93 protein-coding genes, 4 tRNA genes and 5 pseudogenes (2 of these 102 cut by a window edge) are annotated in these 115,343 nt (G+C 54.4%); 66 read left to right on the top strand and 36 right to left on the bottom strand.

What is annotated here, in order from left to right; all coding sequences use genetic code 11:
• The 4 genes from KTE_RS10305 to KTE_RS10290 form a co-directional block, all read left to right on the top strand.
• A protein-coding gene (locus KTE_RS10305; protein ID WP_201380738.1) for a Xaa-Pro peptidase family protein crosses the window boundary here: on the top strand, positions 1-267 show its final stretch. The gene continues 921 nt to the left of window position 1, outside the view; the window shows 267 of its 1,188 coding nt (coding positions 922-1,188); its start codon lies beyond the left edge, outside the window; its stop codon occupies positions 265-267.
• Positions 268-531: 264 nt separating this feature from the next.
• Positions 532-2,145 (top strand): hypothetical protein, encoded by a 1,614-nt coding sequence (locus KTE_RS10300; RefSeq protein WP_201380736.1) that lies wholly within the window; start codon positions 532-534, stop codon positions 2,143-2,145.
• A gap of 225 nt (positions 2,146-2,370) precedes the next feature.
• Positions 2,371-2,907 (top strand): RNA polymerase sigma factor, encoded by a 537-nt coding sequence (locus tag KTE_RS10295; protein ID WP_201380734.1) that lies wholly within the window; start codon positions 2,371-2,373, stop codon positions 2,905-2,907.
• Between the two features lie 11 nt (positions 2,908-2,918).
• Positions 2,919-4,457 (top strand): WD40 repeat domain-containing protein, encoded by a 1,539-nt coding sequence (locus KTE_RS10290; RefSeq protein ID WP_201380733.1) that lies wholly within the window; start codon positions 2,919-2,921, stop codon positions 4,455-4,457.
• Between the two features lie 64 nt (positions 4,458-4,521).
• On the opposite strand, the gene hisS is transcribed toward KTE_RS10290, so the two are convergent.
• Together hisS and KTE_RS10280 are read right to left on the bottom strand one after the other, a co-directional pair.
• Positions 4,522-5,838 (bottom strand): histidine--tRNA ligase, encoded by a 1,317-nt coding sequence (gene hisS / locus KTE_RS10285; RefSeq protein WP_201380732.1) that lies wholly within the window; start codon positions 5,836-5,838, stop codon positions 4,522-4,524.
• A gap of 203 nt (positions 5,839-6,041) precedes the next feature.
• Positions 6,042-7,313, bottom strand: coding sequence for a mannosyltransferase family protein (locus tag KTE_RS10280; protein WP_201380731.1), 1,272 nt, complete (start codon positions 7,311-7,313; stop codon positions 6,042-6,044).
• A 388-nt stretch (positions 7,314-7,701) separates the two neighbouring features.
• On the opposite strand from KTE_RS10280, the gene KTE_RS10275 reads away from it, so the two are divergent.
• The 3 genes from KTE_RS10275 (at position 7,702) to KTE_RS10265 (ending at position 10,690) form a co-directional block, all read left to right on the top strand.
• Positions 7,702-9,366: a glycosyltransferase family 39 protein gene (locus KTE_RS10275; RefSeq protein WP_201380730.1), complete on the top strand. Its 1,665-nt coding sequence runs from the start codon at positions 7,702-7,704 to the stop codon at positions 9,364-9,366.
• Between the two features lie 65 nt (positions 9,367-9,431).
• Positions 9,432-10,193, top strand: a complete 762-nt coding sequence (locus tag KTE_RS10270) for a glycosyltransferase family 2 protein (RefSeq protein ID WP_236600352.1) — start codon at positions 9,432-9,434, stop codon at positions 10,191-10,193.
• A 113-nt stretch (positions 10,194-10,306) separates the two neighbouring features.
• Positions 10,307-10,690 (top strand): hypothetical protein, encoded by a 384-nt coding sequence (locus KTE_RS10265; protein ID WP_201380729.1) that lies wholly within the window; start codon positions 10,307-10,309, stop codon positions 10,688-10,690.
• A gap of 95 nt (positions 10,691-10,785) precedes the next feature.
• Here the strand turns inward: KTE_RS10265 and gyrA are convergent, their stop codons facing one another.
• Complete coding sequence (gene gyrA / locus KTE_RS10260) at positions 10,786-13,344, bottom strand: DNA gyrase subunit A (RefSeq protein ID WP_201380728.1); 2,559 nt, start codon at positions 13,342-13,344, stop codon at positions 10,786-10,788.
• A 388-nt stretch (positions 13,345-13,732) separates the two neighbouring features.
• On the opposite strand from gyrA, the gene KTE_RS10255 reads away from it, so the two are divergent.
• Together KTE_RS10255 and KTE_RS10250 are read left to right on the top strand one after the other, a co-directional pair.
• Entirely contained in the window at positions 13,733-14,308 is a 576-nt protein-coding gene (locus KTE_RS10255) for a CvpA family protein (protein ID WP_201380726.1), read from the top strand.
• A 196-nt stretch (positions 14,309-14,504) separates the two neighbouring features.
• Positions 14,505-16,133, top strand: a complete 1,629-nt coding sequence (locus KTE_RS10250) for a PH domain-containing protein (protein ID WP_201380724.1) — start codon at positions 14,505-14,507, stop codon at positions 16,131-16,133.
• A gap of 55 nt (positions 16,134-16,188) precedes the next feature.
• On the opposite strand, the gene rlmD is transcribed toward KTE_RS10250, so the two are convergent.
• The 4 genes from rlmD to KTE_RS10230 form a co-directional block, all read right to left on the bottom strand.
• Positions 16,189-17,562, bottom strand: coding sequence for a 23S rRNA (uracil(1939)-C(5))-methyltransferase RlmD (rlmD, locus tag KTE_RS10245; RefSeq protein ID WP_201380722.1), 1,374 nt, complete (start codon positions 17,560-17,562; stop codon positions 16,189-16,191).
• A 447-nt stretch (positions 17,563-18,009) separates the two neighbouring features.
• Positions 18,010-19,011, bottom strand: coding sequence for a polymer-forming cytoskeletal protein (locus tag KTE_RS10240; protein ID WP_201380720.1), 1,002 nt, complete (start codon positions 19,009-19,011; stop codon positions 18,010-18,012).
• A gap of 61 nt (positions 19,012-19,072) precedes the next feature.
• On the bottom strand, positions 19,073-19,633 hold the full coding sequence (locus tag KTE_RS10235) for a zf-HC2 domain-containing protein (RefSeq protein WP_201380718.1): 561 nt from the start codon (positions 19,631-19,633) through the stop codon (positions 19,073-19,075).
• Positions 19,614-20,378 carry a sigma-70 family RNA polymerase sigma factor gene (locus KTE_RS10230; RefSeq protein WP_201380717.1) on the bottom strand — a complete coding sequence of 255 codons (765 nt, stop codon included), beginning with the start codon at positions 20,376-20,378 and terminating at the stop codon, positions 19,614-19,616. Before KTE_RS10230 ends, KTE_RS10235 begins: the two co-directional genes overlap by 20 nt.
• 622 nt (positions 20,379-21,000) lie before the next feature.
• Between KTE_RS10230 and tnpA the strand changes: the two genes are divergently transcribed.
• Genes tnpA through KTE_RS47455 form a run of 3 tightly spaced genes read left to right on the top strand, consistent with a single transcriptional unit; the run spans position 21,001 to position 22,594 of the window.
• Positions 21,001-21,399 (top strand): IS200/IS605 family transposase, encoded by a 399-nt coding sequence (gene tnpA / locus KTE_RS10225; RefSeq protein WP_201380715.1) that lies wholly within the window; start codon positions 21,001-21,003, stop codon positions 21,397-21,399.
• On the top strand, positions 21,392-21,931 hold the full coding sequence (locus KTE_RS47460; protein WP_236600351.1) for a helix-turn-helix domain-containing protein: 540 nt from the start codon (positions 21,392-21,394) through the stop codon (positions 21,929-21,931). Before tnpA ends, KTE_RS47460 begins: the two co-directional genes overlap by 8 nt.
• Positions 21,932-21,982: 51 nt before the next feature.
• Positions 21,983-22,594 carry a transposase gene (locus KTE_RS47455; protein ID WP_236600349.1) on the top strand — a complete coding sequence of 204 codons (612 nt, stop codon included), beginning with the start codon at positions 21,983-21,985 and terminating at the stop codon, positions 22,592-22,594.
• A gap of 13 nt (positions 22,595-22,607) precedes the next feature.
• Here KTE_RS47455 and KTE_RS10215 read toward each other — a convergent pair whose 3' ends face one another.
• From KTE_RS10215 to KTE_RS10205, 3 genes are all read right to left on the bottom strand, one after another.
• Complete coding sequence (locus KTE_RS10215; protein ID WP_201380713.1) at positions 22,608-24,125, bottom strand: hypothetical protein; 1,518 nt, start codon at positions 24,123-24,125, stop codon at positions 22,608-22,610.
• An 84-nt stretch (positions 24,126-24,209) separates the two neighbouring features.
• Positions 24,210-25,145, bottom strand: coding sequence for an EamA family transporter (locus KTE_RS10210; RefSeq protein WP_201380710.1), 936 nt, complete (start codon positions 25,143-25,145; stop codon positions 24,210-24,212).
• Positions 25,146-25,957: 812 nt separating this feature from the next.
• On the bottom strand, positions 25,958-26,332 hold the full coding sequence (locus KTE_RS10205) for a hypothetical protein (protein WP_201380708.1): 375 nt from the start codon (positions 26,330-26,332) through the stop codon (positions 25,958-25,960).
• Between the two features lie 637 nt (positions 26,333-26,969).
• Here KTE_RS10205 and KTE_RS49540 point away from each other — a divergent pair.
• From KTE_RS49540 to KTE_RS10195, 3 genes and pseudogenes are all read left to right on the top strand, one after another.
• A pseudogene (locus KTE_RS49540) lies at positions 26,970-27,074 on the top strand (oxidoreductase); the annotation flags it as partial.
• Positions 27,075-27,195: 121 nt separating this feature from the next.
• The gene (locus KTE_RS10200; protein ID WP_201380706.1) at positions 27,196-27,633 is read left to right on the top strand and encodes a DUF1269 domain-containing protein; all 438 of its coding nucleotides are present in this window, start codon (positions 27,196-27,198) and stop codon (positions 27,631-27,633) included.
• A 444-nt stretch (positions 27,634-28,077) separates the two neighbouring features.
• Positions 28,078-28,147: transfer RNA gene (locus KTE_RS10195), tRNA-Lys, on the top strand.
• A gap of 176 nt (positions 28,148-28,323) precedes the next feature.
• Here the strand turns inward: KTE_RS10195 and KTE_RS10190 are convergent.
• A tRNA-Leu gene (locus KTE_RS10190) sits at positions 28,324-28,406 on the bottom strand.
• A gap of 225 nt (positions 28,407-28,631) precedes the next feature.
• On the opposite strand from KTE_RS10190, the gene mnmG reads away from it, so the two are divergent.
• The 3 genes from mnmG (at position 28,632) to KTE_RS10175 (ending at position 33,376) form a co-directional block, all read left to right on the top strand.
• Positions 28,632-30,692, top strand: coding sequence for a tRNA uridine-5-carboxymethylaminomethyl(34) synthesis enzyme MnmG (mnmG, locus tag KTE_RS10185; protein WP_201380704.1), 2,061 nt, complete (start codon positions 28,632-28,634; stop codon positions 30,690-30,692).
• Between the two features lie 335 nt (positions 30,693-31,027).
• Positions 31,028-31,711 (top strand): response regulator transcription factor, encoded by a 684-nt coding sequence (locus tag KTE_RS10180; protein WP_040442483.1) that lies wholly within the window; start codon positions 31,028-31,030, stop codon positions 31,709-31,711.
• A gap of 453 nt (positions 31,712-32,164) precedes the next feature.
• Positions 32,165-33,376, top strand: a complete 1,212-nt coding sequence (locus tag KTE_RS10175) for a HAMP domain-containing sensor histidine kinase (RefSeq protein WP_201380703.1) — start codon at positions 32,165-32,167, stop codon at positions 33,374-33,376.
• 143 nt (positions 33,377-33,519) lie between these two features.
• Here the strand turns inward: KTE_RS10175 and nfi are convergent, their stop codons facing one another.
• Genes nfi through KTE_RS10160 form a run of 3 tightly spaced genes read right to left on the bottom strand, consistent with a single transcriptional unit; the run spans position 33,520 to position 35,729 of the window.
• A complete protein-coding gene (nfi, locus tag KTE_RS10170) occupies positions 33,520-34,227 on the bottom strand; it encodes a deoxyribonuclease V (RefSeq protein ID WP_201380700.1) in 708 nt (235 codons plus the stop codon).
• A gap of 36 nt (positions 34,228-34,263) precedes the next feature.
• Positions 34,264-35,022, bottom strand: a complete 759-nt coding sequence (locus KTE_RS10165) for a bifunctional 2-polyprenyl-6-hydroxyphenol methylase/3-demethylubiquinol 3-O-methyltransferase UbiG (RefSeq protein WP_201380698.1) — start codon at positions 35,020-35,022, stop codon at positions 34,264-34,266.
• A gap of 32 nt (positions 35,023-35,054) precedes the next feature.
• A complete protein-coding gene (locus tag KTE_RS10160; protein WP_201380696.1) occupies positions 35,055-35,729 on the bottom strand; it encodes a nuclear transport factor 2 family protein in 675 nt (224 codons plus the stop codon).
• Positions 35,730-35,890: 161 nt separating this feature from the next.
• Here KTE_RS10160 and KTE_RS10155 point away from each other — a divergent pair, with 161 nt between their 5' ends.
• Together KTE_RS10155 and KTE_RS10150 are read left to right on the top strand one after the other, a co-directional pair.
• Positions 35,891-36,889: an alcohol dehydrogenase catalytic domain-containing protein gene (locus KTE_RS10155; RefSeq protein WP_201380694.1), complete on the top strand. Its 999-nt coding sequence runs from the start codon at positions 35,891-35,893 to the stop codon at positions 36,887-36,889.
• A 63-nt stretch (positions 36,890-36,952) separates the two neighbouring features.
• Positions 36,953-38,122: a mannosyltransferase family protein gene (locus tag KTE_RS10150; RefSeq protein WP_201380692.1), complete on the top strand. Its 1,170-nt coding sequence runs from the start codon at positions 36,953-36,955 to the stop codon at positions 38,120-38,122.
• A gap of 28 nt (positions 38,123-38,150) precedes the next feature.
• Here KTE_RS10150 and KTE_RS49535 read toward each other — a convergent pair.
• A pseudogene (locus KTE_RS49535) lies at positions 38,151-38,288 on the bottom strand (3-oxoacyl-[acyl-carrier-protein] reductase); the annotation flags it as partial.
• Between the two features lie 453 nt (positions 38,289-38,741).
• Between KTE_RS49535 and KTE_RS10145 the strand changes: the two are divergent.
• Together KTE_RS10145 and KTE_RS10140 are read left to right on the top strand one after the other, a co-directional pair.
• Complete coding sequence (locus KTE_RS10145; protein WP_201380690.1) at positions 38,742-40,394, top strand: sodium:solute symporter family protein; 1,653 nt, start codon at positions 38,742-38,744, stop codon at positions 40,392-40,394.
• Positions 40,395-40,416: 22 nt separating this feature from the next.
• The gene (locus KTE_RS10140) at positions 40,417-40,665 is read left to right on the top strand and encodes a hypothetical protein (protein ID WP_201380687.1); all 249 of its coding nucleotides are present in this window, start codon (positions 40,417-40,419) and stop codon (positions 40,663-40,665) included.
• Between the two features lie 69 nt (positions 40,666-40,734).
• Here the strand turns inward: KTE_RS10140 and ppdK are convergent, their stop codons facing one another.
• Positions 40,735-43,515: a pyruvate, phosphate dikinase gene (gene ppdK / locus KTE_RS10135; protein ID WP_201380685.1), complete on the bottom strand. Its 2,781-nt coding sequence runs from the start codon at positions 43,513-43,515 to the stop codon at positions 40,735-40,737.
• Between the two features lie 222 nt (positions 43,516-43,737).
• Positions 43,738-44,322, bottom strand: a complete 585-nt coding sequence (locus KTE_RS10130) for a HEPN domain-containing protein (protein WP_201380683.1) — start codon at positions 44,320-44,322, stop codon at positions 43,738-43,740.
• Positions 44,323-44,878: 556 nt separating this feature from the next.
• Between KTE_RS10130 and KTE_RS10125 the strand changes: the two genes are divergently transcribed.
• Positions 44,879-45,538 (top strand): hypothetical protein, encoded by a 660-nt coding sequence (locus KTE_RS10125; RefSeq protein WP_201380681.1) that lies wholly within the window; start codon positions 44,879-44,881, stop codon positions 45,536-45,538.
• 54 nt (positions 45,539-45,592) lie between these two features.
• Here the strand turns inward: KTE_RS10125 and KTE_RS10120 are convergent, their stop codons facing one another.
• Positions 45,593-46,132, bottom strand: coding sequence for a DNA-3-methyladenine glycosylase I (locus KTE_RS10120; RefSeq protein WP_201380679.1), 540 nt, complete (start codon positions 46,130-46,132; stop codon positions 45,593-45,595).
• Between the two features lie 317 nt (positions 46,133-46,449).
• Here KTE_RS10120 and KTE_RS10115 point away from each other — a divergent pair, with 317 nt between their 5' ends.
• From KTE_RS10115 to KTE_RS10095, 5 genes are all read left to right on the top strand, one after another.
• Positions 46,450-47,106, top strand: a complete 657-nt coding sequence (locus KTE_RS10115) for a hypothetical protein (protein ID WP_201380676.1) — start codon at positions 46,450-46,452, stop codon at positions 47,104-47,106.
• Positions 47,107-47,341: 235 nt separating this feature from the next.
• Positions 47,342-48,043: an RNA polymerase sigma factor gene (locus KTE_RS10110; RefSeq protein ID WP_201380675.1), complete on the top strand. Its 702-nt coding sequence runs from the start codon at positions 47,342-47,344 to the stop codon at positions 48,041-48,043.
• Complete coding sequence (locus KTE_RS10105) at positions 48,040-49,023, top strand: zf-HC2 domain-containing protein (protein ID WP_201380673.1); 984 nt, start codon at positions 48,040-48,042, stop codon at positions 49,021-49,023. Before KTE_RS10110 ends, KTE_RS10105 begins: the two co-directional genes overlap by 4 nt.
• 287 nt (positions 49,024-49,310) lie before the next feature.
• Positions 49,311-50,132 (top strand): alpha/beta fold hydrolase, encoded by an 822-nt coding sequence (locus KTE_RS10100; protein ID WP_201380671.1) that lies wholly within the window; start codon positions 49,311-49,313, stop codon positions 50,130-50,132.
• A gap of 170 nt (positions 50,133-50,302) precedes the next feature.
• On the top strand, positions 50,303-51,487 hold the full coding sequence (locus tag KTE_RS10095; protein ID WP_201380669.1) for an acetyl-CoA C-acetyltransferase: 1,185 nt from the start codon (positions 50,303-50,305) through the stop codon (positions 51,485-51,487).
• A 63-nt stretch (positions 51,488-51,550) separates the two neighbouring features.
• Here the strand turns inward: KTE_RS10095 and KTE_RS10090 are convergent, their stop codons facing one another.
• Entirely contained in the window at positions 51,551-52,810 is a 1,260-nt protein-coding gene (locus KTE_RS10090; protein ID WP_201380668.1) for an MFS transporter, read from the bottom strand.
• Between the two features lie 327 nt (positions 52,811-53,137).
• Between KTE_RS10090 and KTE_RS10085 the strand changes: the two genes are divergently transcribed.
• The 8 genes from KTE_RS10085 to KTE_RS10050 all read left to right on the top strand — a co-directional run bounded on the left by KTE_RS10085 (position 53,138) and on the right by KTE_RS10050 (position 64,386).
• Positions 53,138-53,425 (top strand): hypothetical protein, encoded by a 288-nt coding sequence (locus tag KTE_RS10085; RefSeq protein WP_201380667.1) that lies wholly within the window; start codon positions 53,138-53,140, stop codon positions 53,423-53,425.
• An 83-nt stretch (positions 53,426-53,508) separates the two neighbouring features.
• Complete coding sequence (locus tag KTE_RS10080; RefSeq protein WP_201380666.1) at positions 53,509-55,239, top strand: methylmalonyl-CoA mutase; 1,731 nt, start codon at positions 53,509-53,511, stop codon at positions 55,237-55,239.
• Between the two features lie 238 nt (positions 55,240-55,477).
• Positions 55,478-56,392, top strand: coding sequence for a GNAT family N-acetyltransferase (locus KTE_RS10075; RefSeq protein ID WP_201380665.1), 915 nt, complete (start codon positions 55,478-55,480; stop codon positions 56,390-56,392).
• Positions 56,393-56,660: 268 nt separating this feature from the next.
• Positions 56,661-57,581, top strand: a complete 921-nt coding sequence (gene prmA / locus KTE_RS10070) for a 50S ribosomal protein L11 methyltransferase (protein WP_201380664.1) — start codon at positions 56,661-56,663, stop codon at positions 57,579-57,581.
• Positions 57,582-57,782: 201 nt separating this feature from the next.
• Positions 57,783-58,598: a 16S rRNA (uracil(1498)-N(3))-methyltransferase gene (locus tag KTE_RS10065; protein WP_201380663.1), complete on the top strand. Its 816-nt coding sequence runs from the start codon at positions 57,783-57,785 to the stop codon at positions 58,596-58,598.
• A gap of 171 nt (positions 58,599-58,769) precedes the next feature.
• Positions 58,770-61,226 (top strand): SWIM zinc finger domain-containing protein, encoded by a 2,457-nt coding sequence (locus KTE_RS10060; protein WP_201380662.1) that lies wholly within the window; start codon positions 58,770-58,772, stop codon positions 61,224-61,226.
• Complete coding sequence (locus tag KTE_RS10055; protein ID WP_201380660.1) at positions 61,213-63,591, top strand: helicase-associated domain-containing protein; 2,379 nt, start codon at positions 61,213-61,215, stop codon at positions 63,589-63,591. The genes KTE_RS10060 and KTE_RS10055 overlap by 14 nt, the downstream gene beginning before the upstream one ends.
• A gap of 456 nt (positions 63,592-64,047) precedes the next feature.
• Complete coding sequence (locus KTE_RS10050; protein ID WP_201380658.1) at positions 64,048-64,386, top strand: hypothetical protein; 339 nt, start codon at positions 64,048-64,050, stop codon at positions 64,384-64,386.
• Positions 64,387-64,403: 17 nt separating this feature from the next.
• On the opposite strand, the gene KTE_RS10045 is transcribed toward KTE_RS10050, so the two are convergent.
• Positions 64,404-64,709: a hypothetical protein gene (locus KTE_RS10045; RefSeq protein WP_201380656.1), complete on the bottom strand. Its 306-nt coding sequence runs from the start codon at positions 64,707-64,709 to the stop codon at positions 64,404-64,406.
• Positions 64,710-64,935: 226 nt separating this feature from the next.
• Here KTE_RS10045 and KTE_RS10040 point away from each other — a divergent pair, with 226 nt between their 5' ends.
• Positions 64,936-65,253, top strand: coding sequence for a hypothetical protein (locus KTE_RS10040; protein WP_201380653.1), 318 nt, complete (start codon positions 64,936-64,938; stop codon positions 65,251-65,253).
• Between the two features lie 96 nt (positions 65,254-65,349).
• Here KTE_RS10040 and KTE_RS10035 read toward each other — a convergent pair.
• A pseudogene (locus KTE_RS10035) lies at positions 65,350-66,530 on the bottom strand (IS3 family transposase).
• A gap of 172 nt (positions 66,531-66,702) precedes the next feature.
• Between KTE_RS10035 and KTE_RS10030 the strand changes: the two are divergent.
• From KTE_RS10030 to KTE_RS09960, 15 genes and pseudogenes are all read left to right on the top strand, one after another.
• Positions 66,703-66,978 (top strand): hypothetical protein, encoded by a 276-nt coding sequence (locus KTE_RS10030; protein WP_201380651.1) that lies wholly within the window; start codon positions 66,703-66,705, stop codon positions 66,976-66,978.
• A gap of 302 nt (positions 66,979-67,280) precedes the next feature.
• Positions 67,281-67,961 (top strand): hypothetical protein, encoded by a 681-nt coding sequence (locus tag KTE_RS10025; protein ID WP_201380649.1) that lies wholly within the window; start codon positions 67,281-67,283, stop codon positions 67,959-67,961.
• A gap of 240 nt (positions 67,962-68,201) precedes the next feature.
• A tRNA-Gly gene (locus tag KTE_RS10020) sits at positions 68,202-68,273 on the top strand.
• A gap of 39 nt (positions 68,274-68,312) precedes the next feature.
• Positions 68,313-68,386: transfer RNA gene (locus KTE_RS10015), tRNA-Cys, on the top strand.
• A gap of 52 nt (positions 68,387-68,438) precedes the next feature.
• Positions 68,439-69,263: a DNA repair protein RecO gene (gene recO, locus KTE_RS10010; RefSeq protein WP_201380647.1), complete on the top strand. Its 825-nt coding sequence runs from the start codon at positions 68,439-68,441 to the stop codon at positions 69,261-69,263.
• Between the two features lie 161 nt (positions 69,264-69,424).
• Entirely contained in the window at positions 69,425-70,657 is a 1,233-nt protein-coding gene (locus tag KTE_RS10005; RefSeq protein WP_236600347.1) for an AAA family ATPase, read from the top strand.
• Positions 70,658-70,959: 302 nt separating this feature from the next.
• The gene (locus tag KTE_RS10000; RefSeq protein ID WP_201380645.1) at positions 70,960-72,471 is read left to right on the top strand and encodes an MFS transporter; all 1,512 of its coding nucleotides are present in this window, start codon (positions 70,960-70,962) and stop codon (positions 72,469-72,471) included.
• A 634-nt stretch (positions 72,472-73,105) separates the two neighbouring features.
• Positions 73,106-74,419, top strand: a complete 1,314-nt coding sequence (gene hisD, locus KTE_RS09995; RefSeq protein WP_201380643.1) for a histidinol dehydrogenase — start codon at positions 73,106-73,108, stop codon at positions 74,417-74,419.
• Between the two features lie 646 nt (positions 74,420-75,065).
• Complete coding sequence (locus tag KTE_RS09990) at positions 75,066-76,892, top strand: protein kinase (RefSeq protein ID WP_201380641.1); 1,827 nt, start codon at positions 75,066-75,068, stop codon at positions 76,890-76,892.
• Positions 76,893-76,942: 50 nt separating this feature from the next.
• A complete protein-coding gene (locus KTE_RS09985; RefSeq protein ID WP_201380639.1) occupies positions 76,943-79,630 on the top strand; it encodes a PP2C family serine/threonine-protein phosphatase in 2,688 nt (895 codons plus the stop codon).
• Positions 79,631-79,723: 93 nt separating this feature from the next.
• Positions 79,724-80,080: an NADH-quinone oxidoreductase subunit A gene (locus KTE_RS09980; RefSeq protein WP_201380637.1), complete on the top strand. Its 357-nt coding sequence runs from the start codon at positions 79,724-79,726 to the stop codon at positions 80,078-80,080.
• A complete protein-coding gene (locus KTE_RS09975; protein WP_201370860.1) occupies positions 80,071-80,775 on the top strand; it encodes an NADH-quinone oxidoreductase subunit C in 705 nt (234 codons plus the stop codon). Before KTE_RS09980 ends, KTE_RS09975 begins: the two co-directional genes overlap by 10 nt.
• Positions 80,776-80,957: 182 nt before the next feature.
• On the top strand, positions 80,958-81,359 hold the full coding sequence (locus KTE_RS09970) for a hypothetical protein (RefSeq protein WP_201380635.1): 402 nt from the start codon (positions 80,958-80,960) through the stop codon (positions 81,357-81,359).
• Between the two features lie 42 nt (positions 81,360-81,401).
• Positions 81,402-82,552: pseudogene (locus KTE_RS49530) on the top strand (NADH-quinone oxidoreductase subunit D).
• Positions 82,553-82,716: 164 nt separating this feature from the next.
• Positions 82,717-84,111, top strand: a complete 1,395-nt coding sequence (locus tag KTE_RS09960; protein ID WP_201380633.1) for a complex I subunit 1 family protein — start codon at positions 82,717-82,719, stop codon at positions 84,109-84,111.
• Between the two features lie 67 nt (positions 84,112-84,178).
• Here the strand turns inward: KTE_RS09960 and KTE_RS09955 are convergent, their stop codons facing one another.
• Genes KTE_RS09955 through KTE_RS09945 form a run of 3 tightly spaced genes read right to left on the bottom strand, consistent with a single transcriptional unit; the run spans position 84,179 to position 87,453 of the window.
• Positions 84,179-84,820 (bottom strand): hypothetical protein, encoded by a 642-nt coding sequence (locus KTE_RS09955; protein WP_007907703.1) that lies wholly within the window; start codon positions 84,818-84,820, stop codon positions 84,179-84,181.
• Between the two features lie 11 nt (positions 84,821-84,831).
• Positions 84,832-85,758 carry a glutamate racemase gene (gene murI, locus KTE_RS09950; RefSeq protein ID WP_201380631.1) on the bottom strand — a complete coding sequence of 309 codons (927 nt, stop codon included), beginning with the start codon at positions 85,756-85,758 and terminating at the stop codon, positions 84,832-84,834.
• 24 nt (positions 85,759-85,782) lie between these two features.
• Complete coding sequence (locus tag KTE_RS09945; protein ID WP_201380629.1) at positions 85,783-87,453, bottom strand: methylmalonyl-CoA mutase; 1,671 nt, start codon at positions 87,451-87,453, stop codon at positions 85,783-85,785.
• Positions 87,454-87,477: 24 nt separating this feature from the next.
• Between KTE_RS09945 and KTE_RS09940 the strand changes: the two genes are divergently transcribed.
• Together KTE_RS09940 and KTE_RS09935 are read left to right on the top strand one after the other, a co-directional pair.
• Complete coding sequence (locus KTE_RS09940) at positions 87,478-87,618, top strand: hypothetical protein (RefSeq protein WP_201380627.1); 141 nt, start codon at positions 87,478-87,480, stop codon at positions 87,616-87,618.
• Between the two features lie 92 nt (positions 87,619-87,710).
• Positions 87,711-87,962, top strand: a complete 252-nt coding sequence (locus tag KTE_RS09935; RefSeq protein ID WP_201380625.1) for a hypothetical protein — start codon at positions 87,711-87,713, stop codon at positions 87,960-87,962.
• Positions 87,963-88,054: 92 nt separating this feature from the next.
• Here the strand turns inward: KTE_RS09935 and KTE_RS09930 are convergent, their stop codons facing one another.
• The 3 genes from KTE_RS09930 to KTE_RS09920 form a co-directional block, all read right to left on the bottom strand.
• Positions 88,055-88,633 (bottom strand): biotin/lipoyl-containing protein, encoded by a 579-nt coding sequence (locus tag KTE_RS09930; protein WP_201380623.1) that lies wholly within the window; start codon positions 88,631-88,633, stop codon positions 88,055-88,057.
• Between the two features lie 254 nt (positions 88,634-88,887).
• Positions 88,888-89,148, bottom strand: a complete 261-nt coding sequence (locus KTE_RS09925; protein ID WP_236600346.1) for a hypothetical protein — start codon at positions 89,146-89,148, stop codon at positions 88,888-88,890.
• Positions 89,149-89,314: 166 nt separating this feature from the next.
• Positions 89,315-89,965 carry a hypothetical protein gene (locus tag KTE_RS09920; protein ID WP_201380622.1) on the bottom strand — a complete coding sequence of 217 codons (651 nt, stop codon included), beginning with the start codon at positions 89,963-89,965 and terminating at the stop codon, positions 89,315-89,317.
• 313 nt (positions 89,966-90,278) lie between these two features.
• Here KTE_RS09920 and KTE_RS09915 point away from each other — a divergent pair, with 313 nt between their 5' ends.
• The 3 genes from KTE_RS09915 to groL all read left to right on the top strand — a co-directional run bounded on the left by KTE_RS09915 (position 90,279) and on the right by groL (position 92,583).
• Positions 90,279-90,548, top strand: a complete 270-nt coding sequence (locus KTE_RS09915; RefSeq protein ID WP_201380621.1) for a hypothetical protein — start codon at positions 90,279-90,281, stop codon at positions 90,546-90,548.
• Positions 90,549-90,577: 29 nt separating this feature from the next.
• The gene (groES, locus tag KTE_RS09910) at positions 90,578-90,868 is read left to right on the top strand and encodes a co-chaperone GroES (RefSeq protein ID WP_201370871.1); all 291 of its coding nucleotides are present in this window, start codon (positions 90,578-90,580) and stop codon (positions 90,866-90,868) included.
• Between the two features lie 89 nt (positions 90,869-90,957).
• Positions 90,958-92,583: a chaperonin GroEL gene (groL, locus tag KTE_RS09905; protein WP_201380620.1), complete on the top strand. Its 1,626-nt coding sequence runs from the start codon at positions 90,958-90,960 to the stop codon at positions 92,581-92,583.
• A 72-nt stretch (positions 92,584-92,655) separates the two neighbouring features.
• Here groL and KTE_RS09900 read toward each other — a convergent pair whose 3' ends face one another.
• From KTE_RS09900 to KTE_RS09885, 4 genes and pseudogenes are all read right to left on the bottom strand, one after another.
• Positions 92,656-93,597, bottom strand: a complete 942-nt coding sequence (locus KTE_RS09900) for a hypothetical protein (RefSeq protein ID WP_201380619.1) — start codon at positions 93,595-93,597, stop codon at positions 92,656-92,658.
• A 17-nt stretch (positions 93,598-93,614) separates the two neighbouring features.
• Positions 93,615-93,872, bottom strand: a complete 258-nt coding sequence (locus tag KTE_RS09895) for a hypothetical protein (protein ID WP_201380618.1) — start codon at positions 93,870-93,872, stop codon at positions 93,615-93,617.
• 189 nt (positions 93,873-94,061) lie between these two features.
• Positions 94,062-94,802 carry a glycosyltransferase family 2 protein gene (locus tag KTE_RS09890; protein ID WP_201380616.1) on the bottom strand — a complete coding sequence of 247 codons (741 nt, stop codon included), beginning with the start codon at positions 94,800-94,802 and terminating at the stop codon, positions 94,062-94,064.
• A gap of 121 nt (positions 94,803-94,923) precedes the next feature.
• Positions 94,924-95,601: pseudogene (locus KTE_RS09885) on the bottom strand (RNA-guided endonuclease InsQ/TnpB family protein); the annotation flags it as partial.
• Positions 95,602-95,711: 110 nt separating this feature from the next.
• On the opposite strand from KTE_RS09885, the gene KTE_RS09880 reads away from it, so the two are divergent.
• Both KTE_RS09880 and KTE_RS09875 read left to right on the top strand, forming a co-directional pair.
• A complete protein-coding gene (locus tag KTE_RS09880) occupies positions 95,712-96,257 on the top strand; it encodes an RNA polymerase sigma factor (RefSeq protein ID WP_201380614.1) in 546 nt (181 codons plus the stop codon).
• Positions 96,254-97,813: a WD40 repeat domain-containing protein gene (locus KTE_RS09875; protein WP_201380612.1), complete on the top strand. Its 1,560-nt coding sequence runs from the start codon at positions 96,254-96,256 to the stop codon at positions 97,811-97,813. The genes KTE_RS09880 and KTE_RS09875 overlap by 4 nt, the downstream gene beginning before the upstream one ends.
• Positions 97,814-98,848: 1,035 nt before the next feature.
• Here KTE_RS09875 and KTE_RS09870 read toward each other — a convergent pair.
• Together KTE_RS09870 and KTE_RS09865 are read right to left on the bottom strand one after the other, a co-directional pair.
• On the bottom strand, positions 98,849-100,249 hold the full coding sequence (locus KTE_RS09870) for a DnaJ domain-containing protein (RefSeq protein WP_201380610.1): 1,401 nt from the start codon (positions 100,247-100,249) through the stop codon (positions 98,849-98,851).
• Positions 100,250-100,278: 29 nt separating this feature from the next.
• On the bottom strand, positions 100,279-100,944 hold the full coding sequence (locus tag KTE_RS09865; RefSeq protein ID WP_201380608.1) for a DNA-3-methyladenine glycosylase: 666 nt from the start codon (positions 100,942-100,944) through the stop codon (positions 100,279-100,281).
• Positions 100,945-101,239: 295 nt separating this feature from the next.
• Here KTE_RS09865 and KTE_RS09860 point away from each other — a divergent pair, with 295 nt between their 5' ends.
• A complete protein-coding gene (locus KTE_RS09860; protein WP_201380607.1) occupies positions 101,240-103,399 on the top strand; it encodes a thioredoxin domain-containing protein in 2,160 nt (719 codons plus the stop codon).
• Here the strand turns inward: KTE_RS09860 and KTE_RS09855 are convergent.
• Positions 103,396-104,118, bottom strand: a complete 723-nt coding sequence (locus tag KTE_RS09855) for a universal stress protein (protein ID WP_201380606.1) — start codon at positions 104,116-104,118, stop codon at positions 103,396-103,398. The two genes, KTE_RS09860 and KTE_RS09855, sit on opposite strands and share 4 nt — an antisense overlap.
• A 525-nt stretch (positions 104,119-104,643) precedes the next feature.
• On the opposite strand from KTE_RS09855, the gene KTE_RS09850 reads away from it, so the two are divergent.
• The 4 genes from KTE_RS09850 (at position 104,644) to KTE_RS09835 (ending at position 111,608) form a co-directional block, all read left to right on the top strand.
• On the top strand, positions 104,644-105,333 hold the full coding sequence (locus KTE_RS09850; RefSeq protein WP_201380605.1) for a hypothetical protein: 690 nt from the start codon (positions 104,644-104,646) through the stop codon (positions 105,331-105,333).
• Positions 105,334-105,736: 403 nt separating this feature from the next.
• Positions 105,737-106,552 carry a hypothetical protein gene (locus tag KTE_RS09845; protein WP_201380604.1) on the top strand — a complete coding sequence of 272 codons (816 nt, stop codon included), beginning with the start codon at positions 105,737-105,739 and terminating at the stop codon, positions 106,550-106,552.
• 11 nt (positions 106,553-106,563) lie between these two features.
• Positions 106,564-109,611, top strand: coding sequence for a CHAT domain-containing protein (locus tag KTE_RS09840; protein WP_201380603.1), 3,048 nt, complete (start codon positions 106,564-106,566; stop codon positions 109,609-109,611).
• Positions 109,612-109,712: 101 nt separating this feature from the next.
• A complete protein-coding gene (locus KTE_RS09835; protein WP_201380602.1) occupies positions 109,713-111,608 on the top strand; it encodes a S8 family serine peptidase in 1,896 nt (631 codons plus the stop codon).
• An 88-nt stretch (positions 111,609-111,696) separates the two neighbouring features.
• On the opposite strand, the gene KTE_RS09830 is transcribed toward KTE_RS09835, so the two are convergent.
• A complete protein-coding gene (locus KTE_RS09830; RefSeq protein ID WP_201370884.1) occupies positions 111,697-111,990 on the bottom strand; it encodes a GlsB/YeaQ/YmgE family stress response membrane protein in 294 nt (97 codons plus the stop codon).
• Between the two features lie 241 nt (positions 111,991-112,231).
• Entirely contained in the window at positions 112,232-112,540 is a 309-nt protein-coding gene (locus KTE_RS09825) for a GlsB/YeaQ/YmgE family stress response membrane protein (RefSeq protein ID WP_201380600.1), read from the bottom strand.
• Positions 112,541-112,855: 315 nt separating this feature from the next.
• Between KTE_RS09825 and KTE_RS09820 the strand changes: the two genes are divergently transcribed.
• Entirely contained in the window at positions 112,856-114,262 is a 1,407-nt protein-coding gene (locus KTE_RS09820) for an MFS transporter (protein ID WP_255552850.1), read from the top strand.
• Between the two features lie 283 nt (positions 114,263-114,545).
• Positions 114,546-115,343 carry the 5' end (the start) of a transglutaminase domain-containing protein gene (locus tag KTE_RS09815; RefSeq protein WP_201380596.1) on the top strand. The gene runs 1,602 nt beyond the window's last position, so the window shows 798 of its 2,400 coding nt (coding positions 1-798); its start codon is at positions 114,546-114,548; its stop codon lies off the right edge, out of view.

Raw genomic sequence — 115,343 nt, 5'->3', positions numbered from 1 at the left:
GTCATCGCGAAGGCAGGCTATGGCGACTACTTTGTGCACCGCACTGGCCACAGCATTACTACCATGGACCATGGCGATGGCGCCAACAACGACAACTTCGAGAGCATGGACTCACGTGCCCTGCTCGCCGGCACCTGCTGCTCCATTGAGCCCGGAATCTACCTCCCCGAGTTCGGCGTCAGAAGCGAGGTCGATCTCCTCATTCACGAACACGATGTCGAAGTAACCGGCGTGCCCGCGCAGGAGCGCCTGACCCCCCTTTTATAGTCGACGGAGAAAGTGTATGGGGGCGAATTGGCTATGCCAGTTCGCCCCCATACACTTTCTCCGTCGACTATTGAGATTACAACTCTCCTCACATTGGGGCGTATAAGATAGTGATGACCGCAATGCAATAATCATTGATCCCGTTCGACAAGAATGTTTGCGTATAGAGCGAGATGTATTGCTATAACTGGTCGTGGATAAGCTCAGAAGCAGCTACAACGATCCTCTACAATGTGAGCACAGCCAGACTGGAGGCTTCGACCCATGGGCGACGAATATCGCGAAAACGACAACTATAACTACGATCCGCATACCCACGAACAAAAGGATGGGTTTCAGGGATCTTCTGATGATTTAGATAAGCGCATTGAGGATATCAAGCGCCTGGTGGTGCAGGGGGCAAACGAGGCACAGCAGCGTATCAAGCGCGTTGTCGACCGGGCCGGTGGCTACTGGCAACAGTCACAGACGGCACCTATGCCTCATCAACCCTCAAGCGTTGAAGAGCACCGCATTCGTCAACTTGCTAATATGTGGAGCAACCAGAACTGGCGCGTCGCGCGCGAACTGGGCACCTATATGGAGGTGCGTTCCCTGCGCACCGACGAGGTCTGGGAAGTCACGCTGGAGACGCGCTGGGAGACCCGCACCATGGAGATTATCAACGAGCCATATCAGGGACGCAACGTTGGTATGCCGCGGCCATTGCTGCCAGTCTGGGACTACCAGTTGGCAGATGTGGTGGGCTTAAAAGCCCCGCTGACACGCACACGCTTGAACGATCTCGACGAGGTGGTCTCCTGTACCAACTGCAATAGTACAGGGCATGTGCTCTGCTCGAACTGTAATGGGCGCGGCTGGATTGTCTGCCCCGAGTGTAAGGGGCGTACCAAGAAGCGTTGCACAACCTGCCGTGGGCGCGGTTATATCTCTGATGTCGCACCTGGCGGCGAGAAAAAGCCCTTCTTCCAGCGCCAGGCCGATACGCTGATGCGTTCAGTTAGTGGCAAGTTCTCCGATGCGCTGGATGGGATTCGCCAGCAGGGCGTGCCTGTTCCTAACCCCATGGATACCGATCCCGCGAGCAAAGGTCCTGTTATCCCCTGCCCCGATTGCGTCAAAGGCGAAATGCCCTGCACCTGTGGCAATGGCAAGCGGGTCTGTGATGTCTGTGAAGGCGCGCGCATGGCACTCTGCAACAATTGCGCGGGCACAGGGAAACTGGTACGCCATCGTGAGATTGTACGTAGCTTTGACCTGCGTACGCAAGCGCGTATCGTGGGCGAGAGTGTTATTCCCTCGCAATACCTGGAGAAATCGCATGGCGACCTGGTCTATAGCGCTGAAATCACGGAGCCGCTCTACGCCGATGCCCCACCTGACGAGGTACCAAACGACGTGTGGCGCTCTGCGGTGGAGATGATCAACGCGGAGCAGCGCCAGGATAAGCCGGGTATCGATCCCCAGACGCAGTCGCGCCCCACGCTCCAGGTCGTGGAACTGGTGCGCATCCCCTACACCGTCGTGGACTATCACTATGCCGACCAGGATTATACGCTGTATATCTACGATAACGAAGGAAGCGAGAAGTTTTACGCCGACTCCTATCCTGTACGCTGGGATCGCATAGATCGCCTCTTTAAGGCCATCTCCAATGACCTGCTGACTCCAGCCCCGGGTGCGGCTCCTGGAGCGCCAGGCACATCCACATCCTCCGAGGAGAGCAATCGTGGCTATAAAGCCGAGCGCACAACCGGGGGCTACCGGGTGCCCATTGAGTTCTCGCCCTACGAGCCCGAAGAGGAAGAGGGCGAGAAAAAGCCCGAGAAGCCCGATGACAACCAGGGCTTTAACGGGAATGACTATCGCTATCGCTAAGCAATAGACCTGACCAACTCAGACCGTTGTGTGGTGTTATGCATGCCATACAACGGTCTTTTTTATAGTATGGATGATAAGAGGCACGGCCCTGGGCCGTGCCTCTTATCATCCATACTATAAACCTTTCTCAACAGGATGTGACGTTTTCCGCGCCTTCCCGATAGTTATGAATGGATAAGTTCGTGCACGGACAACACTCCCCAGAGATATTAGGAATGAAAAATGCGGCAATCATTATTCACGGATGAGAATGTAGACTCACTCACGTCCAGTCTCTATCAGCAGTACGCACAGGCGCTCTTTACCTACCTGCGTTTGCACCTGCCCTTGCGCGAGGATGCGGAGGACATCCTGGTAGACATTTTTGTGGCGGCCATGGAAAACACAACGTTCAAAGGCCTCGCGCCGGGTCAACAGCGCCAGTGGCTCTGGCGTGTCGCCCACAACAAAGTCGCTGATCACTATCGTTCAGCGGCGCGCAAACGGCAGATGTTGACGTTTGAAGAGGTTCAGGATGAACTTCTAGAGGATGAAGAGTTCGCACCGGCCTGGCTGGCCGAACGCAGCGAAGAGTATCAGCGCTTACAGGCACACGTCCAGAGACTACCAGAGTTGCAGCAGAAGCTGCTCCATCTGCGCTTCGTCAATGGCTTACGCAGTGTGGACATCGCGCGTATGCTCGGCAAGCGTGAAGGGACTGTGCGGATGTTGCTCTCACGTACGCTTAATCTATTGCGCTCTACCTACGAGAAACACTGAGGTGGCTTACTATGACGGAACACAATAACCAATTTACACCCGAAGACGTAGATGCGCAGATCGAACACTTCGCTGGCTCATCACGCGAGCAATCGCGCTTGTTGAGCAATGCGCATAGCCCCGACGAGAGACTGGTCGCGGATCTGCAACTCATGTATCACCAGGGAGCGCCTCGGGCCATAGCTGATGAGGACGAACAATCGCTTCAGCATGCCTGGGAGCGTATCGCAATGATTGCTGCTGAGAAACAGGCCAGGAGGCCAGGGCGCCAGCCGCGCCCGAATGCGAGGAACGCAGTTATGACTCAAGCAGACAAACAACCAAAAAACGTCATGAACTTATTCGAAAAGCGCACATGGCAACAGCGTATCGGGCTGATAGCGGCTGCCTGCGTAATTGTGGTAGTTGTGGGTAGTATGGTGCTACTCTTTAATGCCGCGCGTATAAAAAATACCGGTACCGCCTCTGGATCGCATCCTGGAGCCACGCCGACGCCGACTATTGCTAGCAATTCATCTATCAAACTGAGCAAGGATGTGGGGAAGGTAGTGTACACCTGGAATGGGCGCCAGCATGGACAGTTAGAAGACTTCTATGACCTGGCATGGTCGAAGGATAGCAGGCATATTGCCTCAGCAGCCACGAATGTTGCCGTCTGGGATGCTACGACAGGGCAAAATAGCGTTTTGCTTAATCCTGATCAGAGTAGCCCGTATGGAAGTGGAAGTATCCTGGCGGTGAAGTGGTCACCCAATGGCAAATACGTTGCCTCGACATATGGTGGGCAGATCCTGATCTGGGACCCTGCGACAAAAACAGTACTTCAGAAGCTAACCTATCCTGGTGCACCCGTAGCGAGCACAGCCACCAGTAATGGCAAGTACCTTAATAGTTATGCGCCTCTGAGTGGTGGCGTTATGATCTACGATTTTGCCTGGTCGCCGGATGGAAAATCTATTGTCGCGGCTAACCCCTTCCACAATGGGACAGCGGCAAGCGAGTCAATGCTCATCTGGGATGTGGCGACGCAGAAGGTCACAACCAAAATCGCTGGTCATACTGATGCAGTCCAGAATCTCGCCTGGTCGCCCGATGGCAAGTACATCGCTTCGTCCGCATATGATGGCACAGTGCGTATCTGGGACGCGCAGAACGGACAGAGCGTCTATAAGCTCAATGCTCCTGATGGACGAGACGCTGCTGCGCTCGCCTGGTCACCGACGAGCAAGCGCTTGCTGATTGGCTTTATGAACGGCACGCTGGAGAGCATCGATGCCACCAATGGTACCCATCCTCTGAAGTACAGCATAGCAGGTGGTAATGCCATTTCTTCTGTTGCCTGGTCACCGGATGGCAAGATGGTCGCTATGGCTGGTAAAGGAGTGAAGCTCTTTGATGCGCAGAAGAATGCGCTACTCTATACCTATAGCGGCGACGCCAATGGCATCCGCTGTATGGCCTGGTCGCCGGATGGCAAATATATCGCTACAGGCGCCTATACGGGCGTGGGTAGTAGCAATGCGAGTGTAAAGGTGTGGATCGCGAAATAGTTTTTGAAAGCAAGAGGGCGGTGTGTCCGTATGGACACACCGCCCTCTTGCTTTCAAAAACACATTATACCGTGGCGTGCTCGCGCTGCTGGAAGTAGGCTTCAAGCTCCTCCAGGCGTACCTGTGTCTGTTTGCTGTCTATATCCTCGCCCTCGGCGCGCATATCTTTTATGGTGATGACGCCATTCGCCAGCTCATCGGCGATAATGAGGATGGCATACTCGGCCTGTGAGTTGTTGGCCTGCTTCATCTGGGCCTTGCGGCTGCGGTCGCCGTAGCTCATCTCGGTCCGTAGGCCAGCCTTACGCAGGCGCGCTGTGACCTGGACCGCCGCGTCCTTGAGCTCTTCGGTGCGGTCGAAGTAGACGACGAAGACCTGGGCTTTCTTCTCGGCAGGTAGCTCAACACCCTGGCGTTTCATCTCCAGGATGATGCGCTCAATGCCCGCGCCAAAGCCGATGCCAGGCACATGGGCACCCCCTAGCAACTCGGCCAGGCCATCGTAGCGCCCACCACCATTGATGGAGAGCTTGCTATCAAACTCCGAGATGAACTCAAACACGGTATGGCTATAGTAGTCCAGGCCGCGTACCAGGAGGGGATTGATCTCGTAGGGGACTCCGTAAGCATCCAGGTAGCGGCGCACGGCGGCGAAATGCTGCCGCGCACTCTCGCTCAGGTGATCAATCGTCTTGGGCGCGTTGGCGATTTTGGCCTGGTCCTGCGGCTCTTTACAGTCAAGCAGGCGCAGTGGGTTCTTCTCAAAGCGCACCTTGCAGTCCGCACAACACGTATCGAGCAGGGGGCGATAGTACTCTCTGAGCTTCTCGATGTACTGGGGGCGGGACTCCTGGTCGCCGATGCTATTGAGCTGGACGTTGATCTGTTTGAGGCCCAGGCGAGTATAGAGTTGGTAGAGCAAGGCGATCATCTCTGCATCCAGAACGGGATCATTCTCGCCGAGTGCCTCGCAGCCAAACTGGTGGTGCTCGCGGTAGCGCCCTGCCTGTGGCCGGTCGCGGCGGAACATCGGCTCGCTTAGATAGTAGAGCTTGACTGGCTGGGGTAGTCGCGACATACCATGCTCCAGGTAAGCGCGCACAACACCAGCCGTGCCCTCCGGGCGCAACGAGAGGTTCTGGCTGCGGCCCTCTTTGTCGGCGCGGTCGTCAAAGCTATACATCTCTTTTGAGACGATATCAGAGCTCTCGCCAGAGGTGCGCCGGAAGAGCGAAGTCTCCTCCAATAGCGGGGTCTCGATGCGGCGATAGCCAAATAGCTCTGCGATCTCTTGGGCGACCGTCTCTACATACTGCCAGTAGGGTTGCTCGTCTGGCAAGATATCTCTAAATCCTTGTAAGGCTCGAAATTGTTCTGACATAATGGCTCCTGCTCCTCCACATACAAACGATTGGGGTTATTATAGCAAATTCTACCGTGAAAGGCACCTGCTCTGCAGGGAGCTAGTTTCTGTGAAAAGGAAAAGAGGGGAGTGCAGAGGGGCTAACGCCCCTCTGCACTCCCTTTCCCCCCGCCGCAGGCGGGATGTATCCCTTTCAAACGAAATTGAACGGAGCACTAGGCTTATGTGATCCAGTGACCTGTGACAAACTGGGTGAGGAGGAGGAAGAGCAGGCAGCCTGAGATAAGCAAGTAGTGTAAGTGAAAGGCACGGCACTGTCCGATGTTCGCCAGGATAATGAAAGCCGGGAAATCCATGAGCAGGTAGCGCGGAAAGGACTGGAGGGGGAAATCGCCAACGACTGGAAGCAGTTGGATGAAGAGGAAGAGGGCTATGCCGAAGAGGAGATAGCTAGTATGGCGCCTGGAGAAGCGCCAGGGGCCAACCAGGCCAAGTAGTAGAGCTCCAAGCACGAAAAGATTGCAGCTTAGATCGAGTACATTGCGTAATCCCTGGAAGCTGAGGAGGCCGGGCCCGGTTTGTATGGCCTGAAAGGCATGCAGGGTTGCGAACCAGGGAAGCTCAGGAAGACGTGTCCACACACGTGCCTGCACGCGTGAGAAGGCTAGCCAGTCGCCGAATTTATGGTAGCAATAGAATGCATAGAGTCCGGGTCCAAGCACAAACAGGCCTGCACTCAAGCCATCCAGCCGAAGACTTCGTGGTCTGAAACGAGAGTGCTGGAGATACTCATAACAGAAAGGGAGCAGAAGGAGGATGCCAGCCGAGCGTGTCAGGCTGGCTGCAAAGCCAAAGAGGCCAGCCCACCACCAGTGCTTCTTGCGCATGGCATAGAAGCTGAGCAAGGCCAGACAGAGAAAGAGGGACTCGGTATAGACCGCGCCAAAGAAGAAGCCCGTGGGGAAGAGCGAGAGATAGAGAACGCTACGTCGTGCCAGCCCAGGGGGAGATGCGAATACAAAGTCCTCCTGGACGAGACGATAGAATACCATCAGCAGCACGAACCAGGCGAGGTGCGCGATGACCGTGCCCGCGAGGTAGGGCGAAGGAATAATGGGTCGAGTCAATCGGATCAAGAGGGGATAGAGTGGAAAGAAGGCCGAATGTTCGATCTGACTATAGCCCTGGATCGCAATGTGTTCATAGTGCAGACTGTCCCAATGCTCCCAGGAGTGAGCCAGTACTGCCCATGATGCTGCTCGCCAGGAGAAGTCTGCCAGAGTGTACAGGAGACTATAGCATGTGCCGACAAAAAACGCGACATGCAGGGCCAGGTAGAGCGGGACAACTTCGCGCGCAGCCTGGTACCATGCGAGCAGGTGCCCGGCCTTCTGCTCTAAACAAAACGGGTCTCTATAGCTGTGTGGGGCGTGGGGACTACTCGTCTCACTGCGCCCCAATCCCTTGTGTCTGCTAAAGCGGATAAGCCTCATAGATCGCCTTTCCCCGCTTCTACTTGTAGGTTAACCTGACGTACAAGTTGTTTTGCGAATTCGTTGGTAGGTGTATGGTGCGGGTTGGCAGCCGCAGGCGCGACGTTTCAAAACCAAACTTGTACATGGGCGTTGTTAGGCTAAAAGATATATAGCCTCTGTGGGAAATGTAGCGAGGAGGTAAAATGATGTGTTTGTATATGTTGCTGAAAGGATCTGAGATATAGCTAAATACGTATAGTTAATAGACAGCGAGCATGGAGAAATTCTATATTAAAAAGTGTGAATTTATCTATGGTTTTAAGCACAACATATTATATCCACAGGCGTGTACAGTTGGCCTTTCTTATAATAGAAATAAGTTCTAGCTAGAAGACGGCGGTGTGATGTGTCGCAAAAATTTAAATCTCCATTTGTCGTACGGGATGGTCTCGACTCCGATGATTCCTCCGGCGCCATCTCTCTGCGAGAGGCCAGGCGTTCGGCTTATAGCCTGCCTTCAACCTGGCTATCCGGTTGCTTATTGTTTATCGTTGCCTTAACATTTAACCTCTATCGTATCGGTACGCCCAGCGTCTGGTTTGATGAGGCCTTCTCGGTTGAGTTGGCGGGCCAGCCATTGCCTCTCCTGTGGCGCCTGGTATCGACCCAGGAGCCAAATATGGGGCTTTATCATCTCTTCTTGCATGGATGGTTATCTGTAGCCAACGCGGCGGGGTTTCTTCAGACAGAAGCGGTGGTGCGCCTTCCTTCCGCGATCTTTGCCGCCCTGGGCACAGTTGTAGTCTTTCTGTTGGGACGTCGGGTGCGTAGCAATAGCGCAGGTATTGTTGCGGCGGCTCTATACCTGTTGAATGATTGGCAACTGGTGTATGCACAACAGGCACGTGCCTATAGCTTGCAGGTCTTACTGCTCTGTCTCTCCTGGTATGCCTTGCTCAGCGTCCTGGCGCGACCACGAGCGACGAAGTGGTATTGGCTTATCTACGTTAGCACGAGCGTCCTGGCCATCTATACACACCTGTTCAGCGTGGTCATTCTGGGCACTCAGGTGCTAGCGCTGGCGGTGGTATGGCTCTTTCCCGGACTTTTTGCTACAGGTGAAGCGCGTAAACACCTGCGTTCTCACATTCAGGTCTTCCTGGGATGTTTTTCCCTGGTACTTCTCTTGAGCCTGCCCATGCTCTTGTTGAGCCGGACTGCTGATAAGACCGGCTGGTTGCCGCAGGCACGGCTGAGCGACCTTCTCTACTTTTGGCATTCTGTCAGTGGCAACAGCAAGTATTATCTACTGGCTATGTTAGCGATGCTGGCGATTGCGGTAGGCCTGGTGTTCTGGAGTCGTCTCGTTGCTGGGCGCGGGCAGCGTGTGGAAGAGGTAGAGTCTCATGTCTATTACCAGACATTATGGGGTTGGCTGCTCCTGTGCTGGTTGCTGGTGCCGATTGTGAGTACTTATCTCATTTCGCAGGGTTCGATCCGTCTCTTCTCGGCACGTTACCTGATTGTTGTAGTGCCTGCTCTGACTCTTGTGCTGGCTTACGTGATCGGAAACATACGCTGGCGCCTTCCACGCTTTGGCCTGGTGCTGGTGCTATTGGCTCTGGCGGTTATGGTCGTGCCCTTCTATTATCGCAGCGCACAGGTAGAGGATTGGAATAGCGCAACCGCCTGGGTGCAGGAGCATTTTCAAGACGGTGATGGCATGATCTGCTATGATAATAGTGTCCAGCAAGGGTGCCAGGTGGCTGTGGAGTACTACCTTCACGCGTATCCCGGGCCTGCCCATTTTGAGGCGGGAGCGCCTGGTGAGTTCTCCTGGGAGAATATGGGGCCAGCGCGCACCGCGGGACCCGATGAAGCTGTGGACCCAATGGCCTTGCAGACCTTCGCCTCCAGACATCAGCGCCTTATCTTTATTGTGGGACGCCTACCAGATGCTGCCGCCGCCAACAAAACTAGCATAGCTTTGAACTGGTTACAGAGTCACTACCACCTTGAGTCGTCCTTTCAGAAGCGTACAGTACAGGTCTATCTCTATACAGTTCGGTAGGAGTTGTGACGGCCCATGGCCGTCGGCATGATAAGATAATACTATTGAAGTGAAAGGATTGGCTGGTGATACAGGAGAGCCTGGCCACTGGCAAGGTAGGCGTGAAGGTCAGAACAAACTATAGCCTCTCGGTGGTTATGCCTGCGCACAATGAAGAGGTCGCGATTGCAGAGACGGTGAGGCAGGTACTCGACGCCGTTACAGAGTGGGTAGAAGATTTTGAGGTGATCGTTGTCAATGATGGGAGCGTGGATCGGACGCGCGCGCTCCTGGAAGCTATGGCCGCCCAGGAGCCTCGGCTACGGATTATAAACCACGAGGTCAACCAGGGGTATGGAGCGGCCCTGGTCAGCGGTTTTGAGGCAGCAAGCAGAGACCTGGTCTTCTTTATGGATTCCGATGGCCAGTTTGATATTCATGACCTGGCTCGCTTCTTCCCTTTGATCGAGGAGTATGATGCTGTCCTGGGCTATCGCCTGGATCGCCAGGATACCTGGATGCGCAAACTGAATGCCTGGGGTTGGAAGATGCTGGTCTCATTCGTCTTCAAGCTGGAGGTGCGGGATGTCGATTGTGCCTTCAAGCTATACCGGGTACGTTTCTTTCGTGAGCAGCGCCTGGAGACGCGCGGGGCAATGATCAACACCGAGATCCTCTATAAGCTTAAGCGCGCAGGCTATACCTATACCCAGGTGGGTGTACACCACCTCCCACGGCGCGGAGGCAAGGCTACCGGTGCCAAACCGAGTGTAATTGTGCGGGCCTTCCGTGAACTCTTTACCTATGCCCGCAAATGGCGCCAGGAAGAGCAACTGGCCAGGCTGTAGGGGCCATGCTTGCATGGCCTTTTCCCGCTCTCCCATACACCTTATCCAGGCTTGTTCCTGTGTGGTAGGATACGAGGAAGAAGGTTTTATCCCTCATAGTCCAGGAGCCAGTGATGTCTGTTTCATTTGCCGAACAATATGCGAGCCTGTTGAAAGATGTCTTTCGCGAGCAGGCGCAGCAGCAACTTGCGCAGGGCGCGGATGCGCTGACATGTGCCGATATGTATGCCGAGCAGGGCAAGCCCGATTTTACCCTGGCTTTTTTGCTTGCATTCGATGCCGAAGACGAGGTCAAACGCGAGATTTTGGCACGCTCATATGAGATGCGGGCCGACCTCTCGGAGGAGCAGGCCAGGAAGTTTTCCGAGGAGTTTCACCGCTCTTTCCCCTTGATCGCCCAGGAGGCGCAGAAAGATCGATCCTCCGCCCAGAAGATCCGCCAGGGGCAGAAATTGCGCCGGAGCACGCACCTCAAAGCGCTGCGTATGAACCCATAAACATATGTAAGCTGAAAGAAGACAGAGAGCCGGCCGGGTCGCTCACGAGCGACCCGGCCGGCTCTCTGTCTTCTTTCAGCTTTTTACTTTTAGGCTTAGGCGTTCTCGCCCTCGTCTGAGGTCTCCTCGTCCTCCTCAATTGCGTCGGGGGCTACCTCTTCATCCTCAGTTATGGCTGTCGCCTCACCCTCGACCACTTCAGCCTCGGCCTTTTCCTCGTCATCGGTCTTCTTGCCGTTAGCGACAGCGACGGCGACGACCTTATCATCTTCGGCGAGGTTCATCAGAGTGACGCCCTGAGTGGCGCGGCCTGCCTGGCGGACCAGGCTCACATCGGTACGGATAACCACGCCGCTGGCCGAGATGAGCATCAGGTCGTTATCCTCTTCAGTGACCATGCGAGCCGAGGCAACCTTGCCGGTCTTCTCAGTGACCTTGGAGGTTAGCACGCCGCTACCACCACGATTGTAGGCGGGATACTCATCGATGGGGGTGCGCTTGCCATAGCCGTGTTCGGTGACGACCAGCAACTCGCCTCCAGGAATGACCGGATTTAGGGAGACAACGGTATCGTCGTCTGCCAGGCGGATGCCGCGTACGCCGCCACTGGTGCGCGAGGCAGAGCGGAGCTGGTCAACGCCAAAGCGAATGGCGTGGCCATGCGAAGTGATCAGCAAGACGTCTGCCTCGGGGCCAACGAGCTTGGCGCCGATCAGTTCATCGTCATCCTCCAGGTTCATGGCAATCAGACCTGAGCGGCGGACGACCTCGAAATCACTCATCGCGGTCTTCTTGATCTCGCCTTTCTTGGTGGCGACGACCAGGAAGTCGTGGGTGTGTCCCTTGGGGACGTAGACAATAGCAGTGACGCGCTCACGCTGTTCAATCGAGATCAAATTGATCAGATGCTCGCCACGAGCCGTGCGACTGGTATCGGGTAGCTCATAGACGCGTAACTGGAAGACGCGCCCACGATCCGTGAAGAAGAGCAGGCTATCATGCGTATGTGGAACGAGCAGGTGGCGAACCGTATCGTCCTCGCGTGTCGCCATGCCAGTGACGCCTCGTCCACCGCGACGCTGCGCGCGATAGGTTCCAGAAGGTAGGCGCTTGATATAGCCCTTCTCGGTCAGGGTTACCACGACCTCTTCGTTAGGAATCAGGTCCTCGTCCTTGAAGTCGCGGACCTCGCTCTCCTCGATCTCTGTGCGGCGAGCATCGCCAAACTTCTCTTTAAGTTCCTTGAGGTCCGCCATGATGATGCCGCGGATCTCGTTGATATCGCTCAGAAGCTTGTGGTAGTAGTCGATATGCTGTAAGACATCCCTGAGCTCTTCCTCAACCTTCTGGCGCTGTAAGGCGGCCAGGCTGGCGAGGCGCATATCTAGCACCGCGCGTGCCTGCTCGTTTGAGAAGCCGAAGGTTTGTTGCAATTCTTCGGCCAGGCCAGCCGTCTCGCGCCGTGAGCCGCGAATAATATTGATAACCTCGTCCAGGTTATCCATGGCTATCTTCAAGCCCTCTAAGATGTGCTTGCGTGACTCGGCCTTGCGTAGCTCAAACTGGGTGCGCCTGGTGATGACCTGCTCGCGATGGGTAATGTAGTGCTGTAAAAACTTCTTTAGCGTCAGGGTTTGCGGCTGCGAGTCGACCAGGGCCAGCATGTTTGTGTTAAAAGAGCTCTGCATGGCCGTATATTTAAAGAGGGAGTTGAGAATGCTGCGTGGATTGGCGTCGCGCTTGAGTTCGACAACCATGCGCATCCCCTGGCGGTCCGACTCGTCGCGCACCTCAGAGATACCCTCAATTCTTTTATCGCGAGCCAGCTCAGCGATCTTCTTGACCAGGTCGGCCTTATTGACCTGGTAGGGAAGCTCGGTGGTGATAATGCTGGCGCGTCCGCGCTCGTTCTCTTCGATATGGGTGCGCGCACGGATCACGATGCGACCTCGACCGTTGGCATAGGTATTGCGGATGCCTTCGCGTCCCTGAATGAGACCACCAGTTGGGAAGTCGGGGCCGCGTACGATACGCGCCAGGTCTTCGGTCGTGGCTTCTGGATTCTCAATCAGGTGGATAATGCCATCACAGATCTCGTGGAGGTTATGAGGCGGAATATTGGTGGCCATACCTACCGCGATGCCCGTTGTACCATTGAGCAGCAGGTTGGGCAGGCGAGCTGGAAACACCACCGGCTCCTTGGCCTGGTTATCGTAGTTTGGGACGAAATCGACGGTATCCTTATCGATATCGCGCAGAAGCTCATCGGCGATGGCTGCCATTTTAGCTTCGGTATAGCGCATGGCGGCGGGTGGATCGTCGTCTTGCGAGCCAAAGTTGCCCTGACCCAGGACGAGAGGATAGCGCATCGACCAGGGCTGAGCCATACGCACCAGAGCTTCATAGACAGAGGCATCGCCATGAGGGTGGTAGCTTTTGAGCACCTCACCCACGGTACCAGCGCATTTGCGATACGTTTTGTTGGATTGTAGCCCCATCTGCTCCATGGCATAGAGAATGCGCCGATGCACGGGTTTTAAACCATCGCGTACATCGGGGAGCGCGCGGCTTACAATGACACTCATCGAGTAGTCGAGATAGGCTCCCGTCATCTGCTCGACGATGTTGACTGTTTTGATATTGCCTAGTTGCATAAAACATCCTCACCCAGAAAAAATCAAGACATAGCCAGATGGCGATATCGGAATGAAGTGCTGGTGTATAACGACTGTGTATCAGTTGCAGCTCTTACAGGTTTAGGAGGGGATTTAGAAAATTTGATCCTGCCTACGTTTATAGTATAGCACATTTGGGGCATAGTAACGAGTTTTTGCCCTTAGGTAATGGTACGTTATTAAGTTGGATTCGTGTAGGCTTTTGGAAACAAATTTGGTATATTATGCCCTATGTTTTAGAGATATCGTGTGGTATGATTTAATGCAAGAACGGAAATTGCGGGAGAGTCATATCACCTGTAGTCACAAAGAGGGCGAGTAGTGTTGCGTCCATTAACACTGATGCCATAGGGGAGTGACGAACATTATGTCTTTGCCATTTTCAGAAACGCAATGCTTCTATGTAGCAATTCTGGCATTTATCGTCATCGGGTTTCAACGCGGCTGGAAGAGGGAACTGGTCTCGCTTGTGTTTGTGCTCCTGGCCATTTTCCTGGTGCGCCCCGATAGCGGAAAATCGTTTAGTGATTTTCTGAATCGCCTTCCATCCGTCTTTGGATTTCTCGTAACGGGAAACACCACAGGAACCCCTACGACTCCGACGACGAACTTTCTCTTAGGCCCCTGGGGGGCTATTATATTGTTTGCCGCGGTCGTGGGACTTGGCTACTTCATTGGGAATAAGGCATTCCCAAGGCCAGGCGCGCCAGCGGAGCGCTTTATTGGCGTTATTCCGGGGATTGTCTCGGGAGCCTTTATTATGGCCTTCCTCAGCAGTCTGATCCCTAAAAGCGCCAATGGGCAATCGTTTCTCACGGTTGCCGTCCAGACGCCTGATCCTGGCAATTTTGTGCCTATTCTCTTCCTTATCGCCATAGTCGCGGTCATTGTGGCCTTGATCGCTTCGCGAACCAAGAAGGCAGGTGGGGGAGCCAAAAAATAGCAGGCGTTTACGCTGTCGTACCCATACTATAGGCTCCGCTTCAGCGGCCGCCTTTTAAGATCTTATTCCGAAACCCAATGTCACTCACGTGACTAGCGCTTCCCCCATTTGGGGACAAGCGCGCTCTGGGTTTTCGGATCAGAAGTAATTCGCGTTTGTGGCACGTTGCTCGGAGATGGATGCAATGAGGTGAAGAATGGCTGAAAAAATCAGGGAGAAGGCCGCTAGCGCCACAAAGCAGGATCCCTGGGCTTCTGGACGCCAGCGTTTTAACTTGCAACAATTTCGGCGCAAAGGCCGAAAAAACAAATGGACCTTTTCTGGGCAGCAGCCCGATGAAGAGGTCCGTTTGGTTGTGCGCCGTCACTGGTGGTTTCTGATCCAGCCGGGCGCGCCAGTCATTGGCCTGGCCTTCTTGCTGGTGCTCCTGCTCTGGGCCTCGACGGTCCTTCCAGGGGATACCACTCTCTGGTGGACGATCAATGGCCTGCTCTTCCTCTGCCTGCTGGGAGTGGGAGGCTGGTTTGCCTATCGCCACCTGGTCACCTGGTGGTATGAGACCTATATCATTACCAACAAGCGCATTATCAATGCGCGTGGTCTCTTGCAGCCTACACGCCAGCAGACGCCGCTTGAAAAGGTAGAGCAGGTAGGTACAGGCGTCAACTCGATGCTGGGCCTTTTCCTCGGCTTTGGCACGGTTCATGTCTATCTGGCGGGTGGCGACCTGGTCATGAAGGAGGTTCCCAACCCCAAGAAGGTGCGTGACGCCATCCAGGGGATCACGGACGAGATCAAGGCCAAGAAGAAACCTGAGCCCCCGATTCCGCAGGTGGAAGATCCGGCCCTGGCCAATGTGCTCAAAGAACTGGCCAAAGGGAAGCCGGTCCCCGAGCTACAGAACGCGGATGCCGACCTGCCGCCGCTGCGAGGTGAGGAGGGACGCTTCCAGGGCCCCAGGCGCACCTTTGGTGGTGTTCTGCGCATCCCGACGGATGTGCGTTATACCTCTGGTGAGTATACCGTCAAGTATGTGCAGCGTTCGCGCTATGTGCTCTGGCGCAATGAGACCATTCCCGCGGCCGCGCTCCTGGTTGTGCTGCCGCTGACCTTGCTGATGCCCTCGTTTAACCTGGTGACGGGGCCATTTCTGGGCTACTGGCTCTTCTTTATGGGCCTGGTGGTTCTGGGCTTGCTGGTCGCGATGGGCCTCATCTACATGAATTATGTCGATGATGTCTATATCCTGACCAATAAGCGTATTATTGATATCAATCGCTACTTCGTCTTCTTCTTCGAGCAGCGTATCGAGACCGAATACAAAAGCATTCGCGATGTCAAGGTCATGGTGCCCAATCTCCTTGAGCGCTTCCTGGATATTGGAAATGTCTACATTGAGACGCCGGGCAATAACCCAAACATCATCCTGGAGTCGGTCGATCATCCCTTTGTGTTGCAGGACGAGATCTCAGCTATTCGTGGACACAAAGAGAAGGTGGATAAGGCCAAAAAGGAGAATGAAGACAAGAAGAATATGGAGCGTTGGTTCGGCACCATCCTCAAAACAATTGAGGATACGACCAGGAGTCGTGGTGCGCCTGACTTGCGGCATAAAGACCTGCTGACCGCGATGGAATATGCCCATGAGTATGGGCTGGAGGTCTCGGTCTGGGGTGAGGCTGAGCCTACCAGCGCGATGCCGCCTGGCTATGTCTTGCATCAGAGTCCGCCGCCAGGAACCATCATGGAGGCCGGCAGTTGTATCGAGGTTGTCTTGAGCACGAGTCTGCGTACTCCTCTTGCCAACCAGGTCCAGTCCTATTAGCCATAAAGAAAGAGCTAGCCCCGGTTCAAGACCGGGGCTAGCTCTTTCTTTTAATCTACGCTCTGCGAGTGTTGAGGGGATCTATGCGGGCTAGAAGTGCCACGCACTCGATATGATACGTCTGGGGGAACATATCAACAGGCTGGGCCGAGACCAGGCGATAGCGTCCACCCGTGCAGAGTGTCGCGATATCGCGTGCCAGCGTGCTGGGATCGCAGGAGACGTAGCAGATGGCGCGTGGGGCCATCGTCTGGAGGGCCTGCAAGGCCTTGGGATGACAGCCGGTGCGTGGTGGATCGACCAGGGCCAGGTCGATACGCTCACGGCGATAATGGAGCTGATTGAGCACACGCTCAAGCGTTCCCTCTAACGAGGTAATATTGTTCTGGTTATTGAGCGTAGAACTGGCGCGGGCGTCCATAACCGCGCTGGGTTGGGATTCCACCGCCAGCACCCGTGCGGCACGTGTGGCCAGGAAGGTGGAGAAGAGTCCAACACCGCTATAGCCATCGAGGACGACCTCGCTACGCTGTGGTTCGAGCATGGCCAGGGCGCGCTCAACGAGAACCGCGGTCTGCGTCAGGTTTACCTGGAAGAAGGAGTCCGCTGAGACACGGAAGTGCCGGCCTAATACTACATCATTAAGATATTCCTGGCCCACAAACACACGGCCATAGCGTCCACCCACGCGCTCAATGATCACGCCAACCATGGCGGGCGAGATGGCCATAAGCTCTTGCGCGAGCTGCTGGGGATCCTCAATCATCGAGCCTGGGCGAGCATGCACTGTGAGCAGTGTAGGCACGGCCTTGATGGTGTTAATGAGGCCTGGATTCCCGCTGCTCGCCTTGCCGATGGCGCCACGGATAGTAAATCCCTGGATCATCTCGCCGCGTGTATCGCCAAAATAATCAATAATTTTCGCGCGTACCAGTTGATAGATATGGTCGAGTGCCGGGTGCAGCAGAGGGCAGGTTGGCAGATCTTGAACTTCGTGGCTATCCGTAAATTTCTGCCCGATCTCACCGCGTGGTCCAATGGTGAAGAGAGCTATATTGCGATAGTGCCAGGGAGGGAGCGTGGGTGGCATTCCGATGGTGGGATGGACCAGGGCATCAGGCTGTTTCCCAATACGCACCAGGAGCTGGCGTACAATATGGGCCTTCCAGGTGAGTTGAGCCGGGTATGCAATATGCTGCCATTGGCAGCCGCAGTCGGTCATGAGTGGATAGGCTGGTTCGACGCGCTCGGGCGCAGGGCGGATGATTTCAAGCAGCTGCGCTCGGGCATGTCCCCTGCGTTCCTCAACAATCTCGACGCGCACCCTTTCGCCTGGAATACCTCCAGGAACGAAGAGGACGCGCCCTTCATAGCGGCCTACGGCGTCGCCTCCGTAAGCAAGATCGGTCAATTCAACATCAATACTCATGTTCACCTCGGCGGTCACCTGGCGACAGTTTTGTCGCTGATGTCCGTCCCATCCTTCCAGCGTGATTTTCAGTGTAATTTCTAATGGTGCTCAATCTATTACTACGTAACCCCAGGGGAAGAGTCTCGCAAAACGAAAAGGACTCGCGGCTGAGCAGATATACTGTAACATACTCGCGAAACAAGGGCTAGTCTTGCACCTGGTCCGACTTTGTATGTAGTTGTATCAATATAGTGCTGATCGGAGAATCCTTTCCTCAACCTCTTCCTCATATTGTGAGTAATCTCTTCCTTCCGCCACTGTATAGATAGCTACTTCTCCGAAAACCCTGAGCGCGCCTGTCCCCGAATGGGGGAAGCGCTAGACATGCAAGTGGCGCGCGCCCCCGAATGGGGGTTGGGTTTCGGAATAAGATCTAAGTATTTATAACTTGAAAAGCTCAGGGCATTAGAGCGGTAGGGGGTGTTTAGGTTGACTATAGAGCCGAGTGCCAAAGCGGCTTAGCAGGACCGCACCCAGGCCAAGTAGCCCGGAGAAGAGCGAGACCAGCCAGCCAATATAGGGGATTGACCCGGCCAGGGTCAGAACCGTGATACCCACTACGACCTGTACCAGACGTGTGTTATAACGATGCTGTGGCGCAAACTTATGGAAGAGCATCGCCCCGATATGCCAGCCAATAGCTACAGTGCCAAGAGTCCAGGCGGTCAGAAGCCCAACAAAGATAATAATCGCCAACGGTATAGAGACGATAAGGGCAATCAAGACCGCGAGAACGGCCGGGGCCAGGAGTACACTTAGTAATCCCAGGACCAGGCTACGACGCGTTTTGGTTGTCGCCGTCGTGCGCACCAGCATCACATGTTCTGGCAATAATACTGTGAGTAATACACTTAATACGAGCCATGTCAAGAGAGACCAGAAGCGTATATCGGGTCCCAGGTCGCTAATAACGAGGAGTCCCACACTTTTGGTGCATTCAAGGACAGAACCATGTAACTGGGATTGAGGGCCGGAGAACCAGTGCCCACCGCAGAGACGGATATCCCCGTTAACACGAGCATCGCTTTGCATGGCGACGTTGCTGCCATAGGTCGTGACCTGTCCATCCACATGGCCATTGATAATAAGGTCACTACCAAAGGCCACCACATCACCCCGTACAAGGCCCTGAATGATGATTTTTCCGCCAAACGCGGTTATATTGCTGCAAATCACCTCTCCACTATTCACGACCACGATAGAGCCAAAGAACGCTTTATGATAGGCTCCAGTACATGAGGGGGGTGGAGAAGATGGCTGCGGTTGATGTTCGGCCGCGAGCACGCGGTCAGACTCACTGTGCCAGGCTATCAGGCCACCCGCGAAGAGAAGGAGCAGGAGGAGGTAGTGGCGTGCGATGGAAACAAGGCGTGCAAAAACAGGGTTGCCTACAATGTTGTGCTTCATACAGGAACTCGCACTCTCTTGATCATGCTCTTACGCGGCAGAAGATCATACTATTGATTGCTCAGGCTTCACGCGGGGGGCGCATTAAATGGAACCACATCCCCAGCATGACAACGACCGCGAGTGAGACGCCAGTGAGTAACCAGCTATTATGGGTGGTCAGATTGACGCCTTCCTGGATATACTGCACCAGGATGACCAGGACCTCTATAATACCACTCAAGGCAGACAACACGGGCGCAGCGAAGTCTGACTGAATGAGTAAGATCGCGAAGAGAAACAGTGGCACGCAACTCAAAGCGAAAAACGTGAGGGCTGCCAGAACTGTGCCAAAGGGGCGTATGCGCGAAATGCGCGAGCGCTGCTGCTGGCGGATATCTTCAAGCTGCTGGCTGACGCGAGCGCGCTGGTGAATCGCCTGCATGATCTGATCAGTAGAGACGCTGGCAAAAGCAAGCTGTGGCTCGGAGGCGTGAACTGCTTGTGCACGCTCAAATTCCTGCTCGAAAGCACGGCATCCCTGGCACTCGGCGAGGTGTCGTTTGAGTTCGCGTATTCTGGCTGGTTCTAGCTTGCCGTTGCGCTGAGCCTCCAGCCCTGCTCTAGCCTCGCTGCAACGCATCGGGTGAAACCTCCTCCTGCGTAACTTGCTTCTTGAGATGGCGACCCAACAGCTCACGAGCGCGGTGCAGGCGAGCCTTCACGAGCGCGGGCGTTAGCTTGAGTGCTTGCGCGATCTCTTCGTAGGAGAAGTCGTACCAGTAGCGCAGCACAATCACCGCGCGATACTTGCTAGGGAGCACCTGGAGATAACTCTGGATCTCATCATGCTGTTCACCCTGTATCGCCGACTGCTCAGGACCAACATTCGCGTCCACGATCCACTCCAGGAAAGGCACATCCTCCAGGGGAAGAGCCAGGAAGCGGCGGCGGCGCAGTTGGTCAATCGCCAGGTGTGAGGCGATGGAAAGCAGCCACGTGCTAAACTTGTGCGCGGGCTTATAGGTTGCCAGCTGAGTGTAGGCGCGGACAAAGGTTTCCTGGGTGATATCCTCGGCCTCTGTCGTGTTGCCAAGCATACGATAGGCCAGGTTCTGGACCGCATCTTTATAGCGCTCAACCAGGGAGGCAAAGATGTTCTGATCGCCCTGGAGAACAAGCGAGACAATCTGCAAGTCGCTCAGCGTCTCCGTCTGAGGCGACGCCCAGGCCTGGCTTGCGCTAGTCTGGCTGCTACCAGCGACGCTCTGTGCGCCTGCTGGATTGAGTGCTCCGGTTTTATGTGTTCTATGTGAAGTTGTTTTGGGTGCCGCGACTGAACCGATATTTCCCAACACGTGGGAAGCGTTCACCGTCGAATCTAACATTGGTCACCGCCCACTACTTGCGTTCTAAACGATACAATCAACAGGTAAAGTTACGAAATAAGCATTGCCACTTTAAACTCTACGAGCGATGTCTAAAAAAGTTGTAATCTTTTAAGCGCAGTGTAACATGACTGAGCCATCGTGACAAGTAGGAACCACTATCATGACATGCTATGACGCATCATTTTATGAAATTTCCTTCATTTCAAGAGAGTTTCGCCTGCTCGTATTGTGCTTACACTTCTATATTTCGGCAAACACTTTTTCATTTTTATGGCTCAGGCATCCTCGGCAGGCATCTTTGGAGTATAAGCCTGCCCTGCTATATATGTAAACGCAAAAACTTCGTTTCATCAAATGAAAACAATGGGCAGAGGGCTGTTTATTTCGCAAGTTTACCACTCGATATGGGCAGGCAAAGTCAGGGTGTGGTGGGAGACTGGCTTTGCCTGCCTCCCACCACACCCTGACCATTTACCCCATACCGCCGCTAAAAGCCCCTGAACTTCAGTCATGGGGATGAAAGCGGCGTTCCTTTTTCTGGGCGAGGGTGTGGAGGGAAACAGATGATGCGAACAAATGTTCTTGACAGCAGATAGCTCTTAGCTGTATACTGTATGCGATGAGTGAAACCTACAAGAGCAACCGGAGCGTGTATTATAGTTGCCACTACCACGTGGTCTGGTGCCCGAAATATCGGCGAAACGTGTTGATCGGGCCAATTGAAACACGCCTGAAAGAGATCATTGCCCAGGTGTGTCAGGAATGCCAGGCCGAGGTGGAAGAACTGGAAATCATGCCTGATCACGTGCATCTGCTGGTCAGTGTCGATCCTCAGTTCGGCATTCACCGCCTAATAAAGCTCATCAAAGGACGTTCCTCCCGGGTTCTGCGACAGGAATTTCCTGCGTTGAAACGCCGCTTGCCGAGCTTGTGGACGAATTCCTATTTTGTCGGAACAACTGGGGGAGCGCTCCTCTCCTTGATCAAGCAGTATATTGAGCAACAAAAGCATGTCTAAGCGAGAGAAACCACCAAAAGAGAAAAAGCCGACCAGAACCTACCAGTTCAGGCTCTATCCGACGCACAAGCAAGAGCGAACATTGGAAGCATGGCTGACGCTCTGCTGTGAAGTCTATAATGCGGCTCTCGATGAACGCAAAAGCGCCTATCGCATCGCAGGGAGGTCTCTCTCGTATGAGGATCAATGTGCCGAGTTGCCCGGCTGCAAAGAAGTTCGCCCAGATCTGGCTCTTGTGCCCTCCCAGGTGCTCCAGGATGTGGTGAAGCGGGTGGATCTGGCCTTTGCCGCGTTCTTTCAGCGTGTCGAAGAAGGAAAAACCCCGGGCTTTCCCCGCTTTAAATCACGTTTTCGCTATCATTCGCTGACCTTCAAACAATATGGCAATAGCTTCAAGATCCATACCCAGGGCCAGAAGAACCGAGGGATGCTGGAACTGGCAAAATTCGGTCAGGTGAAAATGGTTCTGCATCGCCCGATCACAGGAACCCCCAAGACAGCGATTGTCAAACGCACTCCGACGGGCAAATAGTTTGTGAATATCACAGTGGAAGGCTCTCCGAAACAGACCCAGGAGAGCCACATGCCGCCTTCAGAGAAAGAAGTCGGCATTGATGTTGGCTTGAAAACCTTTGCCTACTTGAGCACAGCGGAAGAGATCGCCAATCCCCGCTTTTTCCGCGAGGACGAAGCAAGGCTGGCGCGCGCCCAACGCAAACTCTCCAAAGCTGCCAAGGGAAGCAAAGAGCGCGACAAGAAACGCAAAATTGTTGCGCGCACGCACGAGCGGATTGCCAACCGACGCAAAAACTTCATTGAGCAAGAAGTGTGCAAACTGGTCGCCCGCTTTGGCTTCATTGCTGTGGAAGCGCTCGTCGTGCGCAATATGGTCAAAAACCCGCGCCTTGCGAAATCGATCGCCGATGCGTCGTGGTCACAGTTTTTCATGCGCTTGCTCGCCAAAGCGGAAGAAGCTGGGAGGCAGGTCGTGAAAGTCAACCCGGCGTATACGTCCCAGACCTGTTCTGCTTGCGGTTGTCGTCAACCGATGCCGCTGTCAGTGCGGGTCTACGAGTGCCCCCAGTGTGGTCTGGTCATCCACCGCGACCACAATGGAAGCCTCAATATCTTAGCAAATGCACGTCAAGCCTGTGGACGAGCAGGCCGAGTCATTCCAGAAGCCCCCGGCTTGTAGCCGTGGGGAGTCGTCACATTGGTTGCGAAGGATTTCTCATTGGCGATATCTCCCAGGATGGGGTTTTCGCCGGTAGATCCTGGGATGGAAGAGGGGCGCTCGTAGGTAGTTGCGATTTGGGTGCGCCAATCGCGTGAACTATCGGCGCTACCTCTGGCGTGTTCGCGCATGACGGTGGCAACTTGAAGCCTTGACCAGCTCGATAGCGTACGATGGCCTCGCCCAGGTCGATAAGCGCATTGTGCAAGAGGTCCAGGCGTCTCTTCGCCAGGCCCAGGCTTGTCAGGCGGTCGGCCAGGAGATTCAAGCTGCTGGCGAGGCTCCAAAGCACGCCGCGCTGTAATTGTGCGCGGGCGCGTAGATTCCCATTTGCCAGGCTCGTTTGAACCGCTTTGAGGTGAGCTATGCCCTCTTCGAGTTCCTTGTTGCGTTCCGCGATATGGTGGGCCTGCTCTTCAATTTGTTGCAAGGAAGCGGCCTGCAACTGTGAGAGGCGCTCATTCTCGTGAATGGTTAGAATCTGACGCACCAGTACCAGGCAGATGACAACAATGGTCGCGAGCATAAGCACAAAGCGAATGTGTGCTTGAGCCGGGTCGGAAGAATTCACATTGAAGATCAGCACTATGAACAGGATGAAGATAAGGGTATAGGGGAGTAACTGAACCGGGCGAAAGCCCATGTAGGTAACGCGATTTTGTCGCCGTGCCTCCAGCGCTTCCTGTGCTGTTCGGGGGAGATTACAGCGCAGGTAGGCGGCTAAGCCAATCGTGAGCATGCCCAGAGGCCAGCCCAGGTCAACCCATGTGCCATCGACATAGGTTCCCGCGTTTTGCTGCAGGTTAAAGATAAAGTCCGATGTCGCGAACAGGCAGAGACCCAGCCCAAGAGCAAACAGGCTAAACCTGCGCGCCGTTGCCTGGTAGACCTGGCTGTGCCCACGCATCAGTAAGAAGATCACGCAACTGAGAAGGGAGACATCAGCGGCTGGATAATACAGGCTGATGAACTTCGCCAGGCTTGTCGTAGCTGGTGATTGCGCGATGGCTCCAAGCAGAAGGTACCAGCTAATAGCGAGCAATGCGCCCATAGCAATAAGGCTATCCAGCGCGACCAGTGTTCGCTCTAACCTGCCTTTAGCATTTGGTTGCAGCACGAGACCGATAAAGCAGAGTGCTGGAAAGAACATATAGCCCACATCGGCCAGCGATGGGAAGGGGGGATCGCCGATAGCGGAATAGTAGCGCCAGAAGCTTTCTCCCAGCCCCCACATGGCCTGTCCGAGGCAGACGAGTATCCAGCCTGCTTTCTCATATCCTATCCAGGCTTCGGAGCGCTCGGCAGAGATATTGAGGGCGCTTTTGCGGATAGAGAAGAATGTCAGACAACTTCCTACGATTGCTCCCAGTAAAGGGGTGAACTTGTACAGGCTGACCCCTGGGGAAGCGTTTTCGCCAATATGTAAAAGGATGGTGAGCGCTATAATCAGTTCCAGTCCGATGATAGCCGTGACTGTCCTACGTAACGACATCGCTATTTGTCTCCTTGCTCATCGCAAACTGTGTGATACCTGGGGCTGTGTGCGTATGTATCAAAGGCAAAGACCCTGACATACTCATATGTGGATGACTGTAAGTACGGTGAGACCACACATAACTATTCCAATGCCGAGCTTTTGATTGGCCATCAACCGCTCACCCAGGACCAGAACTCCAAATAAGACGGAAATTAAAGAGTAATTAGAGGAGATAGCGGCAATCATGCCAGGTTTAATGGTTTGGGCCGCTATGCCAAAGGTAATGATCGCCAGGCATTCCAGGATGCCAGCCCCTATGGCGAATAGGATGCCGACAGGTTTATGGAAAAGCGCGTTCAAGCTCATAAAAAGGGTTCTGTCCTCTTTGCTGATTGAGTAGCGCACGAATAAGAGTATTGTGAGTGTGTATGAGCTAAAGACGAAGGTGAGGAATACGGGTGTGAACCAGCCGTGAAGCGGCGAAGAGGCTCCGATGCCGATATCCACCAGTCCAAAGGCGATGGGCGTGATGCAGGCCCAGCGAACGCCCTTCCCGGAGAGTAGCTTTTCGGGCTTTTTCTTGAGGAGCAGACGTATGTTCGGTATGTTGACCGAGGCCAGGAACACCCCAATGATGATGGCCCCAATGGCGAATCCATCAAATAAGGTAATATGCTCTTGCAGGAAGAGAGTCGAAAGAAGCAAGGTAAAGACCGCACTGGTAGAAGAGATCGGGCTTGTGATCGCGACCGGACCAAGCTCTAGAGAGCGGTACAAAGCGAGGTAGCCTATGACGGTGAGCACGCCTGTACTCGCGCCGATGAGGAGGCCCGATGCTGAGATGACAAAGGTATGAGATGGGTAATGCCAGAAGAGAATAGCCAGGGTAACAATCAAGGTAAGCAAGCCGCTGAAATGAGAAATAATGGTAGTGGTAAAGGTGGTTAAACGTCTCGTGGACAGCGTTGCGATGGAATCCGCTATGCCCCATAGAAGAGCGACCCCTCCTCCAAGCGCAATTCCTATAAGCTGCATATTATATTTTCTCCTTTTATTGCATCTGTTCTCTCTGAGGCTTGCTGTAGACGAGCCTTTATACTGGGGTAGTGACAAATTGAGAACAGATGCTTCGCTGCATATTCGGCCTACATGTGGCATTGTTGAGAAGTGAAGGAATAAAGTCTTCCACGACTGACAAGGCGTTTTTATTTCAATGTTTTCATTCATAGGTGCGGCGCAAACGGGAAAAGTCATATTTAGCATCAGGTGTATCTTCAGCCATGAAAGCTCCAGTTAAGACGGGAAACACTGGCATCGATCTTCCCCCTCACCATGCTCTTATTTCATGGCAGGCTTGCCTGGTGGTGCCATCCATTTATCTGTAGTAGATGTTCCTAGTTTTGCGTTGAACTTTGAATAGTACGTATGTGTCATAGCTGCTATATAGCAAAAAATATGTACTTTTATGTATCTATTTTATAGAAACGCATTGATCAGTTAAAATTAACATATGGTTTGACAAAAATTTCTAAGTGATGTTGTGCTTTTAAAGTCAGCTATGCATGAAGATAATATGTTGTTGCTCACGCCTGTAAATTAATGCTTGTTGAATCTGCTCACTCTCCACCTGTTCAATAGGGGTAAAGATCTACTGGAAGGATTATCTCAGTGCCGAGGCCAGGCGGGAGCACACAAACTACTCTCCCATTGGGGATTTGAACCTGCCGAGTAAAAGGAAAAGGAGCAAAAGAACAGCAAGAACAAGGACAAATAGCGAGCTTAGCCAAGTAATCGATTTTACTAGGACAGGAGATTGGTATGTCTCCTGTCCACAAGAACAACCTATTTTAAGGCGCATACCGTTTGAGAGCCTCAGCGTTATCAGCTTTCGTCTGAGCACGTTGTTCAGGTGTCACGCAGACTGTATCTCCGACAAATGACTCACGCCACACATAGCCGGTGCGGCAAGAAGCTTTTCCATATGCCCCTTGCGGATTGACGCGATACTGAGCCTGAATATTGTCCGCCTTCGCCTGAGCGCGTTGTTCAGGCGTCACACAGACATGGTCACCTTCAAACGCTTCGCGCCATACATAGCCTGAAGCGCACGTATCGGGTCCATATGGGCCGACTGTGGCCTTGAGTGTTGCCGCGTAGCTTGAGGGATGACTAAAAATCCCCATGATCAGTAACAGACTTGCCAAACCAATGAGTGAAGTCAAACAACGTTTGAACACCTTTTCCCTCTTTTTCTCTTAGGGAACTCTTTTGAGACTCAACATCGCTTGAAAGAAGGTTCCACCAGTTGCAGTGAGTTTTCAACTAGCGTGGTCTGTCTCTACATAACCCTCTCTCAGGACGGATGCTTTTCACTCCCCTCAGAACGAATAGATTGTTTCCAATGTTTCGGCTGTGATAAAGGACAAGGAGATTCAATTTCATTGGAGCGCTCTGACTTCTCTCGAATGGATAATATGTTAATTGCTTTCTGATCCGCTACAATAAAGCGTTGCACGATACGCTTTTTGGTTATGTACTAGCTTTTGTAAATATAGTTTTGAACTAACTGCGATTAGTTGAAGCAATGCCAGTTTCTCACATTTATGGTCTTCTTTGCTGATGTAAGCGCTTATAGGCTTTATGGCTTACTGTATACGCTTTTGCCATTGTTCATGCTTGTGTGTCTCGTCTTCGTAGCGAAAAGCCAGCTCAATGTAAAGATCTTCACCGCTCTGTTTGAGATGGATCTGTATAGTGACAGAAAGCAGGAGGCTCTTGCTATCAAGCACGACGAGACAGGCTCGAAGTGTTGGAGGAGTGCAGCGCGCATAATCACAAAAAACAGAGAAAAATGTTAAAAACGTGGAAGGGCTGCTTTTCACGGTTCAGAAGGCGCTGCCGCTGATACCAGATAGCGCATCGATAATTATAGATGCATCCATCATTGCCAGCAAAGGGTTGCCAGAAAAGAAGTAACCTACCAAAACGACGCTGGTTTGCTCAACCAACGGCAACGTTTAGCCTGGAGGTGAAGGACCAATGGAAGAAACGATGAAGAAAATTTTCTCTGCGGAGGAGCAAAGAAATGGCTGAGAGTAGGTTGATTGCGCTGGTGTTTGACGGTGAGCAGGAAGCGGAACAGCTGTGGCTGCGGACTCAAGAATTAAAGAGAAGCGGTCTCATTCCACCTGGGGATGCAGCGATAGTTATCATCCGGCTGGATGGCCAGGTCATCGTGCAACAAGTGGTAGATCCCACAGATGGAGATGCTTTTAACGCCCAAACATGGGAATATGTCATCAAAACGCTGCTCTCTGGGTGGGGTAAGAGCATTGATGATTGGTTTGTCCAGCAGGTGAAGCAACACCTTCTTCCAGGGACATCCGCTCTCTTTCTCTTGGTAGATCCGTCCAAGGCTCAAGATGTCGTTCACGCGTTAAGCGGTTACCCAGGTAAGCGCTTCTACAGCGCGCTGTCAACAGAAGATAAGGCAAGGATTAGAGCGGCTGCCGGGCAGGCATAGTCGTCGATGAGCAAAGCAAGGCTGACAATCACTGAGTGCTGGGGTTCGCCTCATGATGAGGCACGTCTCCTCAGGTGACAGGCGATATCACGTCTAGCAGCCGTTCATGGTAGCTCAGGTGGCGGAGCACTGTCAGGGCACGGAACTGCAATCGCGTACAGAGGTCACTGGTTCGAGTCCAGTCGTGGGGTTCTCACTTTTTTCCATACTTTGTCTTTACACCCAGTACGCTGCTCGCAGTAAGGGTTAAGTATCCATGTTTCACTGAACTCGTGTCCTGTGATGCCCTGCGTCACCGAGCGACAGGCTACACCACAGATTGTCAGCTTTCCGCAGATGACACAGGGAAGTTCTTTATCAAATGTAAGTTCAACACAGATCTCATCCATATCTTTCCCTTTCTTTCTTTTAGGATATGAACCAGGGAAAGGTGATCCTACTTGACCTCATGGTGCAACGGCTAGCATAGGAGACTTTTAATCTCCTGACGAGGGTTCGATTTCCTTTGAGGGCGTTTAGCTAAATAATTGAAAATCTGAAGGTCTGGGGATATGCTGATCCCCAGACCTAGAAGTGCTTTTCTGACCCTGGGGATTTCCAAAAAAACGACAAAAAAAGAGAGCCTTCAGGCTCTTTCGTGGAAATTTCTCTTTTTCTGAGGCCGCTTCTCAAGCGGGTTTCGTGAGAGGGTAGGGCGAGAGGGACTCGAACCCTCACGGCCTCTCAGCCTGGGGATTTTAAGTCCCCTGCGTCTACCATTTCGCCATCGCCCCGTGTGTGCCACGATAATAGCACGTTCAGCGGCTTTCGTCAATCATTTTTGACGGTTGGGTCGATATTTTATTCTGCCTGATTGTTGAAACAGTCATTAGCGCTGAAAACGTGAAAAATCCTAGCTGGCGTGTCAAATATTGACGCTGGTGAACGACTGGGGCATAATATGAGCCGTGTTGGAGTGAAGAAACATTCATAGAGAAGAAGCGACCAGGTACGGAAATATGACTAACAGTGGAGAGAGCTTGCACACATCCTCTGAGCCGCGTGTGCACGGCTATTATGATGTTATCGTTGTGGGCGCGGGACACGCGGGCTGCGAGTCCGCGCTGGCCAGCGCGCGCATGGGACTCAAGACCCTATTGCTCACGATGAATCTGGATAGCGTGGCCTTGATGCCCTGTAACCCTTCTATGGGTGGACCGGCCAAGGGACACCTGATCAAGGAGATTGATGCCCTTGGCGGCGAGATCGGGCGCAATACCGACCGCACCTTTATCCAGATGCGCCTGCTGAATACCAGTAAGGGGCCAGCGGTTCAGGCCTTGCGCGCGCAATGTGATAAGCAGGCTTACCGCCTGGCGATGAAGTTTGTGCTGGAGAGCCAGCCAAATCTCGATCTACGGCAGGCGACGATCTTGCGCTTGCTGAGCACGCAGCGCGAGGATGGGCGGCATGTGATGTATGGCGTGGTGACCAGCAACGGTTGGGAGTATCATGCGCGCTCAGTGGTGATGACGACGGGCACATTTATTAATGGTCGCCTGGTGGTTGGCGAGAAGACGCAGCCAGGCGGGCGCGCCGGAGAAGGTCCGGCGCTAGGTATCTCCGATTCGCTGCGTGCACTGGGCCTGGAGATGCGGCGTTTTAAGACGGGTACTCCCCCGCGTATCGATGCACGCACAATAGATTTCAGCAAGACGGAGCGCCAGCCAGGAAGTACTGTCCCGCTCTATTTTTCGCAGGATACAGAGGCGCGCGAGGATATCCAGGTACCCGGCGGGAAACCAAACTCGGTCTATCCTGTGCTGGAGGAGGACCTGCGCGGCTGGCGTCCGCAGTTGCCTTGCTATCTGGTGCGAACAACCGAGCGCACCCATCAGATTATTCGTGATAACCTGCATCGTTCTCCCCTCTATACTGGCATCATCGAAGGTGTTGGACCGCGCTACTGCCCCTCTATTGAGGATAAGATTGTGCGCTTTGCCGACAAGGTCTCGCACCAGATCTTTCTGGAGCCGGAGGGCTGGCGTACGGGCGAGGTCTATGTCCAGGGCATGAATACCAGCCTCCCCGAGGATGTGCAGTTGGAGATGCTGCGCAGTATTCCCGCGCTGGCGAAGGCGGAGATCATGCGGGTTGGCTATGCCGTCGAGTATGACTATGTCTTGCCCACACAGCTCTTCCCTACGATGGAGACCAAGCCCGTAGCGGGTCTCTTCCTGGCGGGCCAGATCAATGGTACCTCCGGGTATGAGGAGGCCGCGGCTCAGGGCATCATGGCGGGCATTAATGCCGCGCTCTATGCGCGTGGCGAGGATGGCTTTGTGCTGGGGCGACATGAAGCCTACATCGGTGTCTTGATCGACGACCTGGTGACTCGTCCTATGAGCGAGCCCTATCGCCTGCATACCTCGCGGGCCGAGCACAGACTCTTGCTGCGCCCTGAGAGCGCTGATCTGCGCCTGGGCGATCATGCCTATCGCCTGGGCATGATTGGAGATGAGCGCTATGAGCAGGTAGTGCGCAAGCGAGAGGCCATCCAGAGTACCCTGGAGGTGTTGGAGGGCGTGAGCTTTACCTCCTCAAGGGTTACAGAGCAGCACGCCGAGACGCTGGGAATTGCCCCGCTGGGACAGAAGATGTCCGCGAAAGAGCTATTGCGGCGTCCAACAGTGAAGTACTTCCAGGTCGCTCAACTCTCGCAACGTATGGTTGAAGAGCACGCAAACATGGATGGCGCGGAGTCTGCGCCCAGGATCTTTATGGAACTGACCGACCTGCCAGAGGATACTGCTGAAGAGGTTGAGCTCCAGGTCAAGTATGAGAACTATGTGCGCAAGCAGGAGCAATTGGTGCGCCGCACCTCGCGCCTGGAAGAGATGCGTATTCCGGAGAACCTGGATTACCGCGATGTGCAGCACCTGCGTACGGAGGCGCGCCAGAAGCTGCTTAAGACGCAGCCAAGGACGGTTGGGCAGGCCTCACGTGTAGAGGGAGTAACCCCCGCGGATATAGCCATTTTGATGGTGTATATCCAGAAAGTACGGGCTTTAAGGCTGTAATCTTGACATAAGCCTATAGTACTGTGTACCATACACAGGCATAGGGGTTATAAAATATTAGTAAGAAGAAAAAGCAGTAACATTAAACATCCTCCTCGAGTGGTGGTACTGCTTTTTTTCAGTAACCATGTTGGGGGAGAGATCGCTGATGGAAGGGAGTAGCGACGTTATACCCACGCTCATAAGCGCAGACTACCCAATGGTTAACCTGGTTCACATGGGGTAAATGGCAATTACGTAATTAGGTAATTGCCTATATGTTAGATGGACATTGGGAAGTGCCCACAGCCCACAGCAGTGTGCACGGCAACCTGAAAGACAGGAGAGGGAAGACTGTGTACATTCTCGTCGTAGATGACGACCGCTTTGCCAATACGCTGGTGCAATTTGTACTGAGCAAAGAGGGATACGAGGTAGAAACGGCGGATAACCCTCGCGGGGCCTTGCAAATGATTCAGAAGCGAGAACCGGACCTCTTGATTCTGGACGTCACGATGCCGTATATCAATGGTTTTGAGTTTTCCGCCAAGCTAAAGGCGGAAGGCTATGAGATCCCCCTTATTTTTATGACGGCCCAGGACACCATTGAGGCGAAGCTCCAGGGGTTCAACATTGGCGCAGATGATTACATCTGCAAGCCCTATAACCACCAGGAACTGGTGGCGCGTGTGCAGGCCGTTTTGCGTCGGATCAAAAAGAGTGGCAAAACGGGCAACCAGAGTATCCGTGGAGGGCAGATAGAGCTCTTCCCGGCCGAACTGAAAGTCGCCGTGACGGGGAAGCAGCCCGTTACCCTGACACCCACCGAGATGCATGTTTTGCGCGTATTAATGCATAGCGCGGGCCAGGTGGTGAATAGAGATCAATTATTGGCGGAGGTCTGGAACGATAACGAGAACAACAGTAATATCGTCGATGTCTACATCCGTCGCTTGCGCGTCAAGCTGGAGGACGATCCAGACAAGCCGCTCTACATTCTCTCGGTGCGCGGCGTTGGCTATAAGTTTGTAGGCAAGTAGACAAGTAGGCAAGTAAAGATGTAGGGATGTGCTCATTTCTTTGCACGCGAACCATAGGCCCCCATTTATGACTCTGCTGGGAAATTTTGTCTGGACAAGTTGCCGAGCTTGGAGAGCTGCACACAGTGCAAGGGAGCGCTCAAAATTCGGTAGGGACCCGGTTTACCGCGTCCAAAGGCGATTCATCGCCTGTGGGCGCAGCCCGAAAGACGCTGAAAAAGACCTTTCACGTCACCATGCGCTCGCCACCTCGCAAAAATACGGCTGCGCCGACATGCCATACATGGCCTTCGAACGCGGTAAACCGGGTCCCTACCAACAATTCGGGCGCTTCTCACAAGCTTGTTCGAACAACCTGATAAAATTTTCCAGCAGAGTCATAAATGCGGCGTCTATGGGACAAATTTTGAATTGCACATGTTGGAAATGTAGGGGGTCAGGGTGCGGAAAGATATGTCACAAGAAGGGTCAGGAACAGGTCGAGAAGAGGAGACATATGACCTGGCGGTCGTGTCGCCTCGCCGGGGGCGCCGCAAGCGTGAGGAGACGGTGCCGTTGGAGCGTGAGTTGGTGCTTACGTCTTTTATGACGCATAGTCCGGACGCGCTACTGGTCCTGGATAAAGACTTTTGCCTGCGCGACAGCAATCCAGCGGCCAGGGAGATGTTGCGCTTACCTGGAGGCAAGCCGGGGACGCTGTGGAAATGTCGCGAAGTATTACGCTGCAAGAACCTGAACCGTATGGAGCTGTGTGGAACTTCGAGCTGTCCCCTGACGCGGGTCCTGCAACAGGATGAGCCGCTACAGAACGAAGAACTGCTGGTCGGGGCAAAGGAGGAGATTTTTTGCGAAGTCTCCTCCAGTGTAACTCCTATTCGTATAGCCGAACAGCCGTACGCAGTTTTGGCTCTGCGGGACCTCTCAGCCCTCAAGGTGGCGAACCAGGTGCGCTCGAATTTTGTCTCAATGGTTTCACATGAGTTGCGCACACCCTTAAACTCGGTCCACGGCTTTATTGAGCTTCTCTGGCAGGGGCATATGGGCGAATTGAATGATGAGCAGCGCCTCTACCTGGGATACGCTCAAGAGGGGGTGCAGCAGCTTATCTCAATCGTCGAAGACATTTTGTTTATGACGCGCTCGGACCTGGGACAGTTTGAAACTAAGCAGCAAGGCGTACAGTTGCTAGAGCTGGTTCGCCTGGTGACGCGGAGTTTGCAGCCGCAGGCGCTGAAGGCGGGGGTTGCGCTCGTCCTGGAGATTGCGCCCGAGACGCCCCTCTTGTATGTTGATCCGCAGCGCATCAAGCAAGTCTTAAATAACCTGATCTCCAATGCCATTAAATATACACCACCCGGTGGCTCGGTGACTATTACGGCCAGCGTGCATGATGCACACTTTCAGATGATCAGTGTCACCGATACTGGCTATGGTATTCAGGTTGAGGATCGCCCACATATTTTTGAGCGCTTCTACCAATCCAACCATAGTCAGCAATCGAAAATGGGTGGGTATGGCCTGGGCCTCTCAATCGCCAGGTTGATCGTAGAGCAGCATGGTGGCACCATCAGCTTTGATACCGTGGTAGGCAAAGGTTCGTCTTTCTACTTCACACTGCCCATCCTGGAAGGGGCAAAGCGCCAGAAGGCCGCGAGCCGAGAGTAGCCCTGTATGTTACGACCACAGATATGTAGGCGCGTGCTTTAGTGGTGAATTCACATAATCTGTAGGGTCCATGCCGGCATGGACCCTACAGATTATGTGAATTCACCATTTAGCAGCGCATCCCCATATCTTGTCGCCGCTTACTACGACCACAGGGTGGGTTGCTCAGATGCTTCTGGCTCGACCCAGGTTTTGTCTTTGGAGAGCTTATCGGCCTGGCGCGTTGGCTCCGGCAGACGGTAGCCTTTACTACAGGCCAGAACGTAGCGGATGCTGGTCTCCAGGCTAATGAGATGCCCTGGCGAGATAATCATGGGGTTAACACGTGTGCGCGTGCGCACCATGGCACCAATGACCTCTTTTTTGTAAATGAGAGGAACCCAGGAGCCAGCCTCTTCGCCGAGAGCCTCTTTATCGTAGTGTCCAACCAGCAGTGACTTGGCGCAGCCGATGGTGGGGATATTGAGCCAGAGACCCAGGTGCGCGCCAATGCCGATGCGCCTGGGGTGAGCGATACCCTGACCATCTACCATGACCAGGTCGGGTTTCTGGCGTAGTTTGCGTATGGCACCCAGGACGCTAGGCGCCTCGCGAAACGAGAGGAGACCCGGCACATAGGGCATTTGTATCGGCTCCTCGTAGATGTGCCGCTCCACAATCTCCAGGTCGGGGAAGGAGAGGAGCACCACGGCCGCCTGAGCCATATTATGCTCTTCGTGGATGGCCATATCGACTCCCGCGATGTAGCGTACCTCGCCTACCTGATCCTCCAGAATAATATGCTGCGCCAGTTCATGTTGCAGGGCGATTGCCGCCTCCGGGCTCAGATTCCATGGGTGCGGTATCTGCATATGCCTTTCCCTTCTCTGCGTTGTGAATATTATGTGTTATCGGGCCTCGGCGATACAAATCAGGCGTGGACTCTCTAGCTGGTAGGGCGCCAGGTCATAGTCGCCATAGGTATCCTTTACCTGAAAGCCTGCCTGCTCCAAAAGGAGTTCAATCTCTCCACGTTCGAAGAGGTAATGATGTGTCGTGACGACCGTACGTTGAACGGGTCCGCCCTGGTGATGCTGATCATAAAAGTGTGTTAGCTCCAGCAGGTGGCGATCATGCGAGGCGGCCGGGCTGACAAAGTGGGAGAGCCAGGTTTGATCATCGGATTGCCAGGTTCCCTGATGTAGCATTTGCCCGCTCATACCCTCCATATAGCGCAGGTCACCGTTGCTAATATCCAGGATGAAAGTGCCTCCGACCGAGAGATGGGCACGAATGGCGGCCAGGGCCTGTTTCTGCTGGACGCGTGATGTAATGTGTGCAAAGGAGCCAAGCGCGATAAAGGCCAGGCGATATTTCTGCTCCAGGCGCAGAGTGCAGACATCTTGCTGTACCAGGGTACAGTGTTTGCTGAGACCAGCGTCATCTAATACCTGGCGTGCGAGGTCCAACATTTGCGCTGAGGTATCGACGCCCGTAACCTCGTAGCCATCTTCTGCCAGGGGAAGCAGGACGCGGCCACTGCCGCAGGCCAACTCCAGAATCTTGCCGCCGCAGAGTTCAGCGAAGTTGCGATACATATCGAAATCTTCGCTGAACTGGGCGTGTTCGGCATCATAAAAAGGCGCAATCAGGTCATAGTTATTCATGATTGAAAACCCTTGCAGGGCGGGGAGAGATGCTAGATGCCATCGGCCTCCACAATCTTCCAACTGCCATTTATCTTATTGAGCGTGAGGTGAACAACGTACACTTTGTTGGTACGTGTGACCGTTACAGCAATTTTCGCGACGGTATTGTTCAATGATACCAGACGGGGGCTGCTACTTTCAATGCTTCCCAGTTGTTGATCGGCGCTTTGTGCGGCACTTGTAAAGGTCTCTTCGTCTGAAATCTGAGTTGTGCTCCCATCATCGTGTGTGATAGAGAAGCTCGCACCTGGCGATACATAGGTATAGGCCTTTGTATAGTCCATTGTCTGCAATGATTGATAGTAGAGGGTGACCCTGGTCGGTGCCTGTACGGTGTCAGACTGGACCAGGCTGACGCCCAGGTAGCCTAAGACGCCACAGATACCACATCCCAGGAGTGTCACACCTCCCAGCACACCCAGGGTAATCCAGAGCCAGAGGAGAGAGGACTTCTTACGTGGTGGCGGCATAACCGGGTAGGGATAGGGGGGCATGCCTGGAGCAGGGAATGGGCCCGCCGGTGGTGGGTAGGGATAGCCCTGGTAGGCAGGTAGTGGGGCCTGATACTGCCCAGAGGGAATATGTGACGGCGTGGCTTGCGCAGGCGTTGTAGGTGGTAGAGGCATATCAGTGGACAGTGTTGGCTCATTGGGATCAAAGGACATATGAGTGCTCTCTTTTCTTATATAATGGTATGTTACTGTGTCGAACGCGGCAATAGAATATGTTCTATAGAAGTGCATGTATGTAGGGACAGTATAGTTCAGGAACAATAGAATTTACAAGCTTCATGCTTTAAACTAAGCTATCAGGAGGAAAGGATCACATGCGCGCGTTAGTGTATGGAGCGCGAGGCCTGGCCTTAGAACATGGCTACCCACAGCCGCAGCCTGGAGAGGGCGAGGCACTGATCCGGGTTGTGCAGGCGGGCATTTGCAATACAGACCTGGAGATTACGCGAGGGTATAAAGGCTTTCAGGGAGTGCTGGGGCATGAGTTTGTCGGAGTGGTCGAGACGATCCAGGGGCTTGACACACGCTCGCAATATAGCCATCTGCTGGGTCAGCGCGTAGTTGGTGAGATCAATATTCCCTGCCGTGGCGCGCAGTGCTGGTATTGTCGCCAGGGAATGTATTCCCACTGCCCTCGACGAGCGGCGCTGGGTATTGTTGGCCGGGATGGCGCCTTTGCCGACTATCTCACCCTGCCCGTTGAGAATCTGCACCTGGTACCCGACGAGATCAGCGACGAGGAGGCGGTCTTTGTGGAGCCGCTCGCGGCAAATTTTGAGATGCTGGAGCAGGTGCATATCACGCCCAGTATGCGCATGCTGGTACTTGGCGATGGCAAGATGGGGCAACTGGCGGGCCAGGTCCTGGCTCTGAGCGGGGGCGAGGTCTGGATGGCAGGAAAACACGAGGAGAAACTAGCCCTTGCGCGCAAGCGAGGCATCGTGACGCTTACAGTAGCCGAGGCTGAATGCCTGGTGCAGAAGGGCGAGCGCCTCGATCTGCTGGTGGAGTGTACTGGCTCGGAACGGGGCCTGGACATGGCTTTACGCCTGGTGCGGCCACGAGGAACCATTGTACTCAAGAGTACTGTCGCGGAGAAAGGCGCGCTGGATCTCTCCCGTATCGTCGTTAACGAGATACGCGTGCAGGGATCACGCTGTGGACCCTTCGAGCCAGCCCTGCGAGCCTTGCGCCAGAAGGGTGTTGAGGTTTTGCCCCTTATCAGTGCGCGTTACGTCTTCGAGGATGCTGTCGCGGCCTTTCACCAAGCTGAACAGAAAGGCATGCTCAAGGTTCTGCTCAAAATGCATTAATACCCGTACTCTGCTATACTAGAAGCTTATCAATAAAAGCCATCAACACGAAGCATGGAGGATATGCGTGTGTTATCAGTGCGGAAAAGGGCCTGGCAAGAAGCCACCTGGCCCTTTGCTTTGAGTCGTCTCCTCGCGATTATCCTGACTTATCTCGGAACAACTCGCTTCCCCTTAGTCGGGGAGTGGAACAGGCACGGCTGCTCTATTTCTGTGCATGATTGTCTCTTTTCCTGGATGCGTTATGATGTGCTTGCGTATGTAGGCATTGCCATGCATGGCTATAGCGTGACCAGGGATACCGCGTTCTTCCCACTCTGGCCTTTGTTGATGCATTGTGTTGGCGTGTTGCTGGGAGGTTCGATCCTGGCCTATTTTTTAACGGGCCTGGTGCTCTCAAACCTCTTCTTTTTCCTGGCCCTGATCGTTTTCTACAAGTTATTGGAGCAAGAGTTTGATGCTACAATTGCCAGGAACGCTCTCTGGTACTTAACATTTACCCCCTTCGCGATCTTTTTTGTTATTCCCTACACTGAGTCGTTATTCTTGTTGCTTTGTATCCTTTGTTTTTACTTTTTGCATCGTGGTGGCACATATGACTGGTGGCTGGCGGGCCTATGTGGACTGCTGGCCTCTATGACGCGTTCAGCGGGTTTATTCCTGGTCCTGCCGTATTTTATTGTGTATGCACGGCGTTATGTGCTTCCCTTGCCACTGACGCTAGCATGTTGGCGCGAGAAGGTGGGGGCGTTACTGCCTCTTCTACTCATTCCATTGGGTCTGGGCTGCTATATGCTCTATCTATGGTACGCCAAAGGCGATCCACTGCTTTTTAGCAAGCAAGAGGTCACGTGGGGACGGCGGTTTGAACTTCCCTGGCAGCCCATCTGGTTTGGTATCCAGCAGGTCTTCGATCCCACTTTACGCGCCAGGTTTAACGCGATGGATCTGGCCTTCGTCTTGCTTCCACTACTGACTCTTGTACTGGGCTGGAGACGCCTCCCTTTGCACTATACACTCTTCGCCCTGGTTATGGCGTTCTTTCCTCTGTGTTATCCACAGTTTAATACACTATCTTCGTTCCCACGCTACCTAGTTGTCATTTTTCCCGTGGTGATGATCCATGCTCTCTGGAGTAAACATCCACGCTTCGATAAAGCCTACCTGGCACTGATGGCACCGTTATGGGGCTTGAATGTCATGCTTTTCATCAACCACTACTGGGTTGCTTAGTAGATGTAAGAGATAGAGGTGCTCCTTTTTAGCCGCGTAGGAGCGACGAGGCGCCATCGATCCAGACCTCGGTGCCGCTGATATGGCTGGAGACATCTGAGGCCAGGAAGAGCGCCAGTTGTGCCACCAGCTCTGAGTTGGCGGATTCGCCATCGGCCAGGGGTAAGGAATAGGATATATTGCCTACAAAAATTATGTATTAGATCGACCATTGATAGGTCAACTTTAAACTTGAATGCTTGAACTTGTACACCTTTGGGGCATGTGAAACGTGTTTTTCATAAGACGTTGAAGCCTTGTTCGTAGAGCTTTGATCTGCTATAGCCTTCTTAAGTAAGAAAGCTCCAACGCTGCATCGATAAATAGGAATTAAAAGATCGCGACTTTTCGTTGAGTTTTTACCCGATGGTTGGTATGTGGTTGAGGAGGAGTTCCGCGCACCTGTCTCGTGCGGCATGTATTTGAAACCGGGGGAAGCGTCGTTAGGGGGAGGGGCCACCGACATGCCGTTGGGTTCTACACGCTGGTTCTGGTAAGAGAGACGCCACGAGGGTGCCTCTATGCTTTGGCGTGCCATGAAGCGATCCGAGGTTTCCTCTACGCTCAAAGGAGATATATTATGTTGACCCTTGCATCCACGCAAGTGAATGTGCCAACAGCGAATCTCGGCTGGGTAGATTACCTGATTATTGGTATTTACTTCTGCGTGACGCTGGGCATTGGTTTCGCGCTGCGAAGACGCATGCGCTCTTCCGAGGACTTTTTCCTTTCTGGCCGTTCGCTTCCAAGCTGGGTAACAGGCCTGGCCTTTGTGGGCGCGAACCTGGGCGCGCTCGAAATTCTAGGTATGGGCGCCAATGCCGCGCAGTACGGCTTTATGCAGGCCCACTTCTACTGGATTGGTGCTATTCCAGCCATGCTGTTTGTGGCCATCTTTATGATGCCATTCTACTATGGTAGTAAGACACACTCGGTTCCAGGCTTCCTCAAGTTACGCTTTAACGAAGCCACCCGTGGCTTTAACGCCATTTCTTTTGGTGTGTTGACGATCCTGACTTCTGGAATTAACATGTATGCCGCCGCGCTGGTGTTTAACGTCCTGTTTGGCCTGGACCTCAACATCTGCATCTGGATTTCTGCGGCCTTTATCATGGCCTATATCCTCCTTGGCGGTCTCTCGTCCTCCATTTATAACGAGACCCTGCAATTCTTCCTGATCGTCCTGGGTCTCTTACCGCTTACTCTGATTGGTCTGAACCATGTAGGCGGTTGGGCGGGCCTCCAGGCTAAGGTGAATAATCCCGCCTTCTTCCACCTATGGCAGGGGACGGCCGGGAACAACAACCCCTTTGGTGTCAACTTCATTGGCATCGTGCTGGGCCTGGGCTTTGTCCTGAGCTTTGGCTACTGGTGTACCGACTTCCTGGTCGTGCAGCGCGCGCTGGCGGCTGAGGACGAGGCGGCTGCCGAACGCACGCCCTTGATCGCGGCCTTCCCCAAGCTCTTCTTCCCCTTTATCGCTATCGTTCCCGGACTGGTCATTTTCTCGCTGATGCCGCACCTGGGCCAGGGAGGCGGCTTCCAGAACTCCTATAACATGGCGATCCCATACGCGATGGTGCAGTTCTTCCCCAGTGGCCTGCTGGGCCTTGGGCTAACGGCATTGCTGGCATCTTTTATGTCTGGTATGGCTGGTAATGTGACCGCATTCAATACCGTCTGGACGTATGACATCTATCGCTCATATATCAAGAAGGACGCGCCTGATAGCCACTATCTGTGGATGGGCCGCATTATTACCGTCGTTGGTATTGTGCTGAGCGTCGGCACAGCTTACCTGGCGGCAAGCTTCAACAGTATCATGGACTATGTCCAGGCGCTCTTCTCCATCTTTAATGCGCCGCTGCTGGCGACGTTCCTGCTGGGTATGTTCTGGCGTCGCACGACTGGTTGGGGTGGTTTTGTTGGCCTGGTGGTGGGGACGGCGACTTCGATTAGCCTCTGGCTCATGGAGCAGTACCACATGATCTCTATGGGGAGCAGCCAGGGGTCGAGCATGTGGCGCGCTCTGATCGCCTGGTCGGTTTGTTTCGTGGTGACCATCGTTGTCTCGCTCGTTACCAAGCCGAAACCCGCTAGTGAGCTGAAGGGCCTGGTCTACAGTATGACGCCGAAGCGTGAGGTTGTGGAGACTGTCTGGTATAAGAAACCTCTGGTACTGGCTGGTATCGCCTTGGCGATCTTCGCGCTCTTAAACATCATCTTCTTCTAGCCAGCGAAAGGACGTAATGATTATGAGTCAACAAGATGTGCGCAACATGGAAAAGTCGGGCGAGACACATCGGCTCTCTATCGCCTTAACTATTGGCACGACCATTGGGGTTATCGGGCTGGTGCTCCTCCTCTATGGAGCATTCGGCACAGGTGCCGAATATAACCGTAGCGATGGCTTCAATATCAACCTGTGGTGGGGGCTGGTAATGCTCATCGTAGGCGCAGTCATGGCAGGAGGCAGCTTCCTGTCAAACCGTAAAAAGCGCTAATCTTGATGAGAAAAAGTGGGTCGGTCGGAGCATACGCTCTGACCGACCCACTTTTTCTCATCAAGACTCTTATTTATCGCGCTCGGACTGGTGCAGCGCGGCCTGCGCGGCAGCCAGGCGTGCGACGGGAACGCGGAAGGGCGAGCAACTCACGTAGTCGAGGCCGACTTCGTGGCAGAAGGCGATGCTTTCAGGATCACCACCATGCTCACCGCAGATGCCCAGCTCAATATCCTTGTTGGTGTGGCGTCCCTTGGCTACGGCCATGGCGACCAGCTGGCCCACGCCCTCACGATCAAGGGTCTGGAAGGGATTGGTAGGCAGAATCTTAACCTTGTCCTTCTGACCGGGAACATCCAGGCCATCGACATACTTGAGCAAGAACTTGCCCTCGGCGTCGTCACGGCTGTAGCCGAAGGTGGTCTGTGTCAGGTCGTTGGTGCCGAAGCTAAAGAAGTCGGAGACCGGTGCGATCTGATCGGCGGTCACGGCGGCGCGTGGAACCTCGATCATGGTGCCGAATTTGTACGCGATGGCGCCACCAGACTCGCGCGCGATCTCCGTGGCGACGCTCTCCAACTGCCTCCGGACCTCGCGTAGCTCATTGACGTGACCGACCAGCGGGATCATAATCTTCGGCTGGAGCTTCTTGCCCTCACGCGCTAGCTCGGCTGCGGCCTCCAGGATGGCGCGCGTCTGCATAATGTTGATCTCAGGGAAGAGCAGGCCGAGGCGACAGCCACGTAAGCCCAGCATGGGGTTCATCTCACGCATAGAGCCGACGGCTTCGAGCATGGCCTTCTTCTCTTGCAGCTCCGCCTCGTGTCCGCCCTGGGTCTCCAGGCGAGTGACCTCGACCAGGAGTTCTTCATAGGAGGGCAGGAACTCATGCAGTGGTGGATCGATCAGGCGAATAACGACCGGGTAGCCCTCGCCCGTTGTGGGGCTGACCATGGCCGAGAAGATGCCTTTAAAGTCGCTGCGCTGGAAGGGCAGCAACTGATCGAGCGCGGCCTGGCGCTCCTGGGGGCTGCGTGCGAGAATCATCTTCTGCACGATGGGGAGGCGCTCCTGCTCCATAAACATATGCTCGGTGCGGCAGAGGCCAATGCCCTCGGCTCCAAAGGCCACGGCGCGCTGTGCATCGCGTGGGTAGTCGGCATTCGCCCAGACGCCAAGCCTGCGTACCTTGTCGGCCCAGCCCAGCAGCGTCTGTAAATCTTCCTCCCTGGCGAAATCGGAATCAACGGTCTGAATGCGACCCTGGAAGACCTCGCCCGTCGCGCCATCAATCGAAATGTCGTCGCCCTCGCGAATAACAATATTAGAATTGTTGACGCGGAAGAGACGCTCGCTATCACTGACGCGGATGCCTTCACAGCCAGCGACACAAGGGAGACCCAGCCCGCGTGCCACAACGGCGGCGTGGCTGGTCGCACCACCGCGTGCGGTGAGGATACCCTTGGCAACGAGCATGCCATGGACGTCATCGGGACTGGTTTCCGGGCGCACCAGTACGACGGATACGCCGGATTTGCCCAGCTCCTCGGCGCGATCCGCGTCGAAGACAGCTTTACCGTAGGCCGCACCCGGTGAGGCGTTCAGGCCCTTTGCGAGCAGGCGGCCCTCCGTCGTGGCCTTTCGCTTCTCCGCCTCATCAAAGCGGGGCAGGAGCAGTTGGTAGACATGCGCTGGTTCAACGCGTTGCAGGGCCTCTTCAGGCGTGATCAAGCCCTCGCGAACCATATCCACGGCGACCTTGATCGCGGCCCTGGCGTTGCGCTTGGCTGAGCGTGTCTGCAACATGTAGAGCCGGCCATGCTCGACCGTAAACTCCAGGTCCTGCATATCGCGGTAGTGCGCCTCCAGGCGTTTGGCGATCTCCAGGAATTGGCGATAGACTTCGGGCAGGTCTTCGTGCAGGCGGCTGATTTTTGATGGCGTACGAATACCGGCGACCACATCCTCACCCTGGGCATTAAGCAAATACTCGCCAAACATCTCGTGCTCGCCGTTTGAGGGGTTGCGGGTAAAGGCCACACCTGTGCCGCTATCACTGCCCATATTGCCGAAGACCATACTCTGGACATTGACGGCGGTTCCCAAATTGTGCGGAATTTTATTGAAGTTGCGGTAGTCGATGGCGCGTTTATTGTTCCAGGAGGCGAAAACGGCCTCGATTGCCTTGCGCAACTGTTCATAGACGTCTGTGGGGAAGGGCTGCCCCGAAGCTCGCTCCGCGACCTGCTTAAATTCGACGACCAGCTCTTTAAGGGCCTGAGCGGGAATCTCGGCATCCGTCTTTGCGCTCGTGCGCTGCTTGTAGGTCTCCAGGATGTGTTCAAAGTCCTGGGGATTAGTATTCAACACGATCTTGCTGAACATCTGAATGAAGCGGCGATAGGCGTCATAGGCGAAGCGCTCGTCCTGTGTTAGGGCTATGAGACCCTGTACAGTTTCGTCATTGATACCCAGGTTCAGCACCGTATCCATCATACCGGGCATAGAGAACTTCGCGCCTGAGCGTACCGAGACCAGGAGTGGATTCTCCCGACCCCCAAACTGTTTGCCAGTCTGTGCTTCGACAATTTGCAGCGCGGCGAGGGCCTGGTTCCACATACCAGCGGGGAACTGTTTCTGTTCCTCGTAGTAGGCATTGCAGACCTCGGTTGTGATTGTAAAGCCGGGAGGAACAGGCAGACCAGCATTAGTCATCTCGGCCACGCCAGCACCCTTACCACCAAGGAGGGCACGCATGGAGGCGTTGCCCTCGCTAAAGAGATAGACCCATTTTCGTGGAGACTGTTTGACAGCCTCCTCCAATTGTGTGTGTGTGATCTGTTGCGTCATGAAGATGTGTCCTCCACTTGTGCTTGTGGACCCTGGCATGGCCTGTCTTCTGTCACATACTTCTGCTCCGAAAACCCTGAGCGCGCTTGTCCCCGAATGGGGGAAGCGCTAGACACGTCAGTGACGTTGGGTTTCGGAATAAGATCATCGACAGGTCAAGAATAAGGCGTACCTTTTCCTGAATGCCAGGACCCTGGTCGCGCTACAAATCGCGACCACTGACTATGTTGTCAAAACAATATTACGTGCCCAGCGTAGGACTGTGCGAGCGCTCTTGATATAGCTACTCGCTTCATCGGCACTGATGACCTCATCGGCCTCTTCAGGAGGGGTGTCGGCGTAAAACGCCTCGGGATGGAACGGCGAGAGCCGGGCCATCTCCTCTTGAATCGAGTCCGGTGCTCCAACCTGTGCGCCCAGTGCGCGCAAGTCATGATTATATGGAGAGCGGCGGCCAATGTTGAGCAAGCTTACAGCTTGCGCAGCCTTTTCCGCCACCTGGTTGCAGTAATCGGCGCAGGCAAAATGACGGCCCAGGCCAATCTCAAGTGTGGCTGTGGTCATATCCTGTGCGGCCTCCGCGAAAAGCCCTAATGCACCCTGGACATCATGGTCCGGGTATACCTCCCTGTCCTCCTCATCCTCCTCACCTCCGAAGGGCGCAGGCGATGCCGCCTCTGCATGAACAAATGGTTGCTGGGTCTGATCCTGTGACTCTACTCCACCCAGGAGGAGAGCTTCTAGATCACTTTCAGTGGAGTCATGATCGCTGTATCGATGGTTGGGCATTTCATGCATGTTAGACATGGTAAGTGTTCCTTCTACAGGGTGCCGAAACATAGGCACGTTTTACGAGGTGTTGTATAGCATTGATTATTAAGTGATGCTATCCCGAACATAGTATTCCTAATCAAGCTAATCTGTCAATGGCTGTAGGAGCATCTTTCGATATGTTTAACGAGTATCAGTTAAGCTAATACTTGTTTGTCATATTGATGTATGTGTATGTAGATGAAGAAAATTTTTTGCGTTGACGTATGTAATGAAATAAATTGCGAGAAAAGCGGAAAGCTGCATAATGGTGTATCAGGCTGTTGGCGACAGGAGCGTTTTGCGCTTCACATACGTGTATCTATGTATGTTGATATAAAAATGGTGATAACTATTCAGGATCTCCCTATACGAGGTGTTCTCAGCGTCGCAGACGCTTCGCCAGGGTTAGAGGGTGTGGTTGGGAGGCTGGCTCTGCCAGCCTCCCAACCACACCCTCTAACCCTGGCGAGCCACGAAGTGGCGAGTGGTCCTGAATAGTTACAAGTGATTAAAAGTGAAAGTGAAGGTGCAAATGAATATAGATAACTCAATGTCTGCTATGCCACAGCCGATCGTGATTGGTGTCTTTGAGAAGCGGGAAAAGGCCGAGGAGGCGTTGGAGGATTTGCGCCGGGCGGGCTTTACGGATCAGCAAATAGGCTTTCTCTATCGTCATCTTGATACTGAGGAGAGCGAGAAAAAAATCTCGACCGAGTCCGCGATTGGGGCCGCGGCAGGTGCCATCGGTGGTGGTGCTTTAAGCAGTTTCCTGACGGCTGCAGCGATCTCAGCCATCCCGGGTGTGGGGCCTGCCATCGCGGGTGGAATCATCTTTGCCGCGCTGGGAGGGGCCGCCCTGGGAGCTATGGCGGGTGGCTTTGTGGGCATGCTGATTGGTATGGGAGTACCCGAAGACGAGGCACATTACTACCAGGGAGAACTGGAGCATGGCCGCACCATTGTCACCGTGAAGAGCAATGAGCGCTATGATGAGGCGCGGCAGGTGCTGAAGCAGTACGGCGCCTATGACGCGACCGAGCGCATGGCGCAACTGCAGCCGGGTGATACGCAAGCTCAGTCCTCGCTCCCGGCGGCAAGTTTCCACGATGAAGACACAGCCGAGCGTGGAACGCCTGAGTACAATCAGAATGTGCCACTTGAAGAGGCCGATACCATCAAAGTCGAGAACTACCACCCACCAGTGCGCTAACAATAACAGAGTAGCCGCGTACGCCAGGAGCGGGCGCGCTCCTGGCGTACGCGGCTACTGCTGATACCAGGGGGGATTGAGGGTCAGGATCTGGTGGTAGATGGGGCAACTGTCCTGGTGCGCTCCGGGCAGATAGCCTGTGCTCATGAGAAATTCATTGACGATCTCACCACCCGTAAAAACAAAGTTCTTTTTGAAGAGTTTGACCCACTGCTCCTTATTTAGAGGATGATGAAGCGTGAGCCAGTTCGCGAAGGAGCCATGCTGCTCGCGCAGGACAACGAGGCGGCGCGCATTCTCAATCACAGCGCGCACCTTCAATCGATTGCGAATGATGCCTGCATCACTGAGGAGCCGTTCTTCCTCCTGAGGGCCATAGCTCGCAACTCGATCAAGATCAAACCCTTCGAAGGCGCGTTGAAAGTTCTCCTTCTTCTTTAAAATAGTCTGCCAGGAGAGACCTGCCTGGTTGATCTCCAGGGCCAGGCGCTCGAAGAGGGCGGCGTCAGTGGCGAGGGGAAAACCATACTCTTGATCATGGTATGCCTGGTGCAGCGGATGCTCGCGGGCAAAATCGCAATAGCTCTGAGCCATAGGTTCGTGTGTCCTCTTTTCTCTCGACCAAAGGCCCTTCATTGGGAAGTGCCTATCTGTTTATTAAGCAATTTGCTCGTCTGTAGCGTAAATACTTCGGCTTTCTCTGTCAAGGTAGGACTAAATTACTGTATAGAGTAGGTAAAAAGTCACCATTTCCTGTGCCTGGCGCTCTGCTGCGTTGGAATAGAGTGAAAGCGCATAGACGCCGAAGGTTGACGTTGATAGTGGAGAGGATGCGTAGTGTAGGGTCCATGCTTGCATGGACTTAGATAGAATCAGATATCTGTATTTGGGACGACGAAGGAGCTGCAAGCATGTTAGCAAGTATTCGTGATCTTGCGATCATGGGTGTTATTTTCTTATTATTTTTGATCGTCGCAATTATTGCCCTGGTGCGCTGGTCAAAACGGATCAAGTACATCCGAACGTGCGAATTATTGGACCTTGAGCACGAGCTTGAGAAGATGCAGCGTGAGGTGCCGAATTACGCGGCGGCTCTGGTAATCGTTGATGTGGCTGTAGGAATTATCTTTCGCTCGAAGATCTCCCTGGTCCTCCTGGAGGGTATAGGTGTCGTCAATATCGTCTATTTGATTGTATTGCTTGTAGGCGTCGTAGGGTGGGGAATGATGGCGAGGCGTTGGCAGAAGATCCAGGCGCAATTGCCGATCCAGGAGATTCGTGCGCAGATGTCGATGCAGGCGCAGGTAGGCGAGCAGGACATAGGGCTTCAGCAGCCCTGGCAGGCTCTTCCAGCTCCTATGCAGTGGCCAAATGGCCAGATGGATGGCTCGCAGGGGATGTGGCAAAATGGGGTGGCCCCTGAGGCGCAAAACCAGTGGCCAACGGGTGGACAGATGGCGATGCCGCAGGGCCAGTGGCAAGGCCAGCAGGAGTTCGACCAGCAGAATCAGTGGCAGGCCACTCCCATGCCCTCCTGGCAGCAGAATGGCTCCGGCCAGAACTGGTAAAAATTAAGTACCCAGATAGAAAAAGCCGCTCTCTTCGTCGAAGAGAGCGGCTTTTTCTATCTGGGTACTTGGGTTTCATTGCTCAGCCGTAAAAGTAGCCACACTCCAACGTGAGTATGGATAGGTAATATCAATTCAATCCTGTGAAGCAAACCTCCTGGGTATAGTGTTGTGTGTCGCAGGCGTGAGTAGTGAAGGCTTCACAAGTTCCTGGAAAAAAGGAGTAAACAGCGGTATGTTTCCATCGATGGTGGTTCCTGCTATACTACAGGTGCGCCCTGAGCTATGTCTGGAAGAGACTGAGCAACGAGAGAAAGTAGCAGCCAGCATGCCTGTGGAAAAATCCGCGGATCGACCAGGAGATAGAGCGTTTAGCGATGAACTGGCCCTGGAAAAGCTCTATGAACAGTTCCGACGCCCCATACATTCCTATGTCTATCGCCTGCTTGGAAATATGGAAGACGCCGATGATATAACACAAGAGGTATTTATACGCGCGTGCAGTGCCTGGGATGGACTCTATGAGCGTGATCATTTGTCGTCCTGGCTGTATCGGATCGCGACCAATTTATGTGTTGATCAACTGCGTCGACGCAAACGTATCTCCTGGTGGCCCCTTTCACGCCGCTCGCGCCAGACCGAAAATGACGATGACGTGAGCGATGACGCCTCCCTCCTTTTAGCCGATAGTGGTGGTATCCCAGAGATCGCTGAACGTGAGCATATCCGCCTGACCCTGGCCAATATGCCCGAAGAGTATGCGGCGGCGCTTGTGTTACATGCTGCGCAAGGGGTCCCCTACCAGGAGATCGCAGCTATTATGGAGATCTCACCCAATGCCGCCGCTACGCGCATTTCCCGAGCCAAAAAGATGTTTATGGAACAGTACAAGCGATTGAATAAGAGTAATGCGAGTATGCAGGAGCGGCGAAAATGAATGACATTTTTCTCCCTCCCCTTCCTGCGGGACATGAAACCGATTCCCGGGCCTGCGAGATTGTCCACCTCTACCTGGCTGTGTGGGATGATCTGACGCCAGAGCAGCGACGAAGCGTCGCCTTGCATGTGCGTGGGTGTGAGTCGTGTACACAAGAGATGCGCCAGGTTCAGCAGGCGACACGCCTGGTCGCCGACCTCCCTTCTTCACAGCCCTCCGAGCGTGTTGATGTCGCGGTTCGGGCCGCGATAGCCGCGCGCGCACAGGGGCGCGGCAAAACGAGTGACGAGTCGCGCCCGGTAGCCTTTCCAGAGAGACGCCGTGCGCACGCGAGAGCACGCTGGCGCTCTGCGATGTTGGTGGCGGCCGCGCTGATGGCTCTGGGAGTGTTACTGGTCTCTTATCTCTTCTTCCTACGCTCCGCGCAGGAGTTCCAGATCCCATCTCAGGTAAGCTGGAACGGCTATGTGCTCTACCATATCCAGACGCAGCAGACAAGTGATGGTGCATTCTACCAGGTCAAGACCTACCATGATTTCACCAATAATATGTTCCATGTAGAGACGGTTATGGATGATAAGCTGGATGTCGTAGCGGTAGGCAACGCCCAGCATGGAGTCCTGGGCAAAGATATGATGAATCGCGTGGTGCAATGGGATGCCGCCAACTGGGTCGATAGCGACTCTATGTTTGATCTGCAAAAACTACGGGCAGATATTGCGGCGGGGCGCGCCAGCTACATCGGCAAGGGAACCTTCCAGGGACGAGAGGTCTACCAGATTCGCTACCAGAATGGCGATATTATTCTGCTGGATATGCATTATATGCCCGTCAATGTGCTGGAGCAGAAATCTTCATCCAGCGAGAAGCCGATGTATGATACCCTTGAAGTGCTCACGCAGCAGCAGGTCCCTGAGAGCCTCTGGGACATGCAGGTACCCCCTGGCTTTAAGATGGGCGAGTTACCGCAAAAGCCTTAGATTTGTCCGAAAAGTTTGTAGGGCCCATGCTAGCATGGGCCCTACAAACTTTTGTGGTATTACCGGGCCCTGTTTCTGTGCCGTTACGCGATAATCAAGGACATGAGATCAGGCTCTCTATTGCGGCGTGCAATACCACGTGCAGCAGGAAGAGGCCGGCGCTTTTTAGCCATTTCATCATCGGATGTTCCTCCCTTGCACGAGTGCGACACGGACCGATTGCATATACACAAGGAAGCGCAAAAGGTGATATGATGAGGAAATCAAACTTTGAGGGGAGAAGATTCATGTCAATCTGGTCCGAAGGCGATCTGCAGCTCGATGATGTTCGTATTCATTATTACCGCACGGGCGCTGGAGAGAAACCGCCGCTGGTGTTGTTGCACGGCTTCAGCGATAATGGGCTGTGCTGGAGCGAGGTGGTGCGGGAATGGGCGAGCGACTTTGATATCATTCTGCCCGATGCGCGCGGGCATGGGCTCTCCAGCGGCTCGGCGAGCGGGAACTATCGGCAACGGGCCATGGCGGAGGATGTGGTAGCGCTCATCCAGGCGTTGAACCTGGGCTCGGTGCGGCTGGGCGGGCATTCGATGGGGGGCGGCGTGGCAGCAGTGGTGGCCAGCGAGTGGCCTGAGCTGGTGCGGGCGGTCGCGCTGGAGGATGCTGCGCTGTTTATACCACGCGAGCAGCCGACAAGTTCACAGGAGGAGGGCCAGAGGCGCCATGGCTGGTTGTTTGAGGTGCGGACGCAGAGTCTGGAGGAGCGCAAGGCCGCTTGTCAGAAGAATACCGGCTGGTCGGAGGTCACAGTAGAGCAGTGGGCCATCTCGAAAGACCAGCTCAATATGGCCATCCTGTCCGCCGGCCCTGCGCCCGTCATCGGCGAGCGTTCGCCTATGGAGGTCCTGACCACCATTCGCTGCCCCCTGCTGCTGGTGACAGGCGACCCCACTCGCGGTGCCATGATCACGCCGGAGCAGGCGGCACAGATCCTGACCACACAGCCCCGCGCCCGCGAGCTGCATATTCCCAATACAGGGCACTGTATCCGCTATGATCAGCCACGGGCGTATGCGGAGAGCGTGGGGGAATGGCTACGGAATGTATGATCCGCTGTGCTGTAAGGGAGGTAGTGCCCCTCTCTTCCCTCAGGAGCGTAGCAGCCCAGCAGGAGGCCCCTACAGATTTGCCCCTTCTCGGTCATAAAAGATAGAATAAGATAGAAGTTTGCTAGACCCTATGGCCACATCGGCGTGGCATTAGAATGAGGAGAACTCGCATGACCGAAGAACATATTCCGGTAATCGTAGGCGCGGCAAGGACGCCGACAGGCAAGTTCCTTGGTAGTCTCGCCAGTTTTACAGCCCCCCAGTTGGGAGCTATCGCTATAAAAGAAGCCGTAAAGCGCGCAGGAATCGACCCCAGTAGCCTGGATGAGGTCATCATGGGCAATGTCGTAAGCGCGGGCATTGGGCAGGCGCCGGGCCGCCAGGCCGCCATCCACGCGGGCCTTCCCGATGATATTCCCGCCTTCACAATCAACAAAGTCTGTGGCTCGGGCCTCAAAGCCGTCATGCTGGCGGCGCAGGCCATTCGCGCGGGCGATGGCCAGGCCTATATCGCGGGCGGCATGGAGAGCATGAGCAATGCCCCCTATCTCTTGCCCAAAGCGCGTACTGGCTACCGCATGGGTGATGGCAAAATCATTGACTCGGTGGTCCGTGATGGCCTCTGGTGCGCCTTTGAAGATATCCATATGGGCAATGAGGCAGAGATCATCGCCGAGAAGTTTAGCGTCACGCGCGAGGAGCAGGATCAACTGGCGCTGCGCAGTCACCAGCGCGCGGCGGCAGCCACAGCCGAGGGCCGCTTTAAAGAGGAGATCGTGCCGGTTGAGGTGCGCCAGAAGAAGGGTTCTTTGCTGGTGGAAAACGACGAGCCTATTCGCAGCGATACCTCACGAGAGGCGCTGGCGCGTCTCTCGCCAGCTTTTCTAGAGGATGGTACGGTGACCGCAGGTAATGCCCCTGGTCTAAGCGATGGAGCCTCGGCGACGGTCGTTGTCGACCAGGCCTTTGCGCAGGCGCAGGGTCTGCCCGTCCTGGCCCGTATCACTGGATATGCCTCGGCGGCCATCACTCCACGCTATATCTTTGCGGCCCCCACGCGTGCCGTTCGTCGCCTGCTGGAGCGCACTAGCATGCAGTTGAGCGACTTCGACCTGATCGAGGTCAACGAGGCCTTTGCGGCCCAGGCGCTTGCCAATGGCAAAGAGCTAGATTGGGATTGGGAGCGCGTGAATGTCAATGGTGGCGCCATTGCCCTGGGCCACCCCATCGGCTCCAGTGGCTCACGTGTCTTGATTACCCTGATTCATGAGTTGAAGCGCCGAGGTGGCGGTCGCGGCCTGGCAACGCTCTGCCTGGGTGGTGGCGGCGCGGTTGCGCTCTCCGTCGAGGTGTAGTTTTTTAATGAAGTAGCGTAAATAAACGCGGTGCAGGCTTTGCCTGCACCGCGTTTATTTACGCTACTTCATTTTCACATGCCATTGGCGTAGGCGTACCAGGAAGACTGTCCCCAGCCCTCCCAGGAGCAGTGCGAGCACGGTCCAGCCATAGACTACACTGTACGAGGAGTGAGTGATACCTAGCCCAAACAGCGGGAAGAGCACGATCATGGCCAGGCTAAAGAGTCCCGTTTGAAACGAGAGGACAGTGGCGCGCTGAGCCTCGGGACAACGCTGGTTGATATAGGTGCTGAGTGCGGGATAGAGTACGGCGGTCGCGGCCTGGAAGAAGATCAGGAAGCCCAGTAAGCTTGGAACCATCTGCGGTTGCATCATCAAAAGTAGGCCCACTGCCTGGGCTAGGACAGCCAGGGGCAGCAGCCAGCGCTCTGGAATCTTGCGCATCATCGCAGGCACCATGGCCGTGAAAAGAAACTGGCAAACTTTGCTCAGCGCGATGATCAATCCTATCGCGCTCAGAGCGAAGCCCAGGCCATGCAGTTGCAACTGGATATAGAAGTAGATTGTAGTGCCACAACTCTCCGTCAGCCCTGAGATCAGGATCAGTCCCAGGATCGCAGGTGTGTTCCAGACAGTACGCAGGCCGCTGCCCAGGTGCGCCAGGACATTAATGCGCTCCTCTGGCTGGCGCTCTTCTATACCCTCTGGCAGCAGACAGAGCGGTAGAATGGAGACCAGGCTGATAAGCGCGCCACAGATAAACGGCAGGGTTTGCATGATGCCGCCCAGATATCCTCCCAGCGTGGCGCCTATCATCTCACTTACCAGGCTGACCATCAGCGTCCAGCTCATGAGCTTGCTATATAGCTGTGCTTGGCGTTGAGCATCGGCATAGCCAGTCAGGGTCCAGAGCAGAGCATCGTTAGCCCCACCCAGGAAAGCGAGTGAGATGCCCGAGAGCGCGAATGCCAGGAGCATAAAGGGTGCTGTGGGATGAAGATAGAGTAGGCTATCTACTGCGCTAATCACACAGTAGAGAATCAGGCTTTTGCGGCGTCCCAGCAAGTCCGCGAAGATCCCGGTTGGCACCTCGGCGACGAACTTGGCGATGTGAAAGGTCATTTCAAACAGACCAATCACAAAGGGGCTATATCCCTGCGCCGCCAGGTAGATCATCCAGATAGCGCTGGTCAGCTGTACGCGCGAGGATGCGGTATAACCAAAGAAAGCGGCCAGCCAGCGCCGCCAGGGACGCGGCTCAAGCACACTGGTAGCTAAAGTGTTTCCCTCCGCTGAGGATTCCATAACAGAGTCATTCATAGGTTCAGGAACTCCCTCTCATGAGATAACAAGTAAAAGCAAACTACAATGGGTCCCTCTTGTGAAAGCAAGTCAACAGACGTGAGAGAGTACCTGGCGCGGATGGCTACACGGACAAGGGCAGCATAGAGCACACGCGATGTCTCATGGAAGGGCAGGAAAAGGCAAAGGAACAGAGGACGAAAAAGTAGCCATGCCAAAGGCAGCAGAATCTACCGCAGAACAGGAATGTCCTGAGAGTGGAGGCTCGGCGCTACTTCTCGCCGCATAAGCGCTACGCCAGGCTTATGCGGCCACCACATGGCCGAGGATTGATGGAATGAGGTGATGATGGGCCAGTCGCCCGGCGCTGGCGCGCGCGGTGACCTGACGCATATGCTGTCTCGTCATATACTTGAGAATAACATGCCCTCAGTTGCAAGTCAAGCGCTATTTCTGGCCCCTTCCGGCTCGCAGCCTATCTCTCTTACCCTTAAAGGCTCTGCCTCAGGGTGGGAGTATGTGATGGTGGGCCTGGCGAAGCCAGGCCCACCATCACATACTCCCACCCTGAGCGCCGCAGGCGCGAAAGGGGATACCCCTACATCTTCTTGCCTGAGGCGTATGGTACAATAGGGATGTTACAACTATGAAATGAATCGTCTATCTGCGTTTCAAATATGCCATTGCCTTTATGCATATGAGGAGAGCTTGCGAAGATGCTTGAACAGAAATCGACAGAGCCAGAGTTGCCTGAGGTCGAACAAGGGACGCTCTTTGATAAAGAAGAACTTGACCGTTTGCACGTGCAACGCACACAATGGGAAGAGGGCCTCGTCAAGAAGTCGGTGGAGCGCATCCCCGAGCAAGACAACCTTATCACCACCTCTGGTGTGCCTATCGAGCGACTCTATACACCTGGGGATGTGCGGGGACTGGATTATCAGCGCGATCTAGGCTATCCCGGCGCCTATCCCTATACGCGTGGCGTTCAGCCAACCATGTATCGCGCCAAGCCGTGGACCATGCGCATGTTCGCGGGCTTTGGCACCGCTGAAGATACCAATAAGCGTTTTAAGTATTTATTGCAGCAGGGTCAGACAGGCCTCTCGGTGGCCTTCGATATGGCGACCCTCTACGGCTATGATACCGATCATCCTCTGGCGGCGGGCGAGTTTGGCAAGTGTGGCGTCGCCATCTCCTCGCTTGCGGATATGGAGGTTCTCTTCGAGGGGTTGCCCCTGGATAAAATCACCACCTCTATGACCATCAATAGTCCTGCCTCGGCCATCTGGGCCATGTATATCGCGAACGCCGAGAAGCGCGGCTTCTCTATGGCGCAACTGGGAGGCACGCTCCAGAACGATATCCTGAAGGAGTATATCGCGCAGAAGGAGTTTCTCTTCCCGCCAGAACCCTCGATGCGCCTGGTGACAGATACCATCGAGTTTGGCACGCGCCATATGCCGCGCTGGAATACCATCAGCATCAGCGGCTACCATATCCGCGAGGCGGGCGCGACCGCTGTGCAGGAGCTGGCCTTTACCCTGGCCGATGGCCTGGCATATGTTGATGCCGCCCTGGCGCGTGGCCTGAAGATCGATGAGTTCGCGCCCAGGCTCTCCTTCTTCTTTGATGTGCATAATGACTTCTTTGAGGAGATCGCCAAGTTCCGCGCTGGCCGCAGGCTTTGGGCGCGCTTGATGAAGGAGCGCTATGGCGCGAAGGACCCACGCTCCATGATGTTGCGCTGTCATGCGCAGACGGCGGGCGTCTCCCTCACGGCCCAGCAGCCTGAAAATAACATTATCCGCACCACTATTCAGGCCCTGGCAGCGGTCCTGGGTGGCACCAACTCGTTGCATACCAACTCGCTTGACGAGGCCCTGGCTCTACCCACAGAGAGCGCGGCCCTGATCGCCTTACGCACGCAGCAGGTCATCGCTTCTGAGAGTGGCGTGACCAATACTATTGATCCCCTGGGTGGCTCATACTTCCTTGAGGAATTGACCGAGCGCACCGAGAAGGCCGCGCTGGAGTATATTGAGCGCATCGATGCCCTGGGTGGCGTGCTGGCATGTATCCAGAATGGCTTCTTCCAGCGCGAGATCGCCGAGTCCGCCTATCGCTATCAGCAGGAGATCGATCAGCATAAGCGCACGATTGTGGGCGTGAATGATTACGCCATCGAAGAGCATATCAAGGTACCGACGCTCTACGTGGACTACGAGGGCGAAAAAGCCCAGATCGCGCGGCTGGCACGCGTGCGCCACGAGCGTAACAATCAGGCGACACAGCGGGCTTTGGAGAATCTGAAGCGTGTCGCTGAAGGCACTGAGAATACTATGCCTGCCATCCTTGAGGCGGTAAAATCTTACGCCACGCTTGGTGAGATCATGGATGTCTTCCGCGACGTCTTTGGCGATTATATGGAGCCCGCTGTCTTCTAGCATGCCAGTTGTATGCATGTCGGCAGCGTGAACAGCGGTGAGAACCAGGGGCGTAAGACGGTGTACCTGTTTGATCTGGAGTGGTACAATGTCTTGCGCCCTTTGTATATGTCTTCTTCTCCGAACCCCCTGAGCGCGCTTGTCCCCGAATGGGGAAGCGCTAGACACGCCAGTGGCGCCTGCCCCGAATGGGGGTTGGGTTTCGGAATAAGATCTATAGAAAAAGAAAGAGATCTGGATGCAGCAATACTCTGGCCTGGTGAAAAGGCGCGGTCTGACAGAAGACGAATTGAACGCTGTCACGCACCTTATGGAACTCTGTTATCAGCACGATCAGTCGTGGGTGAGGGTGAACGTGGGCGATTTGCGTCATCCAGCTGGCTTACTCTGCCAGAGCTTCCTGTACTATGAGGATGCTCTCCTGGTTGGCTACCTGGGAGTTGAAGGGTTGGGAGCGAGTGTGCGCGAGGTAACGGGTATGGTTCATCCCGCGTACCGCCGGAGAGGTATTTTTCGCCAGCTCCTGGCCGCGGCCCGACTGGAGTGTGAGCAACAGGATATCGCCAGGCTGCTCCTGATTACTGAGCAGGGATCGGAGAGCGGGAAGGCCTTCATCGCTTCGACTGGTGCGCGCCTTGAAATGGCTGAGCACGAGATGATCTTACAGCAGTTTCAAGATCACTATGTGCTCGATGATCGTTTGCTGGTGCGCCAGGCGGAGGATGATGATCTAGAGGGCTATTTGCAGGCGGTCTCGACGAGCTTTGGTGAAACGGTTGAGCGCAGGCGCCCCCTCGTGACGCTCTTCTGGCATAATCCCAAGTTTCGCTTCTACCTGGCGACCTTTGGCGAGGGCGAGGTAAGTTGTCGCGAACCGGTTGGCTGCTTGCGCCTGGATATCCATGAGGCCGAGGGACGCATCGGCATCTATAGCGTTGGGGTCATTCCCGCGTACCGGGGGCGTGGTTATGGGCGCCAGATGTTAGAGTCTGTGCTGCGTGACATTCCTGAGCGCGAGCAGAAGGTGATCACCCTGGACGTGGAGACTGACAACACGCCCGCGCTCCAGCTCTATCGCTCCTGTGGCTTTCGCGTCGCGCGCACCTATGCGTACTACGCCCTGGACCTGGTCCCCGCAAGCACAAAAGTATGATAGGCGATGTAGTGTGCAGGTGAAAAAGAAAAGCGGGGAGTGCAGTGGGATATCAGCTTCACTGCGATCCTCCCCTTAAAAAGGGAAAAGCGGGGAGTGCAGAGGAATGTCAGCTCCACTGTGTCCCATTCCCCTGAAAAAGAAAAGCGGGGAGTGCAGAGGGGCGTCAGCCCCTCTGCGTTTCTTCCCCTCCCGCCGCAGGCGGGATGCATCCCTTTCAAACGAAATTGAACAGAATACTAGTAATGATGAGGCAAGAAAAACTGTTATGCATTGGTTAGAATTGACTGTTACAACTCATCCCGACGCTGTCGAATCGGTAAGCGAGCTGCTCAGCCGCTATACAACCGAGGGGATTGTGATTGAGGACCCGATTGAGCTGCTTGAGGATGGGCAGGCGTATCGCGTGCGCCAGGGAGAGCCTGTACAGGTACATGCCTATACGCCCATTGACGGGACCGAAGAGGAGATCAGCCAGCGGGTGCGTGAAGGTCTCTGGCACTTTGCCAGCATTGGTGCCCATTTTGTGGGAGAACTCCAGACGCGTGCTGTCAACGAAGAAGACTGGGCCAACGCCTGGAAAGAGTACTATCATGTAACGCTTATCGGTGAGCGGCTCGTAATTCGCCCTTCGTGGCGCGAGTATACGCCCAAGCCCGAAGAGGTTGTGCTAACACTGGACCCTGGCATGGCCTTTGGGACCGGCCTGCATCCCACCACGCGCATGTGCCTGGAGCAACTGGAGAAACGAGTCACGCCTGGCATGCGTATTCTTGATGTAGGCACTGGTTCTGGCATTTTGGCGATTGCCGCCGCCAAACTGGGGGCTGAGTTTATTCACGCCATCGATAATAGTAGTGTCGCAACCGAGAGCGCAAGCGAGAATGCAGCCTTAAACGAACTTGCAGAGCAGATCAAAGTTGAACTGGGCGAGCTGACGCCCGAGAGCGCCGGGCAGATGAAGGGGCAGTACGATATCGTCGTTGCCAATATTATTGCCCACGTCATTGGTGCCATCGCACCACAACTCGCAACAACCGTAGCGCCCGGCGGCCTGCTCGTCGTGAGCGGCATCATCGAGGCCCGCAGACCAGACGCCGAAGGCCCGCTCCTGGAGACAGGCCTGGAACTGGTGGAAGAGACCATGATCGAAGACTGGCTAGCCCTCGTCTTCCGCAAACGCGCCTAGTCATATGGCTGTCAAAAAGGGGAGGTGCAGGAGGGTCTCCCTCCTGCCGGGGAGTGGGGTGTCCCCCACAAAATCCCCCTTCTCCCAAAAAGGGGAGGTGCAGGAGGGTCTCCCTCCTGCCGGGGCATGGGGTGTCCCCACAAATTTTTTTCTCCTATCCAACGGGATGAGGCTCTTTTAGGACACAGATAAAGAGGTTGTATGCATCGTTTCTTCATTGAAGAGGCGCAGGTCGAGCCTGCGCTGCTCAGGCAGAAGGGCATGGCCATTCTCTTACCCGAGAATGTCGCGCACCAGGTGCGCGATGTGTTGCGCCTGGCCCTGGATGAGCGCCTGGTGCTATTGGACAACAGCGGCGAGGAGACGCTCTGTACCATCAAAAAGAGTGTGCGTGGTGAGGTAGTGGTCGAAGTTCTTGAGCGCCAGCGGGGAAAGAGCGAATCGCCAGTAGAGGTGATGCTCTGCCAGGGCATGCTCAAATCCGCGCGCTTTGAATGGATTCTGGAGAAGGGGACAGAACTGGGTGTTTCGGCCTTTCTTCCGACCACCTGCCAGCGCTCCACCGCCGGCCTTGAGGAGGCAGGGGCCTCCAAGCAGAAACGCTGGCTACGCATTATTCAGGAGGCATCGGAGCAATGTGGGCGCGCGCGCGTTCCCACATTGCTCCCTGTACGCCCCTTGATGCATGTGCTTGGTAATATACCAGAAGGGACGCTAGCGCTGATGCCTTGGGAGGAGGAGCGCACACAGACGCTGCGTAGTGTCTTGCGTGAGGCCATGACCAACTACGAGGAGGCGCCAACGCAGCGCCTACGCGTTATGCTCTTTATCGGTCCCGAGGGCGGCTTCATGGCTGAGGAAGTCATGATGGCGCGCCGGCATGGCGCCAAGATTGTGACACTGGGTGAGCGTGTGCTACGCGCCGAAACTGCCGCCATTGCCTCAATTGCCAATATCATGTATGAAATCGAGACAACCCTACGCTCCCGAGGGACGACCAAACAGCTCCCCGTCTAGGATCAATTTTCTCCGGCTGGGCATGGAACACACTGACCCATTGAACGCAGCCGTTCAGCACCTGCATGAACGGCGTGCCTGTTTTGTTGACCATACGCGCACCTCGTGCTAAGATAATCTAATACAGTTCACTTTTATTCACCTTTCTGTTGAGTATTTGAGCAACCAATCATGGAACATGTAGTACCTGGCGCGTTGCGGCGCCTGCGAGCCACGGATATTATCAGCATGGCCGGGCTGGCGGCGGCGACACGTGGGCAGGAGTACGCGCGCCTGGACGCGGTACAGGCGACCAGGCGCGACGAAGGTCGCTTGAGTGGTATCGTCGAAATCGCGGCCTCTTCAGCCAGCGAGCCGGGTCCAGAGGAAGAAGACGCCTTCTCTTTCCCCGAGCCTGATGCCGGCAGTCACTATGTAACAGTAGAACTGCAAGGTGCAATGCAGTGGCAGAGCTCCTGTACCTGTGAGGCCCCCTCAACGGCGCTGTGCGAACACGCGGCCGCCCTGTTATATGAGTGGCTTGCCCATCCAGGGCTCTTCCGCACGCTTGCCGCGCAAGCAGCTATGGAAAATAGACCACAGAAAGAACGCTTGCAAGACCTGGTAAACGATGCTGCCGCCGCTCAGCTTCCCACGAGTAAGGCTCCCCGAGAAAAGCCTTCCTCACGCACAGGTGGCGCTTTCAGACCGATATTGCCTCCGCAACACACGCTGGTGCAGGTCGGGGGTATGCAGCATATTCTCCCACAATTGGGGATCAGCGAGCTACGCAGTATAGCGCGTGCATATGCGATAACGGCGGGGAATATGAATAAGCCCCAACTGATTGAGGTTTTGCTGGAGCAGGTCGCGCGTCCCGAAACAGTGAAAAAGGTCGCGGCAAGCCTGGAGAAGCCCCTACGCCAGTTTCTGGCCGCGATAACTCTCTACGGATCAGCCATCCCCGATGAGGAGCTACGCGCTCTCTATGATCGTTTCTCGCTGGGGCAGCCCGCACACTACCAGCAGGCGCTTGTGTCCCTTCAGAGTGAGGGATTGCTCTTCCGCACCAGCCTGAATAGTGTCTCGCTTGCGCGTGGAGCGCAGGGCAGCGGTCAGCTTGAGATTGGCTGGTTTGTGCCCCTGGAGGTGCGAGCAGCCTTGAAGGTAACCGTGCCCATGACCCCCTATACGCTGCCCGCAGGCGCTCAGGAAGGCTCTGAACGCGACGATCAGCCGCGCGTACGCAGCATGGAACCTCTGCGCCTACTCTCCGAGTTGCTGTTGCTTGCTCGCCTGCTTGATGGCACAAGTCTGGATGAGGAGAGTGCCTGGTTAGATTTCTCAGATACCCTGCTGGCAGAGTTCACAGGCACGGTACGTACCTCAGATGGCTCCTTCTTGCTTCAGTCCACAAGCGATCAGCCGCCTGAAAGCCTCATCGCTCGCTTGCGTGAACGCTTGCCACGCTCTCGTACCTTCCTGCGTTTTGCGCTGCGCTTGCTGCGTGGCGGCAATATGCTTCAGCGTGCTGACAATGATCGCAACCGTCTGCATATTGCTGATTCGCTGGCAGAGAAACTGCTGGGCGAGGCCCAGGTGCAAGAGGCCCAGGAGCTCTTCATGCTCTGGCTAAAACACTCCTCCACCGATGAGTTGCTGGGGTTGCGCGAAGATGGCGTCGACCTACGCTGTCGCGCGAACGCGTTGCGTCAGCCGGTCTTGCGTATGGGCGAGTTGGAGATTGAAAATAGCGAGGCGCGCCAGTTATTGGTCTCGCTTTTGGCTCAGGTGACGCCTGGACAGTGGATGCATTTTGGAGCCTTCGCGCGCTTTGTGTATCGGCTGAATCCCCTGTTTCTCCAGCGGCGGCAGCGCTATTTTGCCTCCCCACACTGGTGGCTGGAGGACAATCCAGATAAACCGCTCAAGCCCTCGCAGTTTAAAGATTGGCAGCGGGCAGAGTACCACTACCTGGCACAGTTAATTCAAGGGCCACTCTACTGGTGGGGGATCTGCGATATTGTAAGTGCGCCTGATGGCGCGTTGTTGGCTTTTCGCCTGACACCACTGGGCTGCTGGCTCTTACAGGGGAACGGCGTTCCTGGCGAGCTTGAGCGAGGACGAAGACGGCGCCTGACGCGCCTGCTGGTGGTCGTCGACGCCCAGGAGGTGCTAGTTCCGGCTCACCCGGCGGCCTGGAACCTCATCAAGGTGCTGGAGCGTTTCGCGCAAGCCACGGGCATTCAGCGCAGTTATCTACGGTATCGCTTCACGCCACAAGCGCTTAGCAAGGCGTTGCGTGCCGGTGAAGATACCAACGCTCTCTTCAAAATTTTGCGCTTGCTTGTGCAGCGTCAGCCAGAACTGGCAGACGCGCTTGCGCAGGTGATTGCTCGCCTGGAGCGTTTGCAGAAGAGTTATGGGCAGGTACGCTTCTATACTCATGTCCCTCTGCTTGAGGTCGCAGACCAGGTTGTTATGCGAGAGCTTGAGGCGACGACCTCGCTGAATGAAGTGGTGGCGCGCCCGTTGAGCGAGACGATGGCCCTGCTCCATGAGGATGGGGCTGCGCGCTTGAGCGACGAATTGAAGCGGCGTGGAAGTGCTCCTCTTGTGCATGAGAAGGATAGCTATGAAGCCTCGTGACGTAGAATTGCTAGAGACCATTCCTCTCTATCACCTGCACACGCTTGCCAGGTCCAGGCAGATTCCCTTGACCGACGCCACGCCTGAGGCCAATGTCAGCGCAGATGCCAGCGCATCGGCTGAATTAGGAGAGGTCGCACGCCAACTCTTTGATGCGGATGTCCTGAGCACGCTGGTGCGAACCCTGGGCGAGGGTGAGTGGCTGATCTTGAGAGAACTGGTGCTCTGTGGTGGGCGTGCGAATAGTCGTGACCTGGCCTTTTACTGTCACAGTGCCGGGCTGCTTTCTACGCGGCAACAGGCGGGAGAACAACCTGGCGAAATGGGGGCTGTGAGCGCTTATGGCATAGAGAATACACACAAGCCCATAGCCTATCCTCCTGCGCACCCGCATGGCCCATTCGAGCAGGCCATACGCTCTCTCTTGCTAGAGGGCTTGCTCTTTTGGAGTAAACAGACCAGCTTCGCGGGCCGGGAGTATAGTAGTGGGACCCATGATGGTATGCTTATCGTTTCGCCGAGCGTGGAGGCCGCGGTCCACGAGGTTGCAAAAGAGCGCAATCTGGGGGCAGAGCCATTACTACCGGCAGGGCCAGAGAGTGGAACAGACGCCCGGATGCGGCTTTTACAGCGCTGGCTCTATTCCTACTGGTCTGTGGTGGTGGAGGCCCGCGAGGGGTTGCCATTGCTCAATAACGGCCTTCTCTCTCGCTCGGCGCTGCGTAGCGTGTTGGCGCGCATGGCTGAGGGTGAGGACGACGTGGTGCGTAATGAAAATGAGTCGCCCCGTTTACTCTTTCTGCGCCTGCTAGCGATGAAGGTGGGGTTGCTACGTGAGCAACAAGGGATACTTCAGGCCGCCCCTGCCGAAGCGTATTTCGCGTTACCGTTTTACGAGCGTGCCAGGCAGTGCTATCAACTGGCGGTTGAGGGTTCCTTCTGGAATGAGATGGCCTACTTGCCTGCGATCAATGTCAAACCGGGTCCAGAGCTGCTCGCAGAAGCCCACCCGGAGGTGGTGCGTTCGCGCCAGGTCGTGCTTGAGCGTGTGTTACAGGAGACCCCAGGGACATGGATAGACCTGCCCACCTTTGTCGCGCGTACCAGGCTTTATGCCCCCTCGCTCCTCTTTCCTCGTCACCAGGGATCACGTATGGATCGCTATTCCAACGAGTGCAACCCCTATGGCTGGGATTTTCGCTTACAGCGTGGCTGGCTGACGCATCGCGAAGGCTGGTATCTCGTCGAAGGTGGCTTTATTCGTGCCGTGATTGAGGGGGTGCTGTCGTGGCTTGGTATCGTTGAGGTGGATGCCAGGGAGCACCCAGACGCGTTTCGCCTCTTGCCCGCTGGACGGGCGCTATTTCACGCAGACGAGCAAGCACTAGAACAGCCTGAGGGGCGCCTGATTGTGCAGCCAAATTTCGAACTGGTTGCCATGGCACCTGTCTCGGAGTCCCTCTTGCTTGCCTTGGATCGCTTTGCCGAGCGGGAGCAACTTGAATATGTCGCGCACTATCGCCTGACCAGGGCCAGCGTCACGCGTGCGATTCAGCGTGGGTACTTGATTGAAGATGTGTTGCGAACCCTGGAGGTGGCGGCAGATGGGGCCTTGCCCCAGAATGTACGCTATACCCTTCTGGAATGGGAGCGCCAGGCCCGGCGGGTTGAAATCTGGCGTGAAGCCACGCTGATGGAGGTGGCGGATTCAGCCTTGTTAGATGCCTTACTGGGAGAGCAAGAGACGTCTTCACTCTTTGGACGACGCTTATCGTCCACCCTGGTGGAGGTTGCTCCTGGCAAACTGGCTGAGGCTCAGCAAGTATTATGGGAGCGCGAGCAGCTTCCAGCCGTGACACGCGCAGGTACGCCCAGGCGAGAAGATGGGGAGGAGAGGCATGAGCCGCAGTGGCGCTTGCGCGAAGATGGGCTACTCCAACCACTTTACGGCGTGCTCAACTTCTATCTTGTGCGCGTTGCCGAGCGCTTTTGTGCCTATGACGAGGCGAGAGGTGGCCTGTGCCTGACCGAAAGCTCGGTACGCGCCGCGCTCAAGCAGCATATGACCCTGGATGAAATCATGGATTTCTTGCGCCGCTACTGTATTGATGACATTCCAGGATCGCTCGTGCTACGCCTCAAACTATGGGGCAATGGGTATGAGGGCCAGCGCCATATTGGTGTCGCACGCGCGCCGCTATTGATCCTCCCCGAGCAGATCCTGAACGACCTGGAGGCAGACGAAGAGATCCACAACTTCTTGCAAGAGGCCATCGCGCCAGAGCAGCGCCTCGTTCGCGTCTCAGAACAGCACCTTGAGCGCGTCCTCCGCCTCCTCCGCGAGCGCGGCTTCACCACCGACTAACAAGCAAAGCCGAAAAGTGCAAGGGCGAAATCAGCGAACATAGGCGCCCGATTTATGAAAATGTCATGTACGCATCAAGTGAAGCAAAAGCCACCTCCCATGCGGGAGGAAGTCAATTCACATAGGCGCCCGATTTATCGCGCGCAAGGCGATTTATCGCAGTGATACCGCTTTACAGTTTTATGCTATAACGCTGATATTGTCCTTTGATGGCTCCTCGCTGCCTGACCAGGGGCTTCAGCGCGTCCGAATGCCACCATCCATGGCACTCCGGCACGAGCCGTTTCTTTGCCATCGAATAGAAAATAGATCTTGATGATGGGAACGGCCATATCACCCTCACGCTCACTGACGCCTATGGTCAGGCACGCTTCGTTCAGTGGTATAGCTCTCGTAGCGCCCAGGGAACCGCCTCCCCTGATAGTGATATCACGAGGCAGCAAGAGACGCGCTACAATGCCTATGGGCAAGGTGATTACATCGATTATCACCGATGTGCAACCGCAGCCCGGACAAACCACAACCTCGGTGACGACCTCGGCGCAGTACTATGACCAGGGGAACCTGACCCAGCTGGTTGATCCTGATCGTGGGACATCGACGTATTGGTTACAATGGCAAGATACACTTGCATATGAAAGAGAAGTTGACCGCAAAAGTGGCCTCAATACATTTTTGTCAGATGAGCGAACTTGTGTACCTTTTGCTTACACTAACGACGACTGGTGTTTTGATCGATCAAGACAAAACTCGCAAGGCGAGTGTCCAATTCTCTTTTGGAGTCATGAACTTTGAGAAGCTACGTTTATGGATTATGACTTTGAGTCTTGGTTTTCTAGCAGGATTGATACTTTCATCGAATAACTATGTGGACTATTTGCTCCAGTTCGGAGTGAAACACCTTCCTGGGCGTCTCCTCCATAGTCAACGACTGGGGCACCCTCACCAGTGACAACACCAGTGGCTGGGGCAAGCTCTGGGCGGCAGGCGACCTGCCCCTCAACATCGGCATGGACGTCTCCATGTTCACCGGCTTCGGTGAAGAGGCCCGCGTGGCCGAACTGGCCGCCAGGGGCGGCGAAGAGCGCTGGCCCACGCCACCGAAGATGTTTATGCACGTGCTTCCACTGAACGGTAGGCGCTATCAGATAGCTGCCGTTCAGGATGACAACAGTGGAACGATAGGAAAAAGGGCTGCTCCTCAATTTGGGGCAGGAGAAATGGGACTATCGCTAAAAACCTCTTCATTTTTGGCGCAGGTACGGTATAATGGGCGGGATGAATTGTGTATCTGTATATGTAGATGCGCTCCTTGTGGTCTGAAAAATAAGAGTAGGAAAAAGAATGGTGACGCTCTGGAAAAAGTATCCATATGGGGTATGCCTGATATGTCTTCTCGTTTGTGCTGTGCTCTTGCGTGTGCTTCTGTTGCTCCTGGGCTGGCCCTCCCTCGATAGTGATGAAGCTGTTATTTATCTCATGGCTTCGCATATCCTTGACAAGGGAGAGCATCCCATCTTCTTTTATGGGCAATACTATATGGGGAGCTTTGAGGCGTATTTTGGTGCTCTCCTCTTTCGCCTGTTTGGTTCATCGGTTCTCATTATCCGCCTGGGAATGGTGAGCCTGTTTCTTGGCTTTGAGCTTGCCCCGATTTCATAGAGTCTCTAGAGGTTTGAGATGAGGAGAGTGAAGAACGTTTTTACGTAACGCAACGTAACGTTTGAGCTTGTATTCTAACATAAAAATGATAATACGTCAAACGTTATCTAACGTTACTTTACGATATTTCTTCGCCATCTGTTCATACGTGAGTGGGCTCACATATCCAAGTGTAGAATGTCGACGAACTCGATTGTAATACGTTTCCAGATAGGTAAAGAGCGCTAATCGTGCTTCATCGTGAGTTGAATAGACAAGCGTTCCTACACATTCATCTTTTAAGGTTCCGAAAAAACTTTCCATCGCAGCATTATCCCAACAATTGCCTTTCCGCGACATACTTGCTTGGATACCGCATCGTTCTAAACACGCCTGATACGCTCTTGAAGTGTATTGACTCCCTCTATCACTGTGATGCAGTAATCCAGCTTGAGGATGACGGCGGGCCAGGGCTTGAGTAAGTGCCCGTTCTACTAACTGCTCATCACATGTGCTCGACATCGACCATCCAACAACCATTCGAGAATAGAGATCCAATATCACTGCAAGATACAGCCACCCTTGCCGAGTGGGAATATACGTGATGTCTGTGACCCATTTTTTGTTGGGGGCTTCCGCATGAAAATCCCGATCTAAGAGGTTGGGAGCAACTGGATGCCTTGGATCTCGTGTGGTGGTGATAACCCGTCGTCGCTTGCGCCTCGCAGAAAGGTTCTCCTGATTCATGAGCCTGGCAATTCGTTTCCGCGAGCAGTTGGTCCCTTCATCACGCAGTTCCCTCAGGATGCGTGGGCTTCCGTATCGTCCTTGATGCGCGACAAACACCTGCCGTATCTTTTGCTTTAACTGAGCATCTTCTCGTTTGCGCTGGCAAGTTGAACGTTTGCGCCAGGCATAAAAGCCACTTTCCGAGATTCCAAGCACACTGCACATGACAACAATGGGAAATTCGTCCTTGTGTTGCTTAATAAACTGATATTTCATTTGGATTCCCGTGAGAAGATGCTCACTGCTTTTTTTAGGATATCACGCTCCTGTTGAAGCCTCTCGACTTCACGTTTCAATCGACGATTTTCCTCTTCGAGTGCTGTTTGATGCCCCTTGCCTGGAAAGGCTTCTTTCCCATGTTCTGCCAATTCTTTGCGCCAATTATGAATCGCACTGTCGGAGATGCCCAGCTCACGAGCGATTTGCGCAATTGGCTTGCCTGAGGTTTCCACCAACCGCACGGCTTCCTCTTTGAATTCTTTTGTATAGACCTTTTGGATTTTTCCCATGGCTAAGCCCCTTTCTGATCTGCTTCGAGTATATCTCAGCTTTAGGGACTCTTTCAAATCGGGGCAAGATCACTTCTTGCTAAGCCTGTATGCTTTGACCTCCCGGCTCTATTCAAAGCCCTTCGCGTTGTTCACCATAGGTTTTTTGGGCCTGGGAACAGGATTGATGTTTTTGCAACAGATGAAGGCGATTGGTGGCTATGAAGAGATTATCCTTCTGGGCGCCCTGCTCTTTCTGCTGTCTTTTGTGCTCGTTTCCTCGACGACCTTGCGTGTGTGGCAGCGCGTGGGGCTCTACTGGCTGTGGGGGGCGTTAGCTGGATTTGCCTTGTATAGTGACCTGTTGATTGCGCCCTATGTCTTGACGGCTGGTCTCCTCTTGCTCTTTCGTTGGCGTACGCTGTTGGCATGGGCGATGTGGATCGTTCTCTTTGGGCTTTCCCTCTGATTTATTTTAATCTGACAGCTGCCCCTGGAATCAACTCGTGGACAACCTTTGTGGGCCAGACTTCGATGGGCTTACCAGCGCATGACATATTCTGGCATCATATTCGCAATGCGTTTATCGTGTCGTTACCAGATCAAACCGGTTATCTCATCCAGAATTTCTATCCATTGTCGTCTCACGCCACTCTTTGGATGGCCTTGCCAGTATTATGGAGCATAGGGTTTTGTGCTCTGCTCGCGCTCGCGTTGCTGGTTCCCCTCTGGCAAATATGGCGCATTCGTCGCATTCGCAAGGAACAACAGGTGTCTGGAGATGTGAAGCAGGATGCGTATGTTCGCCAGGCTGCACGCTGGCTGTTAGCGCTTGCTGCTTTGCTAACGTTGATTATTTATATAAAAAGTTCCGCACCTGTTCTCGATGCTAAGGGCACATCTCGTTATCTCAGTGTGCTCTGGATCTCGCTTCCAACAATCCTATGGCCGCTCTGGCACATCCCTCATAGGATCAAAGTCAGCAGTGGTCGCTTCACATTCCCGCTTCGCATTGTGGTTCTTGCCAGCCTCATCCTGGTACTAATCATGAGTACTGTGCATGTTTTTCAACAAGTGCCCTCAGTGAGTGCCGATGAGCAACATGTAGAGCAGCTTGTCAGTGCATTGAAAAAAATGAATATAACACGTATCTACTCAAACTATTCTCTGTGTAATCGCCTGATGTACCTCAGTCATGAGCAAGTTATCTGTGGCGATACCTGGAGTTTGAATAATGATACCACCCTGGCGCATGGCTATGATCGCTATCCAGCGTATCGAGATATGCTGAAAAAGAGTCTCAATCCGGCATTTGTCTACACAGATAACGCAAACCAGAAGACCACGCTTGAGAAATTGCTGGCTCGTGAGCATGTCACGTATCAAATCGTTCGCAGCGATGAGTATATGATCTATATCCTCTCAAAGCCATTACAAACAACACAACTCTAGCTGCTAATAGAAATGGAATGGTGCCCTCAGCGGCCGCTGGGGGCACCATTCCATTTCTATTAAGCGAGCGCCGCAGGCGCGAGCAGTCAAAGCAAAACGGAATATATGGATATGCTTAAAGAGGCAAAAAAAGAGGCCTCAATCTGTTGACAAAGACGTGGGGGTATGATATCTTATAAGCGCAGTCGGGGGTGACCGAAAAGTTACAAAAGTAACCAGCGAAGTGATCTCCAAAAACATGCGGGAGTGGCTCAGTGGTAGAGCGTCACCTTGCCAAGGTGAATGTCGCGGGTTCGAATCCCGTCTCCCGCTCTCTCTTTTTATAAGGGTTTTGATTATATTACTAATCCGGGCGACGTCGCCAAGTGGTAAGGCAAGGCTCTGCAAAAGCTTCACCAGCGGTTCGAATCCGCTCGTCGCCTCCAAAAGACGTGAATTTGTAATCACGTCTTTTTTTTATCCCCAGGATTCCACAGTATGCGAGAACAACGCACCTACTCCACCGATGCCATCATCTTAAAACATTCTGATCTAGGTGAGGCCGACCGCGTCCTGACCTTACTCACTCCCTACAAGGGCAAGATTCATGCCGTTGCCAAGGGGGTGCGTCGCCCCGTGAGCCGTAAATCGGGACATTTAGAGCTTCTCTGTCAGAGCCGGCTCTATATCGCTCATGGACGCAACCTGGATATTATCACCCAGGCCCAGACCAGCGACGCCTTTCTCGCCCTGCGCCAGGGCGATGACATCTGGTATCGCACCTGCGCCATCTATCTTGCTGAGTTGGTAGATCGTTTTGTCGAGGATGATACTCAGCACGAGGATGTCTACAACCTGCTCCTCCTGGCCCTCAAAACCCTCGATGAGGATGCGCGCCAGGTCCAGCAACAACAGCAGGCTGGTACAAGCGACCCCGCGCACGAGCGAGATCGCAGCCTCCTTCTCTTACGTTACTTTGAGATCTATCTCCTCTCCTGCATCGGCTATGAACCCCTGTTGCGCACCTGCGCGCACTGCGATTCCGAGCTAGAGCCGGTCGTCAACGGCTTCACCCCCTCGCTGGGTGGCGCCCTCTGCCCCAATTGCTCTCAACTATGGGCGCAGAAGATCTCTCCCAACGCCCTCAAAGTCTTACGCCTCTTGCAGCGCACAGAGTGGGCACAGGTGCCCCGCCTGCGCCTCGATCCCCGCCTCCACGCCGAAGTCGCCGCAACCATGCATGGACTCCTGCGCTATCACCTCGAGCGCGAACTCAAATCCTGGAGCTTCCTTGAGATGCTCACCTCGCCCCCCAACCCCTAAACCCCCACTCACTCAATTTCTTCAATATTTCCTCTTTTACTTGACAAAACCGCTACCTGTCGTACATACTATAAATGTATATCGCATAATATATCGTATTGCGCACCTTCCATATGTATACCTCTCGAAAACGTCCCTCTACTTTTCCTATGGAGGCTTACATGACAAAATTCGATCAGCAGGCCTACGCCAATCTCTTCGCCCGCCCCTTCATGCCCTTCACCGGCCTCAATGACCTCATCCAGCCCTCTCCCATCACCAGCACTTGGCCCATCCACAACCTCCTCCCCGCTGGCCTGACCCTCCTCAGCGGTGACCCTCGCTCCGGCAAGACCTCCCTCGCCCTCCAGCTCATGCTCAATGTCGCACAGGGCCAGCCTTCCTTCGCTGGCGAGGATCACGCCGACTCTCAACCCTTTACCTCCACCCGTGGCCGCGCCTTCTACCTGGGCCTCGATCACTCACTGCTCCGCCTGCACGAACTCCGCGCCCACCTACTCGCCGCCCAGCCCGGCACTCCCCCACCCAATAATCTCTTCCTCTCCAACACCTGGACCCCGCTCACGCCCACCGAGGGCCTGCACGAGCTTCAAAGCTGGCTCACCAACTCTCCCGATACGCGCCTGCTTGTCATCGATAACCTGGCCTCGCTGCGTCCTCTCTTCAAGGGCAATGATCGCGAACTGCTCGCCCTCCTGCGCCGCCTCGCCGAACAATATGATATCAGTATTCTCGTCCTCCACACCTGCAAGCGCTCCTCACCCCTGAGCGCCTCGGTCGATCATCACCTCCATCTCAAACGCCTCCCCGTCTCCAACTTCTACCATCTCGATGTTCTCGGCTCCTCGCTTGCCCCCTTCTCCCTCACACTCCATTCTCCGACCTCTCAGATTAGGTTCCGCCACGCTTCCTTACAGGAATGCCTGGCTCTCACCACTCTCGGTGCCCATAAAACTCTGACCCCCGAACGCCTCGCCATCCTCCACCTGGTCCATACCTGCGACCAACCCCTCTCACCCGCTCAGATCACCGCCGCCCTTGGCCTCGACTACACCTGCGTGCGCCAACTTCTCAGCAAAATGGTCAAGGCCAACCTCCTCACCACCGTCTCTCACGGCCACTACACCCTCCATCCCTTCATCAAACCCCTCACCTCCGAACTCCTTGCCCAGCATCCCTGCCAGTTCAAATTCGAGACCGCTCACATCCTCCTCACCTCCGACTCCGACGATACCCCAACCCCTGAATCCTCTCTCAACGACCCTTCCAACACCGCCCAAACTCCCGCCACCCTCGCATCCCAAACTCGGATCGCTCACAATCTCACCCCTCACTCCCATTCCCTCCTGGCTCCTAATTCACCAAGCAACCTATCGCACGAAATGCCTCAATAGCTCGGTAGGGACCAGCCTGTCCCCGAATGGAGGCTTTAGCGCGTCTGAACGCCATTTATGGCAGTGCGGCGCTAGCTAAAAAGGTCTCAAATGCGCATATCACATCATCTAACACAATAATGCTCTTTTAAAAATAAGAGAACCTTGATATGTAAGCGTGTGCGCTTGCCCCCGAATAGGGGCTAGCAGCGTCGGGTCGTACCCCTAGGCAACGTATCCATTCTATGATATGGTAGCGTACAGTTATCTTGTGTGGCTCCCTAGAAGTTGTGTCTCTCTCCATCCACTCTGAGGAGGTCCCTATGGGCGAAGTTGCTCAGCCTACCAATCCTGGTCGCCAGGCTTCTCACTCCAATCCCTCAACTCGTGCTCGCTCTGTCTTCTGGGTTATGTTTAGCATCAGCTTATTGAATTATCTGGATCGCTATGTCTTTAATGGCTCGGTCAACGTGATCGCCAAAGAGTTGCATTTTGATCTGAGTCAGACGGGACTACTGTCCTCGGCCTTTCTCGTCATTTACACCATCTTTGCGTTGCCTGTCGGCTACTGGGCCGACAAGGTCAAACGCAAAAATGTGGTCGCCTGGTGTGTCGCGCTCTGGAGCGTGGCGACCGCGCTGACCGCTTTTGCGACCAACTTTACTACCCTCTTTCTTGCACGTATGCTGCTTGGAATTGGTGAAGCCGGCTATTTTCCTGCCGGGACCGCCCTCTTAAGCGATTATTATAGTCGTAGCAAGCGTTCACGGGTGATGAGTACCTGGGGAACGGCCCAGCTCTTCGGTATTCTGATTGGTATGGGGGCTGGAGGAGCCGTGGCGGGCCTGTATATTGGGAGCTGGCGCCTGGCCTTCATCTTTACGGGTATACCGGGGTTAATCCTGGCATATCTGGCCTGGCGTATGCATGAGCCACGGCGCAACCAGGCCGATGAGGAAGAGCTGGCTTTGGAGGCACAGCGTGTCGAGGTGCTGCCTGAGATCCAGCAGACAGCACAGAGTGTCGTGCCTGCTGAAGTTGGGAGCACGCAAGAGGGCCAGACTGGCTGGACGCGTATATTACGGCTAGCCATGAAGGATGTACTAGTGTGCAGCCGGATGCTGTTGCGGATCAAGACCCTATGCGTGTTGATCGCGATGCAGATCTTTGCCTTCTTTGTTCTGGGTGTCAATACCACTTTTCTCTCCATCTATTTACAACAGAAAGATACCTTTGGCTTCACATCTGGCCTGGCGGGCATCTACTCCGGGGGAATTATCGTCCTGGCGGGTATTGTGGGCACCCTGGTGGGAGGATATGCCTCAGATATGTTGAATCGCAGGCATGCCGGTGCCAGAGTTCTGGTCTGTGGCATCGGTTTTCTCCTGGCGGTACCCGCGTATGCCGTCGCTCTTCTGGCAAATAATCTCGTGCTCTTTACCATCTTCTTTATTCTCACCGCGTTCCTGCTCACGATTTATACCGGGCCAAGCACGGCGGCGACCCAGGATGTTGTCCCTTCTCGCCTGCGCTCTTCAGCTATAGCGCTCTCGCTCTTGATCGCGCATATGCTGGGGGATGCCTTTGCTCCGACCCTGGTAGGTGTTATGGCGACTTCCTTTGATCCGACCGGAGGAGAGCATTTTCGTCTCGGCATGGCGGGCCATGACCTGGCGACAGCCCTGCTCTATACCTGTCTACCAGCTCTGTTTATCGCCGGCTTGATAGGAGTATCGGGCGCCAGGTGGATGGCGGAAGACATTCATGAGGCCCAGCGTGTAGATGCCCAGGAGCTGACAGAACAGGCGAATGGTGTGGTAGGGATGACACAATAGGGTCATCAACATGCGCATAGGCGTAGACAAGTGCGCCTCTTTCTTTGTATCATAAAAGGGGGGCGGTGGTGGGGGCGCTTCAAATTTTTGCAGTCCCATAGGCCCCCCATAAATGACTCTGCTGGGAAATTTTGTCTGGACAAGTTGCCGAGCTTGGAGAGCTGCACACAGTGCGAGGGAGCGCTCAAAATTCGGTAGGGACCAGCCTGTCCCCGAATGGGGGTTTTAGCACGTCCGAAGGCGATTTATCGCAGTGCGGCGCTAGCCCCAAAAAGTCCCGCAAAAGCATGTCACATGGTATATTGCTTGTTTAATGAATAAAAAGCGGCTTGCGCCGACATGCCATACATGGCGTTCGGATGCGTTAGCCTCCCGATTTATCGTGGAGGCCCCTACCGAGGGGGTAACACCTTTCTCGGAGGCTTGTTCGAACAATCTGATAAAATTTCCTAGCAGAGTCATTTATAGCGGGCAGATTCATCATCCTGAGGCGATGAGGTTGCCTACGGAGTCTCTCTGCCGGGGCGTGGGACTTCCTTGATATGTAGACGCGTACTTTAGTAGCGTCGGCCACTGGGATATGTAGACGCGTGCTTTAGCAGCGTCGGCCACTGGAAAAGGAAATCGTAACTTTATGATCCACTTCTATGAACTGGCACAGCTCGATGCTTCCCAGCGCGCGCGCCTCTTGCGGCGCTCGGAGGTGAAGATTGATGAGCTTATCGAGTATGTGCGACCAATTGTCAACGCGGTACGGGATCGGGGAGATGAGGCCCTGGTCGAGTTCATGGCTCGTTTCGATCATGTGCAACTGTCACCTGAGCATTTGCGTGTGAGCCGCGAGGAGATCGAGCGCGCGCATACCTTGCTTGATAAAGACGTCTATGCCGCGATTGAACACGCGATTCATAATGTACGGACCTTTCACCAGCATCAAATGCCGCATGAGCAGTGGTTTACGCAGGTTGCGCCAGGTGTAATGGCAGGCGAGAAGATCACGCCGATCAGTAGCGTAGGTCTCTATGTGCCACGCGGGAAAGGTTCCTTCCCTTCTGTACTCTATATGCTGGCGACGCCCGCCAGTATTGCTGGCGTGCCACGCATCGTCGTTTGTACCCCGCCTGGACCCGATGGCCAGGTTGACCCGGCCTCGCTCGTGGCGGCGGACCTGTGTGGTGTGCATGAGATCTATCGTGTAGGTGGAGCCCAGGCTATCGCGGCCCTGGCCTATGGTACAGAGCATATCGCACGTGTACATAAGATTACGGGACCGGGTAGCCCCTATGTCTCGGCCGCCAAACGCCTGCTGTTTGGCACGGTCGATGTGGGTCTGCCCGCTGGACCAAGCGAGGCCATTCTGCTCGCGGATGCAAGCGCCGATCCTGAACTGGTGGCGCGCGACCTCCTCATCGAGGCAGAGCATGGTCCTGACTCTTCGAGCCTGCTGGTAACGGATAGTCGGGAGCTGGCACTGGCCGTGCGTGAAATCTTGCCAGGCAAGATTGCTGCTTTGCCGGAGCCGCGTCGCACCTTCTGCCAGACCGGGCTGGAGAGCGAGAACGGGACGGGCGGGATTATCCTGGCAGCGGATCAGCAAGAGGCCATTGCCTTTGTCAATGAGTATGCGCCTGAACACATGGAGGTGCATGTCCGTGAGCCATTCGCCGTCCTGCCCATGCTCCACAATGCGGGCGAAATCTTGCTGGGGGCCTATACACCAATCAGCCTGGGAAACTATAGCCTGGGTACAAATGCCATTCTACCCACGGGTGGCTTTGCCCATACCTTTTCTTGTACCTCGGTCTTTGACTTCCTGAAGCGTACTGGACTGGCGTATGCTACCCGGGAGGGGTATGCCTCGCTGAGCGAGACCACCCGCCGCCTGGCCGAATTTGAGGGTTTCCCCTCACACGTCAACGCGGTCACAGATCGTCCCGATCCAAGGTAGTCCTGGAGGAAACATCAGAAAGCAGGCGGCCTTCTTACACATACGTATGTCATCAGCTTGCCGCTTGTTCGTTCTACTATGTAGGGAGCAATCGGCAGCTTGAAAGAGGGTGTGATTCATTCCATAACGTGAGATGGCTTCAACGTGAGATGGCTTCCCACGGTGGTAGGGACCCGGTTTACCGCGTCCAAATGCCATTCATGGCACGTCGGCGCAGCCGAAACCGTTTAGGGGCTGACGTGTGGTGATACGACATGAGGCAATAGAATCTTATGAGCTGCGCCTGCAGGAGATCAATCGTCTTTGGACGCGGTAAACCGGGCCCCTACCGAAGATGGAATGCCTTTCGTAGAGGCTCGTTCGGACAACCTGATACAATTTCCCAGCAGAGTCATAAATGGGGGCATCTATGTGATCACAATGGCAACAAGTTGAATCGCACCCTATTGAAGGCGAAAGCGCCTGAGTATGAGCAATTCCGCTTTCTAAATATGAAGTCCGCTACTGCTCACCAATGCGAAGATATGTTATAATGCCCCCTATAATCAGGATGTAAGAAAAACGGAGTTTGGCAAAGCCTTTTGCCAATTGGGTGGAAGCAACGAAGTTCGGCCGTGAAGTGAAAGATATGATAGAGCGGTAATATATGGATAATAGTTACTCAGCAGATCAGAATCGCCTATCGCCTGGCAGTAATGCTCAAGCTAACGCTCAAGCGTCCGCGCCTGAGTCTGCTAATCAGCCTGTGCAGCCATCGACTGATGGGGAAGTGATAGGATCGCGCCGTCGTTTAGCACCGGGAACCGAGCTATCAGATCGTCGTTATCGCATTGAGCGCCTGGTGGCGTCGGGAGGGATGGGCGCGGTGTATCGCGCGATAGATACCCGTTTCAACCGCCCCTGCGCCGTCAAAGAGATGCTTGATGAGTTTAGCGATGAGAAGGACCGCGCGCAAGCGGTTGAATGGTTCTCGCGTGAGGCGACACTTCTACTTGACCTTAACCATCCTTGTATTCCACGTGTGCGCGACTTCTTTATTGAGCGTGGTCGCCACTACCTGGTAATGGATTTTATCGAAGGCTCTACCCTGGCGGAGGTCCTGGAGAAAGAGGGAAATGTGCTGGGGATACAGGGGGTGCGTGGCGTTACCGAGGTCCGTGCACGGACCTGGGCCAGGCAACTGTGTGATGTGCTCAACTACCTGCACAGGCAGACCCCCCCTATCATTTTCCGTGATCTTAAACCCTCAAATATTATGGTCACCGGGCGCGATGAAATTAGATTGATCGATTTCGGTATTGCGCGTAGTTTCCAGTCTCAAGGGAAGGCAACCATCATTATGACCCTGGGTTACGCTCCTCCAGAGCAACTGCATGGTCAGCCAGAGCCTCGGAGTGACATTTACTCTCTGGGCGCGACCCTGTACCGCCTGTTGACCGCGCATGACGCTGCCAATAACAAACCCTCAATCTTCGCCTTCCCCCCGCTGCGTTCGTTGCGTCCAGATATCAGTCTCGGGTTTGAGCAAGTGATTATGAAGGCCCTGGCCTATGCGCCAGATCAGCGCTGGCAGAGTGGCCTGGAGATGGGCAACGCTACTGCGGTCCTTCCTCCCATAATAGGCGTTCCTCCTATGCGCTCCGAACCTGTCTCTGGTGGACCCGTAACAGGCGGAAACAGATCGTCAGGCCCACAGGGAAATAGTATGCCTGGGCAGGTGGCTGGATCGAGCGTTCTTCCTCCTCAGCAATCCACGCCTAATGCCGGCATGACAGGCCCCGCCGGAACGTACATCGCGGATGCACTCCGCCACCTGGCTGCTGGGCGCACTGAAGATGCCTATGGGGCCGTACAGTTTGCCTATGGCAGAGAGCCAAACAATGCCCTGGTACATAAACTCTTCGGGCAGGTGTTCGCGCGTCGGCGCCCAGCACAGATTGACCAGGCGATTCAGGCCTACAGGCGCTCGCTTGAGTTAAACTCTGCTGATACCGAGACCCATAAACTGCTGGGTGATGTCTGGCTCTATCTGCGCCCCATGCCCACGCAGGCCATTCCCGAGTATGTCGAGTCGCTCAAGCTAAACGCCCAGGACCCTGAAACTCATTTTCGTCTTGGACAGTGCTACGAGAAGACACGCCAACTTGACCAGGCTGTGGATGAGTATCATGAAGCATTCAGACTGGCTAAAAGCCTTCCCAACCAGTCACAAATGTTGGTAGTCTTTGCGCAAACCCTGGGAAATTTAGCCTTTTACTTGAGGCGCTACAACTGGGCTGAAGAAGCCTTTGTGCAGCTGCTCTTTCTGAATCCCAGCGACTATGCGACGCGCTTCCAGTTGAGCCAGGTGTACGAGAATGAGAATCGCCTGGACGATGCCTTGCGTGAATGCGAACATGTCTTGCGTTCCCCAGGTGTCACTCCAGCTGTCCAGCAAATGCGCCAGCGTTTACGCATGCGCATGGGTAGGTAAACGTGGATCCGCGTTCGCTCTGCATATTCGGCGTGAAGAGGTAATGTCAAATGCGTAGGCAAGGTGAACCCTCACGGGGACAAGGATGTTGGTGGCAGGCGGCCATATATGGCTTGCTTGCCCTTGTGTTGGCATTGCAGTGGTTGCTGGTCTCTACAACAGGAGCATTTGCTATGTCGAGGGCGGGGCGTGCGAACGATCCCAGCCAGGAGGTTGCGCGTGCCGGAACAGCGGTTGTGCGCTTGCTTGCTACGTATGAGATCGCATCGGAGACGAGCGCGCAACCTGGGCACTCGGCATCGTCCCTGCCCTTGGGATCGCTGGGCGTGCGCAATCAGCTCTTTTATACCTGTACTGGCCTGGGCACGATTATTGCAAGCTGGTCGGCTGCCGAGTTGAGCCAGCGCTTTCCAGATGCTAGTTTCGCGAATCAGAATACCTGGGTGCTGACGGATAGCAGCGTCGTAAGCAAAAGTGGCTCAGGTTGTCAGGCCGCAGGTGGCGGACGCCTCGTCACGCTAAAAGTCTATTTTAGTAATCTCTATAACAGTGATGCGCAACCAGTTGTCGTGTACGAGTCCGATGCTCAGAGTAGTGTTACCCTGAATGCCTTTTGCCTGGACGAGAGCGAAAGCTGTGCACAGGATAGCCCGGTCGTATTTTCCTTTAATTCCAATAAACTATATCCATATGTAGATATAGCACAAGCAAATGCTACCCAACCAGCTTCGCTTGGCCTGACTACGAGCAGTCCGACCAGCCAGGCTCTACCGCCAGCGAATGTGAACGAGTCGCAAGCTGCGCAATATCTCTCACCTGCGCTTCTGCCTGCGAATGCGGCGCTCGAACCAGGAACGCCCCTCCTGGATAAAAGCGGGGCCTTAGTACAACTGCGTCTCAAGAGCCAGGCGATAGAGAGAACCGAGTTAGTGGCTGCCTTGCAGAAGGTGCCACCTACAGGAACGACGCATGTGTTGGATATAAATAGAAGTCTTGAGAATAATGTACATATGAATTGGGTGCAAGGAATCGCAAATTATTATCGACAGCCTCCCGACTATAGACGAGCCGAGGATTTCTTTCATAAGGCATTACTCGCCAACACGGATTTCGCAGGCGCGCATCTATTTGAGCAGAAGGCAAGCGAGGCATTGAATGTGAATAAACAATCTACTAGTAGTACCCAGGCAACCAGCACGAGTATCACCATTGCGGGTATCCCGGTCCCGATTTTGCCACTTGTGATTGCTGTCCTGGCTGTGCTCATTATTCTGCTTATTCTGACCAGCGTCTCCTTTGGTCGTAAGCGTGTGCAGCGTAAGCGACAACGCAGGCTACTGGAAGAGGCTGAGCGTAACGCTTCAGTTGAGGCCTCGCGTATTTCGGAGGAGGAGGCGAAGCTGCGCCAGAAGCTTCCCGCCTGGGAGCATAAGACCATGCCTATCGCCAGAGATGACGATGTGGGAGCCACGTACTCTCCCGCACCTGTCACAGCGGAAGCCCCACCAGCAGCGGCGGGCAATATCGCGACGCCAACCGATCAGCCGACCTTGGTGAATAATACCGCGCCCTCGATGCAGGCTGTGCAATTGGTCTGTCCCAATTGTAAATCCCCAGTGTCAAAGGGCGATAATTTCTGCCATCATTGCCGTTGCCCTCTCTCGCCTTCGGCCTCTGGTTTGAATTTGCGCATACCATCACAGTATTTGCGCGACCAGCAAAAAGACGCGGCCCCGGTTGCGGGAGCCGTTCCCTTCTCCTCTCTCGCCGATCTGCCAACTGTTGAGTTTACGCCTGAACCTGAGGAGGTGAAGGCTCCAGTATCTGAGGTTTCCACTGCCAGTGATTCCGAGAGGACGGAACCCGGGCATAAACCCAGCAAACCTATTCACTACCTTGTTGGGACGCATACTGATCCTGGTATTAAGCGGAAGCACAAGCCAAACGAGGATAGCTTCTTTGCGGCCAGAGGGGTATGTCGTGTCTATGGTGAGGTTCTGCCATTTGGCCTCTTTGTGGTGGCTGATGGCATGGGGGGGCATGCCGCGGGACGCGATGCCAGCCGCCTGGCTATCCAGACCATCGTAAACTTTATGGTTCCCAATCTACGGACGGAGAACGATCTGCCACGCGAGGGCCTGGTGCGCCTCCTGGTGGATGGCGTGCAGCAGGCCAACCAGGCGGTACACCAGCACAATATGGAGCTACATGCCGACATGGGAACCACCATGACTGCGGCCTTCATCGTGGCTGACACCGCCTATGTGACCAATGTCGGTGATAGTCGCACCTATCTCTACCGCCAGGGTGAGCAGCTACGCAAAGTGACCAATGATCACTCGGTTGTGGCAAGCCTGGTCGAGGCTGGTATTATCCAGCCAGATGATATCTATACTCATCCTAAACGCAACCAGATTTATCGTAGCCTTGGCGAGAAGACCGCCATTGAGATTGATGCCTTTGAAGAGCAGGTACACGATGGTGACCTGTTGCTGCTTTGCTCCGATGGACTCTGGGATATGGTCCGTGATCCACAAATCGAGCACATGATCAAACAGCCACAGAATGATGTGCAGGGCATCGCGGATGCCCTGGTTCAGGCCGCCTTGCGTGAGGGCGGCGATGACAATGTGAGTGTGATTGTGGTGGGGATACAGGAGGCGCAAGGGGAATCCCGGGGACGTGGTTTCCAGGTGCTTGCCAAGCCTGACACGGTCCAGTTACCCCAACTCACGTGAAATTGTCGCCTCTTACTCACTGTGCTATAATCATTGCAGCATCTTCTTGCCTCTGTCGATATTCGGCAGAGGCTTGTATTGGGAGGAACGCTTGTGTCTCTTGGGTACTTATACGCGGGTATTCTGTTAGTAGCCGGTTTTGTTTTTGTTATTCTTGCAACTACGGTCTCTAACATACTCTCACCCCATAAAAAAACAAAAGAAAAAGCCCAGACCTATGAGTCTGGTGAAAAGCCAATTGGCTCGGCCTGGGTACAATATCCACTTGGTTTCTACATCTTTGCCCTACTCTTTGTGGCCTTTGATGTGGATATTGTGTTTATCATTGCCTGGGCAGTCATCTTCAAGCAATTAAGTGTTTTTGGTTTTGTCGAGATTCTCTTCTTTATCTTAATACTCGCGCTTGGCCTGGTGTATGCCTGGCGTAAGGGAGTGACACGATGGATCTAGTACCACGTTCTACAAATATGCCTAGTGCGACAACGGGCTATCGTGACCAGAACGCTGCTCTGGCTCGCGACCTGGCTCCGCTCTCGCAGATCACAGGCAAGCCTGTCAATGCTACCACGCTCAAAGGGGATTTCCTGGGCCTGGTCGTTGATAAAGAGAACCTGGTGGCCGTCTGTCGCTTTGTGCGCGACCAGCTGGGATTTGATTTATTGGTGTGCGTCTCGGGTGCCGATATGCTTGATCACCTGGAGTCGGTCTATCACCTGCGCTCAACCACGCGCGCGCAGTTGCTACAGATCAAGGTACGTATCGAGCGCGAGAAGCCGGAAGTTGATAGCGTGGTCTCAGTCTATCCAACTGCTAACTGGTTGGAGCGCGAGACCTACGACATGTATGGCATTCGCTTCGCGGGCCATCCTGATCTCCGCCGTATGTTGCTGGATGATGACTTCGAAGGCTATCCCTTGCTGAAGGACTTCAAACAGGTGCCAATGACCGCAAAGCCTCGGGCGACCACGCAGATCGATCCAAATATGGCGGTCTCGGGCAAATTCCAGCAGCAGCACCTGGAGCGTGTGGTGCAGAAGAAACTGGGTCAGGGCCTGGAGGAGCGCCTCCATCCTGGTACCCCAACCTTCGGCCATGCTTTCCAGGATTATCAAGAGGCGGGCGAACAGCAGGCAGATACGGAATAAGTGCCTTATCGGAAACCTGAGCGCGGAGCGCTAGCCACAAGAGTGGCGCCGCGCCCCCGAATGGGGGTTGCATTCCGCATTAAAAGGCCACTTGGGAAGTTGAAAGCACGTCTGATAGAGAGCGTTTAACAGACACTTGTGGATCGCTTTCTTTCTATTGCAGAAGAACGTGAGTGTGGGCTATGCCAAAGGCCAGGACGCATCGTAGAGGCGCGGGACGCAGTCGTACTGAGAGCCAGAAACAGGGTCGTGAAACACAGGGCGTCGGCAAGGTCGCACCAGGCCAGGACAGGGAGGGGCGCGCGAACGGAAAGAGTCGCGCAGGGGAGGCAGGACAGACGTTGGGGCGTGCCGCACGCTCGGGGTCTTTGGCACGTTCTATGGGAGTGTCCCGGGCAAGAAGTGGTACACAGGGAGTGATGATGCCCATCCTCGTCGCTTGTGTTTGTTTTGGGACGGCGGTAGCACTAGCATTTTTCTCGGCGGACCCTAATCGCTACCTGTTTAGTGCTCTGGCGACACTCATGGGATGTATGTGGTCCTATATGTTCTGGGTCCGCCTGCGACGCCTGCAACGCAGATGAAACTATTGGCAGGCACTGAAACATACTAAACGAGGAAACCTCATGGCTACAAACCAAGAGATAAATATTCCGGTCGGCATCGTGAGCGAGGGTGGCGAACTAAAGTCTCAGGAGATGTTACTCAACCTGGGACCTCAGCATCCAAGTACACACGGCGTCTTGCGTCTGTTGCTCACGCTTGAGGGCGAGACGGTCGTCGATTGCACCCCGGTTATTGGTTATCTGCATCGCGGTATCGAAAAGATTCTGGAGAATCGCCCTATTATGGGCGGCATCCGTTATATGGACAACGCGGATTATCTCTCGCCTATGCTCAATGAGACCGCCTATGCCGGCGCTGTCGAGCAGCTGATGGGAATTGAGCTGCCACGCCGCGCGCAGTATATCCGCCTGATTACTAATGAGTTACAGCGTATCGCCAGCCACCTCGTGGCCGTGGGTACCTATCTGCTCGACCTGGGTGCGACCACTCCTGTCATCTGGGCCTTCCGTGATCGCGAAAGCATCCTCTCGCTCTTTGAGGCACTGGGGGTAGCCGCTTTAACGTGAACTATATGCGCGTGGGTGGTGTCCTGCACGATCTGCCCAAGGGCTGGCTCAAGGAGTGTGAGGCGTTTCTCGACCAGTTTGAGAAGAGTCATGCCGAACTGACGACCTTGATTACTGGCAATGAAATTTTTGAGGCTCGTACCCAGGGTGTCGGCTATATTGATCCACAGCAGGCCCTGGCCTATGGCCTGACCGGCCCGATGCTGCGCGCCAGTGGTATCAACTGGGATTTGCGTGTGAACCGTCCTTACATGGCGTATCGCGAGATCGCGGTAAATCCCCAGGTGCGCCAGGAAGGCGACTGCTACGCCCGCTATTGCGTGCGTATGGCCGAAATGCTTGAGAGCGTGCGCCTCTGCCGTGAAGCAATTGATAAGCTTCCGGGTGGCTCTATCAGCGCACGCACACCGATCGCGCTGCGTCCTCCACGCGGTGAGACCTACTTCGCGGTCGAGAGCAGCAAGGGTGAACTGGGTGTCTACTTTATCAGCGATGGTAGTGAGTATCCCTGGCGCGCGAAGCTACGTGGCCCTTCCTTTGTCAATCTGCAAATCGTGCCTGAGCTACTGCGTGGTCATAAAATGAGTGATACCATCGCGATCATGGGTAGCACCGATATTGTGCTGGGTGAGGTTGACCGCTAATGCCTCCTGGCATTCAGGTGGAATGGGCGCTTCAGGCGCCGTTCCTCGCTGAATGCTCCGGCTACCTACCTTCAATGGTTAGTAAACAAGGCGAAATGGCTGCTTCTGCGCCCGGTACCCGCCGGTAAGCAGAAGCGTGTTCGTTCGCGCTGGAGTCATCTACGATGTTTACAGTTCTTGCTGAAGATGGATTGTGGACACAACTGGTCAATGGCATTCTCTCATGGGATACCTTGCAGTTTGTGGTCGCCTTCCTCTCAATATTTGGTTTCGTGCTTACGAGCGCGACCATCCTGGTTTTGCTAGAGCGCAAGGTTATTGCCTGGGTGCAGGACCGTCTTGGCCCCTATCATACCGGTCCCTGGGGCCTTCTGCAGAGCGTCGCTGACGTGCTCAAGCTCCTGCTGAAAGAGGATGTCCACACCGCTGATAGCGACCTGCTCCTCTTCTGGCTGGCACCCGCCGTCTTCCTGGCGCCGGCCATTGCAACCTTCGCTGTGCTGCCCTTCTCGCCCTATATCGGGGTCCCAGGGACAGCCCTGGCGACTGGTGTCGTTTTCTACATCGCCATCAGTTCAATCGATGTTGTGGGCGTGGTCATGGCTGGCTGGAGCTCGAATAACAAGTATGCCTTGATCGGTGGCCTGCGTGCCGCCGCCCAGATGATCTCGTATGAGCTACCCCTGTTCCTCTCGCTCGTGGGCGTGATCATGCTTACCAGCGTGCTGGCGGGTCATCCTGGTTATCCTGGTGTGTCGGGTATTGGTACCGTCTCCCTGCGTGAAATTCAGAACTTCCAGAACATCTGGGCTAAGACCGGCAATCCAGTGCTGGACTTCCTCTTCGAAGGTTTCACGCCCTGGGCCTGGTTTATCCTGGTACAGCCTCTGATGATCCTCATCTACTACACCTGTGGCCTGGCTGAGACCAACCGCGCGCCCTTCGACTTGCCTGAGGCCGAGTCCGAGCTGGTCGCTGGCCATATGACCGAGTACAGTGGCATGCGCTGGGCGATGTTCTTCCTGGGTGAGTATGGCAATATGACCGTGGTATCAGCAGTAACGGCCTATATGTTCCTGGGTGGCTTTGCTGGCCCTGGTGTCTCCTACCTGGTTGGCTTAAACAATATCTGGTGGGGCCTGGCCGGTAACCTGCTGGGCCTGGTCTACCTGGTCCTCAAGGTCTACCTGCTCTGCTTCGTCTTCATCTGGATTCGCGCCACGCTGCCACGCCTGCGCGCCGACCAGTTGATGCAATTTAGCTGGCTGATCTTGATGCCGGTTACCCTGGCCAACATCATCGTCACCGGCGGTGTCTACCTGATTTTCGACGCGCTTCACCTCCCCATCGTGGCCTTCCTGGTGACGCTGGGTGTGATTAACTGGATATCGATCTATGGCTTTATCCAGCTGGTGCGTCGTGCGACGGTAGCTTCTACCCGCCGCGCCCAGGCTCCCGCGATCCGCGCGCAGCGTCGTGCGGCTGCCGTGGCTGGCTTGCAGTTGCGCGATGGCGTCCCCGCCCGTGCTCAGCTGACCGCTGGTGGTTCCGAGAAATAAATAGCAAGCACAAAAAATACCTGCTGGGAGCATTCCCAGCAGGTATTTTTTGTGCTTTTTGACGACGCTAGATACCATAGAGTGCCAGGGTGAGGGCGGCGATCCCGATAGTGACGAGCGAGCCCGCGATGACCTGTCCCGTCGTGTGGCGGTGCAGGACCACGCGCGACCAGCAGACCAGTGCCACCAGGGCATAGGCTGGCAGGACGACCTGGCCATAGAGGGCGGTCAGCAGGGTCACAGCCCCCGCTAGTGAGGAGGCGTGAATACTGATCTTCCAGCGGCCCCAGAGCGTGACCAACATCATGATGCAGCCAATAAAGAGCGTCATGAGAAGGGCGGTTTGCAGCGTATGAGGTCCGTGAATAAGTCCTAAGAGGGAGAAGACCGCGAGAACAGAGAGCAGACAGATGATAAAGGGGCCGACACGCTGTGAACGTTTGCTTACATCCATATCCGTAAATTTACCGAGCTTGACACCGATCAGGATATAGAGCATAGGACCCACGCTCACGAAGAAGAGCGTGAGCAGGGTATAGCCGATGGCCTGTAGCTGGTTACTGGTGCGGTAGAGCGCTACCAGGAGGATGGTTGGGATGGATACGACTGGTGGTGAGAGAATGGCTGAAATAGAATGTGCAATCCGCAGACGCAAGGTCCGAGGTGGCAGCCCGGCGGGGGAAACGCCGGTGCTGAGAGTATTTGACATGCTCCTGCCTTTCAAAATGAGGTCGTTGAGGATTCCGCGCTAACGGGATACCCGAGTACCTGGCTGGCAGTTGTGGTAAAGGGGTGTGCGCCTCCGCTACACCAGACTTGGAGCGATCCCTGCTCAGGTGAGGCCTGATCAATGGGATGTGCGATGCCAGCCTGCTCAAGAAGAAAACGAGTGCGACGAGCGATAGCAGCACCGCTATCGATAACTTGGACGTCCGGTCCTACGACTTGCTGAATAGCTTCACTCAGGGCGGGAAAATGGGTGCAGCCCAACACCAGGACATCAATGTCGTGCTGGAGCAGGGGATGCAGAGACTGGCGTAAGACCGCCTCAACCTCTGGTCCCTGTAGCTGTCCCTTTTCAACGAGTGTAACCAGTTCGGAGCAGCCCTGAGCATAGACTTCGACGCCAGTGGCGAAATCCTCGATAAGCTGTTGCAGGTATGCGGATTTGGCTGCTTGATTGGTTGCGGCCACGCCGATACGCCCCTTCCGGGTCAGGCTGGCCGCGGGCTTGACCGCGGGCACCACGCCAACAAAGGGCACGTCAGGGAACGAGAGGCGGAGCGCTTCAAGAGCGGCCTGTGAGGCTGTGTTACAGGCGACAACGATGAGTTTGACACCTCGCTCCAGCAAAAAACGACTGGCCTGCTTTGCCAGTTCGATGATCTCTGCTTCGCTCCGTACGCCATAGGGACAGTGTTTGGTGTCCCCATAATAGATAAAGTCTTCGTGCGGGAGAACCTTTCTCAGCTCGGTAAGAATGGTTAAGCCCCCAGCGCCCGAGTCATAGACGCCAATGGGAGCGTAGGGGCGATGTGTATCATCGCCCCTGCTCTCATGCCGGGCCAGGGGAGAGAGCGACTCGACTCCCTCTCCCAGCATCGTATGTACTTGTCCCTCATCAAAATTCGTGTTACGAACGTTCATGCTTTCCCTTGAAAAACCTCTTGTCTAAGCATCAAAACTGCGAAATTCATGCTGCTCACCAAAGATGTGGCGTAGCGTATCGCTGATCTCGCCCAGCGTCGCATAGGCCTCCACCGCCTCGATGATCAGCGGCATCAAGTTCTCGCTACCACGCGCCGCCGCTTCCAGCGCTTGCAGGCGCTGTTGAACCTGCTCGTTATCCCGGCGCGGGCGCAGGGCTGCGAGTTTGGTTGCCTGCCCACGCCCGATGGCCGGATCAACGCGTAGCAGTTCAGCTGGTGGCTCGTGCTGCTGGGTGAAGCGATTGACGCCAACCACAATCGCCTCGTCCTGTTCAAGTGCGAGCTGATAGGTATACGCGGCCTGCTCGATCTCGGACTGCATATAGCCCAGCTCAATCGCGCGTACGCTTCCACCCAATTCGTCAATTTTCTGGATGTAGGCCCAGGCCTGCTCTTCGAGCTGGGCCGTCAGGGACTCGACAAAGTAAGAGCCTGCCAGTGGGTCCACGACATCGGCGACCCCGGTCTCATAGCCCAGGATCTGTTGTGTGCGCAGGGCCAGGCGCGCCGAGTCCTCAGTGGGCAGTGAGAGGGCCTCGTCCTTGGAATTGGTATGTAGGGACTGGGTGCCTCCCAGCACGGCCGCCATGGCCTGGTATGCCGTGCGCACCACGTTATTATCAGGCTGCTGAGCCGTGAGCGTCGAGCCAGCCGTCTGCGTATGGAAGCGAAGCATAAGTGAGCGTGGGTCCTGGGCATGGAAGCGCTCACGCATAATATGCGCCCACATCTGACGTGCCGCGCGAAACTTGGCGATCTCCTCAAAGAAATTGTTATGGCAGTTAAAGAAGAAAGAGAGTTGTCCCGCGAACTTATCGACGTTGAGGCCGGCATCGAGAGCGGCCTGCACATAGCTAATCGCATTAGAGAGGGTAAAGGCGATCTCCTGCGCCGCCGTCGAGCCAGCCTCACGAATATGATAGCCACTAATACTAATCGTATTCCAACGCGGAATATTCTCGGCACAGTACTGGAAGATATCCGTAATGATCCGCATCGAGTGCTGGGGCGGATAAATATAGGTGCCGCGCGCGATATACTCTTTGAGCACATCGTTCTGGATGGTACCCGAGATCTTGCGCAGATCGGCTCCCTGCTTCTTCGCCACCGCGATATAGAGCGCGAGTAGGATGCTGGCCGTAGCGTTAATCGTCATGGAGGTGCTGATGCGTTCCAGGGGCAGACCAGCGAGCAGGGTCTCCATATCTTCCAGGCTGGAGATCGAGACACCTACCTTGCCAACCTCGCCCTCAGAGAGCGCGTGGTCCGCGTCATAGCCAATCTGGGTGGGGAGATCAAAGGCCACCGAGAGGCCAGTTGTACCCTGTGAGAGCAGGTAGTGATAGCGTTTATTTGACTCCTCGGCGGTTCCAAAGCCCGCGTACTGGCGCATGGTCCAGAGGCGTGAGCGGTACATGGTGGGCTGGACACCGCGTGTATAGGGGAACTCACCGGGGAAACCTATCCGTTCGTGTAAGTCGAGCGCTTGTACATCTTCTGTGGTATAGAGGGGTTGTACTGGTATGTGTGAACTGGTCTCAAAGCGGTCTTTGCGTTCCGCCGCTTTCTCCTGTGCTTTGCGCAGAGTGGTAGCGCGCCACTCCTCTGCACTCCGACTAACATGCTGCTGCATAGCAGTCCTCCTTATTGCATACCAATGGCATTATACCATATTGCCGAGCAGATGCCTCTGACGACAAAGGATGAGTCAAGGGATAATGGTGATGTCGAGGTGCGCGGGCATCCGCCCGCGCACCTCGACATCACCATCTTTGGTAGTTATTTGATAGCTATCTGATAGCTATTTGATAGTCTTTAGTCTTCGCATTTCGCCAATAGCTGTGTATACTAGTTTAGGATGTTCAGTCAGAAACGTTAGGGGCAAAGCAGATGGGTAGCGAGATAGCTCTCTTGAAAGAGCAGATCGAGCAAGAGTATGATGCGGTACATAGTGGTTTGCACGGCTTGGCAAGCGGGACCGCACGACATGTCTTTATTCATACGCGTATGCAAAACATTGAGCGCTATCATCGGCGCCTGCGTGCTCTTGTGGGGGAGAATGCCGCGGATGATGTGCTCTGTTGTGTCCATGATACAAGCCGTCTGCGCTGGGTGAGAAAATATCCTACTCAATCACCCTAACCCACCACTTTGACCACCATCAGTATTGATTAGCAGCGGGCCTCTCACCGGAGAGGTCCTGCTGGTCAATACCTTTTATACGCGCTAGCTCTCTAGCTCTCCTGCTCCCCAGCGATAATGATCAGCACTTCACCCTGGTCGACCGCCTGGCCCTTCTTGACACGCACCTCTTGAATGGTGCCGCTGATGGGGGCATTCAGGTCATTCTCCATTTTCATGGCTTCGAGAATCACCACCGTTTCACCCTCTTGAACCGTTGCGCCAGGCTCAATCGGGACCCCAACCACCAGGCCCGGCATAGGAGCCGCGACCGAGGCCATTCCGCTGGCCGCGCTTCCCTTGACCAGGCTTGAGAGCAGGCGCGTACGTTCATCTTCAACCTTGATCTCAAAGCGCTGGCCCGCGATATGAATTTCGTAGGTCTCACTATCTCTCTGATCGGCCCTGGTAATGCGGCGGGCGAATATATCATAGGAGCGGCCGGCGATGATCAGGCTAAAATGACCGCCAGATCCGCCTGAGGACTGGCTCTCGCTGGCCAGTGTTGCGACTTGGCGCCAGTCGATGGGGAAGGTCGTCTCTTCGAGTTGAATGCTCTGGCTGGCTCCATTGTCGCCAGTTGTGACCCGGTAGGTCTCTTTGCTTACTTGACTTGTAGCGATATACGTCATTGTACGTTTCTACCCCTGGCTTATATAGCAAATACACGAGCGTAACCAAGGACCTCTTCACAAGTGAGTTGGCACGCCCATAGATGGCTTCTGGTATTCGCGTGTGGTGTGTAAGCATCCTCACGTCCTGTTATTGTACCATATTCTGTTTCCAGGCTTCCCCTGGCTAAGAAGCGGATAGATGCTATAGGAGCCTTCAAGGGGTCTGATGGTGCCGGGATCGAAGGAAGATATACACGGGAGAGACGCACAGGCTATCTTTTTTTCGTGTGCGTGGTTAGTTCTAGTAAGGGAATGCCAGGCGCTAATGAGTAGGTATTATGGTTGGTCTGGTCACCAACGCTATTGCGCTGATTGTTACCCTTGTTGTTGAGCAGGTCGGGTAGCAAGGAATACGAGTTGTTATTGACCTGATAACCAATGGTGTTCCCCTGATTGTTGACCTGACTACCAGGAGCGTTGAGTTGCTTTCCAGTGACGACTCCCCACGGATAAATCCGGGGGCTTCTCAGCAAACCGAAGTTTCCTGAAGGCTCCGTCCGAGCCAATACGTGTTTGCTCTCTTGGATGGCAAGGCGGCTTTGAAGCTCTTAAAAGACCTCACCGAGAGGGCACAGGGACACTTGTACGCAAGTGCTTTTACGCAAGGGAACGATTTACCTTGCAACGCCCAAACACTTTTCAGTTGTGTCTGTACCAAAACACTTGTTCTAGTATAGTGTAAAAGGTGGATAGTGTCAAGAGAGGGATATCCCCAACCACCCTATCCGCCTTCAAAGGACTCGCTTCTATCCCTAGGGCTAAAGCCCAGGGTTTTACGCTCGGGTCGATAAAATTGCCTTGATTGTTGACCTGGTTCCCGCTATTGGAAGAATTGTCCTGGTTGTTGCCCAGGTTATAGCCCCTGTTACCACTGTTTCCCTGGTCGTAGCCATAATAGTATGCGTTATTACTATCAAAACCATTATCATTGTTGCTGCTGTATTGATTATTCTTCTGCGTATTGACCTGGTTCTCAATAAAGCTATCTTGATTGATCACCTGGTTTCCACTGTTGCTGCTATTATCCATGTTGTTGCCCGAGTTGTAGCCCCGGTTGCCATCATTTCCCTGGTTACTGCCCCAATAATAATAGTTGTTACTATTAATACCACCATCATTTCCACTGCTGTATTGATTATTCACCTGGTAACTTTTGGAGTGTGGAAATCTGGCAGGTGTGTACCTCGAAGAGGCGAACGCGGTTGCAGGCAGACCAGCCAGAAGGGGTATCGCGATTACCTGGCTTATAACAATGAGGCACAAGTTCTTTTTGCAGAGAGAAAGTATCATCGTGCGCTCCTGTCTAATTGTATCTAAATGGAAAATGTTGAAATCAGGGCTTATTGCTGCTCAATTCAAAACCCCGCCTCCACTAGTGTATCGCTTGCCAGAACTGGCTTATTCGTATGTGCTAGTACGAAGAGTTAAGGGAGTAGTGGTGGAAATAGAACGTGTTTACCTGATTATGATCAGATAGAAGCGGTTGAGCGCGAAGAATTTCTAACATTCCTCTAATATTTCTCCTATGTGCTTCTAACAGTTTGTATGGCATACTCGCTTGCAGAGAATTAGTAAAGAGTAGTTATGCTGAAAGAAGAGGATCATGTCAGCAGCGCGCGAAGAGCCACAGGGAGAGATGAGCAGAAGAACGCCTCATAACCGGGTGGTAAGACGTTGTGCCAATTGTGATATTGAGATCCTCTGGTCCCCATTTATCATGCACGGCGTGACATATTGTTGTCCCGGGTGTGCGGCGGGCGGGCCATGTAGCTGCGACTACTCACAGTATCCTTCGGTGAACATTGCCGGTGTCATCCATTATCAGAACGAGGGTGATATTTCTGATGAGGATGGACCCGTGCAAGAGGCATAAACGTTCTGTTTGTTATAAGGAGTTGTAAAGTGGCTAAGATTCGACCTGTTGGTGATCGCGTGGTTGTAAAGCCAGCGGCAAAAGAGGAAGTAACCAGAAGCGGCATCGTTATTCCTGACACGGCCAAAGAGAAGCCCCAGGAAGGGACTGTCATCGCTGTCGGTAGCGGTCGCTTGCTTGATAATGGTGAGCGCGCGACCATCGATATCAAAGAGGGTGATCGTGTTCTGTTCGCCAAGTATGGCGGCACCGAGTTCAAGCTGGAAGGTGAAGAGTACCTCGTTCTTAAAGAGAGCGACATTCTCGCCATCGTTGGTTAACGACAAGCCCCCGATTGGGAGAAATGTTGGTGCTTTAAGCACCCAATCTTACCCAGTTGCGAGATAGAAAAGGATACAGGATTAGACATATGGCAAAACAAGTAGTATTTAATGATGAGGCGCGTCGTGCCTTGAAGCGCGGTATTGATACCCTGGCCAGCGCTGTTAAGACGACCCTTGGCCCTAAGGGCCGTAACGTTGCCCTGGACAAGAAATTTGGTGCTCCTTCCGTCACGCATGATGGCGTGACCGTTGCTAAGGAGATCGAGCTGGAAGATCCCTGGGAGAATATGGGCGCGCAGCTGCTCAAAGAGGCCGCGACCAGGACCAATGATATCGCGGGTGATGGCACCACCACCGCCACCGTTCTGGCTCAGGCTATCGTGACCGAGGGCCTGAAGAACCTGGCCGCGGGTGCCAATCCTATGCAGCTCAAATACGGTATCGATAAGGGGACCGAGGCCATTGTCGCCTACCTGCGTCAGCTGGCGATTCCCGTTGAGGGCAAGAAGGAGATCGCTCAGATCGCTTCGATCTCGGCTGCCGATGAGCAGATTGGTGAGCTGATCGCCGACGTGATGGACAAGGTCGGTAAAGACGGCGTTATCACGGTCGAGGAGTCTCGCGGTATCAACTTCGAGACCGAGTATGTCGAAGGTATGCAGTTCGACAAAGGCTACATCTCTCCCTACTTTGTGACCAACACCGAGAAGATGGAGACCTCCCTTGAGAACCCCTATATCCTGATTACCGACAAGAAGATCAGCGCGGTCCAGGATATTCTCCCCGTGATCGAGAAGATTGTCCAGCAGGGGCGCCGCGAGATCGTCATTATCGCGGAAGATGTCGATGGTGAGGCTCTGCCTACCCTGGTCGTCAATAAATTGCGCGGTATCCTCAATATTCTAGCTGTCAAAGCCCCTGGCTTTGGTGATCGCCGTAAAGAGATGCTTCGCGATATCGCCACCCTGACCGGTGGACAGGTAATCAGCGAGGAGATGGGTCGTCGCCTGGATAGCGCAGATCTCTCTGACCTGGGTACAGCCCGCCTGGTGACCTCCAGTAAGGATGCCACCACTATCATTGAAGGCCATGGTGATGTCTCCGAGATTCAGGGCCGCATCCAACAGATCAAGGCCCAGATTGCAGAGACCACCAGCGACTATGACCGCGAGAAGCTCCAGGAGCGCCTGGCCAAGCTCTCTGGTGGCGTTGCCGTCATTAAGGTCGGCGCTGGCACCGAGGTCGAGCTGAAGTATCGCCAGACCCGCGTGGAGGACGCGCTCTCCGCGACCCGCGCCGGTGTGGAAGAGGGTATCGTCCCTGGCGGCGGTGTGGCCCTGGTGAACGCTGTCGAGGCTCTGAACAACCTCAACCTTGAGGGTGATGCCGCGACCGGCGCCTCCATCCTGCGCCGTGCGCTCGAAGAGCCCCTGCGTCAGCTGGCCGTCAACGGCGGTAAAGACGGCTCCGTCGTGGTCGAGGGTGTGCGCCGTGCTCAAAAGGAGCAGAACAGCAACCATATTGGCTACAACGTTCTGAGCGATACCTACGTCGATATGGTCGAGGCCGGTATCATCGATCCTGCTAAGGTGACGCGCTCTGCCCTACAGAACGCGACCAGCATCGCGGCGATGATCCTGACCACCGAGGCCCTGGTCACCGATATTCCTGAGAAGGAAAAAGCGGCCGCTCCCGCTATGCCCGAGTACTAGTCGTTCGTGTAGCGACAGACAGAAGCGCGGCAGCCCAGTACTGGGCTGCCGCGCTTTGCTTTGTGCTGTGTCTCATGAGAGGAAATGCATTGAGTCGAGCATGTGCTGAAGGTATTTCGTCAATGCTTCTTGATAGATATCCTGGGGCGTGTACATCTGGATATTGTAGTAGGTCTGCTTATAGCGCACGGTAAGTGAGTTCACATGAACGACGTTACCGCTGGTAAGTGTGACCAGTCCTTCTTTCTGTTGCCAGACCTGGTTGGCGATCTGCGGTTGAGCCGTGAGCGTCTGGGTAGGTTGGACCTGAGCCACGCTCTGGTTGCTGCTCAGGGCGCTCAGGACCTCTTGATTTAAGTCATCGGGACCGCGAAGCGTTCTAGTGGTTTTCTCACTGTAGTGCACGACGGCAAACTGAACGCCCTGATCTTGTGACGAGAGCGTGACTGTGGTTCGGACATCGCTTTTATCGGGCGCGTTGGCCGTCCAGCCCGTGGGATATTGAAAGGAGAGGTTGAGGTCTGGATCACTCTCTAGCATATAGGCTGTTGTAGTAGGGTGTGGTGTGCTCTGGTCGGCTGTTAGCTGAGGCACTGGCGTGGTCGTATGTGTATCTGAGGCGACTATGTCGAGCGCACGTGTCGTGTGGAGCGGCATGGGCCGAGCATGCTCTCCTCCCAGGCGTAGAAGGCCATAGGTGATGCCCGCTCCCACAAGTGGTGGGAGCAGTAGCAGCAGTCCCAGGAGGAGAACGCTGGGCAGCGCTCTCTCTGCACGGACATGCCTTTTTCTGCCTGGTGTGAGTGGTACCACGCGTGTCGCGGGTGCATTCACCAGTGTCAAGCTGGCGGGAATGGTTGTAGGCCACGCAGGGGTGCCCATGGGGAGATAGGAATAGGTCTGTGTGGATCGAGGGGAGGTGGATATGACTTCGGCATTCGCGCCGCAGACGCTACACCTCCCATTTCCACCCCTCGCCTCCGCCTGATCGGCTGCGCAATGCGTACATTTCATAGAGTTTTTTCCTTGGTTTAGTCGCCTGGCGGAAGAAGCGTGCAATCGAAGCGTACGACGCCACTTCGCCTGTCGGTAACAACTTTTTGGACCTGGAGTTGAATTGGCTCGCCTATATTGACGCCCACATCATCGACATCGAGCACGCGGCATTCAAAGCGGCGCTCTGGATTGGTATCATCTGCCAGTACGCAGCGTACATAACGATGCTCTTCACCCTGAATGGTGGTTTTTTGTCCTGTTTCTTTGACCACTAAGATGCCTGCACGAATCATAGTGTCTGCTCCTTTGGGCAGTTTTTGCCCCGAAAATAGTATCTGTGTTGGATTATTGGCCGAGAGCGTCGCGTTTGTCAACCTTTTGTGAGGACATCGGAGAAACTATATATGTGAGTTTGCTGCCTGGATAAGAGCAAAGAGGCCTGTGGACATGCGCCACAGGCCTCTTCTTTTTAGCCTTCATTTTTATTTTGCGGCTACTGTCTCTTCACGCGCAGCCACAACGGGAACCTGGAAGGGCTTGCCAAAGCGGCGGCGCAGCAGCATGGCCAGAGCTGGCCAACCATCTTTCCAGGGGGCAAGTTTTTTGTCCTGGCGCGGGTAGTAACTGATCGGTACCTCAAGGATGGTGTAGCCAGCCTGGAGGAGGCAGGAGGTAATTTCGGGCTCGATTTCGAAGCGACGACCTTCCATCGGCAGTGCTTTGGCAACCTCGCATGGAAGCATTTTGTAGCAGGTCTCCATATCGTGAATGCGACTGCCAAAAAGGATGTTGGTCATTGTGGTCAGGAAGCGATTTCCCCAGCGCGTGGTAAACTTCTGTTCCGCGAGGTTGCGATAACCATAGACCGCGATGTGGTTTAAGCCCTGGGCCTTTCCCTCTTCCCATTTACGGACGAGTGCTGGCAGATCCTGAGGATCATATTCCATGTCTGCGTCCTGGATGGTGACCATATCACCGGTAACCAGGGCAAAGCCCGTGCGTAGACCGACGCCTTTCCCCTGATTATGCTCATGGCGCACATAATGGTAGGTATTGAATGGGGCTTGTTGGCGCATCTCTTGAAGGATCTCCCAGGTGCGGTCGGTTGACGAGTCGTCTACCACCACAACCTCCATGTCGAGATCTACTTCAGACAGTTTGGTGAGCATGGTCAATACAGTTTTCTCTTCGTTATAAACTGGTACAATCACCGAAAGACGCATAAGATAATGCCTCGCTTCTCCTCTTAATGACGGGTAAATATATTTAGAATGACCTTCTTATAAAAACGGATGATGCAAAGGATAGCAACGTTTTGACTAAAAGGGCTATTGATTCCATACGTCAATGACCTCCGGTCTCAGACCGGAGGGTTGTTGTTACCTCTGGACTCCACCGCACCTCAGCGTACCTTCGCAGGCGCGCTGCTTTGGCTTCACGGCCCGAGGCATCAGGGATGATTGACAAGCATCCCGTCCTGATCCAGTCGTGCCGGACCAGGAGCGTTCTCATGGTGATATTCCTCGCGCCAACCAGATCGGCGTGCAGGCAGTAATGACACTGCTGGCACACAAACAGCAACCCTTTGTGCGGGCGGTTCTTCTCGGACATATGCCCACACATCGGACACGCCTTTAAGGTGTAGTCGGCATTCACTTTGATGGCGAGCGACCCGACAAGCGCAGCCTTGTAGCTGATGAGCGCATGCAACTGGGCAAAGGACCACTGCGAGTAGACGCGATTGGCTTGCAATTTCAACCGTCTCTCTCGTTGCTCGATACGTCTGAGGCGACGTTTCGCGCCACGAGTGCCTTTTTGCTGCAAGCGCTTGCGTAAGCGTGCGTAATGGTTGGCTTGGTGTCGAACTCGTTTGCCTGGATAAAGGCTCGCTTTGCCTGTGGAGGTGCAAGTAACGGCCAGGTAACGAATGCCCACATCCACACCGACTACCTCTTGAAGGTGTTCGGCTCTTGGCTCAGGGACGTCAATGGAAAGGGAGACAAGCAAGTACAACCGTTTCTTGGAGGCCTCCTCTTTTTGGCAGAAGAAAAAGACGGATGGGGAGGGATGCAACGTTTTTCTATCTTCGTGCGATGGAAAGGTGAGATCTCAAAAACACTGAGAGGAAAAGCATGGAACTCTCACATAAAGTCGCTGCGGATGGCTCGCCGGTGGGCCATCTCTATGAGCAACATGGTCCGGCGCTTTTTGCTTATTTGAGTCAACAGACCGGCTCGCACGAGGCCGCGGAGGATGTGCTAGTGGAAGTCTTCGTGGCCGCGCTTGAGACGGAGAGGTTTGTCCGGATGAGCGAAAAAGAGCAGGTATCCTGGCTCTGGCGGGTAACACGGAACAAGGCGGTGGACGCTTATCGCCGCTCACAGGTCAGGCGCGGGCTGGATCTGAGCCTGGTGGCTGACTATATCGACGATAAGGAACGCTCTCCCGAGCTGATTATGCTGCAGCGAGAGGCGTCCGCGCTTTTACAGACCTACCTGGATCGGCTTTCTCCTGGCCAGCGGAGGGCTATCCAGCTACGTTTTGCCCATGGCCTGCGCAGTTCGGAGATTGCGACGTTGATGGGCAAACGCGAGGGGAGCGTGCGTTCGCTCATGGCTCGCGCGCTCAATTTCTTGCGCACGCTCTACGAAAAGGAGCAGGAAGAGGCGCATTTATGACACAAAATCGCGATTTTTTCACACCCGAGAGCGTGGATGAGCAGGTTGAGCAGTTTTCCTCGCGCCAGCCAGGCGAACCAGCGCGCCTGGAACCGGGCGGAGCGCCTGCTCAAGCGGAAACACGCCGCGTCAGAGATTTCCCGGCGAACGAGGATGGGCAGGAGGCATCGGCGCGTCTGGTCAAGGAGCTCCAAGCCTTTTACCAGGCTGATTACGAGCAAAACCGGGCCTTCCTCGCGCGCGCCAGGCGGCGCATCGCGGCTCACCAGTTCGCTAAATATGATGTCAATCAGGCGCGGAGCCCGATGGATTCCGCTCCTATGCTACGTTTTTCTCAAGAAAGGACTCGTAAGATGCAATCTCCCCGTTCAGCCGAGGAGTCCACGGGCAGAAGGTTGTCCCGCGGCCTTGGTGTGCTGGCTGCTGTCCTGGTGGCAGGACTGCTGGTGAGCACGCTGGCTGTGGTGCTGACCCTCAATCACGGCCAGCAGGGCAGCCAGGGTATTGGCGGAGCAAAGGCGACCGCGATCAGCGCGCCCACGCCTACGCCAGTGCCCGCTGGCACGATACTCTCTACGCGAAAATCCCCGGCGGGGACCAATTTCGGCTCAGCCGCGTGGTCGCCAGATGGCATGCGCATGGCCGCGCCGGCTATAGATCCGAAAACCGCCAAGACGCTGCTGTACATTTGGGACGCCGCAAGCGGAAAGAATCTCATGACGATTCCTCTAGATGTGGCGGATCTCGGTGAAGTGTTGTGGTCACCGACGGGGAAGTACCTGGCGCTGGACAATCTGCAGACCATTGTGATTGTCGACAGCCAGACCGGTGCGGTTGTCAAAACCATCAAGTACCAGGCGCCGACGGCCTTCAATGTCTCTGGCGCGCGTCAGTCCCTACTTTCCAGTGCCGCCCCGCTTGGTGGCGGGTTTGGCTTTTATTCCGTGGCCTGGAGCCCGGATGGCGCGTCTCTGGCGGTCGATGTATCCAATATCACCTCGGGGAAAGTAGTGTTGCTAGATCCGCTGACCGGCGCGGTAAAAACCACTTTCAGCGCGCAGGCGGCGCCCATCGGGCTTGCGCTGGCCTTTTCCAGCGATGGGAAGTACCTGGCCGTGTCCTACTCGAATGACTCAAAAATTGTGGTTTGGAGCGTTGCTACGCAACAAGTTGTTTTTGTGCTGGGCAATGCCCAAGCCATGACCATTGCGTGGCAGCCTGGTACCCATAACCTGGCGCGAAGTACGTTTACCTCGGTGGAGCTCTGGGATGTAAACGCACAAAAGCTACTCAAGACCTATAAAGGGCTTTCGGCCTTCGCCTGGTCGCCTGATGGGAAGGAACTGGCGGCGTACACCTCGCCTTTCGCTAATCCATTCTCCCAGACAAAAACCAGCAAAGTGACCATTCTCGACGCGGACACAGGAGCGCAGGTTGGGCTCTATACCAGCCAGAACCAGATGATCTTCTCAGCCTCCTGGTCACCCGATGGCCGCTCTATAGCCACTAGCGAGTCTTCGGCTAGCAGCAACCAGATCGTCGTCTGGGCCGCGTAACCACCTCGTGGCATTTGACAATGAAGGGCTTTAGCCCGCCGCAAGCCACGGGGATTCATCCCCCGTGGTAAGGTGTGTTTAGGCTTTAGCCCCTGTATTTCCGGTTTTTTCCTCCGCAGCAAGAAGAGATGAGTAGTACCTTGAGAATTGAATAACGTATGGGTTCCGCAACGAAGGGTTGTGGGTAAAAACGTTACCGCGTTTCCCAATGTATCAGCTATTTTCGACGCGCGAAGGCACGGGTAGCCACTCCACGACTTTAGGAAGTGTCGCGTCTTGAGAAGAATAGCGTAGGAAAAGCCTCCAGCCTGGTTGGGTATGTTCCCCAGGATTGAGTCTCGAAAGAGACGGGTGTTGCTTCTCTCCAAGAAGCCGAAAACGGGAGTTGTGGGCCGTTCTTCCCTTCCCGAAAGGCGCGAGGGCGGCAACGCGCATGGCACCGCGCAAGAGAGACCACGCATGAATGGATGCGTCCTCTCAGCTTTTCCTCCTCCATTACGAGGGCAACGAGTCGGAGCCACGCTCCATTTCTCAGCTTCTCGCCTACAGAGGAGAGGCAGAAGAAGCCGTGGCGGCTTTAGCCCCGGCGGAGTGTCACTACATACAAGGCGTGGCAAGGTTTGTTGCAGGCAAAATCCTGATGTGCTCAAATCGTGCCATCGCCTTGTATGCCCCGATTGGGCATGAAGCCTTGTTATACCCCAGTTCGTGCTAACCAGGCATTGGGGAAGACGAATTTACAAGGTGTCGAGGGAAGACCCCCTCGGGAGCGGCTTGCCCAAACATGTTCCTGCCTCTGTTCATGATTCGGGGCAAGTGTGCATGTTTCAGGGCAAAAATGGTCGAGATTTCGGGGCATTTACTACCACCACACGAAGTAAATATGCCCTATCTTAATCACATAATTGATAAGATAGGGCATATTATGCTACTACGCCCATGTGCAAAAAGCCCCTGCGGCACATTATCCTATTTTTGTTCGCGATAGATTGCAAGAACGCTTTCATACTTGGAAAGGCGGTGCTTCCTCCCTGGTTAAAACGCAGGGGTATCCGCACAGCTCCATACATGAAGAGTACCATCAGTTAATGCCACCAGCAAGTAGCGTTCGGTATAATCGAGGGCGCTGATTTGCCAGGGATGATACAACTTTTGTATGAGTTGTCCCGTCACGATGGACCAGATATCAACGACACCCTCATTGATTTCGCTGTCCTCGCGCGCGACGGCGACAAACTGGCAATCGGGAGAGAAGGCCACGCGGGCGCTACTGCCCATGGCCCCTGTCCCTAGCTCGCTATAGGTCCCACTCACAGTATCACAGATTCGTAATTGCTTCCCTTGATAGGTAAAGGCAACGAGACGAGCATCCAGGCTGGCGGCATAGGGTGGTGTGCATTCTTCGCATTGCCCGAGTTCCAACGAGTTGAGAATCTGGGGCCGCATACCTTTGAAGCGTGTCTGTGTAGTAAGGTCCCAGCGGCGTGCTATTACGACTTGCTGGGGATTACCTGTGACCTGGGCGCAGGAGAGAGTGAGCAGGTGGCGTGCGTCATAGGAGAGAGCACGCAGGCGGATGGCCCAGAAACTGCGATGCTCGATGTTCTCCTCCAGGCAGACCACTGGCGGACGCGGGGTCTCATCGCCCATAAGATGGCTCTCGATGTCGCTACCACGAACGCCCCAGGAGCGGGGGGCCTTGATATCGCTGGGAAGTAGGGGAAGGGCTGTATGCACCAGGCGTTTCCCATCCGGTTCGACCCGTAGGGTTGTGTCTACAGAGTAGGGTGCTGAGACGGCGCGCTGTTGCAAGGAAGAACTCCAGATGCGTTGCCCACTTAAGGTATCCCAAACATGCAGGGAGAGGCGTCCCCACCCCGCTAACAGTGATCCGGCCTCCGAAAACCTGAGTTCGCGCAGCGACTCGATTGTCAATGCTGGATCAGCCTCAAACTGGATAATCTGTGGCTGAAGCGCCTGCTGCACGACCTGCCAGATACTTCCTTTGCCATCGAAGGAGCCACCCGCGATGAGTAAGCCGTGCGTGGTTTGTCTCCCCTTTACAGCTGAGACCACGCCCATAGAGCTGCGAATCGAGAGCTCAGCATGAAAAGGTCCCCTGGTGCTAAAGATATTGAGTCCATCAAACTCTGGTTCGATAGGGTGTTCAAAGCGTCGGGGGCGCGAGCGTGGATGTGCCGCGCCATTACGCAAATCAATGACGCCCCCAATGACGATATCATAGCTGTGACGTTGCTCCTCATCACTCAGGACGGCATAGGCGCGGTTAATGCGCTTCATCTGAAGCGCCGCCTCTGGCCCGGCCAGGTCGGGATGATAGCGGCGAGCAAGCTGACGGTATGCATGTTTGATGGTCTCATTGTCGGCGTTGAGTGGTACGCCGAGCGTGGCGTAATAGTTCTCAGGTGTATCCATGCGCTATCTCTATACTATCTACCAATCTATCAAATCGAAACGATACGGGTGCGCGGTCGGTATTTGCCGTTCTGGCGCTCTTTCCAGGCCCAGAGATACCAGGTCGCGAAGGTCCGGTAGGGGCGCCAGAGTTCACCGCGCGCGCTCATATCACGTGGTTTTGGGCGTTCAGGTAACGCGTAGACGCGGCGTACCGCCTCGACAAAGCCCAGGTCGTCAGTCGGCAGTACGTCAGGCCTTCCTAGGGTGAAAATAAGCACCATCTCGGCTGTCCACCTGCCAATCCCTTTGACCGCGCACAACTGGCGGATAATCTCTTCATCGTCCAGTGTCACCAGGGTGTCGAGGTCAAGGCTTCCATTGGTGATATGCTCAAGCAAGTTGTGGATGTAGCGTATCTTGATATGCGAGAGTCCCACGTGGCGCAGGTCCTCATAGGTGAGGGTGATCAAGGTTTCGCGTTCGATACGTCCGCCAGGTACCAGCGCACGCAGGCGCGCCATGAAGGTATTGGCGGCTGCAACGGAGATCTGCTGGGAGATAATCGCATCGATCAGGGCCTCAAAAACGTTGGGATCAGGCTGGAGCGTGCAGGGGCCAACCCATTGAATAGTTTGAGCCAGGACAGGATCGACGCGGGTAAGATATGCTGTTGCCTCAAGAACGAGATCGCTAAATGGTTTTTGTGTGATCATAGCAGCCTGTTACATCCCATGAACCTCGATATTCCTACCTGTTCATTGTACGACAGAAAATCAGTTCTGACCACATCCCCCCTCTTCGCGCCTGTGGCGCTCAGGGGTAATGGATGTCTGGCAGCGGGCTGGTGAAGCCAGCCCGCTGCCAGACATCCATTACCCGAAGGCGAGTTCGCGAGCTGAGATAAGGACGAATGTCGTACAATGAACGGGATGAGGAGAGGCACAAAGAAGGCACAGCAGTAAAAAGTAGGATGAACCTCGTTTAGCAGCAGAAGAGAGGAAAGAGCAGATGAGCGAAACACCGCGTTCGCCGCAGGGCGAGCAGCAACATAGAGAGTCACAGCATACGAATCGCCTGGCCCATGAGACCAGTCCGTATCTCTTGCAGCACGCGCACAATCCTGTGGATTGGTATCCCTGGGGGGAAGAGGCCTTGCAGAAGGCGCGCCAGGAGGACAAGCCAATTCTCTTAAGTGTGGGGTATTCAGCCTGCCACTGGTGCCACGTCATGGAGCGCGAGTCTTTTGAGAATCCCGCGATTGCGGCGCTAATGAACCAGCATTTTGTCTCAATCAAGGTCGACCGAGAAGAGCGTCCAGATATCGATAACATCTATATGCAGGCGGTCCAGGCTATGACACAGCAGGGCGGCTGGCCGATGACCGTCTTCCTGACTCCCGATGGGCGCCCATTCTATGGTGGTACCTACTTCCCGCCAGATGACCGTCATTATGGGCAGCATGTGATGCCTGGCTTTCGCCGGGTTCTGCTTAGCCTGGCGCAGCTTTATGCCCAGGAGCGCGAGAAGATTGAGGAGCAGGCCGATGAACTGGCGCAATTCTTACGCCAGCGTGAGGGCATGCCCCTACGCCGCCGGGAGAATGCCACGCAGGGCTTACCTCAGCTCGACCTGCTAGCGGTGGCCAGCCAGGCCCTGGCCAATGATTTTGATGCCCAGCATGGTGGTTTTGGTGGCGCCCCCAAGTTCCCCCATTCGATGGCCTTGGAGTTTCTCTTGCGTGTGTACCTGCATCGCAGCAAGCAGGAACTGAGCCCAGGCCAGCTGCCTGGAAATCTGACTGAGTTGGGAATGGTCGAGAGCTCGCTGGAGCACATGGCAAAGGGCGGCATGTACGATCAACTAGGGGGTGGTTTCCATCGCTACTCGGTCGACGCGGAGTGGCTGGTACCTCATTTTGAGAAGATGCTCTATGATAATGCCCTCCTGAGCCGCGCCTACCTGGCGGCTTACCTGGTCACGGGCAAGCCCTTCTATCGCCGTATTGTTGAAGAAACGTTGGACTATGTCGCGCGCGAGATGGTCTCGCCAGAAGGCGGCTTCTATTCCACTCAGGACGCCGACAGCGAAGGCGTGGAAGGGAAGTTCTTTCTCTGGCAGCCCGCTGAAGTCGAGGCGCTCTTGAATGCCCCAGATGCCGCGATCTTCATGCGCTACTACGACATCAGCGCCCGTGGCAATTTTGAGGGCAAAAATATTCTCCATATCAACGTCGAGGTGGAGCAATTAGCCAAAGAGCTGACACTGAGCGTGGCCGAGGTGGAGCAGATCGTGAAGTCTGGACGTGAGCAGCTCTTCAAGGCCCGTGAGCTACGGGTGAAACCGGGTCGCGATGAGAAGATTCTGACCTCGTGGAACGGGTTGATGCTGCGTAGCTTTGCTGAGGCGGCACGCCACCTGGGACGCGGTGACTACTTGCAGATTGCGATCAATAATGCCAATTTTCTGCTGCGCTCGCTACGTCAGGATGGGCGCTTGCTACGCACCTATAAAGATGGGCGTGCACGCTTGAAAGGCTATCTCGAAGACTACGCCTTCCTGGCTGATGGCCTGCTCGCGCTCTACCAGGCCAGCTTTGATCCGCGCTGGTTTGTCGAGGCGCGGACGTTGATGGACCAGGCGCTTGCGCTCTTTGCCGATGAGCAGAATGGAGGCTTCTTTGACACGGGGAGCGATCACGAAGAGCTGGTGACGCGCCCCAAGGACATTATGGATAATGCCACGCCCTCCGGGAATAGTGTCGCCGCCGATGTCCTCCTGCGCCTGGCGGCGCTCAGTGGCGAGGACGCCTATCGTGAGCGCGCTGAAGCCTATCTCCAGTCGCTTGCGGACGTCATGGTACAGCACCCGCAGTTCTTTGGCCAGGCCCTGGGGGCGCTCGATTTCTCGCTCACTACGGCCCGCGAAATCGCCCTATTGGGGAGTCCTGAGGCGGCGGATACGCAGGCGCTACTGAACGTAGTGAACACGCGCTACCTGCCTAATAGCGTTCTGGCCTGTGCACGCCCCGATGACGAGGAGGCCATACACGCCGTTCCATTATTAGCCGAACGCACGATGCAAGAGGGGAAGGCCACGGCCTATGTCTGCCAGAATTTCGCCTGCCAGGCACCCGTCACCACGCCTGAGGCTCTCGAACAACTTCTCTAATCATTCACATAGCGTAGCTCGCCTTTGATCTCATGGCGACAAAGAAGCCCACCGGTGGCGAGATCTTCCAGGGCGCGGGAGGCCGCTTTGACCTCCTGGCGCCCGATTTTACTTTTTCCTGGGGGCGCAAAGCGCCGGGCGGCCTGCTCGGGGGTGAAGACGCTCAGGGAAGAGGGATGTTCGTCCAGATAGCCTTTGATGGCCTCCATATACCAGGAGGATAGGTCGCTGGCTTTGGCGGGTGGAGGCAGAACCGCGATATACACGGGACAGGAGGCCAGTTGTAAGATGCGCTGTGAAGTGCTCCCTAGCAGGAAGCGGCGGATTTTATGCTTGAGCGCATCTTCATGGCGCCCAACGACGATAAAACTGGCGTGTAGCTCGCGGGCCGCTCGCGTAATTTCATCGGCCGGCAGTCCTTCACGGACCACTCCCTCCGTACGTTCCATGCTGATGCCCTGTTGGGCCAGTAAGAGACGTGCTTTATAGAGGACGGCCTGGGCATGTTCGCGTTGAGCAGTAGTCGCCGTCCCTGGAAAGACCTGCCCCACATACATACCCGGTTGTGCTGAAACGACCTGGGTAAGGGGGATCACATGGAGAAGGAGAAGGCGGACAGTAGGAGCCGACTGCTCTAAGAACGCACTGATCGAAGTGAGCGCGTGCAGAGTTGTAGGAGAGAGATCAGTATCAATGGCAAGTACAATACATGAATTCATTTTGTTTCGCACAAGCCTCCACTAAAGGATGTGAAGTATCTGACTCTCTTTTGGTTAGCTAAACCATTGTAAGAAGCACGCTTTATGAGTACTCTTATAAGTACAGTATACCTGTTTTCCAGTGTTGTGACAAGAAAAATAAAGAAAGAGATTAGATGCTCTTACCAGGACGCCAACGTAATCTAAGATGGGAGACAAGTCGAAGCTTCTTGACTTTTGCATAGTAATTCTCTAATCTAAGGATATTCTTTTTGTAACTGTCCCGCCGTAAAAATGGTTATAATAAAAGGTAATCCTTTTGGTTTATAAAAAAATTATGACTTTAATATTGAGATAAAAGCAGGTTAAATATTTAATGGTAGTTTTGCCATAGAGGCAGGAAGTCGCAGTGTGGGAGATGCGTCAGGTTCGTGTGACAATCGAAGCGCATAAAGCAGAGGTATAAGACGAAAACGGTGATATGCAGGTTACAGTAACTTCAGCCCACGCTGAAGAGGAAGTTAGGAAAGCGTGATGGGGATTAAGATGGAGAAACCACCTGTAGAAATGACCCTGGCGGAGCTTGTAACATGTTGTAACCAGGAGATGGCCCGCTATCGGCGTAAGGAGCCAAGCAACGACCAGTACAGCTTAGAAATTCTGCGGCGGGCCGTGGTAAACCAGGATGAGCAGGCCTGGCTGGTCTTGCAGCGCCTGTTTAGCGATAATATTCGCCTCTGGATGGGACGGCATCCCAATCGTGAAGCCGCGCTGCGGCACGAAAGCGAGCAGAGTTATATTGATGATACCTTTCGGCGTTTCTGGCAGGCGGTCAGCGATCAGAAGCTGCGCTTCTCGACCCTGGGTGGTGCGTTAAGCTATTTGCACCTGTGCCTCAACTGTGCCATTATGGATACGCTGCGGGCCTTTTCGCGCTCTCATATCGAGCCTCTACCAGATTATGGCCAGGGAGGGCATGAGGAGCCATTTGTAGAAGATCGTTATCACGAAAATGAGCTCTGGGAGATTATCAAAACCATCCTGCCCGGCGAAAAAGAGCAGCGTGTCGCCTATCTACACTTCCATTGTAACTTAAAGCCGCGTGAGATTATCCACTATTGTCCCGGTGAGTTCAGTGGTGAAGACGAAATTTATCGCCTGAAACGCAATATCATGGAGCGTATTCTGCGCAACTCAGACAAAATTCGCTGGCGCATGAGCTACAACGAGCACTAGCAGGTGTGGCGTGCCAGTAGCGTGCGACTGGCGTACGCGACTAGGGGAGGTGCAGGAGGGTCTCCCTCCTGCCGGGGCGTGGGCTTCCTTCCCGCTCACCTGAGCCGATAGGCTAGGCGCGAAAGTGCCGCTGCGCCCCCGAATGGGGGTTGGTGAGCGGAATAAGAAACCAGTTCCCCACAAAAATTTCCCCTTTCTATCCCCAGGGGAAGGAGATAGAAAAAGGAGGCGCTAAAAATGGCATATGGAACGTTTACAAAGCGATAACAGTTTGAGAAGGCAAGCAGAAAATAAAATAGATGTGGGTTTTTGCCATTCCCACATGTATGTGTCACTATACATAGCAAGAAAGGAGACGTGCTTGCTTCTATGTCAGGGATGATAAGGAGGAAGTACGATCTTAATGATGAAAAATTGTTCGCATATTATGGCTCCAGAAGATGATGCATTGCTCAGTCTGGCGTTAGATGATGTCCCTCTCTCGACAGAGGCGGCATGTCATCTCGCCGGATGCGCGCAGTGTCGAGAGCGGTTGGAGCGCTATAGACAGACAAACAATTTTCTTCTTAATTCTCTGTATCGTAGTCAGTGTCCCGATGCTACGACCTTAAATCTCTTTTGTGCTCATTATCTCTCCCCTGACGAAGTCATGACCATAAGTGGGCATCTTGCATTTTGCCCTTTATGTGCACAAGACGTACGCGAGATTCGCCGGGTATTGCAGTCCTTCGAAGCCTTTCCCGCTGAGAGTAGGCAGCCTCTTGGCGTATTGCGCCGGGCGGCGGAGCGCATAGTCGCCACGCTTGTTCCCTGGCAGCCACAACTAGTGACGCGTGGAGAGGTCGCTGAGACGCCCTGGCCACGCCAGTATCGCGCAGGCACACTCAATATCTCGCTTCACCTCTCACGCGCCAGCAATGGCGATCTCATGATGCTCGGGCTTTTCTCCTGCGCCGATCCCGATGAGAGCATAGAGGCATTCGAAGGAGTCGATGCACGCCTCTATCCTATCATCAATCACTTGCAAGAGCCTGGCGACATACAACCGGAAATTATGCTTAGCACTAGCTGGGAAAAAGAGCCTCCGCTTATATCCACAAAAATCGATGATCTAGGTAATATTGTCTTTAAACCCGTTCCAGTGGGAAACTATACACTGGTCGTGCAGTTACCGGAGAATGAAGTCGTCATCGAGGGATTGAAGATCGAACGCAGCTAATGGGGTCGCACATGGTAAAAGAATCCATGGACCTGGAGCCATTCCTACAGCGCTTGCAAGCATTGGATCTCGACGCAGGGAAGCGTTTTCTCCAGGAACACAGCGCTGAACTGGGTGAACCTGCTATCTTTGGTCCTCGCCTGCGCGAAGCATCGCTCAAGTTGATGTATGCCCAGCCCGCGCTGGCCCTCAAACTGGCCGATCTCCTGATATTTTATGGCCAGCATACTAGCCATACAGCCTCATATGCCCTGGGAATGACCGCCCGTGGCGGCATATTGGCAAGTCAAGGGTACCACCAGGCTGCGCTGAAACGTCTGGACGAAGGCGGAGAAGTATTTCAAGCGTTAGGTGATGAGCTGAACTGGGCTAGAAGTCGCATTGTCTGGATTGTTTCATGTGCCTGGTTAGGGGATATTGAGCAGGCTTTGCAAGTTGCTACGCGTGCACGTGAGACCTTTATGCGCCTGGATGAATATTATTGGGCTTGTGCCATTGATATTAATACAGCCGTTATATGTAAATATGCTGGACGTTACCAGCAAGCCCTCAAGCTTTATGACCGCGTATTAGCTACCTATCCACTCTTGAAGAAATTTGATGAGAGCTATCTTCGGCGCTCAATTGCGCTTGCGCAACATAACAAAGCCACGAATCTTGCTTTGATCGGTGCATTTGAGGAGTCATCGAGCTTGTTGCGGAAGTCACAACAAAATTTTCAGGATCTTGGAGATATTATTGCTGTTGTCTCAAGCGAAATGAATATCGCCAAGAACATCTTTGTGCAAGGATACTATGGTTCAGCGTTAAGGCATTATTATGATGCTCGCAACATATATATGCAACACAAAGTTGGGAATCCTCAGATTCTGGCTCGTCTGCTGTTGCAAATGGCGATGTGCTTCCTTAAATTGAATCGGCTAGATGATGCACATCACATAGGAGCACAGGCGGTCGAGGTAACGGAAAAGCTAGAGAGTCGAATGGAGAGGATTGATAGCCTCCATGGCTATGCCAATATCCTTATTGCTACGGGTGACTTACAAGAAGCTTTAGAGCCTCTCGGAGAAGCAGAAACCATTTCGCAAGGCTATGATTATCTGACTGCTGTGACGCAACTGTGCCGTGCCGAAATTTATAACAGGCAGCAAGTCTATGGTAAGGCGTATGAACTGGCCACCCACGTTAGCACATACTATAACGCTCAGGGTCTGATTGCGCTTCTGATACAGGCGCAACTTGTCATGGTCGAGGCCGCGATTGGCCTGGTGCAAATAGGCCAGGAAGAGGCCTATCAGGTTAACCTAACACAGACGCAGGAGCTCTGCCGGCAACTGGTCAAAAATGCTACGCTTGCCAACTTACAGGATAGTGTGTATCGAGGCCAACATCTCCTTGGGCGTATGGCGATGTTACAAGGGGATATGCAGCACGCCAACAGGTTCTTCTTGAGCGCTATTGGGCGTATTGAGCATCTCTTGAGAGACCTGGTATATGATCTCTCACCTACCTTTCTGCGAACTGCCTGGGAAGTATATGAGGATATAATTGGCCTGCAACTTCAGGATGGTCATGCTGAACGGGCTTTTCATTACCTGGAGCGTGCACGCTCAATTGCTTTGCGCCAATATTTGCGAGCTACACAGGGAAAGCCAATGCTTGCGGAGCCAGGGGCCAGCGAGGAAAATGATGCCAGGGAACTTGATGAGGTGAGACGAGCGAAAGGTGCTTCGCTCTTGCAACGCGAGTATGAGCTCTCGCTCTGGCAGAAAAAGTATCATGAATACAGCGCCTTGCTGGCGACGCGAGACGAAGACCTAGTGGTCGCGATCAATCGCGAGGAGGTCGAATCCACGGTAAAGCAGTGCGAAGCCAAAATCGCTGAACTCTTTGAATGGCTACATTTGTTGCGTTCCGATAGCGCCCTGGCTCCGTCCGTCACGGGGTATCGCAAGCGTGTGCGTACGCCCTCAGGCCTGAATGTACAGCAGTTGCAACAGGCATTACAGCCAGGTCAGACGTTGCTGACGTATTATATTTTTCAAGACACGCTGGTTATTTTTATCATTAGCGCGCAGGACTTTTCTGTCTACAAGCAGCCAGGTATAATCCCGCAACTGGAACAGTATTTACTGCTTCTACATGCTCATTTACAGCCAGGAGGCTGGCCAGATGCCCTGCATCCTCCACAGCAGATCATTCGCGGTTTGTTGAAGAAATTGCACCGCCTGCTCATTGCCCCCGTGGCGGAGTACATCACTGACACAACCGAAGTGCTAACAATTGTACCTTATGGTGTTCTGCATCAACTTCCCTTCCATGCCCTCTATGATGGTTCGCGTTTTTTAATCGAGGATTTCCAAATCAATTATTTGCCCGCAAGCAGTCTATTACTCGATCTCCAGAATATGCGGCAATTGAACGAGCATGAGATCTCTACAGCCCTGGTGATGGGATGTTCCGGTCATAGCAATCTCCCTTCGGCTCTGGAGGAGGCCAGGTCTATTGCTGAATTGCTCCACGGAACGTGTCAGCTTGAAGAAGAGGCCACCATTGAACATCTGCAAACCGAGACACAGGGCTGCCCCCTTATCCACCTGGCGACGCATGGTCACAGTCGCCTGGATGCTCCAAACTTCTCTTCCATTGTATTGGCGGATGGCTATCTCAATGCTATTGATGCTTTCTCGCTGAACCTGCAAGGCTGTGAACTGGTGACCCTGAGTGGGTGCGAGACCGGTCTGGCACTGAGTGGTGGTGGGGATGAGCAACTGGGATTGGGCCGAGCCTTTTTAGCCGCGGGAGCACGTTCGCTGGTGATGAGTATCTGGCCGGTTGAAGACGCCTCGACTAGCTTCTTAATGCAGGCGTTCTATCAACATTTACTTCGGGGAGAGAGCAAGGTGGAGGCGCTACGCCTTGCGCAACAAGCTATGCTCAAACACGTAGATGCGCGCTATAGCCATCCCTACTTCTGGGCCGCCTTTCGCCTGGTGGGGGATATGCAGCCTCTCAGCCCGCAAGTAACCAAGAAGTTGCGCGGAGAAATAAATACTTGAGCCTAAAAAGATGTAGTTATAGCGTCTATCTAATAGATAGGAATATGTATGCTGTGGTATTTGTAGACCACCTTGTAGACCATCATCCCAGGAGGTAGTCTGTGTCGGCATCATCGATGAATATGCGCGAACCCTGGTGGAGTGCCGCCAAGATGCTTTGGGTAGAGAAGCATGTGACCCTGACCTTTCACGTTGAAGATGGGCGGCAGCTAGACGATAAGAGCGTATCTGGCTCTCTTGGCATCGAGGATCTCAACCTGTTTCTCCAGAGACGTGGTTTTCAACTCTCCCCTTATCTCTCAGATGTGACGTCAGTGGATGGGCAGGAGGCGTCCGAGGCCCAGCAAAATCAGGCCACGCCGATTGCTTTAAATGAGTGGTTGTCGCATTCTAGCTGTCATTGTCGCTTTAAGACACCAGATGGGAGTGGTGTGACCGTTGTCGGCTTTTTTACAGTGGATGACATCAAGGCTGAGTATCCGATGCAGGATATGCTGGCCGCCGGATATGACCTGTCATATGCTCGCCAGGTTGTAAATCTGATCAATCACAACCTGGAGACGCTTCGTCAGGATCTTGGCCTGCCCCTGGTAGCAGCTGCCCCAAACTGGGTGGGTGGTGCGGCACCGATAGACTGCCTTATTCATGGTGGTCCTGCCCTGCCTCCCTTGCCGCTTCCAGCAAGCGATGGACAGCATACTGGTGCCTGGGACACTACCCTGCCAGACCTGAAAGACTCTCCTATTGCCACGAAGAATGGGAAAGGGGTGACGGTCTTTGTCCTGGATACCATGCCTGAGTTGCCTACGAATCCCGATGCGACAACGAATGCTATTACTGAGGCGGCTCAGCGTGCTGGCGGAAATAACAAACTCTTACAGATGGTGGCTGAGCAGATGAACCGCGAGCAGTCTCCCTTCATTAAGTTCTCCTATCAGCCGCTTTGCTCCCTCCTACAAGAGAATGCCGAGAACCAGATGGTGGTGGGCCGGGACCTCAATGGGAAGCAGTATGCCTTTGGTATGCCTGATCATGGGCTCTTTGTGACAGGGATTGTGCGTGAGCTTGCGCCCGAGGCTGATATCGAGTATATACGTGTGCTGAACGACTTTGGCGCGGGTGATTGCTATACCCTGATTAACATGCTGGAGTGGATTCATGGGCGCATGTCCCGCATCGATCCCCGGACGGGCCAGCAGGGAGACCTCTTTAATAAGCCTGTGGTAATCAATCTGAGCCTGGTCATGACGCCCTCGGATGAAAACCTCTTTACCTATTGGCATGCCTCCTCAGGCAACGCATATGGCCAGAATACCCTGAGCATGGCCTATGACTTGGCGACCCTGCGCGCTCCATTGCAACGGGCTATTCAGCGTCTGAGCGAATGTGGCGCGGTGATCGTGGCTGCGGCTGGCAATGATTCAAACACGCCAGAGCTGGCGGGACGTATTGGTCCACGTTACCCGGCGGCCTTCCCTGAGGTCCTTGCCGTCGGGGCGGTAGATCGCGATGGCGAGGCGGCGCGCTATAGCAACTATCCCAAGCTGCCAGCGCAGCGAAACGGTATCGCGACCTATGGCGGCGGTATTCCCACGCGGAGAGATATACAGCGCGACGAGGTGGATGCATTGATTGGCCTCTATAGCTCACAGAGCTATCCCGCCTTCGAGGGTAAGAATCCACCCATGCCAGAGTATCCGGCTCCCAACGCCAATGGTTGGGCCTACTGGTCTGGTACCTCCTTCGCTACGCCGATTGTGAGCGCCGTCGCGGCCCGCGTGCTTGAGCATATCCAGCCCATGAACCTGCCGGCACGCCATGTCGCTGCCGAAGTCATGTGGGTGCTGACGACTCCCGAGGGGCAGCAGGAGACGCTGGGAAGCTCGCTCAGTGTGCAGTCTGAGTTGGGAGTAAGCCTCTTACGCGCGGAGCAGGTCCATCCTGGTCAAGTATCGCCCTCAGAACCTATTCCTGTCGAGGCTGTGACGCATGATTAAACGTGTTCTTGATGTCTGCATGCAAAAGAAGGAGCCAGGTTTTAACCTGGCTCCTTCTTTTGCATGCAGACATCAAGATGCTCCCTGGTCAACGGTCGCCAAAGAGGAGTTTAATAATGGTGAGGAGAATGACGGCGCCAATGACCGAGATCACAATGGTGCCGCAGAAGTGGAAGTTGCCGCTGATGTTTAGGTAATTAGCGATCATTCCTCCGATAAACGAACCAATGAGTCCAATCACTATATCTCCAAGGCAGCCAAAGCCGCGCCCTCGTACCAGGATGCTGGCGATGTAGCCTGAGATGAGGCCAACGAGAAGCCAGGCGATAATATCACCGGGCTGGAGAATGGCATAGACATTGCCGGGATGAATCGTAATCATAAAAGATGAACGCTCCTCTCAGCGTGGAACAGTCAGGTTGCTAATGGTAATACTCTGCCATGATATACGTTGCTGAGAGCATGAAAGTTATATGCTGGTGTGAGGAATGGGTGAGGAGAAGAAAAAGAGAAGTAGATGCCGCCTAATCTGGCGGCATCCACTTCTCTTGAAAAGGCAGTGTCCTGGTTACAAATTTCTACTTATCTTCCCAGGACATGAGAGGCCTGTGATGTGCTACTTGCTAGAGCGTAGAACGTGTGCGCCCACGCCCAACGGCGTGCAGGATGGCAATGAGAATGCAGGCGCCAATAAAGGCAACAATCAGACTGCCAATCAGGCCAAAGTTTCCGCCTGGGATCAGCAGATTGGCAATGAAGCCACCAATGAGAGCGCCAACGAGACCAACGATCAGGTCTCCAAGGATGCCATAGCCACTACCACGCATGACGAGGCTGGCGAGGAAGCCTGCGATCAGACCCACGACAATCCAGCCAATAATACCGCCGGGATTGAGAGTAGCTCCAAGGATAAACGTCGCAAATGTAAGCATGCGATTCTCCTCCTTCACTCTTACTCCTTATACGAAAACCAACGCCGCTCTCGCGGCTAGCGCTAGCGCGCTCAGGTTTTCGAGAGGCACTTATCAACGGAAAATGGATACCTGGATAAACAACTTGCTTTTTAAACGCAATATCAAGAATACCTGTTTCAAGCAATGGCGCGATACTGCTCTTGCGTTATCCACAAATTCTAGTATCGTTGCTTGTGTTTCTATAATAATAGAAATGTTTGCATAAATCAAGTCAGCAATACAAAGTCTAATGATTCTCAGGTTTTATCTAAAAATCCTTTATTTGCTTAATAAATGCTTAAAGAGTTTTCCTGGCCATTTGACCATTGCCCTCTTCCGCTAGCCTATGTTAAGGTATGGGCATGTATCTACTTATTCAGGAGTAATGTTCACATGCCTTCGGTGTCGAATTCCTCAGAACCTCGTGTACAAGGAGACAAAGTAACACAAAGACGTGTTGCGGTTTCTTCCTTCTGGCGCTTGCCACGCAATGTCTATTTATTGCTGCTATTTACCACGGGAAAAGGCTTTCAACTCAGTATCGCGGCTCTCACACTCAACTATTATGTGCATAGCCTGGGCTATCAGCCAGACTTTATCGGCGTTTTTAGCGCCATGCCCGCCGTTGGGGCCTGTATTGCGGCGGTGCCTACGGGTATGCTCGTCAATCGTATAGGGCGTAAGCCGGTTCTGCTGCTGACGGCCTTCCTGACGCCGTTGATGCTAGCGCTCTGTGCTCTGGTGACGTCGGCGCCGCTGTTACTGGTCGCCAACCTGATTCAGGGACTGGTCTCGACTGCCTATTGGGTGACGAACCTGCCGTTGCTATCGGAGAGCACCACCCAGGAGCAGCGGGTAGGTGTGCTGGCACTCAATAGCTTTCTCTTGCTGGGAATTGGGGCGCTGGGTAATCTCCTGGGTGGAGCGATTCCTGAGTTTGTGGCGGGCCTGCTGCATGTCTCGGCTGGTTCGACTATTCCACTGCGCTGGGGCGTTTTTAGCGCTGCCCTGTTTACCTTTGTCTTCGGTCTGCCGCTCTGGCTGCTGCAAGAGCCAAGGGGTCTCGACAAGGCAACATCACGCGAGGCTGCCAGTGAGCAGGCCAATGAGGTGAGAGACGTTCGAGCTGAACAATCCTCTACCTGGCTCTTCGTGAAATTGCTTCTGCCCGACCTGGTCTTTACTATGGGCGAGGGGGCGGTTGTTGCCCTGATCCAGCTCTATTTTGTGCTGCGCTTCCAGCTCTTACCTGGTACCCTGGGCATCATCTTTACGATCTCGGGCCTGGCTGGTGGAATCTTCTCGTTAACGGCGCCGCTCTTTGTCAAACGCTGGAGTAAGTTGCGCCTGGTGACCTCGGTGCAGTATATCAGCGCTCCTTTGATGGTCTTGATTGGCTTTGCGCCTACGCTGCCGTTGGCGATTACGGGCGAGTATGCACGCTCATTTCTGCGCACCTTGATTGAGCCTGTCTATGCCGCCTTCGCCATGGAGCAGGTCTCAGACCGCCAGCGCGCAATTCTCGCCGGCTGCTACGCCGTGACCTGGAGTATTGGCTTTAGCATTGGCCCAACGATTGCAGGCTGGCTGCAATCTAGTGTGAACCTTGCAGCCTCTTTTGTCTTTGGTGGTTTCTGTCTCCTTCTGGCCCCCAGCCTTCTGCTCCTCTTCTTTGGAAAGAAGAACACGTCCATGCAGTAAAATATCTCATGAAATAGCAAAAATAGGTGCAATGCGTGACTTTTAGCGGCTAATTTGCGACATTTATATATAGAGGGATATGATTGCAAGGCAGGCCCAGATGAATGTGGCAAAAACACTTCTTGTGTTATATAATTCTATATTGCTTAAAATGTTTTGTATCAGCGCGTACCATATGTTGCTACTGTAAAGTGATAAGGGAGCATTGATGAGGCCAAGCGTAGTCGATCCAAAGCGTTCATCTCCAATGCCAGTGAAGCCGTTTGATGGAGCAGCTCGGCATGTGCCGCAGTCAATAACTTCTCTCCCCACCTATTCAGCCACTCCAGGTTTTTCCCGTTCTCGCGGAACACCCAAAACGCCTCCGCCAGCGGCGAATGGACAGAAGGCTCGTCCCTCGCTGGTGCTTGCGCCCCTGGAGGGTTGGTTACCCCTCATCTGTTTAGGCGTAGCATTATATTGTGTGATTGCGTCGATGCAGGCCGCAAAGTGGGTGGGACATGATACATTGTTTCCCTGGGGAGGCTTGCTGGGCATGGTGCTCGGCTTGATCATTGCGAAGTTACCAAAGGGTCCGCAAAGTCTCTTTCACCTGGGGACCTGCCTGCTGGGTTTCTGGTTCGCTTTATGGTTGACGAGTTTTGCCGCCTATCATGTGTCTATCACGCTTGTGCTGAATGGCTTGCGTTCCGTCTTTACTGGTTCGCTGCTGGACCTTCCGCCTGGATTGGCGGAGGCACTCTTCTTCTTTTACCTGACCTTCCTGACCTTTTTTCTGGGCTACTTTGGCTGCTGGCTTGTCTATCGCGCGCGTTTACCCTGGCTTGTGGCCTTGATCTATAGCGCGATTCTGCTGGTAAACCTCAACTATGTAAAACAAGATGCGCCCTACCTGGTCTGTATACTGGGCGGCGCTCTGATGCTGCTGGTGGCGCGTGTGCACCTGGCGGCCCAGGTCGCGCAATGGAGGCGTGATGGCCTGTATACTGATCGCTCCTGGTTGCGCAGTATGACCTGGCGCTGTATGCAGGTAACCTGTGGTTTTACGCTCTGTACGCTTCTACTTAGCAGCTTCTTGCCC

It is taken from the genome of Ktedonobacter sp. SOSP1-85 (assembly GCF_016587415.1).
In the GTDB taxonomy this organism is placed as follows: Bacteria; Chloroflexota; Ktedonobacteria; order Ktedonobacterales; family Ktedonobacteraceae; genus Ktedonobacter.
Note: the sequence above shows the minus strand (reverse complement) of the source record. Positions and strands in the feature narration are given on the sequence as shown.

Excerpts from the sequence above, each read along its gene's own strand:
- gyrA (WP_201380728.1), bottom strand. The coding sequence starts at position 13,344 with ATGCAACTAGGCAATATCAAAACAGTCAACATCGTCGAGCAGATGACG.
- KTE_RS09940 (WP_201380627.1), top strand. The coding sequence starts at position 87,478 with ATGGCATTATACCATATTGCCGAGCAGATGCCTCTGACGACAAAGGAT.
- mnmG (WP_201380704.1), top strand. The coding sequence starts at position 28,632 with ATGACTAACAGTGGAGAGAGCTTGCACACATCCTCTGAGCCGCGTGTG.
- groL (WP_201380620.1), top strand. The coding sequence starts at position 90,958 with ATGGCAAAACAAGTAGTATTTAATGATGAGGCGCGTCGTGCCTTGAAG.
- KTE_RS09825 (WP_201380600.1), bottom strand. The coding sequence starts at position 112,540 with ATGCTTACATTTGCGACGTTTATCCTTGGAGCTACTCTCAATCCCGGC.
- KTE_RS10085 (WP_201380667.1), top strand. The coding sequence starts at position 53,138 with ATGATGGGCCAGTCGCCCGGCGCTGGCGCGCGCGGTGACCTGACGCAT.
- KTE_RS10255 (WP_201380726.1), top strand. The coding sequence starts at position 13,733 with ATGTCTTTGCCATTTTCAGAAACGCAATGCTTCTATGTAGCAATTCTG.
- KTE_RS09830 (WP_201370884.1), bottom strand. The coding sequence starts at position 111,990 with ATGATTACGATTCATCCCGGCAATGTCTATGCCATTCTCCAGCCCGGT.
- KTE_RS10110 (WP_201380675.1), top strand. The coding sequence starts at position 47,342 with ATGTTTCCATCGATGGTGGTTCCTGCTATACTACAGGTGCGCCCTGAG.
- KTE_RS09960 (WP_201380633.1), top strand. The coding sequence starts at position 82,717 with ATGTTTACAGTTCTTGCTGAAGATGGATTGTGGACACAACTGGTCAAT.
- KTE_RS09895 (WP_201380618.1), bottom strand. The coding sequence starts at position 93,872 with ATGATTCGTGCAGGCATCTTAGTGGTCAAAGAAACAGGACAAAAAACC.
- KTE_RS09890 (WP_201380616.1), bottom strand. The coding sequence starts at position 94,802 with ATGCGTCTTTCGGTGATTGTACCAGTTTATAACGAAGAGAAAACTGTA.
- KTE_RS09985 (WP_201380639.1), top strand. The coding sequence starts at position 76,943 with ATGCGTAGGCAAGGTGAACCCTCACGGGGACAAGGATGTTGGTGGCAG.
- KTE_RS10090 (WP_201380668.1), bottom strand. The coding sequence starts at position 52,810 with ATGAATGACTCTGTTATGGAATCCTCAGCGGAGGGAAACACTTTAGCT.
- KTE_RS10065 (WP_201380663.1), top strand. The coding sequence starts at position 57,783 with ATGCATCGTTTCTTCATTGAAGAGGCGCAGGTCGAGCCTGCGCTGCTC.
- KTE_RS10120 (WP_201380679.1), bottom strand. The coding sequence starts at position 46,132 with ATGGCTCAGAGCTATTGCGATTTTGCCCGCGAGCATCCGCTGCACCAG.
- nfi (WP_201380700.1), bottom strand. The coding sequence starts at position 34,227 with ATGCAGATACCGCACCCATGGAATCTGAGCCCGGAGGCGGCAATCGCC.
- KTE_RS10150 (WP_201380692.1), top strand. The coding sequence starts at position 36,953 with ATGCGTGTGTTATCAGTGCGGAAAAGGGCCTGGCAAGAAGCCACCTGG.
- KTE_RS10250 (WP_201380724.1), top strand. The coding sequence starts at position 14,505 with ATGGCTGAAAAAATCAGGGAGAAGGCCGCTAGCGCCACAAAGCAGGAT.
- KTE_RS09935 (WP_201380625.1), top strand. The coding sequence starts at position 87,711 with ATGGGTAGCGAGATAGCTCTCTTGAAAGAGCAGATCGAGCAAGAGTAT.
- KTE_RS09975 (WP_201370860.1), top strand. The coding sequence starts at position 80,071 with ATGGATCTAGTACCACGTTCTACAAATATGCCTAGTGCGACAACGGGC.
- ppdK (WP_201380685.1), bottom strand. The coding sequence starts at position 43,515 with ATGACGCAACAGATCACACACACACAATTGGAGGAGGCTGTCAAACAG.
- KTE_RS10000 (WP_201380645.1), top strand. The coding sequence starts at position 70,960 with ATGGGCGAAGTTGCTCAGCCTACCAATCCTGGTCGCCAGGCTTCTCAC.
- KTE_RS10210 (WP_201380710.1), bottom strand. The coding sequence starts at position 25,145 with ATGCAGCTTATAGGAATTGCGCTTGGAGGAGGGGTCGCTCTTCTATGG.
- KTE_RS09855 (WP_201380606.1), bottom strand. The coding sequence starts at position 104,118 with ATGAATTCATGTATTGTACTTGCCATTGATACTGATCTCTCTCCTACA.
- KTE_RS09860 (WP_201380607.1), top strand. The coding sequence starts at position 101,240 with ATGAGCGAAACACCGCGTTCGCCGCAGGGCGAGCAGCAACATAGAGAG.
- KTE_RS10235 (WP_201380718.1), bottom strand. The coding sequence starts at position 19,633 with ATGCGTTGCAGCGAGGCTAGAGCAGGGCTGGAGGCTCAGCGCAACGGC.
- KTE_RS09990 (WP_201380641.1), top strand. The coding sequence starts at position 75,066 with ATGGATAATAGTTACTCAGCAGATCAGAATCGCCTATCGCCTGGCAGT.
- KTE_RS10175 (WP_201380703.1), top strand. The coding sequence starts at position 32,165 with ATGTCACAAGAAGGGTCAGGAACAGGTCGAGAAGAGGAGACATATGAC.
- KTE_RS10005 (WP_236600347.1), top strand. The coding sequence starts at position 69,425 with ATGACAAAATTCGATCAGCAGGCCTACGCCAATCTCTTCGCCCGCCCC.
- KTE_RS10050 (WP_201380658.1), top strand. The coding sequence starts at position 64,048 with ATGCCTATGGGCAAGGTGATTACATCGATTATCACCGATGTGCAACCG.
- KTE_RS10165 (WP_201380698.1), bottom strand. The coding sequence starts at position 35,022 with ATGAATAACTATGACCTGATTGCGCCTTTTTATGATGCCGAACACGCC.
- hisS (WP_201380732.1), bottom strand. The coding sequence starts at position 5,838 with ATGTCAGAACAATTTCGAGCCTTACAAGGATTTAGAGATATCTTGCCA.
- tnpA (WP_201380715.1), top strand. The coding sequence starts at position 21,001 with ATGAGTGAAACCTACAAGAGCAACCGGAGCGTGTATTATAGTTGCCAC.
- KTE_RS09880 (WP_201380614.1), top strand. The coding sequence starts at position 95,712 with ATGGAACTCTCACATAAAGTCGCTGCGGATGGCTCGCCGGTGGGCCAT.
- KTE_RS10080 (WP_201380666.1), top strand. The coding sequence starts at position 53,509 with ATGCTTGAACAGAAATCGACAGAGCCAGAGTTGCCTGAGGTCGAACAA.
- KTE_RS10105 (WP_201380673.1), top strand. The coding sequence starts at position 48,040 with ATGAATGACATTTTTCTCCCTCCCCTTCCTGCGGGACATGAAACCGAT.
- KTE_RS10155 (WP_201380694.1), top strand. The coding sequence starts at position 35,891 with ATGCGCGCGTTAGTGTATGGAGCGCGAGGCCTGGCCTTAGAACATGGC.
- KTE_RS10075 (WP_201380665.1), top strand. The coding sequence starts at position 55,478 with ATGCAGCAATACTCTGGCCTGGTGAAAAGGCGCGGTCTGACAGAAGAC.
- KTE_RS10100 (WP_201380671.1), top strand. The coding sequence starts at position 49,311 with ATGTCAATCTGGTCCGAAGGCGATCTGCAGCTCGATGATGTTCGTATT.
- KTE_RS09915 (WP_201380621.1), top strand. The coding sequence starts at position 90,279 with ATGTCAGCAGCGCGCGAAGAGCCACAGGGAGAGATGAGCAGAAGAACG.
- KTE_RS09875 (WP_201380612.1), top strand. The coding sequence starts at position 96,254 with ATGACACAAAATCGCGATTTTTTCACACCCGAGAGCGTGGATGAGCAG.
- KTE_RS10125 (WP_201380681.1), top strand. The coding sequence starts at position 44,879 with ATGTCTGCTATGCCACAGCCGATCGTGATTGGTGTCTTTGAGAAGCGG.
- KTE_RS09970 (WP_201380635.1), top strand. The coding sequence starts at position 80,958 with ATGCCAAAGGCCAGGACGCATCGTAGAGGCGCGGGACGCAGTCGTACT.
- KTE_RS47455 (WP_236600349.1), top strand. The coding sequence starts at position 21,983 with ATGCCGCCTTCAGAGAAAGAAGTCGGCATTGATGTTGGCTTGAAAACC.
- KTE_RS10240 (WP_201380720.1), bottom strand. The coding sequence starts at position 19,011 with ATGAAGCACAACATTGTAGGCAACCCTGTTTTTGCACGCCTTGTTTCC.
- KTE_RS09945 (WP_201380629.1), bottom strand. The coding sequence starts at position 87,453 with ATGCAGCAGCATGTTAGTCGGAGTGCAGAGGAGTGGCGCGCTACCACT.
- murI (WP_201380631.1), bottom strand. The coding sequence starts at position 85,758 with ATGAACGTTCGTAACACGAATTTTGATGAGGGACAAGTACATACGATG.
- KTE_RS10140 (WP_201380687.1), top strand. The coding sequence starts at position 40,417 with ATGAGTCAACAAGATGTGCGCAACATGGAAAAGTCGGGCGAGACACAT.
- KTE_RS10160 (WP_201380696.1), bottom strand. The coding sequence starts at position 35,729 with ATGTCCTTTGATCCCAATGAGCCAACACTGTCCACTGATATGCCTCTA.
- KTE_RS10295 (WP_201380734.1), top strand. The coding sequence starts at position 2,371 with ATGCGGCAATCATTATTCACGGATGAGAATGTAGACTCACTCACGTCC.
- KTE_RS10130 (WP_201380683.1), bottom strand. The coding sequence starts at position 44,322 with ATGTCTAACATGCATGAAATGCCCAACCATCGATACAGCGATCATGAC.
- KTE_RS10265 (WP_201380729.1), top strand. The coding sequence starts at position 10,307 with ATGTCTGTTTCATTTGCCGAACAATATGCGAGCCTGTTGAAAGATGTC.
- KTE_RS09930 (WP_201380623.1), bottom strand. The coding sequence starts at position 88,633 with ATGACGTATATCGCTACAAGTCAAGTAAGCAAAGAGACCTACCGGGTC.
- KTE_RS10200 (WP_201380706.1), top strand. The coding sequence starts at position 27,196 with ATGGCTGAGAGTAGGTTGATTGCGCTGGTGTTTGACGGTGAGCAGGAA.
- hisD (WP_201380643.1), top strand. The coding sequence starts at position 73,106 with ATGATCCACTTCTATGAACTGGCACAGCTCGATGCTTCCCAGCGCGCG.
- KTE_RS09865 (WP_201380608.1), bottom strand. The coding sequence starts at position 100,944 with ATGATCACACAAAAACCATTTAGCGATCTCGTTCTTGAGGCAACAGCA.
- KTE_RS10280 (WP_201380731.1), bottom strand. The coding sequence starts at position 7,313 with ATGAGGCTTATCCGCTTTAGCAGACACAAGGGATTGGGGCGCAGTGAG.
- KTE_RS10040 (WP_201380653.1), top strand. The coding sequence starts at position 64,936 with ATGGTGACGCTCTGGAAAAAGTATCCATATGGGGTATGCCTGATATGT.
- KTE_RS10290 (WP_201380733.1), top strand. The coding sequence starts at position 2,919 with ATGACGGAACACAATAACCAATTTACACCCGAAGACGTAGATGCGCAG.
- KTE_RS10215 (WP_201380713.1), bottom strand. The coding sequence starts at position 24,125 with ATGTCGTTACGTAGGACAGTCACGGCTATCATCGGACTGGAACTGATT.
- KTE_RS47460 (WP_236600351.1), top strand. The coding sequence starts at position 21,392 with ATGTCTAAGCGAGAGAAACCACCAAAAGAGAAAAAGCCGACCAGAACC.
- KTE_RS09820 (WP_255552850.1), top strand. The coding sequence starts at position 112,856 with ATGCTTAAAGAGTTTTCCTGGCCATTTGACCATTGCCCTCTTCCGCTA.
- KTE_RS09920 (WP_201380622.1), bottom strand. The coding sequence starts at position 89,965 with ATGATACTTTCTCTCTGCAAAAAGAACTTGTGCCTCATTGTTATAAGC.
- prmA (WP_201380664.1), top strand. The coding sequence starts at position 56,661 with ATGCATTGGTTAGAATTGACTGTTACAACTCATCCCGACGCTGTCGAA.
- KTE_RS09900 (WP_201380619.1), bottom strand. The coding sequence starts at position 93,597 with ATGAAATGTACGCATTGCGCAGCCGATCAGGCGGAGGCGAGGGGTGGA.
- rlmD (WP_201380722.1), bottom strand. The coding sequence starts at position 17,562 with ATGAGTATTGATGTTGAATTGACCGATCTTGCTTACGGAGGCGACGCC.
- recO (WP_201380647.1), top strand. The coding sequence starts at position 68,439 with ATGCGAGAACAACGCACCTACTCCACCGATGCCATCATCTTAAAACAT.
- KTE_RS10145 (WP_201380690.1), top strand. The coding sequence starts at position 38,742 with ATGTTGACCCTTGCATCCACGCAAGTGAATGTGCCAACAGCGAATCTC.
- KTE_RS10230 (WP_201380717.1), bottom strand. The coding sequence starts at position 20,378 with ATGTTAGATTCGACGGTGAACGCTTCCCACGTGTTGGGAAATATCGGT.
- KTE_RS09845 (WP_201380604.1), top strand. The coding sequence starts at position 105,737 with ATGATGAAAAATTGTTCGCATATTATGGCTCCAGAAGATGATGCATTG.
- KTE_RS10300 (WP_201380736.1), top strand. The coding sequence starts at position 532 with ATGGGCGACGAATATCGCGAAAACGACAACTATAACTACGATCCGCAT.
- KTE_RS09955 (WP_007907703.1), bottom strand. The coding sequence starts at position 84,820 with ATGTCAAATACTCTCAGCACCGGCGTTTCCCCCGCCGGGCTGCCACCT.
- KTE_RS10115 (WP_201380676.1), top strand. The coding sequence starts at position 46,450 with ATGTTAGCAAGTATTCGTGATCTTGCGATCATGGGTGTTATTTTCTTA.
- KTE_RS10095 (WP_201380669.1), top strand. The coding sequence starts at position 50,303 with ATGACCGAAGAACATATTCCGGTAATCGTAGGCGCGGCAAGGACGCCG.
- KTE_RS09840 (WP_201380603.1), top strand. The coding sequence starts at position 106,564 with ATGGTAAAAGAATCCATGGACCTGGAGCCATTCCTACAGCGCTTGCAA.
- KTE_RS10055 (WP_201380660.1), top strand. The coding sequence starts at position 61,213 with ATGAAGCCTCGTGACGTAGAATTGCTAGAGACCATTCCTCTCTATCAC.
- KTE_RS10060 (WP_201380662.1), top strand. The coding sequence starts at position 58,770 with ATGGAACATGTAGTACCTGGCGCGTTGCGGCGCCTGCGAGCCACGGAT.
- KTE_RS09870 (WP_201380610.1), bottom strand. The coding sequence starts at position 100,249 with ATGGATACACCTGAGAACTATTACGCCACGCTCGGCGTACCACTCAAC.
- KTE_RS09850 (WP_201380605.1), top strand. The coding sequence starts at position 104,644 with ATGGAGAAACCACCTGTAGAAATGACCCTGGCGGAGCTTGTAACATGT.